Annotated in this window: 110 protein-coding genes and 1 tRNA gene (2 of these 111 cut by a window edge); 49 read left to right on the plus strand and 62 right to left on the minus strand. The window is 70.2% G+C overall.

The window, feature by feature from the left end; translation table 11 throughout:
• The 7 genes from ACQCO7_RS17085 to ACQCO7_RS17115 form a co-directional block, all read right to left on the minus strand.
• Nucleotides 1-790 carry the 5' portion of a LysM peptidoglycan-binding domain-containing protein gene (locus ACQCO7_RS17085; protein WP_464072642.1) on the minus strand. It extends 281 nt beyond the left edge of the window, so 790 of the gene's 1,071 nt are visible here — the first part of the coding sequence; its start codon is at nt 788-790; its stop codon lies off the left edge, out of view.
• Between the two features lie 197 nt (nt 791-987).
• Nucleotides 988-2,223, minus strand: coding sequence for a cytochrome P450 family protein (locus ACQCO7_RS17090; RefSeq protein ID WP_464072643.1), 1,236 nt, complete (start codon nt 2,221-2,223; stop codon nt 988-990).
• On the minus strand, nt 2,220-4,922 hold the full coding sequence (locus tag ACQCO7_RS17095) for a hypothetical protein (protein ID WP_464072644.1): 2,703 nt from the start codon (nt 4,920-4,922) through the stop codon (nt 2,220-2,222). Before ACQCO7_RS17095 ends, ACQCO7_RS17090 begins: the two co-directional genes overlap by 4 nt.
• A 466-nt stretch (nt 4,923-5,388) precedes the next feature.
• The gene (locus ACQCO7_RS17100) at nt 5,389-5,796 is read right to left on the minus strand and encodes a hypothetical protein (RefSeq protein ID WP_464072645.1); all 408 of its coding nucleotides are present in this window, start codon (nt 5,794-5,796) and stop codon (nt 5,389-5,391) included.
• A gap of 136 nt (nt 5,797-5,932) precedes the next feature.
• On the minus strand, nt 5,933-6,919 hold the full coding sequence (locus ACQCO7_RS17105) for a nucleoside triphosphate pyrophosphohydrolase (protein ID WP_464072646.1): 987 nt from the start codon (nt 6,917-6,919) through the stop codon (nt 5,933-5,935).
• A gap of 143 nt (nt 6,920-7,062) precedes the next feature.
• The gene (locus ACQCO7_RS17110; RefSeq protein ID WP_464072647.1) at nt 7,063-7,695 is read right to left on the minus strand and encodes a SurA N-terminal domain-containing protein; all 633 of its coding nucleotides are present in this window, start codon (nt 7,693-7,695) and stop codon (nt 7,063-7,065) included.
• Between the two features lie 183 nt (nt 7,696-7,878).
• Nucleotides 7,879-8,709 (minus strand): glycoside hydrolase domain-containing protein, encoded by an 831-nt coding sequence (locus ACQCO7_RS17115; protein WP_464072648.1) that lies wholly within the window; start codon nt 8,707-8,709, stop codon nt 7,879-7,881.
• 185 nt (nt 8,710-8,894) lie between these two features.
• On the opposite strand from ACQCO7_RS17115, the gene ACQCO7_RS17120 reads away from it, so the two are divergent.
• Nucleotides 8,895-9,299, plus strand: a complete 405-nt coding sequence (locus ACQCO7_RS17120; protein WP_464072649.1) for a hypothetical protein — start codon at nt 8,895-8,897, stop codon at nt 9,297-9,299.
• A 3-nt stretch (nt 9,300-9,302) separates the two neighbouring features.
• Here ACQCO7_RS17120 and ACQCO7_RS17125 read toward each other — a convergent pair whose 3' ends face one another.
• Nucleotides 9,303-9,995 (minus strand): DUF2625 family protein, encoded by a 693-nt coding sequence (locus ACQCO7_RS17125; RefSeq protein ID WP_464072650.1) that lies wholly within the window; start codon nt 9,993-9,995, stop codon nt 9,303-9,305.
• A 239-nt stretch (nt 9,996-10,234) separates the two neighbouring features.
• On the opposite strand from ACQCO7_RS17125, the gene ACQCO7_RS17130 reads away from it, so the two are divergent.
• From ACQCO7_RS17130 to ACQCO7_RS17145, 4 genes are all read left to right on the plus strand, one after another.
• Nucleotides 10,235-10,927, plus strand: a complete 693-nt coding sequence (locus ACQCO7_RS17130) for a hypothetical protein (RefSeq protein WP_464072651.1) — start codon at nt 10,235-10,237, stop codon at nt 10,925-10,927.
• 105 nt (nt 10,928-11,032) lie between these two features.
• Nucleotides 11,033-11,563, plus strand: coding sequence for a hypothetical protein (locus ACQCO7_RS17135; protein ID WP_464072652.1), 531 nt, complete (start codon nt 11,033-11,035; stop codon nt 11,561-11,563).
• On the plus strand, nt 11,560-12,747 hold the full coding sequence (locus ACQCO7_RS17140; protein WP_464072653.1) for a sensor histidine kinase: 1,188 nt from the start codon (nt 11,560-11,562) through the stop codon (nt 12,745-12,747). The genes ACQCO7_RS17135 and ACQCO7_RS17140 overlap by 4 nt, the downstream gene beginning before the upstream one ends.
• The gene (locus tag ACQCO7_RS17145; RefSeq protein ID WP_464072654.1) at nt 12,744-13,409 is read left to right on the plus strand and encodes a response regulator; all 666 of its coding nucleotides are present in this window, start codon (nt 12,744-12,746) and stop codon (nt 13,407-13,409) included. Before ACQCO7_RS17140 ends, ACQCO7_RS17145 begins: the two co-directional genes overlap by 4 nt.
• Nucleotides 13,410-13,594: 185 nt before the next feature.
• On the opposite strand, the gene ACQCO7_RS17150 is transcribed toward ACQCO7_RS17145, so the two are convergent.
• Nucleotides 13,595-14,308 (minus strand): HNH endonuclease family protein, encoded by a 714-nt coding sequence (locus ACQCO7_RS17150; protein WP_464072655.1) that lies wholly within the window; start codon nt 14,306-14,308, stop codon nt 13,595-13,597.
• 206 nt (nt 14,309-14,514) lie between these two features.
• Between ACQCO7_RS17150 and ACQCO7_RS17155 the strand changes: the two genes are divergently transcribed.
• Nucleotides 14,515-14,700: an antitoxin gene (locus ACQCO7_RS17155; protein ID WP_464072656.1), complete on the plus strand. Its 186-nt coding sequence runs from the start codon at nt 14,515-14,517 to the stop codon at nt 14,698-14,700.
• Between the two features lie 414 nt (nt 14,701-15,114).
• Here the strand turns inward: ACQCO7_RS17155 and ACQCO7_RS17160 are convergent, their stop codons facing one another.
• Nucleotides 15,115-15,975, minus strand: a complete 861-nt coding sequence (locus ACQCO7_RS17160; protein WP_464072657.1) for an alpha/beta hydrolase family protein — start codon at nt 15,973-15,975, stop codon at nt 15,115-15,117.
• Between the two features lie 198 nt (nt 15,976-16,173).
• Between ACQCO7_RS17160 and ACQCO7_RS17165 the strand changes: the two genes are divergently transcribed.
• The gene (locus ACQCO7_RS17165; protein ID WP_464072658.1) at nt 16,174-16,767 is read left to right on the plus strand and encodes a TetR/AcrR family transcriptional regulator; all 594 of its coding nucleotides are present in this window, start codon (nt 16,174-16,176) and stop codon (nt 16,765-16,767) included.
• A gap of 26 nt (nt 16,768-16,793) precedes the next feature.
• On the opposite strand, the gene ACQCO7_RS17170 is transcribed toward ACQCO7_RS17165, so the two are convergent.
• From ACQCO7_RS17170 to mfd, 4 genes are all read right to left on the minus strand, one after another.
• Nucleotides 16,794-17,174 carry a MerR family transcriptional regulator gene (locus tag ACQCO7_RS17170; protein WP_464072659.1) on the minus strand — a complete coding sequence of 127 codons (381 nt, stop codon included), beginning with the start codon at nt 17,172-17,174 and terminating at the stop codon, nt 16,794-16,796.
• 50 nt (nt 17,175-17,224) lie between these two features.
• Nucleotides 17,225-17,971, minus strand: a complete 747-nt coding sequence (locus ACQCO7_RS17175; RefSeq protein WP_464072660.1) for an SDR family NAD(P)-dependent oxidoreductase — start codon at nt 17,969-17,971, stop codon at nt 17,225-17,227.
• A gap of 44 nt (nt 17,972-18,015) precedes the next feature.
• Nucleotides 18,016-20,274, minus strand: coding sequence for a choice-of-anchor D domain-containing protein (locus tag ACQCO7_RS17180; protein WP_464072661.1), 2,259 nt, complete (start codon nt 20,272-20,274; stop codon nt 18,016-18,018).
• A gap of 101 nt (nt 20,275-20,375) precedes the next feature.
• On the minus strand, nt 20,376-23,909 hold the full coding sequence (mfd, locus tag ACQCO7_RS17185; protein WP_464072662.1) for a transcription-repair coupling factor: 3,534 nt from the start codon (nt 23,907-23,909) through the stop codon (nt 20,376-20,378).
• Between the two features lie 282 nt (nt 23,910-24,191).
• Between mfd and ACQCO7_RS17190 the strand changes: the two genes are divergently transcribed.
• The gene (locus ACQCO7_RS17190) at nt 24,192-24,581 is read left to right on the plus strand and encodes a RidA family protein (RefSeq protein ID WP_464072663.1); all 390 of its coding nucleotides are present in this window, start codon (nt 24,192-24,194) and stop codon (nt 24,579-24,581) included.
• A 170-nt stretch (nt 24,582-24,751) separates the two neighbouring features.
• Here ACQCO7_RS17190 and ACQCO7_RS17195 read toward each other — a convergent pair whose 3' ends face one another.
• From ACQCO7_RS17195 to ACQCO7_RS17205, 3 genes are all read right to left on the minus strand, one after another.
• Nucleotides 24,752-25,456, minus strand: a complete 705-nt coding sequence (locus tag ACQCO7_RS17195) for a cation efflux transmembrane domain-containing protein (protein ID WP_464072664.1) — start codon at nt 25,454-25,456, stop codon at nt 24,752-24,754.
• A gap of 2 nt (nt 25,457-25,458) precedes the next feature.
• On the minus strand, nt 25,459-25,794 hold the full coding sequence (locus ACQCO7_RS17200; RefSeq protein ID WP_464072665.1) for an ArsR/SmtB family transcription factor: 336 nt from the start codon (nt 25,792-25,794) through the stop codon (nt 25,459-25,461).
• A gap of 183 nt (nt 25,795-25,977) precedes the next feature.
• The gene (locus tag ACQCO7_RS17205) at nt 25,978-26,133 is read right to left on the minus strand and encodes a hypothetical protein (protein WP_464072666.1); all 156 of its coding nucleotides are present in this window, start codon (nt 26,131-26,133) and stop codon (nt 25,978-25,980) included.
• 150 nt (nt 26,134-26,283) lie between these two features.
• On the opposite strand from ACQCO7_RS17205, the gene ACQCO7_RS17210 reads away from it, so the two are divergent.
• Nucleotides 26,284-26,769, plus strand: a complete 486-nt coding sequence (locus ACQCO7_RS17210; RefSeq protein WP_464072667.1) for a hemerythrin domain-containing protein — start codon at nt 26,284-26,286, stop codon at nt 26,767-26,769.
• Between the two features lie 149 nt (nt 26,770-26,918).
• Nucleotides 26,919-27,047: a hypothetical protein gene (locus tag ACQCO7_RS17215; protein WP_464072668.1), complete on the plus strand. Its 129-nt coding sequence runs from the start codon at nt 26,919-26,921 to the stop codon at nt 27,045-27,047.
• A 23-nt stretch (nt 27,048-27,070) separates the two neighbouring features.
• On the opposite strand, the gene ACQCO7_RS17220 is transcribed toward ACQCO7_RS17215, so the two are convergent.
• From ACQCO7_RS17220 to ACQCO7_RS17235, 4 genes are all read right to left on the minus strand, one after another.
• Nucleotides 27,071-27,913 carry a helix-turn-helix domain-containing protein gene (locus tag ACQCO7_RS17220; protein ID WP_464072669.1) on the minus strand — a complete coding sequence of 281 codons (843 nt, stop codon included), beginning with the start codon at nt 27,911-27,913 and terminating at the stop codon, nt 27,071-27,073.
• Nucleotides 27,914-27,927: 14 nt separating this feature from the next.
• On the minus strand, nt 27,928-28,662 hold the full coding sequence (locus ACQCO7_RS17225) for a DUF6879 family protein (protein ID WP_464072670.1): 735 nt from the start codon (nt 28,660-28,662) through the stop codon (nt 27,928-27,930).
• A 204-nt stretch (nt 28,663-28,866) separates the two neighbouring features.
• Nucleotides 28,867-29,073 carry a DUF397 domain-containing protein gene (locus ACQCO7_RS17230; protein ID WP_464072671.1) on the minus strand — a complete coding sequence of 69 codons (207 nt, stop codon included), beginning with the start codon at nt 29,071-29,073 and terminating at the stop codon, nt 28,867-28,869.
• On the minus strand, nt 29,070-29,933 hold the full coding sequence (locus tag ACQCO7_RS17235; RefSeq protein ID WP_464072672.1) for a helix-turn-helix domain-containing protein: 864 nt from the start codon (nt 29,931-29,933) through the stop codon (nt 29,070-29,072). Before ACQCO7_RS17235 ends, ACQCO7_RS17230 begins: the two co-directional genes overlap by 4 nt.
• Before the next feature lie 153 nt (nt 29,934-30,086).
• Between ACQCO7_RS17235 and ACQCO7_RS17240 the strand changes: the two genes are divergently transcribed.
• The 7 genes from ACQCO7_RS17240 (at nt 30,087) to ACQCO7_RS17270 (ending at nt 37,230) form a co-directional block, all read left to right on the plus strand.
• Entirely contained in the window at nt 30,087-30,266 is a 180-nt protein-coding gene (locus tag ACQCO7_RS17240) for a hypothetical protein (RefSeq protein WP_464072673.1), read from the plus strand.
• Between the two features lie 521 nt (nt 30,267-30,787).
• The gene (locus ACQCO7_RS17245) at nt 30,788-32,590 is read left to right on the plus strand and encodes a reverse transcriptase domain-containing protein (RefSeq protein ID WP_464071883.1); all 1,803 of its coding nucleotides are present in this window, start codon (nt 30,788-30,790) and stop codon (nt 32,588-32,590) included.
• A 367-nt stretch (nt 32,591-32,957) separates the two neighbouring features.
• Nucleotides 32,958-33,176: a hypothetical protein gene (locus tag ACQCO7_RS17250; protein WP_464072674.1), complete on the plus strand. Its 219-nt coding sequence runs from the start codon at nt 32,958-32,960 to the stop codon at nt 33,174-33,176.
• Between the two features lie 148 nt (nt 33,177-33,324).
• Nucleotides 33,325-34,518, plus strand: a complete 1,194-nt coding sequence (locus ACQCO7_RS17255; RefSeq protein WP_464072675.1) for a glycosyltransferase family protein — start codon at nt 33,325-33,327, stop codon at nt 34,516-34,518.
• Nucleotides 34,515-35,204 (plus strand): hypothetical protein, encoded by a 690-nt coding sequence (locus tag ACQCO7_RS17260; protein WP_464072676.1) that lies wholly within the window; start codon nt 34,515-34,517, stop codon nt 35,202-35,204. Before ACQCO7_RS17255 ends, ACQCO7_RS17260 begins: the two co-directional genes overlap by 4 nt.
• The gene (locus ACQCO7_RS17265) at nt 35,201-36,370 is read left to right on the plus strand and encodes a hypothetical protein (RefSeq protein WP_464072677.1); all 1,170 of its coding nucleotides are present in this window, start codon (nt 35,201-35,203) and stop codon (nt 36,368-36,370) included. Before ACQCO7_RS17260 ends, ACQCO7_RS17265 begins: the two co-directional genes overlap by 4 nt.
• Nucleotides 36,370-37,230 carry a glycosyltransferase family 2 protein gene (locus ACQCO7_RS17270; RefSeq protein ID WP_464072678.1) on the plus strand — a complete coding sequence of 287 codons (861 nt, stop codon included), beginning with the start codon at nt 36,370-36,372 and terminating at the stop codon, nt 37,228-37,230. Before ACQCO7_RS17265 ends, ACQCO7_RS17270 begins: the two co-directional genes overlap by 1 nt.
• On the opposite strand, the gene ACQCO7_RS17275 is transcribed toward ACQCO7_RS17270, so the two are convergent.
• On the minus strand, nt 37,208-37,705 hold the full coding sequence (locus ACQCO7_RS17275) for an ATP-binding protein (protein ID WP_464077223.1): 498 nt from the start codon (nt 37,703-37,705) through the stop codon (nt 37,208-37,210). The two genes, ACQCO7_RS17270 and ACQCO7_RS17275, sit on opposite strands and share 23 nt — an antisense overlap.
• Before the next feature lie 93 nt (nt 37,706-37,798).
• Between ACQCO7_RS17275 and ACQCO7_RS17280 the strand changes: the two genes are divergently transcribed.
• On the plus strand, nt 37,799-38,698 hold the full coding sequence (locus tag ACQCO7_RS17280) for an FkbM family methyltransferase (RefSeq protein ID WP_464072679.1): 900 nt from the start codon (nt 37,799-37,801) through the stop codon (nt 38,696-38,698).
• 12 nt (nt 38,699-38,710) lie between these two features.
• Here the strand turns inward: ACQCO7_RS17280 and ACQCO7_RS17285 are convergent, their stop codons facing one another.
• Nucleotides 38,711-38,956 carry a GntR family transcriptional regulator gene (locus tag ACQCO7_RS17285; protein ID WP_464072680.1) on the minus strand — a complete coding sequence of 82 codons (246 nt, stop codon included), beginning with the start codon at nt 38,954-38,956 and terminating at the stop codon, nt 38,711-38,713.
• Between the two features lie 174 nt (nt 38,957-39,130).
• On the opposite strand from ACQCO7_RS17285, the gene ACQCO7_RS17290 reads away from it, so the two are divergent.
• Both ACQCO7_RS17290 and ACQCO7_RS17295 read left to right on the plus strand, forming a co-directional pair.
• Complete coding sequence (locus tag ACQCO7_RS17290; protein WP_464072681.1) at nt 39,131-39,475, plus strand: hypothetical protein; 345 nt, start codon at nt 39,131-39,133, stop codon at nt 39,473-39,475.
• Nucleotides 39,472-39,630, plus strand: a complete 159-nt coding sequence (locus ACQCO7_RS17295; protein ID WP_464072682.1) for a hypothetical protein — start codon at nt 39,472-39,474, stop codon at nt 39,628-39,630. Before ACQCO7_RS17290 ends, ACQCO7_RS17295 begins: the two co-directional genes overlap by 4 nt.
• A gap of 97 nt (nt 39,631-39,727) precedes the next feature.
• On the opposite strand, the gene ACQCO7_RS17300 is transcribed toward ACQCO7_RS17295, so the two are convergent.
• Nucleotides 39,728-42,310, minus strand: a complete 2,583-nt coding sequence (locus tag ACQCO7_RS17300) for an ABC transporter permease (protein ID WP_464072683.1) — start codon at nt 42,308-42,310, stop codon at nt 39,728-39,730.
• On the minus strand, nt 42,307-43,095 hold the full coding sequence (locus ACQCO7_RS17305; protein WP_464072684.1) for an ABC transporter ATP-binding protein: 789 nt from the start codon (nt 43,093-43,095) through the stop codon (nt 42,307-42,309). Before ACQCO7_RS17305 ends, ACQCO7_RS17300 begins: the two co-directional genes overlap by 4 nt.
• Nucleotides 43,096-43,532: 437 nt before the next feature.
• Between ACQCO7_RS17305 and ACQCO7_RS17310 the strand changes: the two genes are divergently transcribed.
• A complete protein-coding gene (locus ACQCO7_RS17310) occupies nt 43,533-45,077 on the plus strand; it encodes an MFS transporter (RefSeq protein WP_464072685.1) in 1,545 nt (514 codons plus the stop codon).
• Nucleotides 45,078-45,088: 11 nt separating this feature from the next.
• On the opposite strand, the gene ACQCO7_RS17315 is transcribed toward ACQCO7_RS17310, so the two are convergent.
• From ACQCO7_RS17315 to ACQCO7_RS17325, 3 genes are all read right to left on the minus strand, one after another.
• Nucleotides 45,089-45,973: a cellulose-binding protein gene (locus ACQCO7_RS17315; protein WP_464072686.1), complete on the minus strand. Its 885-nt coding sequence runs from the start codon at nt 45,971-45,973 to the stop codon at nt 45,089-45,091.
• Between the two features lie 170 nt (nt 45,974-46,143).
• Nucleotides 46,144-49,113 (minus strand): SUKH-4 family immunity protein, encoded by a 2,970-nt coding sequence (locus tag ACQCO7_RS17320; protein WP_464072687.1) that lies wholly within the window; start codon nt 49,111-49,113, stop codon nt 46,144-46,146.
• 7 nt (nt 49,114-49,120) lie between these two features.
• Nucleotides 49,121-50,101, minus strand: coding sequence for an SMI1/KNR4 family protein (locus tag ACQCO7_RS17325; RefSeq protein WP_464072688.1), 981 nt, complete (start codon nt 50,099-50,101; stop codon nt 49,121-49,123).
• A 325-nt stretch (nt 50,102-50,426) separates the two neighbouring features.
• Between ACQCO7_RS17325 and ACQCO7_RS17330 the strand changes: the two genes are divergently transcribed.
• The gene (locus tag ACQCO7_RS17330; protein ID WP_464072689.1) at nt 50,427-51,059 is read left to right on the plus strand and encodes a YwqJ-related putative deaminase; all 633 of its coding nucleotides are present in this window, start codon (nt 50,427-50,429) and stop codon (nt 51,057-51,059) included.
• A gap of 222 nt (nt 51,060-51,281) precedes the next feature.
• Nucleotides 51,282-51,785, plus strand: coding sequence for an SUKH-3 domain-containing protein (locus ACQCO7_RS17335; protein WP_464072690.1), 504 nt, complete (start codon nt 51,282-51,284; stop codon nt 51,783-51,785).
• A 215-nt stretch (nt 51,786-52,000) separates the two neighbouring features.
• Here ACQCO7_RS17335 and ACQCO7_RS17340 read toward each other — a convergent pair whose 3' ends face one another.
• Nucleotides 52,001-53,305, minus strand: a complete 1,305-nt coding sequence (locus ACQCO7_RS17340) for a sensor histidine kinase (RefSeq protein ID WP_464072691.1) — start codon at nt 53,303-53,305, stop codon at nt 52,001-52,003.
• A 160-nt stretch (nt 53,306-53,465) separates the two neighbouring features.
• On the opposite strand from ACQCO7_RS17340, the gene ACQCO7_RS17345 reads away from it, so the two are divergent.
• From ACQCO7_RS17345 to ACQCO7_RS17370, 6 genes are all read left to right on the plus strand, one after another.
• Nucleotides 53,466-53,537 (plus strand) — tRNA-Gln (locus ACQCO7_RS17345).
• 130 nt (nt 53,538-53,667) lie between these two features.
• Complete coding sequence (gene glmU, locus ACQCO7_RS17350) at nt 53,668-55,113, plus strand: bifunctional UDP-N-acetylglucosamine diphosphorylase/glucosamine-1-phosphate N-acetyltransferase GlmU (protein WP_464072692.1); 1,446 nt, start codon at nt 53,668-53,670, stop codon at nt 55,111-55,113.
• Nucleotides 55,114-55,243: 130 nt separating this feature from the next.
• Nucleotides 55,244-56,224 (plus strand): ribose-phosphate diphosphokinase, encoded by a 981-nt coding sequence (locus tag ACQCO7_RS17355; RefSeq protein ID WP_464072693.1) that lies wholly within the window; start codon nt 55,244-55,246, stop codon nt 56,222-56,224.
• A 204-nt stretch (nt 56,225-56,428) separates the two neighbouring features.
• Nucleotides 56,429-57,013, plus strand: coding sequence for a 50S ribosomal protein L25/general stress protein Ctc (locus tag ACQCO7_RS17360; protein ID WP_464072694.1), 585 nt, complete (start codon nt 56,429-56,431; stop codon nt 57,011-57,013).
• A gap of 81 nt (nt 57,014-57,094) precedes the next feature.
• A complete protein-coding gene (pth, locus tag ACQCO7_RS17365) occupies nt 57,095-57,694 on the plus strand; it encodes an aminoacyl-tRNA hydrolase (RefSeq protein ID WP_464072695.1) in 600 nt (199 codons plus the stop codon).
• 245 nt (nt 57,695-57,939) lie between these two features.
• Nucleotides 57,940-58,455: a hypothetical protein gene (locus ACQCO7_RS17370; protein WP_464072696.1), complete on the plus strand. Its 516-nt coding sequence runs from the start codon at nt 57,940-57,942 to the stop codon at nt 58,453-58,455.
• Nucleotides 58,456-58,802: 347 nt separating this feature from the next.
• Here the strand turns inward: ACQCO7_RS17370 and ppc are convergent, their stop codons facing one another.
• A complete protein-coding gene (ppc, locus tag ACQCO7_RS17375) occupies nt 58,803-61,562 on the minus strand; it encodes a phosphoenolpyruvate carboxylase (protein ID WP_464072697.1) in 2,760 nt (919 codons plus the stop codon).
• 303 nt (nt 61,563-61,865) lie between these two features.
• Between ppc and ACQCO7_RS17380 the strand changes: the two genes are divergently transcribed.
• The 3 genes from ACQCO7_RS17380 (at nt 61,866) to ACQCO7_RS17390 (ending at nt 64,604) form a co-directional block, all read left to right on the plus strand.
• A complete protein-coding gene (locus tag ACQCO7_RS17380) occupies nt 61,866-62,885 on the plus strand; it encodes an acyl-CoA desaturase (RefSeq protein WP_464072698.1) in 1,020 nt (339 codons plus the stop codon).
• The gene (locus ACQCO7_RS17385) at nt 62,882-63,559 is read left to right on the plus strand and encodes a TetR/AcrR family transcriptional regulator (protein ID WP_029184017.1); all 678 of its coding nucleotides are present in this window, start codon (nt 62,882-62,884) and stop codon (nt 63,557-63,559) included. Before ACQCO7_RS17380 ends, ACQCO7_RS17385 begins: the two co-directional genes overlap by 4 nt.
• A gap of 154 nt (nt 63,560-63,713) precedes the next feature.
• Nucleotides 63,714-64,604 (plus strand): hypothetical protein, encoded by an 891-nt coding sequence (locus ACQCO7_RS17390; protein ID WP_464072699.1) that lies wholly within the window; start codon nt 63,714-63,716, stop codon nt 64,602-64,604.
• A gap of 210 nt (nt 64,605-64,814) precedes the next feature.
• On the opposite strand, the gene ACQCO7_RS17395 is transcribed toward ACQCO7_RS17390, so the two are convergent.
• Together ACQCO7_RS17395 and ACQCO7_RS17400 are read right to left on the minus strand one after the other, a co-directional pair.
• Nucleotides 64,815-65,168 (minus strand): VOC family protein, encoded by a 354-nt coding sequence (locus tag ACQCO7_RS17395; protein WP_464072700.1) that lies wholly within the window; start codon nt 65,166-65,168, stop codon nt 64,815-64,817.
• Between the two features lie 2 nt (nt 65,169-65,170).
• Nucleotides 65,171-65,956 carry a trans-aconitate 2-methyltransferase gene (locus ACQCO7_RS17400; protein ID WP_464072701.1) on the minus strand — a complete coding sequence of 262 codons (786 nt, stop codon included), beginning with the start codon at nt 65,954-65,956 and terminating at the stop codon, nt 65,171-65,173.
• Between the two features lie 88 nt (nt 65,957-66,044).
• Between ACQCO7_RS17400 and ACQCO7_RS17405 the strand changes: the two genes are divergently transcribed.
• The gene (locus tag ACQCO7_RS17405) at nt 66,045-66,542 is read left to right on the plus strand and encodes a MarR family winged helix-turn-helix transcriptional regulator (protein ID WP_464072702.1); all 498 of its coding nucleotides are present in this window, start codon (nt 66,045-66,047) and stop codon (nt 66,540-66,542) included.
• Between the two features lie 171 nt (nt 66,543-66,713).
• On the opposite strand, the gene ACQCO7_RS17410 is transcribed toward ACQCO7_RS17405, so the two are convergent.
• Nucleotides 66,714-67,481, minus strand: coding sequence for a LuxR C-terminal-related transcriptional regulator (locus ACQCO7_RS17410; protein ID WP_464072703.1), 768 nt, complete (start codon nt 67,479-67,481; stop codon nt 66,714-66,716).
• Between the two features lie 260 nt (nt 67,482-67,741).
• On the opposite strand from ACQCO7_RS17410, the gene ACQCO7_RS17415 reads away from it, so the two are divergent.
• The 3 genes from ACQCO7_RS17415 to ACQCO7_RS17425 all read left to right on the plus strand — a co-directional run bounded on the left by ACQCO7_RS17415 (nt 67,742) and on the right by ACQCO7_RS17425 (nt 70,741).
• Nucleotides 67,742-68,197 carry a GNAT family N-acetyltransferase gene (locus ACQCO7_RS17415; RefSeq protein ID WP_464072704.1) on the plus strand — a complete coding sequence of 152 codons (456 nt, stop codon included), beginning with the start codon at nt 67,742-67,744 and terminating at the stop codon, nt 68,195-68,197.
• Between the two features lie 30 nt (nt 68,198-68,227).
• A complete protein-coding gene (locus ACQCO7_RS17420; protein ID WP_464072705.1) occupies nt 68,228-68,896 on the plus strand; it encodes a DedA family protein in 669 nt (222 codons plus the stop codon).
• 102 nt (nt 68,897-68,998) lie between these two features.
• Complete coding sequence (locus ACQCO7_RS17425; RefSeq protein WP_464072706.1) at nt 68,999-70,741, plus strand: RICIN domain-containing protein; 1,743 nt, start codon at nt 68,999-69,001, stop codon at nt 70,739-70,741.
• A 99-nt stretch (nt 70,742-70,840) separates the two neighbouring features.
• On the opposite strand, the gene galK is transcribed toward ACQCO7_RS17425, so the two are convergent.
• From galK to galT, 3 genes are read right to left on the minus strand one after another with little or no spacing between them, the layout of a single operon-like run.
• A complete protein-coding gene (gene galK / locus ACQCO7_RS17430; RefSeq protein ID WP_464072707.1) occupies nt 70,841-71,989 on the minus strand; it encodes a galactokinase in 1,149 nt (382 codons plus the stop codon).
• Nucleotide 71,990: 1 nt separating this feature from the next.
• A complete protein-coding gene (gene galE, locus ACQCO7_RS17435; RefSeq protein ID WP_464072708.1) occupies nt 71,991-72,956 on the minus strand; it encodes a UDP-glucose 4-epimerase GalE in 966 nt (321 codons plus the stop codon).
• Nucleotides 72,953-74,017 (minus strand): galactose-1-phosphate uridylyltransferase, encoded by a 1,065-nt coding sequence (gene galT / locus ACQCO7_RS17440; RefSeq protein ID WP_464072709.1) that lies wholly within the window; start codon nt 74,015-74,017, stop codon nt 72,953-72,955. The genes galE and galT overlap by 4 nt, the downstream gene beginning before the upstream one ends.
• A 105-nt stretch (nt 74,018-74,122) precedes the next feature.
• Here galT and ACQCO7_RS17445 point away from each other — a divergent pair, with 105 nt between their 5' ends.
• Both ACQCO7_RS17445 and ACQCO7_RS17450 read left to right on the plus strand, forming a co-directional pair.
• Nucleotides 74,123-75,802, plus strand: a complete 1,680-nt coding sequence (locus ACQCO7_RS17445; protein ID WP_464072710.1) for a sodium:solute symporter family protein — start codon at nt 74,123-74,125, stop codon at nt 75,800-75,802.
• A 10-nt stretch (nt 75,803-75,812) separates the two neighbouring features.
• The gene (locus ACQCO7_RS17450; protein ID WP_464072711.1) at nt 75,813-76,130 is read left to right on the plus strand and encodes a hypothetical protein; all 318 of its coding nucleotides are present in this window, start codon (nt 75,813-75,815) and stop codon (nt 76,128-76,130) included.
• A gap of 103 nt (nt 76,131-76,233) precedes the next feature.
• Here ACQCO7_RS17450 and ACQCO7_RS17455 read toward each other — a convergent pair whose 3' ends face one another.
• From ACQCO7_RS17455 to ACQCO7_RS17475, 5 genes are all read right to left on the minus strand, one after another.
• Complete coding sequence (locus tag ACQCO7_RS17455) at nt 76,234-76,530, minus strand: hypothetical protein (RefSeq protein ID WP_464072712.1); 297 nt, start codon at nt 76,528-76,530, stop codon at nt 76,234-76,236.
• Nucleotides 76,527-76,811 (minus strand): hypothetical protein, encoded by a 285-nt coding sequence (locus tag ACQCO7_RS17460; protein ID WP_464072713.1) that lies wholly within the window; start codon nt 76,809-76,811, stop codon nt 76,527-76,529. Before ACQCO7_RS17460 ends, ACQCO7_RS17455 begins: the two co-directional genes overlap by 4 nt.
• 131 nt (nt 76,812-76,942) lie before the next feature.
• Entirely contained in the window at nt 76,943-77,119 is a 177-nt protein-coding gene (locus ACQCO7_RS17465; protein ID WP_464072714.1) for a DUF397 domain-containing protein, read from the minus strand.
• Nucleotides 77,120-77,139: 20 nt separating this feature from the next.
• Nucleotides 77,140-77,364 carry a DUF397 domain-containing protein gene (locus tag ACQCO7_RS17470; RefSeq protein ID WP_464072715.1) on the minus strand — a complete coding sequence of 75 codons (225 nt, stop codon included), beginning with the start codon at nt 77,362-77,364 and terminating at the stop codon, nt 77,140-77,142.
• On the minus strand, nt 77,361-78,227 hold the full coding sequence (locus ACQCO7_RS17475; protein WP_464072716.1) for a helix-turn-helix domain-containing protein: 867 nt from the start codon (nt 78,225-78,227) through the stop codon (nt 77,361-77,363). The genes ACQCO7_RS17470 and ACQCO7_RS17475 overlap by 4 nt, the downstream gene beginning before the upstream one ends.
• Before the next feature lie 161 nt (nt 78,228-78,388).
• Here ACQCO7_RS17475 and ACQCO7_RS17480 point away from each other — a divergent pair, with 161 nt between their 5' ends.
• The gene (locus tag ACQCO7_RS17480; protein ID WP_464072717.1) at nt 78,389-78,922 is read left to right on the plus strand and encodes an ATP-binding protein; all 534 of its coding nucleotides are present in this window, start codon (nt 78,389-78,391) and stop codon (nt 78,920-78,922) included.
• A gap of 160 nt (nt 78,923-79,082) precedes the next feature.
• On the opposite strand, the gene ACQCO7_RS17485 is transcribed toward ACQCO7_RS17480, so the two are convergent.
• From ACQCO7_RS17485 to ACQCO7_RS17555, 15 genes are all read right to left on the minus strand, one after another.
• Nucleotides 79,083-79,757 (minus strand): helix-turn-helix transcriptional regulator, encoded by a 675-nt coding sequence (locus ACQCO7_RS17485; protein ID WP_464072718.1) that lies wholly within the window; start codon nt 79,755-79,757, stop codon nt 79,083-79,085.
• Nucleotides 79,758-80,005: 248 nt separating this feature from the next.
• Nucleotides 80,006-81,934, minus strand: coding sequence for an outer membrane protein assembly factor BamB family protein (locus ACQCO7_RS17490; protein WP_464072719.1), 1,929 nt, complete (start codon nt 81,932-81,934; stop codon nt 80,006-80,008).
• A 123-nt stretch (nt 81,935-82,057) separates the two neighbouring features.
• A complete protein-coding gene (locus ACQCO7_RS17495; RefSeq protein ID WP_464072720.1) occupies nt 82,058-83,803 on the minus strand; it encodes an outer membrane protein assembly factor BamB family protein in 1,746 nt (581 codons plus the stop codon).
• A gap of 192 nt (nt 83,804-83,995) precedes the next feature.
• A complete protein-coding gene (locus tag ACQCO7_RS17500; protein ID WP_464072721.1) occupies nt 83,996-85,801 on the minus strand; it encodes an ABC-F family ATP-binding cassette domain-containing protein in 1,806 nt (601 codons plus the stop codon).
• 73 nt (nt 85,802-85,874) lie between these two features.
• Nucleotides 85,875-86,243, minus strand: coding sequence for a hypothetical protein (locus tag ACQCO7_RS17505; protein WP_464072722.1), 369 nt, complete (start codon nt 86,241-86,243; stop codon nt 85,875-85,877).
• A gap of 74 nt (nt 86,244-86,317) precedes the next feature.
• On the minus strand, nt 86,318-86,752 hold the full coding sequence (locus ACQCO7_RS17510; protein ID WP_464072723.1) for a glycine-rich domain-containing protein: 435 nt from the start codon (nt 86,750-86,752) through the stop codon (nt 86,318-86,320).
• 132 nt (nt 86,753-86,884) lie between these two features.
• The gene (locus ACQCO7_RS17515; protein ID WP_464072724.1) at nt 86,885-87,733 is read right to left on the minus strand and encodes a helix-turn-helix domain-containing protein; all 849 of its coding nucleotides are present in this window, start codon (nt 87,731-87,733) and stop codon (nt 86,885-86,887) included.
• Nucleotides 87,730-88,470: a DUF6879 family protein gene (locus tag ACQCO7_RS17520; RefSeq protein ID WP_464072725.1), complete on the minus strand. Its 741-nt coding sequence runs from the start codon at nt 88,468-88,470 to the stop codon at nt 87,730-87,732. The genes ACQCO7_RS17515 and ACQCO7_RS17520 overlap by 4 nt, the downstream gene beginning before the upstream one ends.
• A 130-nt stretch (nt 88,471-88,600) precedes the next feature.
• On the minus strand, nt 88,601-90,487 hold the full coding sequence (locus ACQCO7_RS17525; protein WP_464072726.1) for a sensor histidine kinase: 1,887 nt from the start codon (nt 90,485-90,487) through the stop codon (nt 88,601-88,603).
• 101 nt (nt 90,488-90,588) lie between these two features.
• Nucleotides 90,589-91,371 (minus strand): MHYT domain-containing protein, encoded by a 783-nt coding sequence (locus ACQCO7_RS17530; protein WP_464072727.1) that lies wholly within the window; start codon nt 91,369-91,371, stop codon nt 90,589-90,591.
• Between the two features lie 202 nt (nt 91,372-91,573).
• Nucleotides 91,574-92,470, minus strand: coding sequence for a 4-(cytidine 5'-diphospho)-2-C-methyl-D-erythritol kinase (locus tag ACQCO7_RS17535; RefSeq protein WP_464072728.1), 897 nt, complete (start codon nt 92,468-92,470; stop codon nt 91,574-91,576).
• Between the two features lie 76 nt (nt 92,471-92,546).
• Nucleotides 92,547-93,488, minus strand: coding sequence for a 16S rRNA (adenine(1518)-N(6)/adenine(1519)-N(6))-dimethyltransferase RsmA (gene rsmA / locus ACQCO7_RS17540; RefSeq protein WP_464072729.1), 942 nt, complete (start codon nt 93,486-93,488; stop codon nt 92,547-92,549).
• 224 nt (nt 93,489-93,712) lie between these two features.
• Complete coding sequence (locus ACQCO7_RS17545) at nt 93,713-95,059, minus strand: ubiquitin-like domain-containing protein (RefSeq protein WP_464072730.1); 1,347 nt, start codon at nt 95,057-95,059, stop codon at nt 93,713-93,715.
• Between the two features lie 82 nt (nt 95,060-95,141).
• Complete coding sequence (locus tag ACQCO7_RS17550) at nt 95,142-96,149, minus strand: carbon-nitrogen hydrolase family protein (RefSeq protein WP_464072731.1); 1,008 nt, start codon at nt 96,147-96,149, stop codon at nt 95,142-95,144.
• A gap of 221 nt (nt 96,150-96,370) precedes the next feature.
• Nucleotides 96,371-97,606 carry a helix-turn-helix domain-containing protein gene (locus ACQCO7_RS17555; RefSeq protein WP_464072732.1) on the minus strand — a complete coding sequence of 412 codons (1,236 nt, stop codon included), beginning with the start codon at nt 97,604-97,606 and terminating at the stop codon, nt 96,371-96,373.
• Nucleotides 97,607-97,741: 135 nt separating this feature from the next.
• Between ACQCO7_RS17555 and ACQCO7_RS17560 the strand changes: the two genes are divergently transcribed.
• The 5 genes from ACQCO7_RS17560 to ACQCO7_RS17580 all read left to right on the plus strand — a co-directional run bounded on the left by ACQCO7_RS17560 (nt 97,742) and on the right by ACQCO7_RS17580 (nt 101,058).
• Nucleotides 97,742-98,272 carry a DUF6415 family natural product biosynthesis protein gene (locus ACQCO7_RS17560; RefSeq protein WP_464072733.1) on the plus strand — a complete coding sequence of 177 codons (531 nt, stop codon included), beginning with the start codon at nt 97,742-97,744 and terminating at the stop codon, nt 98,270-98,272.
• Between the two features lie 205 nt (nt 98,273-98,477).
• Nucleotides 98,478-98,879, plus strand: coding sequence for a hypothetical protein (locus tag ACQCO7_RS17565; protein WP_464072734.1), 402 nt, complete (start codon nt 98,478-98,480; stop codon nt 98,877-98,879).
• Nucleotides 98,880-99,292: 413 nt separating this feature from the next.
• On the plus strand, nt 99,293-99,484 hold the full coding sequence (locus tag ACQCO7_RS17570; protein ID WP_464072735.1) for a hypothetical protein: 192 nt from the start codon (nt 99,293-99,295) through the stop codon (nt 99,482-99,484).
• 411 nt (nt 99,485-99,895) lie between these two features.
• Entirely contained in the window at nt 99,896-100,288 is a 393-nt protein-coding gene (locus tag ACQCO7_RS17575; RefSeq protein ID WP_464077224.1) for a UTRA domain-containing protein, read from the plus strand.
• Nucleotides 100,289-100,293: 5 nt separating this feature from the next.
• The gene (locus ACQCO7_RS17580; protein ID WP_464072736.1) at nt 100,294-101,058 is read left to right on the plus strand and encodes a GntR family transcriptional regulator; all 765 of its coding nucleotides are present in this window, start codon (nt 100,294-100,296) and stop codon (nt 101,056-101,058) included.
• Between the two features lie 356 nt (nt 101,059-101,414).
• Here ACQCO7_RS17580 and ACQCO7_RS17585 read toward each other — a convergent pair whose 3' ends face one another.
• The 3 genes from ACQCO7_RS17585 to rsmI all read right to left on the minus strand — a co-directional run bounded on the left by ACQCO7_RS17585 (nt 101,415) and on the right by rsmI (nt 103,869).
• Nucleotides 101,415-102,296 carry a TatD family hydrolase gene (locus tag ACQCO7_RS17585; RefSeq protein WP_464072737.1) on the minus strand — a complete coding sequence of 294 codons (882 nt, stop codon included), beginning with the start codon at nt 102,294-102,296 and terminating at the stop codon, nt 101,415-101,417.
• Nucleotides 102,297-102,394: 98 nt separating this feature from the next.
• A complete protein-coding gene (locus ACQCO7_RS17590) occupies nt 102,395-102,796 on the minus strand; it encodes a hypothetical protein (protein WP_464072738.1) in 402 nt (133 codons plus the stop codon).
• A gap of 218 nt (nt 102,797-103,014) precedes the next feature.
• Nucleotides 103,015-103,869, minus strand: a complete 855-nt coding sequence (gene rsmI, locus ACQCO7_RS17595; RefSeq protein WP_010354936.1) for a 16S rRNA (cytidine(1402)-2'-O)-methyltransferase — start codon at nt 103,867-103,869, stop codon at nt 103,015-103,017.
• A gap of 73 nt (nt 103,870-103,942) precedes the next feature.
• On the opposite strand from rsmI, the gene ACQCO7_RS17600 reads away from it, so the two are divergent.
• On the plus strand, nt 103,943-105,700 hold the full coding sequence (locus ACQCO7_RS17600; protein ID WP_464072739.1) for a dolichyl-phosphate-mannose--protein mannosyltransferase: 1,758 nt from the start codon (nt 103,943-103,945) through the stop codon (nt 105,698-105,700).
• Between the two features lie 405 nt (nt 105,701-106,105).
• Here ACQCO7_RS17600 and ACQCO7_RS17605 read toward each other — a convergent pair whose 3' ends face one another.
• Nucleotides 106,106-106,507 (minus strand): hypothetical protein, encoded by a 402-nt coding sequence (locus ACQCO7_RS17605; protein ID WP_464072740.1) that lies wholly within the window; start codon nt 106,505-106,507, stop codon nt 106,106-106,108.
• A 122-nt stretch (nt 106,508-106,629) separates the two neighbouring features.
• Nucleotides 106,630-106,938 (minus strand): hypothetical protein, encoded by a 309-nt coding sequence (locus ACQCO7_RS17610; protein WP_464072741.1) that lies wholly within the window; start codon nt 106,936-106,938, stop codon nt 106,630-106,632.
• A 207-nt stretch (nt 106,939-107,145) separates the two neighbouring features.
• Between ACQCO7_RS17610 and ACQCO7_RS17615 the strand changes: the two genes are divergently transcribed.
• Together ACQCO7_RS17615 and ACQCO7_RS17620 are read left to right on the plus strand one after the other, a co-directional pair.
• Nucleotides 107,146-108,771 (plus strand): penicillin-binding transpeptidase domain-containing protein, encoded by a 1,626-nt coding sequence (locus tag ACQCO7_RS17615; RefSeq protein WP_464072742.1) that lies wholly within the window; start codon nt 107,146-107,148, stop codon nt 108,769-108,771.
• Between the two features lie 255 nt (nt 108,772-109,026).
• The gene (locus ACQCO7_RS17620) at nt 109,027-110,703 is read left to right on the plus strand and encodes a penicillin-binding transpeptidase domain-containing protein (protein ID WP_464072743.1); all 1,677 of its coding nucleotides are present in this window, start codon (nt 109,027-109,029) and stop codon (nt 110,701-110,703) included.
• Between the two features lie 88 nt (nt 110,704-110,791).
• Here the strand turns inward: ACQCO7_RS17620 and ACQCO7_RS17625 are convergent, their stop codons facing one another.
• Nucleotides 110,792-111,124, minus strand: coding sequence for an SsgA family sporulation/cell division regulator (locus ACQCO7_RS17625; RefSeq protein WP_464072744.1), 333 nt, complete (start codon nt 111,122-111,124; stop codon nt 110,792-110,794).
• A gap of 147 nt (nt 111,125-111,271) precedes the next feature.
• Between ACQCO7_RS17625 and ACQCO7_RS17630 the strand changes: the two genes are divergently transcribed.
• On the plus strand, nt 111,272-112,321 hold the full coding sequence (locus tag ACQCO7_RS17630) for an energy-coupling factor ABC transporter permease (protein WP_464072745.1): 1,050 nt from the start codon (nt 111,272-111,274) through the stop codon (nt 112,319-112,321).
• Between the two features lies 1 nt (nt 112,322).
• Nucleotides 112,323-112,368, plus strand: partial view of a cobalt ECF transporter T component CbiQ gene (cbiQ, locus tag ACQCO7_RS17635; RefSeq protein ID WP_464072746.1) — the beginning only. Its footprint extends 716 nt past the window's final position; 46 of the gene's 762 nt are visible here — the first part of the coding sequence; the start codon lies at nt 112,323-112,325; its stop codon lies off the right edge, out of view.

A 112,368-nucleotide genomic window follows, 5' to 3' on the forward strand; every position in this document is an offset into this window, starting at 1 on the left:
CGAGGCTCCAAGACTCGGCGGGCTGCGTCGCGTTGCCCGACTTGTCCCCGTACGACGGTTCTGTGGGCTTGCTGTCCGGGGTCTGTGGCGCGTCCGGGGTGACGATCCGGCCGGACCCGCTGTCCTTGCCCGCCTCGGCCGAATTCCCGGTCTCCGCCGAGGAGCCGGGGGTCTTGGGGGTCTGCGGGGTCGCCTCGGGGGACTTCCCGGGGGTCGCCGGGGCGGGGGACGGCGACGACGGCGTGGGCGCCGGGGACGGCGAGGCGCCCGGGTCCGTGCCGCCGGAACCGGCCGTCGAGCCCGATCCGTTGGACGTACCCGATGTTCCGGACGTATCGGTCGAACCCGTGCTGGGGCTGGGGCTCGGGGTTGTGTCCGTCGCCGCCGCGCCGCTCTCCTTCGTCAGGCCCGACGTGAGCGCGCAGATGGGCCAGAAGCCCGGGCCCTGGTCGGCGAGGATCCGCTTGCCGACCTCGATCTGCTCGGCGCGGCCGGCGAGGTCGGGGCGCTCGGCGTAGGTGAGGCCGCCGTACTTCTTCCAGTCGTCGAGCTTGATGTGCAGCCCGCCGAACTGGCCCGAGCCCGTGTTCTCGTCCCACGCGGCGTCCGTCTCGCAGTCGGCCACCTTGTCCCAGACGGTCGTTCCCTCGATCCCGGCCGGATTGCCCGCCGCGCTCGCGCCGCTCGCGCCGAGCAGCGGGATGGCGATCGCGGTGCCGGTCACTCCGGCGGCGACAAGGAGCGCCGGAGCCTGGCGGGGGCGACGGTGACGGCCGTTCCCGGAGAGCATGCGGACACCTTTCTCACGACAGTGGGGGGCGGGGGCGGCTGGCGGGCCGCTCCGGCTTGCGAACGTATCGGCATACGATCACTTGTCACAAGTTCATGCCGCGCGGATCACGTGAAGATCACGGAGGTGAGGGCGTGTCATGTTTGCGCTCCGGGGGAGCCGTTGCCGTGTGCGCCGGCGGGCCCGCACGCGGCTGATCAGGGCATTGGCGTGAAGCCGACCGGCAACGTCCGCAGCCCGCGCATGATCAGGCCGCCTCGCCACCTCAACTCCTCGGGGCTCACGGCGAGTTGAAGATCCGGCAGGCGTGTGAGAAGTGTCGCGAGCGCGGTCTGGCCCTCCAGCCGGGCGAGCGGGGCGCCGAGGCAGTAGTGGATGCCGTGGCCGTACCCCAGGTGCTGGTTGTCGCGGCGGGTGAGGTCGAGGGTGTCGGGGTGCTCGAAGCGGGCCGGGTCGCGGTCGGCGGCGGCGAGGACGACGAGGACCGGGTCGCCGGGGGCGATGTGCTGTCCGCCGAGGGTGAGTTGCTCGGTGGCGAACCGCCAGGTCGCCAGCTCTACGGGGCCGTCGTAGCGCAGGAGTTCTTCGACTCCGGTTTCGAGGAGGTCGGTCTTGCCCGCGCTGATGGACTTCTGGAGGAGGTCGCGTTGGCCGGGGTGCGTGAGGAGCGCGAGCGTGCCGTTGCCGATGAGGTTGACGGTCGTCTCGAAGCCGGCGAACAGGAGGATGAACGCCATCGCCGCGGCCTCGTTCTCCGTGAGGTGCTCACCGTGGTCGGAAGCGCGGATCAGGCCGGAGATGAGGTCGTCGCCGAGGTCGCCGCGTTTGCGGTGGATGAGGTCGAGGAGGTAGGCGCGCATCTTCTTGACGGACCGTGCGACGCCGCCCCTGGGGCCGCCGCCGTGTCTGATCATCATCCCGGCCCAGTCCCGGAAGTCGTCCTGGTCCTCCCGGGGTACGCCGAGCAGGTCGCAGATGGCGTAGATGGGGAGGGGGAAGGCGAAGTCGTGGATGAGGTCGGCCTCGCCCTTCGCCGCGAAACGGTCGATGAGCTGGTCCGTCAACTCCTGTACGCGGGGGGCGAATTCGGCGACCCTGCGCGGGGTGAACGCCTTGCTGACGAGCCGCCGCAGTCTCGTGTGGTCCGGCGGGTCGATGTTCAGCAGGTGCGTCATCAGCTCGGCCTTGCGCTCCCCCGGGATACCCGTTCTGCCCTTCGCGTGTGCCGGTTCGTCGTGGTGGGCCGGGTTCTTGGAGAGGCGGGCGTCCGCGAGGGCCTGTCTGGCGTCGGCGTACCGGGTGACCAGCCAGGCGTCCACTCCGCTGGGGAGGGTGGTCCGGTGGACGGGGGCGTGCTCCCGCAGCCAGGCGTACGCCGGGTACGGGTTGGAAGCGAACTCCCAGGTGAAGAGGGTGGGGGTGCTGTCGGTCACTCGCCGACGGTATCCCGTTTCCGCCGGAGCGCTTCGGCTCGGGCCCGGGCGAAGGCGTCCCCTTGTGCGGCGGCCTCGTCGTACGTCTGTAGCGCCTCGGTACTACGACCCGACCTCTCAAGTACTACGCCGAGGTGCGCGAGGTCGAGGGGGTCGGTACTACCCCTGAAGTACGACTCGGCGTCCTGGAGGGTCTGCGGGTCGGCGCGGAGGTCGTCGAGGATGCGTACGGCTCTGTCGTCGCCGTCGTGCGCCGCGCGCTCCAGGTAGGGCTGGGCGGTCTCGGTCTCGCCGCGCAGGACGTGGTAGGCGGCGAGGTTGCGGGCGAGGGGGGCTTCTTCGTCTTGGCCTTGGTCTTGGCGCAGGTAGTACTGGGCGGCTCGGGAGGCGTCGCCGAGGCGGAGTTCGAGGTCGCCGAGGTGTGCGGCGGCCTGCCTGTCGTCGGCGGCTTTACGGAGGGCCCGGTCGGCCAGGGCCAGGTGGGCTTCGGCGAGGAGGCGGTGGGCTGTGGGGGTGGGGGCGGGGGCGTGGTCGGTGGCCTGGAGGAGGTAGGGGAGGGCTCGGTCGGGGTGATTCTTGCTGAGGAAATAGGCGCCGACCCGTTCCGCCACCTCGTGCCTTCCGGCGTCGGCGGCTCTCCGGAACCAGTCCATCGCGGCTTCTCTTTCCCCTTCGGCCTCTTTGAGCAGGCCGAGCATGTGCATGGCTTGGGCGTCGCCGGCCACGGCCCTCGGGGTGAAGTGGGTGCGCGCGTTGATGTGGACGGTGTGCCGGTCCTCGGTGCCGTACGAGGTGTCCGCCAGGGCGGCGCGCCAGACGCGGGCCGGTATCGGCCTGTCCTCGCGCAGCGCCGCCGCGACCAGGGCGCCGTGGGGCCGCCACGTGCCCTCCCGGTCGCCGGGGACCAGCAGGCCGGTGACGCCGTACCGGCGCTCGGACGCCCAGGCCAGCGCCTCGTCCACGGCCTCGGTGCCGCCGTAGGCCGTCTGCGCCCTGGTCAGCAGTTCCCGCGTCATGCCGCCGCGTACACCGCACCGTGCGAGGTCGACCGACGCCAGCAGCGGGTACTCGCGGGCATCGCGCCGGCTGCGTGCGACGCGCATCCGGCGCCAGGTGTCCACCAGCAGGGGGGCGACCGCCAGGTACTGCGTGACGCCGGTGTCCCCGCGCCACTCCAGCGCCTCGGTCAGCCTCGGGTCCTCGCTGTTCCTCGCCCTCGCCAGTTCGGTGTCGCTCCACACCGTGCTCAGACGTTTCTTCGTGGCGCGGACCAGGACCCGGTGCGCCGGGCTGTCCGTGTCGTTCACGTACGCGTCGTACACGTCGTCGTTCATCGTGCCCACGATCTGTACGCGGGCCCTGGTCAGCTCGGTCAGCAGCTTGATGTCCAGGTGGCGTTCGCTCAGGTGGGCGTCCAGGTCGTCCAGCCACAGGACGTGTCTGCCGGGGTGGTCCGCGAGCAGGGCCGGCAGGGCGCGCAGGTCCGTGCCGGGGGACGGTGCGAACACCCTTGTGTCCGGGGGGAGTTCGAACAGCGCCTCCCATGCCGTACGGGTCTTCCCCGCGAGCTTCCTCCCCGTGAGCACCAGCAGTCCGCCGTCCCCGAACCAGTCCCGGCCCGTCTCGACGTCCCGCACGACGTACAACGGCAGCTCGGGCCCGTCCTCCACCCGCCGCGCCTCCCGCACACCGTGCCCGAGGGCCTCGGCGTCGGTGAGGTCGGCGAGGGTGGGCCAGGTCGTGGGGTCGGGGTGGGTGGGGGTGGGGTGGTTGAAGTAGACGTTGCCGGTGACCGCGCCGGTGACGGGGGCGTGGAAGGTGCCCCGGCTGAAGTCGACGTGGTCGCGGGGAGGGGAGGTGGGGTTCTCGGGGGCAGGGCGGTCTTGGTGGGGTGAGGGGTCGGAGAGGGCGGGGGCCGGGTCGGGGTGAGCGGCGTCCTCGGGGGCGAGGGACGGGGGGTCGTATCCCCGGGGTGGGGTGGCGTGAGCGTCGGGGGGTGCCGAGGGGGCGTGCTCGCGCGGGTGGGCGTCGGGGGGTGCCGGTGCCGAGGGGGTGAAGGGCGGGGCGGCGGGGAGGTGGATCGGGAGTGGGGCTTCCGGATCGGGGGGCTGGGTGGGGTGGTGGCCGTTGCGGGGGTGATCGGCTTGGGGGGTGCCTTCCGGCTCCGGTGTCGGCTCGTGCTGAGCGGCCGTGGAGGCCGGGGGCGGTTGTTCCAGCTTCGCGCCTACGAGCATGGAGGTGAGGGTGGCGGCCCGTTCGGCGTGGTCGGGGGACGCGGGGGCCGGCTGGGCGACGGGGGCGGGGTTCCAGTCGGGGTTCCTGAGGGCGTCGGACATGGTTCGCCGGTCGACGGTGAAGGTACCGAACGCGGCGTTCCCCTCAGGAGTGTCGGGGTCGGCCTGCGGGGCGAGGTCCGAGTGGTTCTCGTAACGGGCTACCAGCTCACGGAGTCGGTCGGCCGATGCGGCCGGGTCCTCGGCCAGGACGAGGGACTCCAGGATGTGACGGGCCCGAAACGAGAACGCCCCCTCCCAGAAGAGGTGGAACATCGTCGGACTGCCATCGCCCGGAGCGGACACCGCAATGAACCAACTCCGGATCTCACGCCATGCCTCCGCCCTCACCTCGGTCTCCGCGTCCATCGCGGCCCCCAACACCCTCGCCGCCCTGACCGCCAGCTCCTCCAACTCCCGTTCCATACACGCTCCCGCGCCCCGAGAACCGGACCAGAGATCCCACCGTACTCGCCCCCGCCGCCGAATTCCCGCCACGGGACGCCGCCCGCTGGACGCCGCCGCGGCTCGGGTCCGCCCTTCACCGCACGGGCCTCTGCATGCCGCCCGCACCGAACGACCGCCTCGCCAACGACCCCCTCCGAGTGCACGTTCCCTGCGGACGGCGGGGTCCGTCGAGGGTGCCCGCCCGCACACCGGCGTTCGAACAGCCGTGTCCCCGGCGGACCGGCGTATTCCAGGGGGCGTCCCATCGAGCACCGGGCTCAGCCACCCCGGACACCCGACTCGGCCCGCCCTCTCCCCCGGCCCGCGGACTCCGGTGCCTCGATCCCCCGCACCATCAGCCGTCGGCCCCGAACCGTCCCCGCACAACGCCCCGCCCACCGACCCCTCGGTGGACAGGGCGTCCTCAACTACCCCCTCGCGCCGATCAGTTGTGGATCGTCACGCAAGCCTTCGTCCCGGGGTACTTCTCCCACCAGCCGCACGCCTTGGTGTTGTTGGCGAAGCTCTGGTTGACGGCGGAGCCGACGGTCACCGTCTCGGTGCGGGAGGCGTTCTCCAGGGTGCCGTAGTAGCCGTACGTGCTGCCGATCTCGAAGATCGGGCGGTCCGTCCAGGCGCGGTTGTTGGACTTCTTGGACAGCTTGAAGCTGTCCACGTGCAGCTTGGTGCCCTTGACCTCCAGGCAGACCGAACCCGAACCGTCCGTCGACCCCGCGTTGCCGGCGCAGCCGGTCGCGCTGAGGATCCCCGCGTCGGCGGCCTGCGCCGACCCCGACATCCCGGTCAGACCGAACGCCGCGACCGCGGCCAACGCGAGCGACGTCCTGGACACATGACGAAACACAAGATTCCCCGTTCTCGAACTGACTGACGTACAGGGCTGCATGATCACAGCCACCGCACAGCCTGACGTCACGGGGAGAGAGGGCCTATCCGTGACGGCACCCATATCGCACCGGGGCCCTCAGTCACCCCTCCACCCCCTCAACCCCCCGGACCGCCTCCCGGTACACCCGAGCCGCCGCCCGCAACGCCGCCTCCGGGTCCACCCCTTCCCCCTCGGCCCGAGCCGCGAGCGCCAGCAGCTCGTACCCCACGCCCTCCCCGCCCGGCAGCGGCACGTCCAGCCCGGCCGTCCGGACCCGGGACGTCAGCTTCGCCGCGAGGGCGAGGGCCGGCTGGTGGAGGGGGACGCCGTCGGTGACGGACGCCCGGCGTTTTTCGATCGCCTTCGTGCGCAGCCAGTGTTCCTTGACCTCCTCGGGGGTCGTGGCGACCGCGTCACCGAAGACGTGCGGGTGGCGGTGGATCAGCTTCGTGACGATCGTCGCGGCGACGTCGTCGATGGAGAACGCCTCCTCCTCGGCGTCCTCGGCGATGCGCGCGTGGAAGACGACCTGGAGGAGGACGTCACCGAGTTCCTCGCGGAGTTCGTCGTAGTCGCCCTCCTCGATCGCCTCGACGAGTTCGTACGACTCCTCGACCGCGTACTTCGCGAGCCCCTTGTGGGTCTGCCGCGAGGACCAGGGGCAGGCGAGGCGGATCCGGTCCATGACCTGGACGAGGTCGAGGAGGCGGGCGCCGGGAAGGTCGTAGGAGGCGGGGAGGAGTTCCAGCTCGGGCATGGCGACCCGCCCGGACCCGGCGAGACGGGCGAGCCCGTCGGTGAGGGCGGGCTCTCCCTCGCCGGTGGCGACGACGACCACGGTCCGCCCGCCGGCGCACTCGGCCACCAGTTCCTCGGCACCGGGCGCCGCCACGGAGACGGCGACACCGGCGTCCCGCAGATACGGCGCCTGAGGATGCGCGCCGTCCGCACAGACGACCAGGTCCGCCGTACGGAGCACCTGCCAGGCGGGCCAGGAGAGCAGGCCGGGGGCGACGCGGTGGCTGGTGGTGAGGAGGACGATGCGGCCGGTGGACCGGGCGGGATCTGCGGGGCTGGTTTCGTTCACACAGCGAACGTAACCCACCCGCCGATCCCGCCCGGAAAGTTATCCACAGCCTGGGGATGAAAGTCGTACGACCATCTTGTATGCCGCCGCCATCATCGACGCCGCCACCACCGCCGACGCCGCCGACAGCACCCCCGCCCCTCCTACGCCCCCGCAGTGATCTCCCGCACCCAAGGCGTAGCCGCATCCACCCGGCTCACCTTCCGCACATCCCACCCCCCGTACCGGGGATTGAGATCCACCCCCAGCTCCTTCGACGCCGTCGACAACGCGTTCCAGAACGCCGGCTGACTGGTGTCCGTCCCCAGCTTCGCCGCCAACTTCTGCGCCTCCAGCTGGAGATGGAGGTTCTCGTCGAGCCGCTGCGGCGGCACCCCGTACTGCTGGAGCCAGGCCGTCTCCAGCCCCTCGGACCCACCGGCCTGCTGCTCCAACCCGGCCCGCATCTCCTGGACTTCACGCCGGCTGACGGCGACTCCCGCGTTCTCGGCGGCTTTCTGGAGGACCTTGTCGAGAACCATCCCGTGCAGCGTGTCCCGCGTGAGCGTCCCGGTCTGCGCGATGGCCTGCGCGTACTGCGCGTCGTCCTTGACGGACGCGCGCTGGGCGGACCGGACCTCGTTGACCCGGTTCTCCAGCTGCGAGACGGTGATCCGCTGGCCGCCGACGACGGCGGCGGCACCAGGGTGCGCGTCGTTCCCGCAGGCGGTCAGGAGGGGGGCTGCCGCGGCGATCGTGGCGGTCAGCAGGAGCGCGGTGCGACGACGGCGGGGCAAGGAGACCTCCTGTAGGAGCTTGTGCGGCGGTGCACAAAGTCTTGCGGTGATCGATGGTAGGCAGTGGTACGCCTGGGGCCAACCCATTCGACCAACGATTCACCGGGACTTGGGGCACCGCCGCGCCCGCGTCACGCGCTCAGGGGGTGCAGTCCGGCGCGTGTTCGAGAAACTCCCCGGGCATCAGCCCACGATCGCGACCGGCGCGTCCCACGTGTCCCGGTCGACGGTGATCGTGTAACCGCCGCGCGTCTCCTTGCTGTTGACCTGGTACTGGTGGCCGCGGCTGTGGTCGGTGAACTGGTCCTTCCCCCAGGGCCAGTCGGCGGTGGTGGTGTCCTTCCCGTCCCACAGCGCGTACCAGAGGTTGCCCGGCAGGTCGGTCTTGTTGGTGGCGGTGGCGATCGCCTTCGCGCTGGACGACGTGAACCCGTAGTACCCGGCGCGGTAGACCTTCCCCCGCAGCGTCTTCGTGAACGACCGCACATACGCCAACACGGCGTCGTTGCACGCCTTGTTGGTGATGTCGTACGCCTCCATGTCGAGGTAGACCGGGCTGCCGGCCTTCATGCCGAGCGCGGACGCCTTGGCGACGGCGTCGGCGGCGTCGGTCGCGCCGAGCGAGGTCGCCGTGGCGGCGCTGATCTTCTCGGGGCTGGACCCCGTCTGGCACGGCGGCTGCGCGCCGACGTACAGCGGAATCAGCTTCCAGCCCTGCGAGTTGACCGACTTCACCCAGGAGTTGGTGAGGTTCGGCTGGGCACAGCCGCGGTTCTTGCCGCCGATGTAGACGGCCGCGCCGCCGTAGTAGCCGTCGGCCTTCCACGCCTTCATCGCGGCGAGCGAGGGGGCGGTGCACGTGTCGAACGCGCGCCCCGTGTACGTCTTCTGCGCCGGCCAGACGGTCGCGGCCATCGACTGCTGCGCCGCGACCGCGCCCCCCGCGACCACGACGGCGCTCGCCACGCCCCACGCGATGTATCTGCGCTTCCTCGACTGCCGGTGCTCTGCCATTCCCACCCCTTGATTCGTTCAAACGTGCGCGTCGCAAGGTAACCGACCGCGCTCCCGCGTCTCGGAAACACCTGTTTCCGATCGTCACAAGAATCCCCCATGCCACAGTAAAGGGGAGCCACGCGTCGGACCCTTGGGACCCGGTGTCCTACGCTGACCGGACACGAGGGCGGGATGAGGACGGCATGGCAGGCATACCAGGCGGCTACAACTACGCGACTCCACCGCCGAGTTCACGCTCGCCGAAGCGGCTGGAGGCGGGCTGGGGGCAGCGGATCGCCTGGACGCTGCCCGTCTGGGGCACGTTCGGCCTCTTCCTCTGGATCCCCTTCCTCTACCTCGCGCTCCGCCGCGGCCTGCCCTCCGACTGGACCGCGTGCGCGTCCTTCGTGACGTACGAGGCCGCCGTCTGGACCTGGCTCATCGCCCTGGAGGACGGCGTCGGTGACGGCGTCTTCGGCTTCGTCCTCCTCTTCGGCACGGCGATGGGGACGGCGCTGCTCCTGTTCGCGGCGTTCGACCCCAAGCCGCGCCCCGCACCGGCGCGGTACGGGGCACCGGCGCCGTACGCCCGTCCGTACGGCCGCTGAGGCTCACACGTCGCCGAGCGGGCCCGGGTCGGGTGACCCCCTCCGCTGTGCGAAGTCGCGTTCGAAGTCGAGGAGTTGACGCAGGGGTACGGGGCTCCGGGTGACACCGGCAGGGTTCTTGTACGCCACGACGGTCCACAGGTGCGGGTACGTGGCGATCCCCTCGTCGGGCTCCAGCCCGGCGATCTCCTCGCGCCATCCGTCCCACCGGAACCTCTTGTAGAACAGCTCCAGTTGCCCGGACAGCAACCAGAACACCCAGGTGCTGTAAGGCAGTTCCAAGGGCTCCCACTGGAGGGCGTCGGGAGCGAAGTAGCTGATCGCCTCCGGTATGCCGAGCGGTCCGGCGGCAGCGGGATCACCGAAGTCGAGCGCGAACACACCGCCGAGGACGTCGTACCCGACGATGAGCCTGGCGGCGGGGGGCCGCCAGGGATCGACGGCGGCGGGAAACCCGTTGACGCGCCCGATGTCCGGGAGTCCGTTCGCCCCGCCCCCGAGCACCCTCACCCATCCCCCGTCGGCGACGAACCCACCGGAGTTGGAGACCACCGCCCCGAGCATGGACTGCGAGGTCAGCCCCATCTGCTTGACACAACGCCGCCTGCCCACCTCGTCCCCGTCCAACACCCGTACGTCCACGGCACTTTCGGCAACGGCCTTCTGGAACGCCTCCCAGGCGCTGGGACGGGTCACCGCTCGGACGACTTCCGCCGGTTGTCGGGAGTGGCCATCAGGCACCTCACAGCGCGCTCGGGTTCGAGGGACATCGGCTCCAGCCTAGGGAAGAGCGAACGGTGAAGAAAACACACTCCCTTTGATCCATCTTTGGGCATTCGGAGACTTTTTCTTGTCTTTTACCTTTTTATGATCAACCCTTCGGGCCTGGCGACCGTCAGGCCCACACGTTTGTGTACGACAGCTCAAGGACATCCATGCGCTCCCGCATCCTCAAGACGCTCGCCGTCGCCGCCGCCCTCCCCCTCGCCCTGGCGGCCTGCTCCTCGAACTCGGACTCGGACTCCGTTTCGGCCAAGGCCAAGCCCGCGGACCCGAACAAGGGCATCCTGACCGGCGCCGCACTGAAGAAGGCGCTCGCGCCGGCGACGTACTTCGCGTCCGGCTTCGAGCTGGACGCGACGGTGACGCGGGACACGGGGGACACGTACAGAGCCCCGGAGACGACGGCGGCGAAGCCCGACTGCGCCGGCTTCGGCGGCACCTCGTGGATCGAGCTGACCGGTATCAAGGGCGTCTCGTTCGCGCAGGCGTCGTACCTGAACAAGAACACGACCGCCCAGTTCGACGAGGAGATAGACGCGTACCGGGGCACGACGTCGACGGACGTCATGACGGCGCTGAAGAAGGTCGTGGCCGCCTGCCCGAGCTACACGGACTCGGACACGAAGAGCAAGGTCAAGATCACCGGCACCGCCGACCCCGCCCTCGGTGACGAGGCGTACACGATCACCCTCACGAGCGATGCCTGGGAGACCGGCACCACCCTGATCGCGTCCCGCGTGGGCACGAACGTCGTCAGCGTCTTCTCGACGGACGGCCCCTCCAACGGTGCCGGCGGCGCGAAGAAGCTGACGGAGAAGGTCGTGGCGGCCCTGAACGCCAAGTAGCCCCGGCGAGGTAGCTCCGGCGAGGATGCCGGCGAGGGTTTCTCCACCCCGAACTCCACCCGTGGGTCCAGGTGTCGCGAGCCCCCTGACAGCAGGCTTGGGGGCATGACAACGACCGAGTGGATCACCGACATCGCTCTCCTTCTCGTCGTCTTCCGGCAGCTGCGGGAAGGCCGGCTGGACCTCAGGACCTTCCTGATCCCGCTGGGGATCGTGGCCTTCGTGGCCCACACGTACCTGGACTCCGTCCCCACCGGAGGCAACGACCTGATACTGATCGGGGCGCTCGTGGGGGTGGGTGCCGTACTCGGCGTCGCCGGCGGCGTCTACACCCGGGTCAGGACCTCGGGCGGGCACATCCTGATCAAGGCGGGGGCGGTCTCCGCGATCCTGTGGGTGCTCGGCATGGGGGCCCGGATGGGCTTCCAGCTGTGGACCGAGCACGGCGGCGCCGACGACGTCGCCCGGTTCAGCCTCGCCCACCACATCACCAGCGACCAGGCATGGGTGGCGGCCTTCGTCCTGATGGCGCTCACCGAGGTCGTCACCCGGCTGGCCACGATCTTCGTCCGCGGCCGGCTGCTGACCGCCGGCCGGACCGCCTCCGCCGCGAACCGGGTCGCGGTCCGGCCGTGAGTTATGGTCTGGCCGTGCCTCCCGCCGCCTCCCCCGCACAGGTCCCGTCCCGGCCGGTCCCGGGCCGGGACCCCCGGGTGCAGTGGGCCCTGACCGTGGCGGTCATCGTCGGCGGAGCCCTGACGATCCGGCCGATGGGCGTCAGCGGGCAGGGACTGGTGGTCGCGGTCCTGTTCGTCCTGAACAGTGCGGCGCTGCTGGCCCGGGGTCTGCCTCAGGACAAGGTCCCGCCGCGTGCCGCCGTCGTCTGGCTGTCGCTGGGGGTCCTCGCGGCTGCCGCGCTGATCGGCGCCAGTCGCAGCGGCACGGGTTACCTCTTCGCCTTCTTCCTCTGCGGTCACATCGGGTACCGGCTGCCGGCCAGACAGGCCGCCGTCCTGGCGCCGGCCTGCGGCCTGCTCTGCGGCGGCGTCCTGTACTTCGAGGTCGGGCCCGGTCACCAGCTGCTGCCCTGGGCCGTCGGTCTCACCACCGGCGCACCGGTCCTGATCGGGATGCTCAACCGGGTCCAGCACCGGGCCGTGGCCGCCGCGCTGTCGGCGGCCGAGAGCGCGGAGCGCGCCGCCAGGGCCGAGGCGCGGACCGCCGTACTGACCGAACGCGGCCGGATCGCCCGGGACGTGCACGACGTCCTGGCGCACACGCTGGCCGGGATCAACATGCAGCTGGAACTGGCCGACGCGCTGCTCGACACCGGTGACCTGGAGAAGGTCAGAGCGGCCAACGACAAGGCCCACAGCCTCGTCAAGGAGAGTCTGAAGCAGGCGCAGTGGACCGTGCACGCGCTCCGCGAGGACTCGCTGCCGCTGGTGGAGACCCTCACCGCGATGATCGAGTCGTCCGGCCACCGCGACGCCCTGACCGTCCACGGCACCCCCGTGGAGGTACCGGCCCGGGTGACCCAGAACCTGCTGCGGATCGCCCAGGAGTCCCTGACCAACGCCGCGCGGCACGCTCCGGGGGGTGCGGTGCGGGTGGAGCTGGCCTTCGCGGCTTCCGCCACGGCGCTGACGATCCGCAACCGGCCCGCCACCCGTACGGTGGACGCGGGGGCCGGCAGCGGAATGGGGCTGATCGGTATGCGCGAACGCGTCGCCCTGCTGGGCGGCACCCTCACCGCCGGACCGGTCATCGAGGGACCGGAGCGAGGCGGCTGGCAAGTGAAGGCGGAGATCCCCCGATGAGCGAACCCACCGAGAGTTCCCGGCCGTTGCGCGTGGTCGTCGCCGACGACCAGGCCACCATCCGCGAACCGCTCGCCGCGGTGCTGGGGCTGGCCGAGGACATCGACGTCGTCGCGGCGGCCGGGGACGGCAACGGCGTCCTGGCCGCGGTCGCCGCAGGGCCGGTGGACGTCGTGCTGATGGACCTGCGGATGCCCGTGCTCGACGGGATCGAGACCACCCGCAGGCTGAGCGACGAACACCCCGAGGTGGCCGTCGTCGTCCTCACCACGTTCGCCGACGACGACTCGATCCTGGCCGCGCTCGGCGCGGGTGCCCGCGGCTATCTGACGAAGAACGCCGGACGCCAGGACATCGTCCGCGCGATCCGCGCCGCCGCTGCGGGCCAGTCCGTCCTCGACCGCGAGGTCCAGGACCGGCTGCTGGCCACCGTCCGCGCCAGGCCGACGGCGTCCGAACCGCAGCTGCCCGCGCATCTCACACCCCGCGAGCGCGAAGTGCTCACCCTGATCGGCCGGGGTCTGCCCAACCGGGCCATCGCCGAGAAGCTCTTCGTGAGCGAGGCGACCGTCAAGACGCACATCAACAACCTCTTCGCCAAGGCCGACATCCGGGACCGGGCCGACGCCGTACGCCGCGCCATCGCAGCGGGCCTGACCTGACCTCCGCTCCCGCAGCAGGACCCCCGCCAGGACGACGAGGGCGACCAGCGCGAACGCCCACACCCAGCAGTTCGGCGTCACCGGGCACCCCCTTCCGTTCGGCCTCCACACTCCCTTCGTCGTAATGAGCACCGCTGCGGGTTCACGCCTGGGATGTGACCTGTGTCACATCGATTTGAGGGGGTTCACCTGCGCTTCGCGGTGAATCGTTCCGGCGCCTTCGTCGGATTCCCCCCGGTCGGCAGCTTCTGGTTCGAGCAGCCCTTCAGCACCTTCTCCATCGCCGCCTTCTCCGCGCCGCTCACCCACAGCTCGTACTTCTTCTTCACCGCGACCTGCGCGGCGACGTACGCGCAGCGGTACGACGCGTTCGGCGGGAGCCAGGTCGCCGCGTCGCCGTCGCCCTTGGAGCGGTTCGTACTCGCGTCCACCGCAAGGAGGTTGAGGGGATCGTTGGCGAGGGCGATGCGCTTGCCGGCGTCCCAGTACTTGGCGCCCTTCTGCCACGCGTCGGAGAGGGCGACGACATGGTCTATGTCGACCTGGCTCTTGCCCCGGCGGTACGTCACGTCCTTGCCGGAGTAGGGGTCCTTCTCCAGGACCCCGTACGTGACCTTGCAGTCGCCGCCGGTCAACTTCACGTCCGCCAGGTCCCGTTGGAGTATGTCGTCGCGCGTGTTGCAGCCGTTGGAGTCCGTGTCGGCCCATGCGGAGCCGAACGCGTCGCGGGAGTAACCGGTCTTCGGCGCGCGGCCCTTGACCGGCAGCGCCTCGGCCGCCGCGAGCGCGGCGCCGCTCTGGGGGCCGGACGCGCCGCCCCCGTCCTTCGTCTCGCCACAACCCGCCAGTGCCGTGACCAGCACAGCGGCGATCGCCACCCCACCCCGAACACGCTTCACGCGCGCCCCTCCCGATGTCCTCTTGTGCCGTTCCCGTCGCCCCGCACCGGACGTTTTCCCCGGTCAGGGCCGCGTACACGCTAGCGGGAGGGTGTGCGGGGTCACTCCGTGGGTGCGGCCGGGTCGCACGGTCACCCCCTTCGGGTGGGCATTCGGAGCAACCCGGACATATGGTCGTGATGGATCACCTCCGGAAGGAGCCTTCGATGGGCCTCTTGGACAGGTTCAAGAGCAACAAGGCGATGCAGGACAAGGCCAAGGACTTGTCCGACACCGCCGAGAAAATGATCAACGAGAAGACCGGCAACAAGTACGAGAGCCAGGTCGACCAGGCCCAGCAGAAGGCGGAGGAGGCACTGGGCATCAAACGCGACCAGCCGGAGCAGCAGTAGCGCGCGCCTTGAGGCGACCGGGATACGCCGCTTCCACCTCCGACGGGGGGTGGGGGCGGCTGCCGGACGTGAGGTACGCCCAACACCCCTCACCCCGCCGCCCGTTGAAGTCCCCGCCAGGTACCCGGTCCTCCGACGCGGCGAGCGCCTGGAACTCCGCGAGCCTCAACCCGCCGACAAGGACGCGGTGTTCGCCATCTACGGCAGCGAACTGGCCACCGCCCACCCGCCGTTCGAACCCCGCACCCGCGACGAGGTACGGGACCTGGTGTCCCGCGCCCGAACGTCCGCCCGCACCGGACCCCGTACCGGGTACGCCCAAGAGCCCCTGGGGTTCGACGAGTTGCGGATGTTCTACGAGTCGCTCGCGGAAGTGTCCCTGCCGGGCATCAGTCAACGGCCTCCGACAGCGGGCTACTTCCACTCCAGCTTCCCCGACTCCCCCGGATCCTCGGCCCACATCTCCCCCGACACCCCCAACGCGCCGCGCAGAAACCCCGTACTCACCCGCTGGATCATCGCGACCCGCGCCGGGCTCTCGTCCGTCGTCTCGGCGGCCTCGTGTCCGACGATCCCGCCGAGCGAGTGCTCGCCCCCGAACACCGTCAACAGCCCCTTGGGGCCAGGGCTGTGGACGTACGGGTCGGTGAACCAGTCGGGCCCCCGCGTGGACAGGTGGGACTGGTCGTGGTCGCCCGCGACGACGAGCACCGGCGGAGTCATCGTCGCGAACGACGGCCGCATGAAGGGGAGTTGCTCGGCGGCGAAGGGGGTCAGGTCGTCGCCGAGGCCGGCCGTCGCGAGCAGGACGCCCGCCTGGACGCGGGGGTCGGAGAAGTCCTCGCCGAGGACCCGCGCGCCGAGCAGCGTACCGACCGTCTGCCCACCCCAGGAGTGCCCGGCGACGGCGATGCGGGAGGGGTCGACACGGCCGGACAGGCCCGGTACGGCGGCGACCAGGGCGTCGAGGGAGTCGAGGACGCGGACGACGTCCTCGATGCGCAGGCGCCAGATCCGCGGCGTACGGGGGTCGTCCGCGGGGATGTTGAGGGTCCGGGAGTCGAGGTGGGTCGGCTGGAGGACGACGAACCCGTGGGCGGCCCAGTGATCGGCGAGGGGCGCGTACCCGTCGAGGGACCAGCCGTAGCCGTGGGAGAGGACGAGGGCGGGCAGGCCGGTCCCCAACAGCGGCGCGGTGACGCGGACTTGGAGATCCTCGCCGCGTTCGGGGGCCGGCAGGAGGACGGGTTTCACGGACACGATCGACGCGGGCATGGCTGTGCCATCCGTTCGCAGCTCGGGAGACGGCTCCGCACGACCGCGCGACGGCATGACAGCCCGCCCCCGGTCTGCCATGATGGGCAAAGCGGAACCCTGTTCCACTTACAATACGGAACACGGTTCCGCTCAGCAAGGCCGAGCCGAAGCCGGACCGAGGCCCCCGCCGGGCCGACCGACCCGAGGAGCACCCCCGTGCCCGCCGACCCCCCGGACACCCAGACCCCCCCGGCCACCCCCCGCCGCAAAGACGCCCGCCGCAACCAGCAGACCCTCCTGGACGCCGCCGCCGCCGTCTTCGTCACCTCCGGCGTGGACGCCCCCGTCCGCGAGATCGCCGCGCGCGCCGGCGTCGGCACCGGCACGGTCTACCGCCACTTCCCCACCCGCGCGGACCTGGTCATCGCGGTCTACCGCCACCAGGTCGACACCTGCGCCGAGGCGGGCCCCACGCTGCTGGCCACGGCCCCCACCCCGTACGCGGCCCTCGCCGCGTGGACCGACCTCTTCGTCGACTTCCTGGTCACCAAGCACGGCCTGGCGACGGCGATGCAGTCGGACAGCACCTGCTACGGCACCCTCCACACGTACTTCCTGGACCGCCTCCTCCCCGTCTGCACCGGCCTCCTGGCCGCCGCGACCGCCTCCGGCGAGATCACCCCCGGCCTCGACGCCTACCAACTCCTGCGCGGCATCGGCAACTTGTGCGCGGGCGCGGAGAAGGACACCCGCTACGACGCACGCCGCCTGGTGTCGCTGCTGGTCGCGGGGTTGCGACAGGCGCGGTAGGGGTACGTCGCACCGGGCCCGCCCCGTCACCGACGCGGCGCAGCGCCCCGTACAGACCCCCGCCCAACCCCCCGCAGCACCCCCGCCAACCGCTCCCGCACCTCCACCTGCGCCGCGATCCGCGCGTCCAGCACCGCCGGCCGCTCCGCCGCGACCCGCAGCCCCTTCTCGGAGGGCGGCGCGGTGGCGACGTCCCCGTCGAGGCAGGGCAGGAAGGCGTGGACGTCGTCGAGGGTGAGTCCGGCGGCGAGGAGGTGGCGGATGTTGCGGACGCGGACGACGGCCCGCTCGCCGTAGACGCGGTAGCCGTTGGCGGCACGGCCGGCGCAGATCAGCCCGGCCTCCTCGTAGTGCCGCAGCGCGCGGGGGCTCGCTCCGGTCGCCTCGGCCAGTTCCCCGATCCGCATCGGTCCCACCTCCAGGACCACTCGTATCACGCGAAGACTCGTGCGACGACTCACGCGACGACCGCTCCGCCGTCGACGGGGAGGACGACCCCGGTGACGAACGAGGCGCCGGGGGAGGCGAGTTGGACGATCGCCCAGGCGATCTCCCCGGCCCGTCCCACCCTCCCCAGCGGTGTGTGCGCGAGCTGCCACTCCCGCAGCGCGGCCAGCCGCTCCGGCGTCAGCCCCTGGTGCTCCCCGATGGGCGTGCCGACCGCGCCGGGCGCGACGGCCGCCACCCGCACCCCGCGAGGCGCCAGTTCGACGGCCCAGCTCCGGGTGAGGGTGTCCAGCGCGCTCTTGGCCGCGGCGTAGACAGAGTTCCCGGCCCACCCGCGCTGTCCGACGGACGTGCTCACGTTGACGACGACCCCGCCGGCCGCCTCCAGGGACGGCAGCGCGGCGCTGGTCAGCAGGACGGGCGCGACGAGGTTGGTGGCGAGCTGCTCGGCGACCGCCTCCGGGGTGACGTCGCCGAGCGCCGAACCGCGCACGATCCCGGCGTTGTTGACGAGGACGTCCAGCCGTCCGTACCGCTCCAGGACGGTCCCCACGATCCGCTCGGGAGCCTCCGTGATGTCCGCGACCAGCGGCTCGATCCCCTCGTACCCGTCCGCCGTCTCCCGCAGCGGCGCGGCGCGGCGGCCGATCGCGACGACCCGGTCCCCCTCGGCGGCGAAGGCGCGGGCCGTGGCCCGGCCGATACCGGTGCCGGCTCCGGTGACGACGACGGTCCTGCGTGTGGTGCTGATGTCCATGCGGGTGATCGTCGGACCCTGACGCCGGTGGCAGGGTCAACCCTTCACCGGATGTCGGCCTTGAACACCGCCGTCACCTGGCTGTCGCGGTCCCGTGGCAACAGGCACGCGTTGATGCCGGAGCAGTCACCGCTCCACCCCGAGAGGATGTAGCCGCTGACGGCGGTCGCGGTCAGCGAGTCCGGCGCTTCCACCGGATCGCAGGAGGTCGGATCCTCCGTGCCGGTGCACAGCGTGGTCCCCGCGCGGGTGTCGGAGACAGTCTTCTGACGGCCGGGTACGCCGGTCAGCGTGAGCGTCACGCTGGGGTACGCCGTTCCGGTGAGGTCGGCGGTGACCGTCCTGGCCGACGAGGTGACCGTGAGCTGTCCGCTGTCGGCTCCGATGCGGCCCGGTGAGAACTCGACGGTGATCGTGCAGGAGGCGCCCGCCGCGAGTTCGGTGCCGCAGGTGCCGTCGGCGTAGGAGAACCCGTTGGAGCCGGGGACGGTGACCGTGCCGAGGGTGACGGCGTTCGTACCGATGTTGACGAGGGTGAAGTCCCGCAGGGGCGCGTCGACGGACGGGAAGCGCGAGGTCCGGCCGAAGTCCTGCGCGGACGGGGTGAGGCGCAGTCCCGCGCGCGCGAGGGGTGGCGGTCCGCTCCCGCCTCCGGTGCTGTCGCTCGGCGACACGGACTCCGACACCGACTGCGACACGGACGGCGACGTGCTCCCCGTACCGGACGACGCCCCCCCGTCCGAGACCGACGCCACCGGACCCGCCGACCCCACCGACGCCGACCCGGAACTCCCCCCGCCACCCCCTTTGCCGACCACCTGCGCGACAGCCGTCCCCACCACCAGCACCCCCACCACCGCGGCGGCGACGACAGCGACCCGCCGCCCGCCGCCCCTGCCCGACGGCGCGCGAGGCGGCGTCGACGGCATCGGCGGCACCACCGGCCCGTCGAGCAGCGCCAGATTCGCCCGCGTCACCTCCGCCCCGGCGGTGTCCCCGAGCTGCGTACGGAGGTCCAGCGCCCGCCGCAGCATCCGGCGCGCGTGCTCCGTACGGTCGTGCAGGAAGTGCTGCACCCCCTGCTGATGCGTGAAGTACGCCTCGGACGCGACGTCCCCGGCCTCGCGCGCGGCGGTGATCCCCTGCGCGAGGGTGTCCTGCCATGCCTGCCAGTGGCTCTGGACGAACAGAACGCGCTCCAGGACGGTGACGAGGCGGACGACGGTCTGCCACTCACGGCGTTCGGCGGCGACCCCGAGGAGCCCGATGGCGGCATCGAGCGCCCCGCGCGCGTCGGGCCCGGCGGGGTCGCCGGAGGCGAGCCAGGTGACGAGGGAGCGGACGGCGGTGGCGAGCCCGATGTGGCGGTAGAGGATGTGCCGGTAGGGCTCGGCCTTGCAGACGGGCAGCCCGAACCGGTCGTCGCGCTGCTCGGCCAGCCCGCGCGCGGAGAGCGATTCGAAGGTCTGGGCGACGTACGCGACGTCGGCCATCTGCGCGAGCACCCCGGCGGGCAGCAGCGCGCCGCCGAGCAGCGTGAGCACGGCGAGCACCCGCTTGGCCTGCGGCGCGAGCGCGGACACGCACAGTTCGTCGAGGACGCCGGGATCGCCCTCCGCGCGCGCGGTGACGTCGGCGAGCGCCATCCCGTCGTACCGCACGAGCGCGGCGGCCTGCCGCAGGTGCAGCGGCTGCCCGCCGACAGCGGCCACGAGACGCCCTGTGACGGCCTGCTCGGGGCCGGACAGGGGGCGGCCGAGGTCGCGGGCCAGGAGGGCGGTCGCGGCGGCCTCGGAGAGGCCCTCCAGGGCGTACGGCTCCGGGAGCGTGGGCGTCCCGGTGGCGATCACCAGCGCGCAGCCGCGCAACACCTGCTGGAGGTAGCCGAGTTGGGGCGCGGTGTACGTGACGTCGTCGAGGGCTACGGTCCCGTCGACGGCCCCCAGCGCCCGCGCGCACTCCTCGGTGGTGAACCTGACGGGCCCCTGCCAGACGTAGGAGGACCGCATGAGGTCCTGGAGGAGGTCCTCCAGCGCGGTCGCGCCCACTCTGACGTACACGCTGTCCGGGACGCTGCGCAGGAGGGCCGTCCGGCCGCTGCCGCAGGGCCCGGTGAACTCGACCGTCCCGCGCGCGCGTACGCGGTCGAGTTCCCGCGACCGCCCCACCAGGTACGGCCGTCGCGGCGGCCCGGCGAGCGCGCGCGGGTACGGGGTCGTCGTCGACGGCGGTACGCGCGTGAGGCGGGCACCGTGACGGCCGGTCAGCGAGACGGAGAGGTTGCCGAAGACGACACTGTTCATTCCTCCCCCTGGGAATGAACGGGGCACCTGACAGGCGCCGGTGTCTCCACCATCGGTCCGTCACCGGCGCCTGTCAAGAATGCCCCCCTTTGCGACCCGCTCTACGACCCGAGAACGGTTGCCAGGAACTCCCCGGTCCAGCCCAGGAGTTCACGCCCGACGAGCGGCTTCCCGCCGACCTTCGCGGTCTTCGGACGGGGTACGAGGACCTGGTGCGCGCCCGCCTTGACGACCGTCCCCGGGTACAGCCGCTTGAGCCGCAGCTCCTGCGACTCCCGCAACTCCACGGGCGCGAACCGGATGTTGGTGCCCTGGAGGACGATCTCGCCGACCCCGCACGCGCGCGCCAGCATCCGCAGGCCCGCCACCAGCAGGAGGTTCTCGACGGGCTCCGGCAACTTGCCGTAGCGGTCGGTGAGTTCCTCGCGTACGGCCCTGATGTCGTCCTCGGAGTTGGCGGAGGCGATGGACCGGTACGCCTGGAGGCGCAGCCGCTCGCCCGGCGCGTAGTCGTGCGGGACGTGCGCGTCGACCGGCAGCTCGATCTTGACCTCCAGCGGCGGCTCCTCCTCGGTCTCGCCGTTCTCCAGCTGCTTGCGGTAGTCCGCGACGGCCTCGCCGACCATGCGCACGTACAGGTCGAAGCCGACGCCCGCGATGTGCCCGGACTGCTCGCCGCCGAGCAGGTTGCCGGCGCCGCGGATCTCCAGGTCCTTCATCGCGACGTACATGCCCGCGCCCATCTCGGTGTGCTGGGCGATCGTCGCGAGGCGTTCGTGCGCGGTCTCCGTGAGGGGCTTCTCCGGCGGGTACAGGAAGTAGGCGTACCCGCGCTCGCGGCCACGCCCCACGCGCCCGCGCAGCTGGTGCAGCTGAGAGAGGCCGAAGGTGTCGCCGCGCTCCACGATGAGGGTGTTGGCGTTGGAGATGTCGATGCCGGACTCGACGATCGTCGTCGACACGAGGACGTCGAACTTCTTCTCCCAGAAGTCGACGACGACCTGTTCCAGGGCCTGTTCGCCCATCTGCCCGTGCGCGGTGGCGATGCGGGCCTCGGGGACGATCTCACGCAGGCGCGCGGCGGCCCGGTCGATCGACTCGACGCGGTTGTGGATGTAGAAGACCTGGCCCTCGCGCAGGAGTTCACGGCGGATCGCGGCGCCGATCTGCTTCTCCTCGTACGGCCCGACGAACGTCAGCACCGGGTGGCGTTCCTCGGGGGGCGTGGTGATCGTCGACATCTCGCGGATGCCGGTGACGGCCATCTCCAGCGTGCGCGGGATGGGCGTCGCCGACATCGTCAGCACGTCGACGTTCGCGCGCAGCTTCTTCAGCTGCTCCTTGTGCTCGACACCGAAGCGCTGCTCCTCGTCGACGATGACGAGCCCGAGGTCCTTGAACTTCGTCTCCGACGCGAACAGCCGGTGCGTGCCGATCACGACGTCCACCGCGCCCTCGCGCAGGCCCTCCAGGGTGGCCTTGGCCTCGGTGTCGGTCTGGAAGCGGGACAGCGCGCGCACGTTGACCGGGAACTGCGCGTACCGCTCGCTGAACGTCCCGAAGTGCTGCTGCACGAGCAGGGTCGTCGGCACGAGCACGGCGACCTGCTTGCCGTCCTGGACGGCCTTGAAGGCGGCCCGCACCGCGATCTCGGTCTTGCCGTAGCCGACGTCGCCGCAGACCAGGCGGTCCATCGGGACCGTCTTCTCCATGTCGTCCTTGACCTCGGCGATCGTCGTGAGCTGGTCCGGCGTCTCCGCGTACGGGAACGCGTCCTCCAGCTCGCGCTGCCAGGGCGTGTCCGTGCCGAACGCGTGTCCCGGCGCGGCCATGCGCGCGCTGTACAGCTTGATCAGGTCGGCGGCGATCTCCTTGACGGCCTTCTTCGCGCGCGCCTTGGTCTTCGTCCAGTCCGCGCCGCCGAGGCGGTGCAGGGTGGGTGCTTCGCCGCCGACGTACTTGGTGATCTGCTCCAGTTGGTCGGTCGGGATGTACAGGCGGTCGCCGGGCTGGCCGCGCTTGGCGGGCGCGTACTCGACGACCAGGTACTCGCGCGTGGCGCCCTGGACGGTGCGCTGGACCATCTCGACGTACCGGCCCACGCCGTGCTGCTCGTGGACGATGTGGTCGCCGGCCTCCAGGGTCAGCGGGTCGACGCTCTTGCGTCTGCGCGCGGGCATGCGCGCGCCGTCCTTGCCGGCCGCCTTCTGGCCCGAGAGGTCGGTCTCGGTGAGGACGGCGAGCCGCAGCCGGGGGTCGACGAAGCCGTAGTCGATCGAGCCGCACGCCACGTGCACGAGGGACGGCTGGATGGTGCCCAGGTCGGTGTCCAGGCGGGCGGCGATGCCCTCGCCGCCGAGGACCTCGACCGTGCGCGAGGCGGTGCCGTGGCCCTCGGTGACGAACACCGTGCGCCAGCCGTCGGCCAGCCAGCCCTTGGTGTCGGCGAGGGCCTTCGCGGTGTCGCCCCGGTAGGTCTCCGGCGCGTGCATGGAGAGCTTCAGCGTGTCCGCGTCCAGCTCCTCGTCCGCCGCGAACGGGGAGACCGACCACCACATCATGTCCAACTCGCGCGCCCGCTCCCGCACGTCGGCGATCGACCACAGGGAGGCCGCGCCGACGTCGATCGGGGCCTCGCCGCCGCCCGCCGTCGCCGCCCAGGACGCGTGCAGGAACTCCTGCGAGGTCGCCACGAGGTCCGACGCGCGCGTGCGCACGCGCTCCGGGTCGCAGACGACGGCCATCGCGCCCTTGGGCAGGACGTCGATCAGCAGCTCCATGTCGTCGACGAGGACCGGCGCGAGGGACTCCATGCCCTCGACGGCGATCCCTTCGGCGATCTTGTTCAGCAGCTCGCCGAGTTCGGGGTGGTCCTCGGCGAGCGCCAGCGCGCGCGTGCGGACGTCCTCCGTCAGCAGGAGTTCACGGCAGGGGGGCGCCCACAGGCCGTGCTCGGCGACTTCGAGGGAGCGCTGGTCGGCGACCTTGAAGTACCGGATCTCCTCGACGTCGTCGCCCCAGAACTCGACGCGCAGGGGGTGTTCCTCGGTCGGCGGGAACACGTCCAGGATGCCGCCGCGTACGGCGAACTCGCCGCGCTTCTCGACGAGTTCCACGCGCGCGTAGGCGGCGGCTGCGAGGGCCTCGACGATCTTGTTCAGGTCGGCGGTCTGCTCGGTCCTGAGCGCGACCGGCTCCAGGTCGCCGAGGCCCTTGACCTGCGGCTGGAGCACGGACCGCACGGGCGCGACGACCACCGACACCGGGCCCGTCTCCGGGTCGTCCGCGCTCGGGTGCGCGAGGCGCCTCAGCACCGCGAGACGGCGGCCCACGGTGTCGCTGCGCGGGCTCAGGCGCTCGTGCGGGAGCGTCTCCCACGCGGGGTACTCCGCGACGCCGTCCGCCGGCAGCAGCGTGCGCAGGGCCGCCGCGAGGTCCTCCGCCTCCCTGCCTGTCGCCGTCACCGCCAGCACCGGCCGGCCGGACTCCCGCGCGAGCGCCGCGATCGCGAACGGGCGCGCCGCCGGGGGGCCGACCAGGTCGACGTGCGTGCGGTTGCCGTCCGAGGCCGCCTGGACAGCTTCGGACAGGGCCTTGTCCTTCAGAACGGCGTCTAGCAGACCGTGCAGGCTCATGGAATCTTTCCGGTGAGGGGTACGGGCGAACACCAACCACCCGACGCGTCTCACGGGCCGGGGGTCATCCAGCGTACGACTTGGCGCCGACATGCGCCGGGCCTGTGGACAACCGCCGGGGTGTGGACGGGGGCGTCACCCTCTGCCCTGGGCAGCGCGCGGTGTCTTTGTTGACGCCGCGGACCTGACAACCGGCCTGACCTGCAAGGTCACCTCAGGGTTCCCGGGGCACCAAAAAGTGCGTTCTTCCACGTCAGAGCGGGTTTCCCTACGGTCGTCGGTATGACCATCACCTTGCTGAACCCGAACGGCCTGCCTTCCATCGACGTCTACCACCAGGTGTCGGTGACTTCCGGAACCCGCACGATCTATCTCGCCGGCCAGGTCGCCTGGGACGCGCCCGCCGACCTCGCGGCCCAGGTCGAGCAGGCGTACGTCGGCGTCGGCACGGCCCTCGCGGGTGCCGGCGGCGCCTTCACGGACGTAGCGAAGCTCACCGTGTACGTCGTCGACTGGACGCCCGACAAAATGCCGGCACTGCTGGAGGGGATCGCCCGGGGCGCCGCCCGCCTCGGCGTCGACCACCGACCGCCGGCGACGCTGATCGGGGTGGCGGCGCTGGACGTACCGGAGCACCTGGTGGAGATCGAGGCGGTCGCCGTACTGGACTGAGTTCGCGGGCGACGGCGGAGGGAGCCCGCCGTTGCGGTACTTCAGCTTGTGCGTCCCCGTACGGACGGAGGCAAGCCGTCCTTGCCCTCGCGCGGCGCCGCGTCAACGTCCTGTGGGCCATGATCCGGGACAGGAGCCCTTTCGACAGCGGCGGGGCGCCGCCGGTGCGGTCAGTTGCGGCAGCCGCACCCATCGGACTCGGCACCGGCTGACGGCACAGCCCCGGCGGCGGGGACCGCGCAGCAGCCCTTGCCCTGCCAGGCGTCGCGGCCTTCCTTGACCGCGATGGCGGCGATGACGAGAGCTGCGACGGGGTCGGCCCAGGACCAGCCGAGGGTGGCGTTGAGGACCAGACCGAGCAGCAGCACGGCGGACAGGTAGGTGCACAGGAGCGTCTGCTTGGAGTCGGCGACCGCGCTGGCGGAGCCGAGTTCGCGGCCCGCGCGGCGTTGGGCGGCGGACAGGAACGGCATGACCGCCAGGGACAGGGCGGCGATGACGATGCCCGGGATCGACCGCTCCGCCTCCCCGGTGCCGGCCAGCGCGCGGACGGCGTCGACGGTGACGTAGGCGGCGAGCGCGAAGAACGACACCGCGATGATCCGCAGGGTGCGCTGCTCGCGCGCCTCGCGGACGGCGTGGTCGCGGGCGGAGAACTGCCAGGCGACCGCGGCGGCGGAGGAGACCTCGATGATCGAGTCGAGGCCGAAGCCGATCAGGGCGGTGGAGGAGGCGCGCGTGCCGGCGGTGATGGCGACGACCGCCTCGATGACGTTGTAGGTGATCGTCGCGGCGACCAGCAGGCGTATCCGCTTGGCGAGCGCTTCGCGGCGGGCGGGCGAGGGCCCGAGGGACAGGGATATCTCGGCGGTCACGGTCAACAGCACCCCTTGGTCGCGGCGTCGGTGCAGGTGCGGTCGGTCTCGACGGCCACCACGGCAGTGCGCAGGTCGTCCAAGGCGTGGCCGAGGCGTTCGTCGGCAAGCTCGTAGCGGGTGCGGCGCCCGTCCGGGACAGTGACGACCAGACCGCAGTCACGCAGGCACGCCAGATGGTTCGACAGCCGGGTTCGCGAGACACCGAGCGCGTCGGCAAGGTCGGCCGGGTACGCAGGGGCATCACGCAAGGCGAGCAGGACGCGGCAGCGGATCGGGTCGGCGAGCGCGCGGCCGAACCGGGCCAGCACCTCGATGTCGGAGGCAACAGTCAGCACACCACGACAGTACACAGAAATCTGAATTCAGGAAACCATGGATCGTCCGGCGGCTCGACATCGAGATGGGGAAGTCGCCGAACACGACTACGGCGACGAACGCGCCATCTGGGACACGTACGCGCGGGGGTGGACCTGTCGCCGGTGACGGCCGCCCGCACCGCCGAACTCCGAAGCGGCGGCTCAACCCCGGCGTACGGCCCACAGGGCAAGCGCGAGGGCGGCCACACCGGACTCGGCGTCCTGGCCGTACGCCGGGGTTGAGCCTCCGACGCGGACGACGACGGCCGGGGTCGGCCGCCACCCAGCCCCGTCCGCACGGCCACCCGCTTCGCTCACCGCCCTCCCGGTGACTGGTTCCCCGTGAAGTCGGCGCCGTACGCGGGCTGTTGCCGTCCGGTCGGCCGCATGATCGGATAGCGGCAGCATCGCGTGCTGGTGACGGCCCCCGTCAGGCATGGAGGTGTGGAACCGAAAGGGCCGCCATCCGTGGCTTCCCGCAGCGGCGACCGCGCAGTCGCCTTGAGCCGACAGCTCGCACAAGCACATCAGGAACTGCGTCGCCGGATCGGCGAGATCAGGACGGGTATCGGGCACCGCCGGTCGGGCGACGACGTACTCCTCACCCATTGCCTGGCCTTCTGTACCGCGCTGACCTCGCACCATCAGGGCGAAGACGACGGAATGTTCTCCCAGTTGCTTCGGGAACGCCCCGATCTCGCCGCGACGATCGCGAATCTCGTCGAGGACCATGGACTCATCGCCTCGATCCTGTCTCGCGTGAGGGAACTCGCCGACAGTGCCACCGCATCGCACGGCCCGGACCTGGAAGCGATCGGGCGCGAGCTGGACGGACTGGCGGCGATCATGGAGTCCCACTTCAGCTACGAAGAACGAGCGATCAGCAAGGCACTCGACGCCGGACCAGCCGACTCCGACTGGCCCGACAGGGTGTTCGGATTCGGTACAGCTTGAACTTCCCGTCCCCGTCTACAAGAGCCTCCCGGAACGCGCGGCTGGCCGGCGATCTGGGTCAGGCCGTCCACGACCGCCGGGTCGAACTCCGCCCCTCCCAGACGGAACTGGCCGAGCAAGCCGGGATAACACCGTCTCAGGTGTCTCGGATGAGGGGCGACAACACCGTCCCCACCCTCCCGCTGCTGCGCCGCCTGGCGAAGGCCCTGGACGGCACGCTGAACCTGGCCATCGACGAGGGCGACTCCCGGGTCACGTTCACTCCGCCTGTCTGTTAGCAGAGGCATCATTCACCACACGGTCAATCCAGCGCCCGCCGTGCGGTGTTGACCAAGTTCTGTGCCTGAACTCCGTAGACGGCCGCCTCGTCGAGAATGCTCCAGGCCCGCCGGTAGAGGTCGATGCTGTGGACGTCGTCGAGCCACATCTCCGCATGCCAGACCTCGGTGACGACCTGGCGGTCGTCGTAGATCCAGAAACCGGTGCCGGGCGGGGTCTTGAGCGGTGCGGTGAGGGGGACGATGCCGAGGTGAACCGTGTCGAGGCCGATGATGCCGATGAGGCGGTCGAGTTGAGCGGCGAGGACTGCGGGTGGGCAGATGAGGGAGCGGAGAACGGGTTCCCAGAGGAGGATGTGGTAATGCCTGCCGGAGTAGAGGAGTTCCTGGCGGCGCATGCGGGAGCGGACGGCGTCCTCGATGTCCCGTGGGGACTGGTGGAGTTCGGCGGAGCGGGTGAGGACGGCGCGCGCGTAGTCGGGGGTCTGGAGGACGCCGACGATCCAGGAGGACTCCCAGGCGCGCAGGACGGTGGAGTTCGCCTGCGCGTCGTTGTGGGTGTCCTGAACTGGCTTGTGTCCGGCAGCAAGTTGGCGACGCCACGAGCGGATGTGTGACTCGAACCCGGCGAGACGAGCGCGGAGTTCCTCGTACAGTTCCGGCTGTCCGCAGGCGGCGGCCCACTGACGCAGGTCGTCCGGGGTGGCCGTCTGCCTCCCCAACTCCAGTTTCGAGATACGAGAGTTGGACCAACCGAGCTTGCGTGCGAGAGCGGTTCCGGTGAGCCGGCCGACGGGCGCTGTGAGGCGGAGTTCACGCAGACGCAGTCCGAGTGCTTCGCGTGCTTGCTGGTAGTCCGTGCTCACCGGTCCATACTCGCCTACGCGTTGAACTCCTCGTAGGGGACGGCGTAGTGCAGGGCGATGTCCCGCAGGCGGTTGTACTGGTTGACGCGCGCGGGTTCGGTGATCAGCTCGGCGCCGATCAGGTCGTCGTCCTCGTCGAAGAGGCAGACGGCGACAAGTTGCGAGTCGAAGATCCAGAAGTCCTCGACAGGAAGGCCGACTTGCTCGGCGTCACCGCGCCGGATGTTCCGTACATCCTCCCCCAGCGCGGCGTTCTTCTCCGCGTGAGCGAGCAAGTAGAGCTGGCCGGGGGTCGGTTCGGCATCGACGACGCGGACGCGGCCGACGTACGCGCCGTCGTCGGTCTTGGCGCGGATGGTCCGGCTCCAGGGGGTGTCCAGGTCCCAGGCAGGAGCCTTACCCCGGCTGAACTGCGCGTAGGTGTCGGTGACTTCGTCACTCGCGTACCGCCGCCGCGTCTCCAGTCGCCACGCGCTGTGCTGGAACTTCTCAAAGAACTGGCCGAACTGCTCCGGCGCGATGAGGTGGGGTTCGGCGTCACGCCCTCGCGGGCCGAAGTCGATGAGCGTGTTCCTCGGTACGACGATGGCGACCTCGTCCTCGCCGAGGTGCTGGAGCTGGGCGAGGTCCTCCGGGGCGGTGAGCGGCGGGCCGTGGACGATGATCTCGCCGCTGTCGATGTCCTCGTGAACGGCGGGACAGCCGCCCTCTCCGCTGCCGGTGCCGTTGAAGCGCAGTCGCCGGGCCATCGTCGGGTCCTTTCGCCGGGAGGGACGGTCACCCAAGCTTGATCGGAGGCGCCCCGGCGTTGCCATGGGTTCTCTTCATCGGCGTGAGAAAAACAGAGAAACCTCGCAGGCGGCGCGAGAAAAATGAAGAAAACACTCTCGCACCGCCTTCCATGGCTCCCTAGCGTCCTGGCTGTGACCAGGGACACCAGCAGCTACGGACACTCACAACCGCGCGATGAAACTCGCGAACGCCGTCGGCGCGAGGAGGAGGGCGGGGCCGGTCGGGGCCTTGGAGTCCCGGACGGCGACGGTGGTGCTGAGGTCGGCGATCTCGACGCACTGAGCGTAGGTGCCGCTGTAGGAGGACTTCCTCCAAAGGGCATCCTCGGCAGCAAACCCGGACGGACGGCGTCGAACATGTGCGGTCACTGATGCACTCCTCCCAGATACTTGGTCAGGATCATCCGCGATTCGTCCGCGGAGTACGCGATGGAAACGAGGTTGGCGAACTCCTCTTCCAGAAAGCTCACTTGCGCGGGGTCGTCCGTATGGAACCCGCCCAGATAGTTCTCGATGCTGCCGACCGGCAGCCAGGGGTGACGGAAGGTCATGACTGTGATCGGTCCGTCCGAACCATAAGCCGGGTGCGCTGCGAGCGGCAGCAACTGCACGGTGGCACCAGGCAGTTCGGACACGTCGATGAGCTTCCGGATCTGGTCCTTCATGAGGGCGTACCCCGACTCGAAACGCGCGTGAAGGGCGGCCTCGGGCACCAACGCGTGGAGCGTGACGGGGTTCCCCCCTCGGCTGAGGATCTCCTGTCGAGCCATGCGGATCGTCACCAGCGCATCCACCTGCTTCTTCGGGTGAGCCGACGCGGCCCGGCCGATGATCTCCCGTGCGTACGCGATGCTCTGGAGCGGACTCGGAATGATCGCAGGATGGTAGATCCGGATACTCTCCGCCCGAGCCTCCAACTCAATGAAGTCCAGGTAGTTCGGCGCGATCCGGTCGGCGTACGGAGCCCACCACCCCATACCGGTCGGCTCCTCGGCAACCCTCGCCACCTCCTCTACGCCAGCTGGGTCATCGACCGCCAATTTTGCGCAGAGTTCGTGAACTTCTTCTCCGGAGATGCGGTAGAGGCCACGCTCGACGCGTGAGAGCCGGGTAGCGTCCCACCCCACCATCTTGGCCGCGTCACCCGACTTCACCGGCTCACGCCAATGACGCAACTGCGCGCCAACTCTGCGCCTCCACATGGTTGGCGTCGCGCGTTTCTGAGTCATGAACGCATGCTCCCACCCTTCACGACCCAGCGACCAGGGTGAACATCTGTTCCTATTGGCAGTTTCATCAACCTTATTGCAGAGCTACCGCCAAAAGGAGCAAGCTACGAACGCTACGGAACATCACGAGGCCGAGGCCAGAACGGGATGCACATGGACAACAACGCCCTCCTCCTGCGCACCTTCGAGGTCACGTTCCTCCCCCTGTTCACCCAGGTCCGGCACCTGCGGACGATCACCGCCGCGTACCTGGGCCTGTGGGACCTCTCCGCGCTGAAGGACGAAGTCCTGCTCGTCGTCTCGGAGTTGGTCACCAACGCCGGTGCGCCATGAGGCGCTCTGTTGTATCCCCGGTTCAACCGGGAGGAACTGAAGGGAGGTTCCTGGGTCTGATGGCTTACCTGGATCCGAAAGGTGAAGGGGACAGCAGCATGCCAGGAAATCAACGATCACGTTCAGGTATGGAAGTGATGCGTAGAGGGACCCGCGCGATACGGCGAAAGCTGTACTGCCTGAACCCCAATCTCCAAGGGATGAAAGGGCTGGCATCCATCGGAAACCTACCTGACACCGATGCCGCGTCCTGTGGTGGAGTAATTGCGTATCCACCACACCCTTCGGGGCGCGGACTGATTCCCAGTGAGGGAATTCAAGGAGATGAGTGGGGCGCCTAAGTCGCGCTAGATACGTACAACAGAGACGAACATGGGATCACCTAAAGGGCGCGAGCCCCAAGGTGACGGAGGCCCCGTAGTAGTCGCAGGAATAACGACCTGCCAAGGAGGACGGGAAAACCGTCCGCAGGGCGAAGGGGGCCAGGTGATCGGACATCACGATGCTGGGAGGTATGCGTAATGCAGAACGCCGAAACGGTGCTTGATGTCCTGCGTGAACGCGGCAGGCAGAACCTGCCGTGTGATGAACTGTATCGACAACTGTTCAACCCGAACCTGTATCTACTGGCATACGGGCGCATCTACGCCAACCACGGCGCGATGACACCCGGAGCCTGCGGGGAAACCGCGGACGGCATGTCCGGAGCCAAGATCGGGCACATCATCGAAGCCATGCGCCACGAGCGTTACCGCTTCCGCCCGGTAAGGCGCGTCCACATTCCGAAATCAAACGGAAAAACGCGCCCGCTCGGTCTGCCGTCCTGGTCGGACAAACTCGTCGGCGAAGTGATCCGCCTTCTGTTAGAGGCGTATTACGAGCCGCGCTTCTCCGGCCGATCCCACGGTTTCCGCCCCGGCCGGGGCTGTCACACGGCACTGTCCGAGGTGACATACAACTGGACCGGGACAACCTGGTTCATTGAAGGAGACATCTCCGACTGCTTCGGCTCGCTGGACCATGAAGTCCTGCTGGCCATCCTGTCGGAGAAGATCCACGACAACCGGTTCCTCCGCCTCATCCGACAGATGCTGAAGGCGGGATACCTGGAAGACTGGAGATGGCACGCCACGCTGTCGGGATCCCCGCAAGGCGGTGTGCTTTCCCCGCTTCTGTCCAACATCTACATGGACCGGCTGGACACATTCGTCGAGACAGTTCTCATCCCGGAATACGCCCGAGGGAAAACCCGCCGCAAGAACCCGGCCTACAAGGAGCTGGAGAACGCGATCGGGGCTGCCCGGAAGCGGCTCGCCTACAGGAAGGAGAACACCGAGTCCGCCCAAGTCCGCCAATGGCGAAAGGAGTTACGCCGTCATCCGGCCGGAGATCCACACGACCCGGGCTACCGGCGGCTGCGCTACATCCGCTACGCGGACGATCACCTCCTCGGGTTCATCGGACCCAAGGCCGAAGCCGAGACGATCAAACAGCGCCTGGCCACATTCCTGCGCGACGACCTCAAGCTGGAACTCAACCAGGACAAGACGCTGATCACCCACGGCCGCACCCAGGCGGCCCGCTTCCTCGGCTACGAGATCACCGTCCAGCACGCAGACGAAAAGGTCTCCCGGGGTGGTCGCATCAATCGCGGCCTCCGCTCCATCAACGGGAAGATACAACTCCGTGTGCCCAAAGACGTGATCAAGGCCAAATGCGCCCCGTTCCTCCGCCGTGGCAAACCCACGCACCTGCTCCCGCTGACGAGTTGCACACCCTTCGACATCATCGGCATCTACGGAGCGCAGTACCGGGGCATCGTTCAGTACTACCTGCTGGCCGGCGACGTCTGGAGACTCGACCGGCTCAAGGGGGTCATGCTGACCTCCATGCTCAAGACCCTGGCCGCCCGGCACCGGTCAAGGGTGACCACGATGGCCAACCGCTACAAAACAACCATCAGGACACCCCAAGGACCACGCAGGTGCTTCGAGGCCAGGATCGAACGCGAGGGCAGGAAACCACTGACCGCACGGTTCGGTGGCATTCCCCTCACCCGGAAACGGACGGCCGTCCTCGACGACCTCCCGTCCACCTTGTTCACCCCACGCAGCCGCCCGCGCGGCAGCCAACTCATCGACCGGCTACAACGCGGACAGTGTGAACTCTGCGAGAGCCGAACTGAAGTGCAAGTACACCAAGTTCGCTCCCTCGCAGAGCTAAGAAGCGCAGGAGAACAGCCCGCATGGGCGCAACTGATGCTCAAGAAACGACGCAGAACCCTCGTGGTCTGCCCGCCTTGTCACGGAAGCATCCATACGTAACCCGGGTGAACAGCACGCAGTAGTCACTGGAGAGCCCGCTGCACCGAAAGGGTGCACGGCGGGTTCGGGCCGGGGGCCACTGGAAAAGGGACTGCACAGCGGAAACCTCGCCAGTGGCCTACCGGTACTCAGACACGGCAAGGGCCTCCCGGCCACGCTCCACGTCGAGTGCACCCACGGAGAACTCCGTATCGACGTCACCGACGAGAACCCGACCCCGGCCCGGCGCCGCGTCGCCTCCGACGCGGACGAGAACGGCCGGGGACTGGAACTCGTCGGCGCCCTCGCGAAGGAGTGGGGAGTCAGCCCCGACGGCAGGACGACGTGGTGTTCCCTTCCTCTTTCCTGAAACACCAGGAGCTTGACGATGCCGAGCAACAGCACGCCGTACCCCCAGGAGTTCACCACCCCCGAGATCGTCGACGACTGCGCCGACTGCACGGTCCTGGTCGGCAAGTGGGCCAGACACATGAAGAGGAAGACGGCGACCGGCGAGCCGAACAAGGACTACGACCCGTCGGCGGCGAGCGACGCGGCGGTCCTGTGGAAGATGCACGTCGCGAACACGCACGACGGGTCGCGGTGAAGCGCCTCCTCCACCGCTACGGCTGGACCACGTACCTCGGCGTCGTGGCCATCAGCTCGATCCCCCTTCTCGGCCTGGCGGTCTTGAACCGCCTCTGACCGGCTCCGCTCGAAACCACTCAAGCCACAAGGACAAGGAGGTCAGAGCTGTGCCCAATGCTTTACGACCGGAAGACGGCGCGTTCCCTGAGCGCCTGCTGTACCTGCTCAACGTCTCCAACCCCGGCCGCCTGTCGGCCGATTCGGGGTTCACCTTCGCCGAACTGCTCACGTCGGCGTGGGCGGATGCCGGAGTGGAGGTCACGGTGGCCGCGCCGGTCCCTGTCGGGGACGAGCGGGTCCGGTTCGTGACGACCGCTTCCCCGGCGACGAAGTACCGCGCGCGTCTCGCCCCCGACCTGGATGGCCTGGCTTCGGTGGTCCGTGAGGTGAGGCCGCAGGCCGTGGTGGTCAACCAGATCGAGGCGGCGCCGGCGGTGCGGGCCGCGCTGGTGGAAGCCGGGGTCGATGCGTTGGTCGCCGGGTACTGCCACTATCTGCCGTTCTCCTTCGTCGATGGCGAACGGCTGTGTCTGGACCCGTCGTTGGACGACGGCGGCCTGGGCCGTTCGATCCTGCTGGCTTTCGTCGGCGGACTGGCCGCGTGCGACCGGGTGTTGGTGCACTCGGGCACCGCCGCGTCGTGGACGTCGGCGGTCGCGGCCCGCATGGGGGTGGAGCTGGGAGGGAAACTGCACGTCGTCCCCGCGCCCCGGGACGAGCGCCTGGTCCGCGACCCCTCGGAGACCCTCGTGCCGGACAGGATCGCGACGGGCGTCTACAACCACCGCCTCTATGCGCACTACGGGACCCGCGAGTTCACCGCTCTGGCCCGCCGTCTGACGTCCGGTTCCCCGGTGCGGCTGACGGTGCTGGACCTGCTCGGCGACCGCAGTCCGGAACGCGTCAGGCTGGACCCGAGTCCGGAACGCTTCCGGGCTGAACTCGCCTCCCTCGACGGGGTCATGGTCGATTCGGACCATGGTGACCGCCTGCGTTACCGCGAGCTGCTGGCGGGTGCGCACTTCGGTCTCGCGCCGCTGCGGCCGGGCTGTCCGTGGTCGATGTCCGTGATCGACTGCCAGGGCATGGGCCTGCCGGTCGTCGGCCCGCGTACGGGCTGGCCCGCCGAGCACATCGCCGACGACCTCCTCTTCGACACCCCGGACGAGGCCGCCACGATCGTGACCCGCCTCGCGACCGACCCCGCCTTCTACCGCGCCCAGGCCAAGCAGGCCCACGACTCAACCGCCTTGCTCACCCCGGCACTTGTGGCCACGCGTTACCTGGAGGCACTGCGGTGAGGATCGACGCGGTCATGCTGTCGTACGACGAACCGCGCGCCGGTCTCCTGCACACGCGGCTTGAGCGCGTCCTCGGCGTCAGGGTGAAACGCCTGCACGGTGTGGTGGGGATGCGGCGTGCGTACCGCCTGGCCGCCGAGGTCGTCGACACGGACGAATTCCTGCTGGCCGACGGGGACTTCGTCATCGACACTGCCTTCGACCTGCGTACAGTGACGCCGCTGGCGGACGGGGTGTCGATGCGGGTGTGGCGGGCACGCAACCCGCTCAACGGCCTCGTCTATGGCTACGGCGGACTCAAGCTGGTCCGGCGCAGTGCCCTGCGGCAGCTCGGGGAGGCCGTCGATGTCCTGGCCGCGCTTCCTGGCCGGACCGAGTTCGCCGTCGGGATCGCCGGGACCACGCGGATCGACCAGTCCGCGTATCACGCCTGGAAGGCGGGGTTCCGGGAGTGCGCGATGCTCACGCGCGGCAGCGAGTACGGCATGAGCGACCAGGAGACGGCCGCCCGGATCGCCACCTGGACCGGGAGCGCGGAGGGCGAGTTCGCGTCGTACGCGGTTGCCGGGGCGCGGCAGGGCATGGAGTTCGCGCACGAGGCCGCCGATGATCCGGCACTGTTCGACCGGCTCAACGACCCGGCCTGGCTGCGCGCCCGGTTCGACGGCCAGGCGCTCACCGGATGAGCGGCCCCCTCCTGGTGCTCGTCGAACCTCACGCGCACCGGATCGGCGGACACCATCAACACGCCCTGACCGCGCTCGCGTCGGTGTACGACAACGTGCTCGTCGTCGCCCCCTACGGTTCGACGGCCGCTGCTGTGACCCCTGTTGGGCTGCTGATGGCGGCGGCGCGCGCTGCACGGTGCCTCGCCGGAGCCGGTAAGTGGCTGTTCACCTCGCGGCGTTGGCCCACCTGGCTACGCCGCCTTCCGCACCAGGTGACCTTGCTGTCGCGCTGTCTGGCCGAGGCGGCATGCGTCCGTACGGCGCACTCCGCAGCCGACGGGGCCGCAGTGGTGGTGCTCAGCGCGAGCGAGGCCCTGCACTCGGCCGCCGGACTGCTCGGCGGAGCCCATGTGCGGTTCGTCCACGAGGTCGTCACCGCCGAGGGAGCCTTCGTCCGGGCTGTCGGCGCTCTCACCGCGTCCGGCGGGCGGCGAGTGCTTCTCTTGGCGCCGACCTGCGCGGTCCGGGACGAACTGGCCGTCCGTTTCCCGCATTTGCGGATACGGACGCGGCCCTTCGCCCTCGCGGCCCCCGCCGAGCGGCTCACCGACACCGAACGGCAGCGGGCGCGGGACGCCTTCGGGATACCGGACGCCGAGCCGGCCGTCTGCCTGGTGGGCGGCTGGTGGCCGTACAAGGACATCAGCGTCGTCGACGCAGCACTCGTACGGACCTCCTGTCCTCTTCACGTGATCGTGGCCGGAGCCCCGCTCGATTCCGCGATCCTTCGGCGCTGGAGCAGCCTGCCGCACGTGCGGCTGCATGTCGTAGGCGTGCCGGAGTCGGTGCGTTCCGTGTACGCGGCGGCCGACGCCGCCGTGGTCGCCCGCCGCCCCGGAGTCGGCAAGGAGTCGGGGCTCGTGGTCGACGCCGTCCGGTTCGGTGTCCCGCTGCTGCTGTCCGACCACGACCCGGCCCTCACCGACCGGCTGTCCGGCCAGGACTGGACGAGGACCTTCCCCGCAGGCGACGCCGGACGCCTCGCCACCCTGCTCCACGAACTCGCCCGGACTCCGCTTCCCCGGCCCGCGCCGGACACGGCCAGGCGCGTCGGTGTGCCGTCGGCCGCCGGGCAGGCCGCCTTCCTCCTGCGCATCGCCTCCAGCCTGAAGGGAATCTCGTGATGGACACACCGCCTGTGATCGCCGTGATCGGCCCGGTGGAGCCGGAGTTGCTGACCGCCTGGGTGGACCACTACCGGCGTCTGGGAGTCGAGCGGTTCCTCCTCGCCTTCCACTTCCCCGGCCACGTACCGGAGCATCGGCGCGACGAACTGAAGGCAACCTGCCAAGCCCTGCGGATCACCCCGGTGGCGGTGAGTACGGGACCGTGGCACGAGCACACCAACACCGAGCTGCGCGACATGCTCCGCGACCGGGCCGGGACCGGCTGGCATCTGCTGGCCGACGCCGACGAATTCCACGCCTACCCAGCCCCGCTGGCCGAGGTTCTGACCGAAGCGGAGGCGTCCGGAACCGGAACGGTCGGCGGGCTGATGCTCGACCGGGTCTCCGCCGACGGCCGCCTGACCGGCTGGTCACCGTCGCCGTCTTCGGGGGAAGGGCTGGACGCGGCGTACCCCCTGGGCGGATTCCTCACCCACCTGCTGCTGCGCGGCGACCCGCGCAAGATCGTGCTCGCGCACTCCGGCGTGCCGGTCGACTCCGGAAACCACCGCGCCGAAGGACACCGGCCGGACAACCGGCCGCCGGTCGTCGTCCACCACTTCAAATGGCGACACGGCGTACGGGAAGACCTCGAAAGGCGCGCGGCCCGTACGGCGGACGGCAGTTGGAAGACCAAGTCCCCCGCACTGCTGCTGGAGGCGCGGCGCCTGCTGAGCCATCTGTCGCTGCACGACGGCCGGATCGACGTCACCCCGTTCCGGCCGGTCTCTCTCCAGGAGACCCCGCCGTGGTGGCCAGAGGAAGCTACCCGGCTGGCCGCCACCTGGCGTCCCGCTAGAAGGAATCCGGCTCGATGATCTCCTCACCCTCGCCGTGAGGGACGTCGAACCGGGCGAAGAAGTCGTCCAGCGCCGACTCGGTGACCGTCAACGCATTCGCGTCGTCACGCCGGTTGCGCTCGTTCAGTCGCCGCAGCAGCTCCTCGCGCGGGACCGGGAAGTACAACAGACGTACGACCCCTCCGGTATCGCGGACGAGCCCCTTCCAGTCCTCCCGCTCCTTGCGCCGCCACAGCCCGTGATCGATCACGACGGAACGCCCGGCCGTCACCAACTCGACGAGTTCCCGGCGCACTTCGGCGACGACGGGCGCCTCCCGGGCGAAGTACTCGTACTCGGGATAGTCCACGCCGTAACGGCCGTGCCGCTCAAAGACCCGCTCGTCCACGGACAGCCGCACCACCCCGGACGGCTCCAACTTCCGCTGCGCGTACGTCGTCTTGCCCGACCCCGTCAGTCCGACGAGCAGGTACACGACCGGAGCGGCCTCCATCGTCACGTGCTTCTCTCCTCCACCGCGCAGTACTGCCACGACCAGCCTGCCAGGTCCCGCACCCGCGTACGGCCCGACTCCCGGAGACGTCCCATGAACCCTCTTCTTCGAGCACTACGGACGTACGTCCGCCACATCCCCGCCGGACCAGGAGTTCGCCGGCTCGCCGGCCACCTGGACGAACACCTGAAGAACCACCCCGTCACCACGGTCACCCGAACCCGATCCGGCGCCCTCTTCCCCGTGACGACCAGCGACGTCATCCAGCGCTACCTCTACCTCTTCGGCGTATGGGAACCCCACCTCACCGCCTTCGTCTCCCGCCGACTCCGGCCCGGAGACACCTTCATCGACGTCGGCGCGAACATCGGCCACTACACCGTGCTCGCCTCCCAACTCGTCGGCCCCACAGGCCGGGTGGTAGCCGTCGAACCCTCCCCCGACTTCCACCAAGCCCTGACCGGGAACGCCCGCCTCAACGGATGCGCGAACGTCCGCACCGTCAACACCGCCGCCTCCGACACCCCCGGACGGCTGACCTTCTACCTGGAAGACCCCACGAACCTCGGCAACACCACCGCCGTCCGGCCCCGCACCGTCGCATCGTCGTTCACCGCCGACACCGCACCGCTCTCCCGACTCCTCACCACCGACGACGTCACCACCGCCCGCCTGATCAAGATCGACGTAGAAGGCGGCGAAGCCGGTGCCGTACGCGGACTGCTGCCCGTGCTGAACCACCTCCGGGACGACGCCGAACTACTCGTCGAGGTGACACCGAGGCTGCTGACCAAGCAAGGACAGACGGTCGACGAGATCCTCACCCCTTTGCGGGACCACGGATTCCACCCCTACCGCATGCCCAACGACTACGACGCAGCCAGCTACCCACCAGCCCTACGCCACCCCGCATCGGCAACCCGCTGGCGCGAGCCCGTCACGGAAATGACTGACCTGGTGTTCTCCCGCGTCGACGCCGAGGTACTTGCGTAGCGAAGTCCGTGACTAGGATTCGTCGCCCTCGTCGCGCTTCCTTACGAACGACCCCATGCTCGGCGTCGTGACGATCAACCCCTCGGCGCGGAGGGCGGCGGTCGCCTTGCGGACGGTCGGGCGGGCCACGTCGAACTCCTCGCCGAGGCGCACCTCGGAGACCAGGTGGTTCGGCGGGTACTCGCCGCTGGCGATGCGCCGGCGGACCACGTCAGCGATTTGCTGCCACTTCGGGCGGCTGGGATCGAACTCGTACACCTCTGGACCGTACCTACAGGCAGTCGCAGGCTCCTAGAAGTGCATGTAATTTCCAGGGGTGGACAGGGCATTACAGCTGACGCTACCTTCAGGATACGAAAACGCCCCGAAGGACCGGGCCTAATCGGTCCAACGGGGCTGGCCAAGACAGCTTCGAAGGAGCTGACCCGACGTATGCGCGATGCTATCGCCCGAGCCCTCACCTGGGCCCGCCTCGTCCTCACCCCCCGCCCCCGCCCCGGCCGCCACTCCCCCGCCTACCTCACCGCCCAGCCCACTCCCGACGGCCCCGCCCCCGTCTCCCCTTGGTCCCGGCCCTGGACCAGCATCAGCAAAGAAGAAGCCGCCGAGATCTTCCGCCTCCAGATCGAGCACGGCCAACAGGCGGTGAAAGCCTGGGAGTTGCGGCGGCAGTGGGAACGCAGGCGAGCCGCAGCCCTCGCGACGATGGGCGTCGACCACCCGTACACGTACCCCAACGCACCTTTCGACGCCGCCTCGTTCAGGACGAGCGCGTGAACCGGGAGGCGCTGCTCGCGGACGAGCCACCCGCACGGACCGAGGAGGACTGCTGCCACTGCGGGCGCCGGACCCTCGTACCGATCCCGTGCGCCTGCGGGGACGACGTGTACGTGTGCCCCGACTGCCTGCTCCTCGCGAGCCCCCGGACATGAACAAAACCCGGTGCCGAGGAGTCCCCCAAGACTCCTCGGCACCGGGTCTTCCCCCGCAACCCCCGTATGCGGTGGTCCAGTTCCCCCCCTTCTCGGATCAGTCCGTGGCGATCGCGTTGAGGACGTTCATCCGGCCCGCCCGGAACGCCGGGATCAGTGCGGCGAAGAGGCCGACGAACGCCGAGCCGATGAAGACGCCGATGATGGTGGGCCAGGGGATGTCGAGGACGCCGAGACCCTGAAGTGCCAGGAGTTTCTGGGCAGTTGCGCCCCAGCCCATGCCCAGCCCGAGGCCGAGGAGGGCACCGAAGAGGGCGATCACGACCGATTCCATGCGGATCATGCGGCGGAGTTGGCGCCGGGAGAGGCCGATGGCCCGCATGAGGCCGATCTCGCGAGTGCGCTCCACCACCGACAGCGCCAGGGTGTTCACGACACCGAGGACGGCGACGATGATCGCGAGGGCCAGCAACCCGTAGATGAGGTTGAGGAGTTGGCCGATCTGGTCCTTCAACGCCTGCTTGTAGTCGGTCTGGTCGCGGACCTTGTACTGCGGATAGTCGCGCATGGACGACTTGAGCGCGGTGTACGCGGTGTCCTGCTGCCCCTTCTCCGCCGTGGCGAAGAGGATCGTGTCGAGGGGCATCTTGTCGGCCGGCACGTACTTCGCCATGGTCGTGATGGCCGTGTACATGGCCCCGGAGTCGATGGCGACGTCGCTCTTGGTGATGGCGCGGACGGTGAGGGACGCCGTACGCCCGTCCTTGAAGGCGATCTTCAGCGAGGAGCCCAGCCGGATGCCGTGGTCCTTGGCGAAGTCCTCGTGGACGGACATGGAGTCCGGCTTGTACGCGTCCTTGAGGTTGCCCTGGACGGTCTGGACCCGCAGGTCATCGGGGTACGTCGGGTCGGCCGCGGTGATGGCCGTGTCCTTGGAGACCTTACCGTCGGGGGTGGTGAAGTCGGCCTCGGTCCACTTGTACTCGGTGACCCGCTTCAGCCCCGGCGTCTTCTTGACGGTCGCGACGGCCTGCGGGGTGAGGAGCTGGCCGGTCTCGGACTGGATGATGAAGTCGGTGCCGACGGTCTTGTCGAGCTCCGAGGTCGCGGAGGCCACCATGGAGGAGCTGACGACGGAGAGGCAGGCGACCAGCGCGAGCCCGATCATCAGGGCGGCGCCCGTAGCCCCCGTACGCCTGGGGTTGCGCAGCGCGTTGCGTTCGGCCATGCGCCCCACGGGACCGAAGGCCCGCAGGAGTACTACCCCCAGTACCCGTACGATCCCACCCGCGAGCAGCGGTCCGACGATGACAAAACCCAGGAGGGACAGGACGATGCCGAGCCCCAGCCAGAGCGCGCCCTCGCCCGCCTTGTCGGCAGTACCTGAGAGGTAGAGCGCTACCCCTCCGGAGCCAGTCAGCAGCAGCCCGATCAGGGCCCGTACCCATCCGGCACGTCCGTCCGCAGGGGTACCCGCGTCCCGCAGCGCGGCCATCGGCGAGACCTTGCCCGCGCGGCGGGCCGGGAGGTACGCCGCCAGTACGGTGACGACGACGCCGAGGACGATCCCGATCACGGGGGTGGTCCAGGCGACGGTCAGGTCGTCGGTCGAGAGGTTCATGCCGGACGAACTCATGAGCTTCATCAGGCCGACCGCGATCCCGACCCCGGCCCCCACGCCCAGGATCGACCCGACGACCCCGAGGAGCAGCGCCTCGACCAGCACCGACCGGTTGACCTGCTTACGTGAGGACCCGATGGCCCGCATGAGCCCGATCTCCCGGGTGCGCTGCGCGACCAGCATCGAGAACGTGTTGATGATGAGGAAGATGCCGACGAGGAAGGCGATCCCGGCGAAGCCGAGCATGGCGTACTTGAGTACGTCCATGAGGGAGCCGACCTGCTCGCGGTTGGCGTCGGCGGTCTCCTTGGCGGTCTGCACCTTGAACTCACCGGCGCCGAGCGCCGAGTTGACGCCCTGCTTCACCTGCTCGTCACTGAACCCGGCCGCCGCCGTGACGTTGACGTTCGTGAAGACACCGGTCCGGCCGACCAGCGCCTCCTGTGCGGTCTTCGTGTCGAAGTAGAAGATCGCCGCACCGGGGTTGGTGACCTGGAAGGCGACGACACCGGAGATCTTCGCCTTGTGCGTGCCGAGGGCGCTGATGACGCCGATCTCGTCACCGAGCTTCAAGTGGTGCTTGTCGACGGTGTCTTCGTCGACCATCACCTGGTCGGCACCCTTGGCCACCGCACCCGAGGTGATCTTCATGGTGCGGGCGTCGTTGCTGTTCCAGCTGCCGACGATCGTCGGTCCGCCGCCGTTCGGCGAGAGGTTGTCCTTGTCGGCGTCGACGACGGTCACGGAGGTCGAGAACACCGTGCCCTCCGCCGACTTGACGCCCTTCGCCTTGCGGACGATGTCGACGACCGACGCCGGCATGACCGGCGGCTTGCCGTTGTCGGACTTCGTCTCGCCGGTGTCGGAGGCGCCCTTGGGGCTCACCGTCACGTCGGAGGACGTCGCCGCGAACAGCTTGTCGAAGGTGGTGGACATGGTGTCCGTGAACACCAGCGTCCCGCAGACGAACGCGACCGACAGCAGCACGGCTATCGCCGAGAGCGCCATCCGCCCTTTGTGCGCGAAGAAGTTGCGCATCGAGGTCTTCACGACGGTCATGACGTACGCCCCCGCGCGTCGAAGTCCTTCATGCGGTCGAGGACGGTGTCGGCGGTCGGGCGGATCATCTCGTCGACGATCCGTCCGTCGGCGAGGTACAGCACGCGGTCCGCGTACGACGCGGCTACGGGATCGTGCGTCACCATCACGATGGTCTGGCCGAGTTCGTCGACGGACCGGCGCAGGAAGCCCAACACCTCAGCTCCCGCACGGGAGTCGAGGTTCCCGGTCGGCTCGTCGCCGAAGATGATCTCGGGCCGGGCGGCCAACGCCCTTGCCACGGCGACGCGTTGCTGCTGGCCGCCGGAGAGCTGGCCCGGCCGGTGCTTGAGCCGTCCGGCGAGCCCGACGGTCTCGACGACCTGCGCCAGCCACGCCTTGTCCGGCTTGCGGCCCGCGATGTCCATCGGCAGCGTGATGTTCTCCAACGCGTTGAGCGTGGGAAGCAGGTTGAACGCCTGGAAGATGAACCCGATGCGGTCGCGCCGGAGTTGGGTGAGCTTCTTGTCCTTCAGCCCGGTGATCTCGGTGTCGTCGAGGTAGATCTGTCCCGAGCTGACGGTGTCGAGCCCGGCGAGGCAGTGCATCAGCGTGGACTTCCCGGACCCCGAGGGACCCATGATCGCGGTGAACTCCCCCCGCACGATGTCCACGTCGACATGGTCGAGCGCGACGACGCGGGTCTCCCCCGAGCCGTACGCCTTCACGACCTGCCGCCCCCGCGCGGCGACGGCCGTACGCCCTCCGGAACCCCCGTGCCGGGGAATGGTCACGGCCGATGTCATGGCAAGTCTCCTATGTCGGTCATCAATTGATACGCGGGTGCCCGTCGCGTTCTTCGTCTGTTGCGGCGGTCCGCGCCGGCCGGCCCTGATCGGTACTGGCCCTGAGCGGTACGACGTTGAGTCTGTCCCCCGGGAGGGGTACGGCACATTGGGGCCGGACCCCGTCTTCCCGGGGGGTTAACCCCACCCCCCGACGAGGGGGGTACCCGGTGATCCGGTCGCCCCCGTCGACGTAAAGCCAGATTAAGGACCGGCCCCGCGCCCTCTCGTCCTCCGTCGGGACGAACCCTCCCCGAGACGTAGTACGGAGGTACCCCTAGGGGACATCCACCGACGGGTGGAGACGTTTCCGGGGCCATCTCCACCCTCCCGCTCCACCCAGGCTGCACCCTGCCGCGACGGGAGGGTCAAGTGAGAAGCTGTGCGACGGCGGATAGATGCAAGGGGCACGCGACTGTGGAGGACCTGTGACGGGGAGTGTTCGGCCGGTCATACCTGCGACGGAGGGTCGTAGTACCCCCGACCGACGGGGCGCGGTGGTCGCCGCGCTCATGCTGTCGATGGCGCTGGCCGCGCTGGACTCCACGATCGTCTCCACCGCCGTCCCCCAGATCGTCGGGGACCTCGGCGGGTTCTCGGTCTTCTCGTGGCTCTTCTCCGGCTACCTGCTCGCGGTGACCGTCACGCTCCCGGTGTACGGGAAGCTGTCCGACACGTTCGGCCGCAAGCCGGTCCTCGTCGTCGGCGCGGCCGTGTTCCTGCTGGGTTCCCTGCTGTGCGCGTGCGCCTGGAACATGGGCGCGCTGATCGCGTTCCGCGTCGTGCAGGGCCTCGGCGGCGGGGCCCTCCAGGGGACGGTCCAGACACTCGCCGCCGACCTGTACCCACTGGAGCAACGCCCCAAGATCCAGGCGAAGTTGTCCACAGTGTGGGCGGTGTCGGCGGTCGCGGGTCCCGCAGTGGGCGGGCTGCTCGCGGCGTACGCCGACTGGCGGTGGATCTTCCTCGTCAACATCCCTGTCGGAGCGGTGGCGTTGTGGCTGATCGTCCGTCATCTTCATGAACCCGCACGGGAGTCGGCACCCCGAGCCCGCGTCGACTGGGCGGGCGCCCTCGCCGTATTCGCCTGCGGAGGCGTCCTGTTGACCGCGCTCGTCCAGGGCGGCGTCGCCTGGGACTGGCTCTCGGCGCCCTCGCTCGGCCTGTTCGGCGCCGGGCTCGCGCTCGTCGCCGTCGTCGTCACCGTGGAACGCCGCGCCGCCGAACCGATCATCCCCGGCTGGGTGTGGCGCCGCCGCCCCATCGCGTCGGTCAACCTGGCCCTGGGCGCACTGGGGTTGCTGATGGTGGCGCCGACGGTCTTCCTCCCGACGTACGCGCAATCCGTCCTCGGCCTGGGCCCGGTGGCCGCCGGCTTCGTCCTCTCGGTCTGGACCCTGAGCTGGCCCATCTCGGCGGCGCTCAGCCAACACGTCTACCGCCGCATAGGTTTCCGCGACACGGCGCTCCTGGGCATAGCCCTGGCGGCCCTGATCCTCGTGGCGTTCCCGCTCCTCCCCTACCCCGGCTCCCCCTGGCAACCCACGCTCCTGATGCTGGCGTTGGGCGCGGCCCTGGGCCTCTTCCAACTCCCCCTGATCGTCGGCGTCCAGTCAACGGTCACCTGGGGCGAACGAGGCACAGCCACCGCCTCGATCCTCTTCTGCCGCCAGACCGGCCAGACGATCGGCGCCTCCCTCTTCGGCGCGATAGCCAACGGCGTCCTCGCAACCCGCCTCGGCGGAGGCGGCGACCTCGACTCGGTCACCCGCTCCTGGGGCCCGTCCGGCACCCCCGACCACATCCGCCACGCGGTCGCGGACGCGGTGCACGCGGTGTACATCGGGGCGGCGGTGGCGGCGGTGATCGCGTTCCTGGCACTGCTGCTGATCGCTCCGCGCCGGTTTCCGGTGATCGAGAGCGACGGGAGTACTACCGCCTGACTACCTGAGAGCTACTCCACCGCCCGCCCCGTCAACGCGCTCAGGCTGGTGCGGACGTAGTCCATGTGGGCCCGTACGTCGTCCCAGCGTTCGCCGTGTTCCCTCAGGACCCGTTCCGTTTCGCGGGCGATGCGGTCGGACTGGTGGTGGGCCTCCGTCAGGAGCGCATCAGCGTGGTCGCGGGCTCGGCTGTTGAGGTGGCTGGCGGATTTTTCGGCCTCCGTGTAGGCGTCTCGGGCCTCCGCGAGGGTGGTTTCCGCTCGGGCCAGCAGGTGGGAGTAGTGGGTGTCGAGGGTGCTTGCCCGGTGGGCCGCTTCTCTCTCGATCGCCTCCATGCGCTGGTCGCGGGTCTGGTCCTGGCGGGTCAGGAGGGCTTCTGTGCGGCGGCGTACCTCGCGTAGTCCTTCCAGGGCTTCCGCTCGGTCCTGCTTCACTTCGCGTCTCGCCGTCACGCGGATCTCGTCCGCTTCGGTGCGCGCTCGGGCGACTCGTCGCCGTCCCCACTCCTCCGCTTCCGCCAGCGTGCGGCGGGCCTCCGATTCCGCTTTCTCGCGGATGGCCGCGGCTTGCTCGTCGGCTCGGGCCGACTGTTCGCGTGCCTCGTGGCGGGCGCGTTCGCGGAGGGCTTCCGCCTCGTGCTGGGCGAGGCGGAAGAGGTGGTGGGCGGCCTCGCCCAGGGTCTCGTAGCTCTGGGGAGTGAGGTGGGTGACGGTCTCGCGGAGGTGGGTCGCCTCCGACTCCGCCCTCTTGGCCTGGACCGTCAGGCGTGCCGCGCGGTCCCATGCCGCGTCGCGGGCCGCGCACAGGGCCGCGATGTACGCCTCCACCTGTGCGGGGCGATACCCGCGCCCACGTACCGTTCCGAACCCGTACGGCGACACCGACGCGCTGCCCATGCTGGAAACTCCTCACGAGATCCGAACGGTTTTGCGCATATCTTGACGGTTCGGATCAAAAGGTGCGTAACGTGACACTCCGTGAGGGGGTTACGGGGCTCGGGACAGAAAAAGTCCGCAACCGGTTGCTACCGGTTGCGGACTCTTCCGGAGAGACCGTCAGGGACGCGTCACAGCAGGCCGTCCCACATCTGCTCCAGCAGCACCGACCACCAGCTGTCCGGCGAGCCCAGCGCCGCTGGGTCCAGCGAGGCGAGCTGCGCCTGGAAGTCGACGGTCCAGCGGCCCGCCTGCTCCGGGTTCAGCCCGTACCGCAGCCGCCACATCCGCCCCAACAGGGCGAGGCAGCGCGTGAATTCGGGCAGCCCCGAGTTCACGAACTGCGGCGCGACCGGGGCGCCGCCGGGACCCGCCTCGACGGGTACGGCGACGATGTTGGCGGTCCCGTACTGCACGCAGATCGCCTTGCCGAAGTCGCTGCCCATCACGAGGTACGAGCCGGCGTCCGCCGAGGGCTGCACGCCGCGTTCCTGCGCGAGTTCCGCCAGCGTCGGGACCGGGCGGCCCGGCTGGGCCTGCGCCCAGAAGAACGGGCCCATGTCCAGCGGGAGTCCGGCCGCGACCAGCATGTGCGCGACGACCGGCGGCACCCCCTGCCTCGCCACCGCCGCCTGCTCGAACCGGAACACACCCGGGCCGAACGCGGCGGCCAGCTCCTGGCCGATCGCCTCCGGCGGTACGGCGGGTGCCTGCTGCACCGGCGGCAACGGGGCGCGCACCGGGGCGGGCCTCGCCGGGCCGTCCGCGACCTGGTGCAACTCGCCCTGGTGCGCGAGAAGTTGCTGCATGCCCTGCTGACGGCTCGCGTGGTCCGTGCCGTACGGGGCGATGCTCGTGATCCGCGCCTGGGGCCACTGCTCCCGGATCATCCGCGCGCAGTACGCGCCCGGCAGCTCGCACGACTCCAACTCCGTGTGCAGCTCCAGGACTTGGCCCGGGGGGACGTTCATCCCGCGCAGCTCGTGGAAGATCTGCCACTCCGGGTGCGGGGTGCCGGGCGCGGAACGCCGGATGAGCTGCTGCTCGGAGCCGTCCTGGGCGCGGTAGCGCAGGACGGCCTGGTAGCCGGGGCCCACGGTCGGCTGGCCCGCCGGGTTGGGGTACCCGTACGCCGCTGGGGGCATGCCCTGGGGTACTACCGGAGGGGGAGGCGGGGTGTGGGCGCCGGGAGGGGGACCCGGGACGCCGGGTGCACCGGGTACGCCCGGGAACGGTGCCGTGGGCGCACCGGCGACACCGGGAGCGCCGGGGGGCGTGCCGGGTGCGTTCGGCGGTGCGCCGGGGATGCCGGGGGCGCCCGGTGGGGGCGGGGGCATGCCGGGGCCGCCGGGCGGGGGCGCGGCCAGCATCGTCGCGGCGTGGTGTACGGCACCCGGGGTGCCCGGGGTACCGGGAGCGCCGGGGGCCTGCGGGACGCCGGGAGCACCGGGGGCGCCCGGCGGAGGCGGCGGCATGGCGCCGGGCGCCTGTCCGGCACCGGGGTGACCAGCGCCGGGGGGCATCACCGGAGGGGTACCCGGAGCCGCCGGTGCGCCTCCCGGTCCGCCGGGTGCTCCCGGCACGTCGCCCTCAAGGGCGGACACCAACTGAGTAGGTACGTACGCGGCGGCGGCACCCGCCGGCCCGGCTCCGGGAGCGGCGCCCCCTGGCCGACCCGGTACTCCGGGCGCACCCGGCGGAGGTGGAGGCGCGCCCGCGCCACCCCTCCCCCGGCGCGGAGGCGGCGCCGCACGGCTGGTCGCGGCGTCGGCGATGTCCCCGGCGTGGGGAGCGAGTCCCCGGCCGGGTGACGCGGGTTCCTGCGAAGTCCCGTTCTGAGCAGCGGGGTTACCCGGACCGACACCCTGGCCTCCGGCGGTACCACCGGAATGGGGCGCGCCCGCACCCGGAACTCCGCCTGGGCCGGCGAAGTCGGGGGCACCAGCGCCTTGCCCCCCGCCAGGACCACCGAAGTTGGGAGCACCAGCCCCCTGACCCCCACCAGGAGCAGGCGAGTTGGGGGCACCGGCACCCGGAACCCCACCGGGGGCACCGAAGTCGGGAGCACCACCCCCCTGCCGCCCAGCACCGCCAGGAACCCCGCCCGGAGCCGGTGAGTTGGGACCGCCAGGTCCCGGAACCCCGCCCGGACCGGCCGAGTTGGCCCCGCCCGGACCGCCCGCCGTCTGGGGATACCCGTACGACGTCCCCGCCGCCTCACCCCCCGGCGCACCCAACGCGGGCGCAACAGCCGTAGGCGGCAGCTGACTTCCCCCGGACATCAACGCGGTCGGCGCATCCGCACCGACCCCGGACCCCCGCCCCCGGTCCCCGTCGCTCAACGGCGGAGCGAACACGGTCGCGGGCAGCGGAACGGACCGGTCCTCGCCACCGTCCCCGTTCGTATCGGTCCCGGCCCAGGGAGTGGCCCCGGCAGGAACAGCGGGAGCCCCAGCGGGAGTCGACGCCCCGGGCCCACCCGGCACCCCGGCACCCGCCCCGAAACTCCCCGCCCCAACACCCGCACCAGCGCCCGGAGTTGCCCCAGCACCCACACCCGGCGCCCCGACACCCGCTCCAGGAACCGCCCCCGAGGAAGCCGCACCCGCACCGGAACCAGCACCCGAGGTCACCCCACCCCCCGCACCGGAACCCGCCCCCGGCGTCCCGGCACCGGCCCCCGAGCCCGGCGCCCCAACACCCGCCCCATCCCCCCGCTCCCCGATCCCCAACTTGTCCGCCGCATCCTGCAACCACTCCGGCGGCGTCAACAGGAACGACGTCTGGTTCAGATCCACCCGGGCCGCCGCAGCCGGCACCGCATCCGCGACCGCCCCCGCCTCCCCCCCGTACCGCTCCTCGTACCGGCGGACGACCTCACCGACCGGCAGGGCGGGCCACAGCGTGGCCTCCCCGCTGTCGCGGGCGATGACGAGCCGCTGCGCGCCCCCGTCCCCGCGAGGCCCCTCCGCCCGGTCCTCCGCCCACACCACGAACCCGAGGCCGAACTCCCGTACCCGCACCTCGCGATGCTGGTACACGGGCACGTCCCCGTTGACCCACTCCTCCGCACGCTCCTGCGCCTGCGCGAACGTCACCATGTGCGGATCACTCCCCAGCAACCGGAACGACGCGGGCGAAGCCGCCGTCCACCATCAGGTTGGCCACCGTCTCCAACTCCGGTGGATCACCGGCGAGTCGGGACAGGAACGCGTCGAAGTCGTCGCCGCAGGGCACCAGGAGGCGTTCGACGCGCTCGGCCGGCGGCCAGGTGGGATCGGCGTCGCGGACGTCGTCGTACGCGCAGAACCAGACCGAACCGAGGCGCTCGCCCTTCGCCTTGACGGCGACGAGGCCGCCCTGGACGAAGCCGACGCCCAGGTAGTCCTTGGTGAGGTGGTCGCGCAGGCACTTGTTGACGTACACGAGGTCGTTGACGGCGGCCTCGTCGCGGACCGTGAAGAACGGCTGGTCGACGAGGAGCCCCAACTCGGCGTCGAGCGCGGCCCCGACGGGTGCGCAGCCGCCCGCCGCCTTCAGGAAGGAGCGGTACGCGCCGGGCAGCCGGTAGCCGAGGTCCTCCTCAACTCCCTGCACCTGCGCTTCCGTTACCGCCACACCCGACTTCGGCAGCCGGAAGTGGGCGGGGCGGGTCTCCTGGAGCGGCCGGGTGCCCCGTTTCGCGTGGTCGACGCGGGCCGTCGAGACACCGCCGTGATGGCGCAGCAGCGCCTTGACGTCCACGGGTATCAGTTCAAGGCGGCGCGTCCCGGCGACGTGGTGCCAGGTCCAGCCGTGCGGGGTCGCGACCTGCGAGACCGTGTCCCACAGCTCGTGCCCGGCGGCGGACTGCGCGGCGTTCGCCGACACGTAGTCCGTGAGGCGTAGTTCGTCGACGCCGAACCCCTCCGGGGGGTCCGCGATCTCCGCCACCGCCCGCGCGTACGGCGAGAAGTCGGGGTAGCCGCGCTCGTCGACCCGTACACCTCTGGGGTGACGGCCCGCCCGGACCGGGTCCGGAAAGTGCACGACCTGCCCGGCGTATGCCGCGTTCGGCGGCGCGGTCTGCCCGAGCCGACCTGTCGTCATGGCGGTTGCCCCCTGCGGCGCTCTGTACGGGACCCGCCGGCGGTTCCGCTTCCCGGCACCGCTGCGACACTCCCCGTATCCGACTGTCTCCACCGCTTCCCGGCACACGTCCGTCGCGCACCCACGGTGCCGACAGCCTATGCGGTACGGCCGGACGGGTCACCGGCCCTCCACTTCGTCCCCCTTGAGTACGGTGACCTGCCGTCACCCTCTGGTGACAGCCCGACCCGTCCCTGGCGTGTCGCCACGCCCCAGCTTCCGCACAGGCCACGCCATTTGGCACCCTGTGTCCTCCGGGGGGATGCCCGGGGAGGGAAAGACGATCATGAACGCGACGCAGACAGGGCCGCACGGCACGGACCGCACCGCGGGCGACACCGTTCACGGAACGTCACCCGGCGTCCACAGAACACCCCACACGTCACCCGTACCACCACACAGAACGGACGGCGACCAGGCGCACGGAAACAGCGGAAACAACGGAGCCGGCGGCGACCCCCGCATCGGCTGGTCCGCCGACGCCCCCCACACCCCCGCCCTCCGCCACCGCCGCGACGGCATACTGCCCACCGTCGCCGCCGCGCTCTCCGTCCGCGGCGCCACCCTCACCGGTACCGCCGCCCGCGGCGACCAGCCGCCCCCGCTGCACCACCTCGTCCAGGACTTCCTCGACACGCTCCCCAGCGACCGCCGCGACCGCTTCACCGGCCGCTGCGCCGAGGCGCTCCTCATCTCCCGGCACATCGCCGCCGCCGACACGGCCCGCAGCCGCCGGGCGGCACGCAAGCCGATGACCAACGGCGAGGCCCGCAAGGCCCTCAAGCAGGCCAAGCTCACCACCCGCCACATCCGCGAGGACGGCGACCCCCTGCACGGCACGTTCGCACCCCCGTGCCGCGCCTGCACCGCCCTCACCGCCCACTTCGGCATCCGGGTCGTCGAGACGTCCGAGGACTAGACGCGTACGGGAGGGAGACGGGGGCAGCCGTAAGGAACGCGGGGACGGGAACCGCGTACGGCACCGGCGTGGAAGCCGCGTACGACGGGGTGACGGGAGCCCCGTACGACGCCGGTCCCCGCGACCCCCACGTACCCCATCAGAACCACCCACCCCCAAAACGCGTCAACAACACCGGAAGCACCCCGCACCACCGCCTTGACCTCGACGAACGAACGGCAGATGCACCACACCGACCGCACCTCGACCACCCGCTTCCCCGTACCCGTGGACGCCGCGCTCCGAGCCGCCGGCTGGGTACCCGGGCGCTGGGACATCAAACAAGCCGAGTTCTGGGCGGACACCCTCCGCGACCACGTCTCCCCGGCGGGCCACCGGCACGCGGTCTTCCCCGCGGCGGTGGAGGCATGGGCGGAATTCGGCAGCCTCCGCATCACCCCCACGGGCCCGGGCCGCCAGATCGCCCCCGCGACCTTCCACGTGGACCCCCTGCACGGCCTCCACCAGCCCCGGACCCTCGCGGACCTGGGCAGAGCCCTGGCCACGGACCTCTCCCCCCTGGGCGCCGACCCGGAAACCCAGACCCTCCTGGCCATCGACACCGCAGGCGGCATCTACGCCCTGGACCACACGGGCGACTGGTACCTGGCCCCCACGATCGACCAGGCCCTGTCCACCCTGATATCGGGCACGACCCCGACCCGCCTGACAACAGCAGCCCCCTGAGCAGACAATCCCGCACGGCGGGACAGCCAGAAACGACGGGAAGCGAACCGAAAACCCGCACGGCGGGACAGCCGCGAACGGCGGGGAGCGGGGTGCGGGGGTGCGGCGCAGCCCGTTGCTTACCCAGTCGGCCGCGGGCTTCCCTGGAAAGGAACGGTCATCGTCCCCGCAACGGGCTCGCCGCACCCCCGCACCCCCGACCCACCCACCACCCCTCAGCGCCCCGCCGGAATCACCGCGGACACCCGAAACCCCCCCGCCTCCGTCGGCCCCGAGACGAACACCCCGCCCAGCGCCACCACCCGCTCCTTCATGCCGACCAGCCCGTTCCCCCCGGAGGGCAGCCGCGCCGAGGACGCCGCCTCCGGGGGCGGCCCGTTCTCGACCTGCATCGCGATCTCCTCGTCGCGATGGGCGAGACGGACGTACGTCTTCGCGCCGGCCGCGTGCTTGTGGACGTTGGTCAACGCCTCCTGGACCACGCGGAACGCGGTCTGCTCGATCACCGCGAGGTACGACCGCGCCTCCCCCTCGACGGACAGGTCCACGACCATCCCCGCGGCGGCGGACTGCCCGACCAGCTCCTCGACGTCCGCGAGGCAGGGCCCCTCCCCCTCCACGACGGCCCGGGACGCGGCGGCAGCGGCGGCGGCCCCGACCGCGGCGAGCGGCAGCCCCCCGGAGGGGGACGTCCTGCGCTCACCCCCGCTCCGCAGCACCCCGAGCATCTCCCGCAGCTCGGTCAACGCCTGCCGCCCCATGTCCCCCACAAGCGCCGCGTTGCGCACGGCCTTCTCGGGATCCTTGCGGGCGACGGCCTGCAACGCGGCGGCATGGACGACCATCAGGCTCACCCGGTGCGCGACCACGTCGTGCATCTCCCGGGCGATCCGCGTCCGCTCCTCCCCCCGGGCCCACTCGGCCCGCTCCTCGGCCCGCTCGGCGAGCAGCTGAAGCTCCCGCTCAAGGCTGTCGGCCCGCTCGCGGAGGGACTCCATGAGCCGCCGCCGGGCCCCGATGTACAGCCCGAGGAGGACGGGCGGCGCGGTCACCCCGAGGGCGGTCCCGATGGAGGCGAAGAGAACGAACCAGTTCCCGGCCAGGACGTCCCCGGGCGACAGCCCCTGCTTCAGCCGGACGAACGTGACGACGAGCATCCCGACGAACGACATCCCCGCGAGGGACCCGATGATCCGCCGGGGCAGCTCGGTCGCGGCGAGGGTGTACAGCCCGACGGTCCCGAGCAGGAACCCCATCTGCGCCGGCGTGATGGCGATGGAGACCAGCACGACGGCGATGGGCCACTTCCGCCGGACGACGAGGACGCTCCCGGCGACCACCCCGAACACCATCCCCGCCCACACGGGAATCCCGGCGTCACGGGCGAACGGCCACCCCTCCGCCGCACACTCGACGACGGACGCGGCCCCGACCCCCAGATCGAGCACGGCACTACGCCACCGCCCCCACCACCACGGCCCGGCCCGCCCCGCAACCGCCTCTTCCCCCGTCCTGGTCATACGTCCACCCTACGGGCGCCCCTACCCCGTTTTCCGGAAACTTTCCACGACAGGGCCTCGCCCCACCGCACTTGTACCGTCGCACGGAGGCGGTCGGGTACGGCATAGTAGGAAGCGCCACTCGGCCACCCGGCCATTTGTCCGGTTCGGTCGTAAATATTCCCCTGTGGTGTAATTGGCAGCACCGTGGCTTTTGGTGCCATTTGTCCGGGTTCGAGTCCTGGCGGGGGAGCAAGAACAGAGCGAGGGAACACGTACGGGCCCCGGCTGACATCTCAGCCGGGGCCCGCTCTCATGTCCCCCCGGAAACGCCCCGGTATCCTTCGGGTGTCCCCACCCACACACAGCCGAAGGGCAACCCCGTGAGCGCCATCCGCCCGGCAGCCGTCGTCGTTCTCGCAGCGGGTGAGGGCACCCGTATGAAGTCGGCCACACCGAAGGTCCTGCACGAGTTGTGCGGCCGGACCCTGGTGGGCCATGTGCTCGCCGCGGCGAGGGAGTTGACCCCGGAGCACCTCGTCGCCGTGGTCGGCCACGCGCGCGAGCAGGTGACGGCCCACCTCGCGGAGACCGACAGCGCCGTCCGCACGGCCGTCCAGGAGCGGCAGAACGGCACGGGTCACGCCGTACGCATGGCGCTGGAGGAGCTCGGCGGGACCGTCGGCGGCACGGTGATCGTCGTCTGCGGTGACACCCCCCTGCTGACCGGTACGACGCTGACGGCGCTCGCCGCCACCCACCACACCGACGGCAACGCGGTGACGGTGCTCACGGCGGAGGTGCCGGACGCGACCGGGTACGGGCGGATCGTGCGGGACGCGGGCGGCGCCGTGACGGCGATCGTCGAGCACAAGGACGCGAGCGACGGGCAGCGGGCGATCCGGGAGATCAACTCCGGGGTGTTCGCGTTCGACGGGCACCTCCTCGCGGACGCGCTGAAGAAGGTCCGTACGGACAACAGCCAGGGCGAGGAGTACCTGACGGACGTCCTCGGCATCCTGCGCGAGGCCGGTCACCGCGTCGGCGCCTCGGTCGCGGACGACCACCGCGAGATCGCCGGCATCAACAACCGCGTCCAGCTCGCGCAGGCCCGCCGCATCCTCAACGACCGCCTCCTCACGCAGGCCATGCTGGACGGCGTCACGGTCATCGACCCGGCGACGACGTGGGTCGACGTGACGGTGACGTTCGGTCAGGACGCCGTCGTCCACCCGGGCACCCAGCTCCAGGGGACGACGCACATCGGCGCGGGCGCGGAGGTCGGCCCGAACACCCGGCTCACCGACACCCGGGTCGGCGCGGAGGCCCGCGTCGACAACACCGTCGCCCTCTCCTCGACGATCGGCGAGAACGCGAGCGTCGGCCCGTACGCGTACCTGCGCCCCGGCACCCGGCTGGGCGCGAAGGGCAAGATCGGTACGTACGTCGAGACGAAGAACGCGACGATCGGCGAGGGGACGAAGGTCCCGCACCTGTCGTACGTCGGTGACGCGACGATCGGTGATTTCAGCAACATCGGCGCCGCGAGCGTGTTCGTGAACTACGACGGCGAGAGCAAGCACCACACGACCGTGGGCTCGCACTGCAAGACGGGTTCGGACAACATGTTTGTGGCACCCGTCACGGTCGGGGACGGCGCGTACACCGCCGCCGGGTCCGTGATCACGAAGGACGTACCGCCCGGTTCGCTGGCCGTGGCCCGTGGCCAGCAGCGGAATATCGAGGGCTGGGTGGCCCGCAAGCGTCCGGGAAGCGCGGCGGCGAAGGCGGCCGAGGCGGCGTCCCGGCAAGGCGAAGGCGAAAGCTGACCGAAAACGGCTGCGCCGAACAGGGCGTACCGTGATAAGTGCACACCCGCACCCACCAGCTGAGACGCTTCCCCACGCCCAGTTGTGAAACGGCGTCGCGCGGCTGAGACACCTCTGAGGAGACAGTGCTGTGACCGGGAACAAGACGACCGGCGAGAAGAAGATGATGTTCTTCTCCGGCCGCGCCCACCCCGAGCTTGCCGAGGAGGTCGCCCACCAGCTGGGGGTCGGGGTCGTTCCGACGAAGGCCTTCGACTTCGCGAACGGCGAGATCTACGTCCGCTACGAGGAGTCCGCGCGCGGCGCCGACTGCTTCGTGATCCAGAGCCACACGGCTCCGATCAACCAGTGGATCATGGAACAGCTGATCATGATCGACGCGCTGAAGCGGGCCTCGGCCCGGTCGATCACCGTGATCGTGCCGTTCTACGGCTACGCCCGCCAGGACAAGAAGCACCGTGGCCGTGAGCCGATCTCGGCCCGCCTGATCGCGGACCTGATGAAGACGGCCGGCGCGGACCGGATCCTGACGGTCGATCTGCACACCGACCAGATCCAGGGCTTCTTCGACGGCCCCGTCGACCATCTCTTCGCGCTGCCGCTCCTCGCGGACTACGTGGGCGCGAAGGTCGACCGGAACAAGCTGACGGTCGTCTCGCCGGACGCGGGGCGCGTACGCGTCGCCGACCGGTGGTGCGACCGGCTCGGGGCGCCGCTGGCGATCGTCCACAAGCGGCGGGACAAGGACGTCGCGAACCAGGTGACCGTCCACGAGGTCGTGGGTGAGGTCAAGGGCCGCGTCTGTGTCCTCGTCGACGACATGATCGACACGGGCGGCACGATCTGCGCCGCCGCGGACGCGCTGTTCGCGCACGGTGCGGAGGACGTCATCGTGACGGCGACGCACGGTGTGCTGTCCGGGCCCGCCGCCGACCGGCTCAAGAACTCCCGGGTGAGCGAGTTCGTGTTCACGAACACGCTGCCGACGCCGGGGGAGCTGGCCGTCGACCTCGACAAGCTGACGGTGCTCTCGATCGCGCCGACCATCGCGAGCGCGGTGCGTGAGGTGTTCGAGGACGGTTCGGTGACGAGCCTCTTCGACGAGCAGTGAGGTTTCTGCAACCGGTTGTGAGCGGTTGCTGATCGTTTTGGGGACGGCCTCCCTCGCCGGGTAGACTGCACAAGTTGCTCGGCGAGGGAGGCCGTCCCGTTTCGGCGGGACCGGTGGTCCGTTATCGACGCGCTCTTCGTAGCAGGCCGTTGTACATGGCCGGGTGACCCGACCGTCTACTACCTGTACGAGGAGTTGATCCCCATGTCCGAGGTCAAGCTCGCCGCCGAGACCCGCAGCGACTTCGGTAAGGGTGCTGCCCGCAGCATCCGCCGCGAGAACAAGGTTCCGGTCGTTCTCTACGGCCACGGCACCGAGCCGAAGCACCTCACCCTCCCGGGCCACGAGCTGCTTCTCGCGCTCCGCACGCCGAACGTCCTGATCTCCCTGGACATCGACGGCGGCAAGGGCACCGAGCTCGCCATCCCGAAGGCCGTCCAGCGCCACGCCATCAAGGGCTTCCTCGTCCACGTCGACCTCCTCCTCGTCACGCGCGGCGAGAAGGTCAACGTCGAGATCCCCGTGCACACCGAGGGTGAGCTCGCCTCCGGCGGCAACCTGCTGGAGCACGTCCTCAACGCGCTGCCCGTCGAGGCCGAGGCGACCCACATCCCCTCCGAGGTCACCGTCTCCATCGAGGGCCTCCAGGCCGGCGACGCGATCCTCGCGAAGGACATCGCGCTCCCCACCGGGACGACCCTGTCCGTCGACGGCGACACCGTCGTCCTCCAGGTCCTCGCCGCGCAGGCGGAAGAGGCCGCGGCGGGCGACGAGGCCGCTGAGGCCTGAGCCTTCACCGGCTAAGCTCCACAGCCGCCGTTCCCTTTTAGGGGGCGGCGGCTGTCGGCATGTATCTAGGAGACTTCCCCCATGACCACCCCCTCCTCCACCGACCCCTGGCTGATCGTCGGCCTCGGCAACCCCGGTCCCGAGTACGCGATGAACCGCCACAACATCGGGTTCATGGTGGCCGATCTGCTGGCCGAGCGGATGGGGGGCCGCTTCAAGCGGGCGGGCAAGGCGCAGGCGCAGGTCCTCGAAGGCCGCCTCGGCGCACCCGGTCCCGCGAGCCGCCGGGCGGTCCTGGCCAAGCCGATGTCGTTCATGAACCTCTCCGGCGGCCCGGTCAACGCCCTGCGCGACTTCTACAAGATCCCCCTGTCGAACATCGTCGCCATCCACGACGAACTGGACATCGACTACGGCACGCTGCGCCTGAAACTCGGCGGCGGCGACAACGGCCACAACGGCCTCAAGTCGATGACGAAGTCGATGGGCGCGGACTACCACCGGGTCCGCTGCGGGATCGGGCGCCCTCCGGGCCGTATGCAGGTCGCCGACTTCGTCCTGAAGGACTTCTCCTCCACGGAACGCAAGGAACTGGACTGGTTCGTGGACCGGGCGGCGGACGCGGTGGAGGCGCTGGTGACGGAGGGGTTGGAGAGGGCGCAGCAGTCGTACAACTCGTGAGGCGCGGGCGAGCTGCGGACGGGTGCGAGTGCGTTGTGGTGCCGCACAGTTGTCCGCGTACCGCGCGAGCCGGCCCCCTGTGCCTCGCCGCCTTCGCCGCCCGCCGGACAGCCGCGCTCCATCGAGCGTGCCGGGCCCGATCGGGCGGCCTCACGGTCGTACGCCCCCGTCGGCGCGGTACCTCCTCCGGCCGTCGCCCACCCCTCCTGACCAGCCAACGTTGACGGACCGCGTCGGCATGGCCAATGATCCCCGCCATGCCAGCCTCCCGTCGTCGCCGGGCGGCCAGGTCTCGTCGTTCGTCGTCCGCCGCGCTGCGGGTCGGGCGGGTGGTGTCGATGGGGATGGTCGCTCTTCTGATCCTGATCGCGGGTGTCTGGGCGTCCTGGGGGACGGCGCAGCACGTGATGCTGCCGGGGGGACGGGAGAAGGGGACCGTCGTGGTGACGCGGTGCGGGGAGGAGGCGTGTACGGGTCCGTTCACGCCGGGGTCCACGGGGGCGACCGCGCGCAAGACGATGACCATCGCCGAGCCCATCGCCGTGGAGGTCGGCCGGACGTACTCCGTCGTCGTGAAGCCGGACTCCGACGAGGCGGTCCGCTCGGGCCCCGCCGGGATCCTGTACGCCTGGGTGCCGTTCGGGGGTGCGCTGCTGCTCGCGTCGATCATCGTCGCCGGCGGCCTGCGCAAGGCACGGCTCGCGTGGGTGATGGCGGGGTCGGGGGTCGCGTTGGTGACGGCGGCTTTCCTCGCGGTGTGAGCTTCCGACGCGTACGAGGCTGAGGACACCCGAACCACACCGCACCCGCTTGGACAACGCCGCAGCGCTTCCGCTCGACGCCCGACGTCGCACCGCCCCCTGCGCTGAACACCCCACGCCACAGTGCGGCCCCTCCCATCAACACCCCGACACCCGACGTCACACCACAGCTCGCCCGGGCAACGCCGCAGCACCTCCGCTCAACACCCCGACACCCGACGCCCCGCTGCGGCCCCTCCCATCAACACCCCCGGCCCACACCACACCCCCTTCCGATCACCGCCCCGGCCCCCAAGCACGCCGAAGGGCGCCCCAGTTACCCAAGGCGCCCCTCGACTCCCCGTCCGTCAGCCCGTGTTGCGCAAGCCCGCCGCCACGCCGTTCACCGTGAGCAGCAGTGCCCGCGACAGCACCGGGTCCGGCTTCTCGCCCGCCGCAGCCGCGTCCCGCTGGCGCTTCAGGAGTGTCACCTGGAGGTACGAGATCGGGTCGAGGTAGGCGTCCCGGATGGAGAACGTCTGCCTCAACACGGGCTGTGCGTCGAGGAGTTCGCTCTCGCCGGTGATCTTCAGGACCTCGGCGACGGTCAGCTCGTGCTCGGCCTTGATTCGGTCGAAGACGTGCTTCAGCTCGTCCGGCACGAGCGTGTCGACGTAGTGCGCGGCGATGCGCAGGTCCGTCTTTGCGAGGGTCATCTCGACGTTGGAGATGAAGTTGCGGAAGAAGTGCCACTGCCCGTGCATCTCGTCGAGGACGCCCTCTCCTCCCAATGTTGCAGTGAGCCCCGCCTCGCGCAGGGCCTTGAGGCCGGAGCCGACGCCGTACCAGCCGGGGACGATCTGCCGGGACTGGGTCCAGCCGAAGACCCAGGGGATGGCGCGCAGTCCGTCGAGCGAGACGCCCGAGCCGGGGCGGCGGGAGGGCCGCGAGCCCAGGTGCAGGTCGGCGAGCTGGTCGACCGGTGTGGAGGCGAGGAAGTACGTCGGCAGGTCGGGGTCCTCGACGAGTTCGCGGTAGGAGGCGTGCGCGGCGTCGGAGACGACGTCCATGGCGGCGTCCCACCGCGCGAGGGCCTCGTCGGACTGCCGGGGCGCGGTGTGCAGGGCGGACGCCTGAAGTGTCGCGGCGACCGTCAGTTCCAGGTTCTCCCGGGCCAGCGAGGGGATCAGGTACTTGTCCGAGATCACCTCACCCTGCTCGGTGACCTTGATCTCCCCCTCCAGGGTCCCCCAGGGCTGCGCGAGGATCGCGTCGTGGGAGGGGCCGCCCCCGCGCCCGACGGTGCCACCGCGCCCGTGGAAGAGCCGGAGCCGTACCCCGTACCGGTGGGCTACATCGCGCAGCCGGCGCTGGGCCCGGTGGATCTCCCACTGGGACGTCGTGATACCCCCGAACTTCGAGGAGTCGGAGTACCCCAGCATGACCTCCTGCACATCCCCCCGGAGAGCTACGAGCCGCCGGTACGACGGGTCGGACAGCATCTCCTCAAGGATGGTGTCGGCGGCCTTCAGCTCGTCGGTGGTCTCCAGCAGCGGCACGATGCCGATCTTGGCCCACCCGGCGTGCAGGTCGATGAGCCCCGCCTCACGCGCCAGGACAGCGGCGGCGAAGACGTCGTCCGCCCCCTGGCACATCGAGATGATGTACGACTCGATGACCTCGGGCCCGAACACCTCCAGCGCCCGCTTGACCGTGAGGAAGACCCCGAGCGTCTTCTCCCCGGCCGCGTCGACGGGAGCCGGCGTACCGGCCAGCGGCCGACGCGAGCGCAGCTCCTTCGCGAGCAGCTTCGTCCGGTACTCGCGCGGCATGTCGGTGTACCGCCACGACTCCTCGCCGAGCCGGTCGAAGAGCTGGCCGAGTGCGTGATGGTGGGCGTCGGCGTGCTCGCGGACGTCCATGGTGGCGAGCTGGAGACCGAACGCGGCCAGCGTGCGGATCGTCCGGTTCATGCGGCCGTCGGCGAAGAGCCCGCCCCGGTGCCGGCGCAGGGACTCCTGGATCAGCGTGAGGTCGGTGATCAGCTCGCTGGTGCCGAGGTAGTCCCGGCCCTCGGCGTGCGGGATGCCCTTGGCGAGGCGGGTCTTGGTGTTCTCCAGCTTCTGCCGGATGCAGGTGGCCTTGAGCCGGTAGGGCTCCTCGGCGTTGAGCCGCTTGTAGCGGGGGCTGATCTCGGGGAGCCGTTCGAGGTCGAGCGCGAGGGAGTCCAGTAGCTCTTGGGTGGCACCGGTGTAGCGGATGGAGTTGGACAGGAACCCGCGCAGTTCGTCGATGGTCTCCAGCGCGTCGTTGATGCCGTGCTCGTGCTGGAGGATGAGGACGTCCCAGGTCACCTGGGGGGTGACGTTCGGGTTGCCGTCGCGGTCGCCGCCGATCCAGGTACCGAAGGTGAGGGGCCGGGTCTCCTCCGGAAGGACCACGCCCACCCGCTCCAGCTCGGCGGTCAGGTCCTCCAGGACGTCACCGACCGCGTTCGCGTGCAGCTCGTCCAGGTAGTAGATCGCGTTGCGGGCTTCATCGGCCGGCTCGGGGCGTACCACCCGCAGTTCATCGGTCTGCCACACGAGGTCGATGTTCTCGGCGAGACGGGTGTCGTAGCGGCGCCGGTCGGACTCGATGACCGGGGTCTCCAGGAGGGCCGCGATGCGCCGGAGCTTGTTCAGGACCGAGCGGCGGGCCGCCTCGGTGGGGTGCGCCGTGAAGACGGGCCGGACGTTCAGGTTCCGTACGCTCTCGCGGACGTGGTCCGGGTCGGCGTCCTTGAGGCGGTCGGCCGTCCGCGCGAGCAGTCCGCCCTCGGCGGCACGGCGGGCGCGCAGCTCACGGCCCCGGTGCACCTGCTCGGTGACGTTCGCCAGATGGAAGTACGTGGAGAAGGCGCGCACCAGCTTGGCGGCGGTCTCCAGTTCGATGCCGCGCAGCAGCCTGGCTGCGGCCTCGCCGTCCTCCCGGGTGAGGCGGCGGACCTTCTCGACGAGGTCGAGGAGTTCGGGACCTTCCTGCCGTACGAGGGTCTCGCCCAGGAGGTCGCCCAGCCTGCGGATGTCTGCGCGCAGTTCGGCGGAGGTGGTCTCCTGGGCAACAGTCTGGTCGTCGGCACTGCTCACAGGTGCGGCTCCTTGCAGTGGTGAAGCTCATCTGGAGGAAACCCCGAGGTCAGGCGGGTACGCGGCTGACTTTCGCATACAGGCCGGACATCAGGGAAGAAAACAGAGCGGACCGCGCTGTCCGACCGAGTCCAAGGATAGGTGTCCAGCGGCACGCGCAGGCTGTCGGGCTCTTGCCGCACCGGACCTCGCTGCCATACTTACGACGCCGTAGGTTACGGAACCGTAGGAAACCGTCCTCGGCCAGGGCCGACAGAGCCCTAGGTATCCGATCCGCACCCTCGACCCCACAGGGGACGCCCCATGGCCACAAGCTCCGATGTGATCGACGACGCCCCGGAGGAGACGCCCGGCGCACCACTGCCGCCGGAGCGGTCGGCGACGCTGGGCGGGGAGCAGAAGCGTTCGCTCGAACAGATCACGCTCCTCCTCTTCATCGTCGTCCCGTTCCTGGCGATCCTCGCGGCCGTGCCGCTGGCGTGGGGCTGGGGGGTGAGCTGGCTCGACCTCGGTCTGATGGTCTTCATGTACTTCCTCGGCTGCCACGGCATCACGATCGGCTTCCACCGGTACTTCACGCACGGCTCGTTCAAGGCGAGGCGCCCGCTGCGGATCGCGCTGGCGATCGCCGGGTCGATGGCGGTCGAGGGGCCGCTGGTGCGCTGGGTCGCGGACCACCGCAAGCACCACAAGTTCTCCGACGCCGAGGGCGACCCCCACTCGCCGTGGCGCTTCGGGGAGACGATCCCCGCGCTGCTCAAGGGCCTGTGGTGGGCGCACATCGCGTGGATGTTCGACGAGGAGCAGACGCCGCAGGAGAAGTACGCGCCCGACCTGATCAAGGACACGGCGATCCGACGGATCTCCCGTACGTTCATCGTGTGGGCGTTCGTCTCCCTCGCCATCCCGCCGCTGGTCGGGGGCCTGGTGACGATGTCCTGGTGGGGTGCGTTCACCGCGTTCTTCTGGGGGTCGCTGATCCGGGTCGGTCTGCTGCACCACGTGACCTGGTCCATCAACTCCATCTGCCACGCCGTCGGCAAGCGCCCCTTCAAGTCCCGTGACCGCTCCGGGAACGTGTGGTGGCTGGCCGTCCTGTCCTGCGGCGAGTCCTGGCACAACCTGCACCACGCCGACCCGACGTCCGCGCGGCACGGTGTCGAGCGCGGGCAGATCGACTCCTCGGCGCGGCTGATCCGCTGGTTCGAGGCGTTCGGGTGGGCGTACGACGTGCGCTGGCCGTCACGCTCCCGTATCGATTCCCGCCGCAACACCGACGCTGACCGCTCCCGGCGCCGGAAGGCGAGCGCCGAAGCGGCATGATGGACGCCGTGGCCATCGATCCCAGCAGCACCGCGAGCAACGAGAAGCCCCGGCGCGCCCGCCGGACCCGGATGACCGGGGCGGAGCGCCGGCAGCAGCTCCTGGAGATCGGCCGCACCCTCTTCGCGGCGAAGGGTTTCGAGGCGACGTCGGTGGAGGAGATCGCGGCGAAGGCCGGGGTCTCCAAGCCGGTCGTGTACGAGCACTTCGGGGGCAAGGAGGGTCTGTACGCGGTCGTCGTGGACCGTGAGATGCGGCGGCTGCTGGACATGGTCACGAGTTCCCTCACCGCCGGGCATCCCCGCGAACTGTGCGAGCAGGCCGCGTTCGCCCTGCTCGACTACATCGAGGAGTACACGGACGGCTTCCGCATCCTCGTCCGCGACTCCCCCATCCCGCAGTCGACCGGCTCCTTCGCCTCCCTGATCTCGGACATCGCGACGCAGGTGGAGGACATCCTGGGCCGCGAGTTCAAGAGCCGGGGCTTCGATCCCAAGCTGGCCCCCCTGTACGCGCAGGCCCTGGTCGGCATGGTCGCGCTCACCGGCCAGTGGTGGCTGGACGTCCGCCGCCCCAAGAAGGCGGAGGTCGCCGCGCACCTGGTGAACATCGCCTGGCACGGCCTGGACGGCATGGAGGCGAAGCCGCATCTGATAGGGCGCCGCAAGTCGTAGCCCCTCCTTGAGTTTTTTCAGCCCTCTTGTCGAGAACCTTCCGGGTAAATTTTTGGACAGGGATATTTGACTCTGTCGGTACTCCCGAGCCCTTTCGAAGATGGGGAAGCGCAAGCTGACCGCGCTCCGCTCACCCACCAAGGAGGGCACCCCCATGCCCAAAGGACACGCTCGCAACAAGAAGCGCTCCCGGACTCTCGCCATCGGTCTCGGCTCGGTGATCGCCGTCGCGGGCGGTGTGATCGCCGTTCCCGCGGCGATGGCGGCCCTGGTACCCCCGCCGGCGTCCACGCCGTTCCAGCTCAAGGGGGCCGAGACCTTCGACACCGACAAGATGATGGCGGCCCTGTGTCCGGGGCCGACCTCGGACAAGCCGTTCCAGGACGTCGGCTTCTTCTTCATCGACCTGGCCACCGGCAATGTCGCGCCGGACGAGTCGAAGGGGATCGGCGACATCGGCACGACCCCGGCGGGCTCACCCGCGGTCACCCGTGTCGCCGCGCACTGCGAGTACCCCGCGACCGACGTGAAGGACTCGTTCGGCGCCCCCACCGACACCTCCGACCTGATCGTCAACTGCGGCAACGCGGTCCAGACCGGTCAGGAGATCACCCACAGCCTGACGAGCAGCAGCAGCGTCACCCACAGCGTCTCGGTCAGCGCCGGCTTCGAACTCAGCATCATCAAGGACGTGTTCTCGCTCGGCGGCGGCGCCGAGGTGACCACCGAATGGTCCTTCGGCCAGGAGGTCAGCAAGAGCAAGACGGAAAAGATCGACGTACCGCCGCGCACCGCGGCCTTCCTGGAGAGGGTGCCGAGGCTGCGTACCGTCACCACCACTCCGATCGCCGTCCTGGAGAGGGTCCAGACCATCAGCCCCGACGAGGTCAAGGAGGAGAACGGCTGGCGGAACAACGGCAGCATCCGCATCACCTCGTCCGGTTACACGATCTCCGCGACCGGCGACGCACTGGACAAGAACGGGCTCCCCGCCGGCACGAGCCGCGCGAAGGACCGCCCCGTCACGGACGCGGACTGCGCCTGAGCGGGGCCCTGCACCCTGTTGCCGGTGATCAGGCCCGCGTACTCCGCCGTCGGCCCGGAACGGCCGGTCCCGGCGGATACCTGACGTAGGTCCTGTCCCCGGTCGGCGGGCCCTGGGTGATGCTCCAGGTGTCCAGGCCCGCGCAGACGGTCCCGACGGCGACGGCTCCCCACCCCGTCCGGGCCCGGGAGTGGGTTGTACGGGCACCGGTCACTCCAGAAACTCCAGCCGGTTCCCCACGGGATCGGACGCGTAGAACCGTCGGCGCCCCGGCAGGCTGTCGTCCCAGGTCACCGGGGTTCCGTACGATTCCAGCCGGGCCGCGTACGCCGCGATGTCCGTCACGCCGAGCCCCGGATGCGCCTTCCTCGCCGGGCGGAAGTCCTCCTCGACGCCGAGGTGGACCTGGACCGGCCCCGCCCGGAACCAGCAGCCGCCGCGCGCCGCCAGGGCCGGGGGTTTCGGGATCTCCGTCATGCCGAGGGTCTCCGTGTAGAACGCCCGCAGCAGGGGTTCGCCGCCCGGCGGTGCCGCCAGCTGGACGTGGTCGATCGACGTCAGCATCCCTACGCCCCCTTCGTCGCCACCGCGAACAGGCGGCGGAACGGGAGGACCGTGCCGTACGGCTGTGGCGGGTACGCCTGCCGGAGCAGGTCCCGGTACTCGCTCACGAACGCGTCTCCGGCCTCGGGGTCGTCCGCGAGGGCGTCCAGGGCCGGGCGCAGGCCGGTGCCCTTGACCCAGTCGAGGACCGGGTCGGTGCCGGGGAGGACGTGGAGGTACGTGGTCTGCCAGATGTCGGCCGTGCCGCCCAGGCGGGAGAGGTACGCCTCCGGGGTGTGGACGGAGCTTTCCCGGCGCAGGACGTCCGCCAGGCGGGACTTCCAGCGGGGCGTGTTCGCCAGGTCCCGCATCAGCGCGTGGAGCGGCGCGTCGATGTTGTCCGGGACCTGGAAGGCGAGGGTGCCGCCCGGGGTGAGCGCGTCGAGCCAGGCGGGGAGGGCGTCCAGGTGCCCGGGGACCCAGTGGAGCGCCGCGTTGGAGACGAGAAGGTCGTACGGCTCCGCGGGGGCCCACGTCGTGAGGTCCGCGTGGGCGAAGTCGAGGTCCGGGGTGGCGTACGCCGCCGCGTCGGCCAGCATCTGCGGGGAGTTGTCGTAGCCCGTGACGCGGGCCGTGGGCCAGCGTTCCGTGAGGAGGCGGGTCATGTTGCCGGGGCCGCAGCCGAGGTCGGCGATACGGGGGCGGGCGGCGGGGAGGTCGGGGATCCTCGCGAGGAGGTCGATGAAGGGGCGGGCGCGGTGGTCCGCGTGGCGCAGGTACTGGGCGGGGTCCCAGGAGGGGCTGGTCATGGGTCCACGATGCCCGAGAATTTCTCTCGATGTCAAGAGACTTGATGTCAAGAGACTTCACATCGACACAACCACTACACTGATCGCCATGGAGGACGAGGTCGATCGGCTGGTCGCGGCGTGGCGTCGGGAACGCCCCGACCTCGACGTGGAGCCACTCGAAGTGCTGAGCCGGGTCAGCAGACTGGCCCGCCACCTGGACCGCGCACGCCGGCTGGCCTTCGCCGAGCACCACCTGGAGCCGTGGGAGTTCGACGTCCTCACGGCGCTGCGCCGGGCGGGCGCCCCGTACCAGCTCTCCCCCGGCCAGCTCCTCACGCAGACCCTGGTCACCTCGGGCACGATGACCAACCGCATCGACCGCCTGACCCAGAAGGGCCTGGTGGAACGCCTCCCCGACCCCACGGACCGCAGGGGCGTCCTGGTCCGCCTGACCGCCGAGGGCCGCGACCGGGCGGACCAGGCGCTGGCGGGGCTGCTGGCGCAGGAGAGGGCGATCCTGGCGGAGCTGTCGCCGGGACAGCGGGGCGAACTGGCGGCGCTGCTACGGCAGTTGACGGCCCCCTTCGACAACATCCCCGGCTGACCCCGGCCCGACGAGGGCGACCGGAGCAGCCGTCCGTCGCGAGGCCGGCGCCGGGTCATGCGGCGGTCGCCGCTTGCCGAGACCCGCGAGCATGACCACGCGCGCCGCCACCGGTGGACGGCCGGACCCGAACCGCCCACCGGGGAAACGGAGTTGAAGGGTCCGGGAGCGCTAGGCCAACTGCCCGCCCCGCTCGACCACGTCACCGGCGAGGTCCACCGGCCCGACCCCCGCCCGCCGTGCCAGCGCCACCGCCGCCAGCGTCGAGTGCACTCCCAGCTTGCCCAGCACGTTCTGCATGTGCGTGCGGACCGTGTGCGGCGACAGGAACAGCCGCTCGGCCACCGCCTTGCGGCCCAGCCCCGCCACCATGCAGCGCAGCACCTCGCGCTCCCGGGGCGTCAGCGACTCCACCAGCCGCTCGCTCTCCGTCCGGTGCTTGCGCGCGGCCGTCAACTCCCGCAGTACGCCGGTCAGCAGCGCCGGCGGCAGATGCGTCTCGTCCCGCAGCACCCCCCGGATGACGGTCAGCAGCCGCGACAGGGAGCAGTCCTTGGCGACCCACCCCGACGCCCCCGCCTGCAACGCCAGCGCGGCCCGCCGGGGGTCGTCCTTCTCGGCGAGCACGACGACCCGTACGTACGCCTGGGTCGACCGCACCCCGGAGAGGAGCGAGATCCCGTCCACATGCCCGTTCTCGCCGACCTCGTGGACCGGGACGGCGGGCCTCAGCCCGGGCGCGACGGTGCCCAGATCGGCGTCCACGAGCAGGACGTCGAACCGGCGCCCCTCCGCGGCGGCCCGCTCCAGACTCCGCAACGCCGCGGGACCGCTCCCGGCGGCGGACACCTCGACGTCCGGCTCAGCCGCCAGTGCCGCCGCCAGCGACTCCGCGAAGATCCGGTGATCGTCGACGACCAGAACTCGGATACGAACCACGAAACCCCCTTCCCCGATGCTCCTCGACGGAGCAGGGGATACCCCAGAAAAGGCCGGAGAACGACGGCTGCGGGTACGACGCCCGTGGCGCGGGTGCCGCACGGCCGCCGCCGTGCGCGTACTGCTACCCCCGCCGCGAGCGCCGTACCCGGCTGTCTCGCCCCCTGAACGGCACCGGCCCCCCGCCGGTGCTGTTCACAGAGTAGGGCCGGGAGCACGGAGCGGAAGCGGTTTCGCAGAACTGGTCGGCCAGGGCGTTTATGGTGTGCCGCATGTTCGGCTTTGAGACAGAAGTGGACAACACCCGACGCGCGCTGCTCCGTACGAGGCTCCGCGCGGCGAACCTCTCCGCGTCCCCGGAGCTACAGGCCCTCCACCTCACCCCCGATTCCCGGGAATCCCCGTTGCACATCTGGGCCACGACCCCCGAGAACCCCCTGTGCGGCGGCCTGGTCGGCCACACGTGGGCGTCCTGGCTCCACGTCACCTTCCTCTGGGTCGACCCCGACTTCCGGGGCACCGGCCTGGGCACCGCCCTCCTCACCCGGGCGGAACGCATCGCCCACGAGGACCGCGCCTGCACGGCCGTACGCCTGGAGACGTGGGACTTCCAGGCGCCGGACTTCTACCGCGCGCGGGGGTACGAGGAGGTCTGCGCGATCACGGACTATCCGCCGGGGGTCACGGAGTTCACGTTCACGAAGCGACTGGGCTGACCACCCTCAGCTTTGCATTACCTTTACCTTATGACCACCGCGCACCTCGCCGCCCAGCCCAAAGAACCCTCGGACGGGATCACGGGGTGGGTCACCGGGCTCATCGAGACGATCGGGGGGCCGGGGGCCGGGCTGGCCATCGCGCTGGAGAACCTCTTTCCACCGATTCCCAGCGAGGTGATCCTGCCGTTGACGGGGTTCGCGGCGGGGCAGGGGGTGCTGAGTCTGCCGTCCGCGTTGTTCTGGACGACGCTCGGGGCGACCGTGGGGGCCGTCGTCCTGTACTGGATCGGGATGCTCGTCGGGCGGGAGCGGGTGCACGCGATCTGGGCCAAGCTGCCGCTGGTGAAACCGGCGGATCTGGTGCGGACGGAGGAGTGGTTCGCGCGGCACGGTACGAAGGCGATCTTCCTGGGCCGGATGCTCCCCGTCTTCCGGAGCCTGATCTCCGTCCCGGCGGGGGTGGACCGGATGCGGCTGCCCACGTTCGTCGCGCTCACCGCCCTCGGCTCCCTGCTGTGGAACTCCGTGCTGATCATGGCGGGTTACTGGCTGGGGGATCAGTGGGAGCTGGTCGAGGCGTACGTGGGGGTGCTGTCGAAGGTGGTCCTGGGGCTCGCGGCGGTGGCGCTGGGGCTGTTCGTGGTGGTGCGCGTCCGCAGCAGGGGGCCGAAGGCCCGGCACCGCCGTACGTCGTGAAAGGTTTCGCGGGACGGGGGCAACCTTTTCGCGGGCTGTGACGACTCGGTGCCGTGCGGACCAGGGGGTCCGTACGGAGCAACACCGAAAGAGAGCACCGAAATGTCGCCTCGCCCGCCGTCCCCCGCGCCCGCTCCGGGGCACCGGCACAAACACCGCGGCCGTCGGCTGTACCAGCGCCGGAGCCTGTGGGGAGCCGTCGCCCTGACCGTCGTGGGCGGCTCGGTCGCCTGGGTCAGTACGGCCTCGGCGGCGGTCGTGGACACGGACTCCTGGTACGTCCTGGTCAACCGCAACAGCGGCGAGGCGCTGGACGGCCTCGGCTACGCCACGAACGACGGCGCGGCGGTCGTGCAGTGGAGCCGGCACGGCGGGACCAACCAGCAGTGGCGGTTCGTCGACTCGGGCGACGGCAACTACCGCCTGCTGAACCGGAACTCCGGCAAGGTGCTGGATGATTACGGCTGGTCGAAGACCGCCGGTACCGCCCTGGTGCAGTGGAGCGACCACAACAACGCCAACCAGCAGTTCGGCCTGAAGAAGGCGTCGGACGGATACTTCCGCCTGGTCAACCGCTTCAGCGGGATGGCCGTCGAGGTCAAGAACGGCTCCAAGGCCGACGGGGGCCGCGTCGCCCAGAACCCTGACAAGGGCGGCGCCGCCCAGCAGTGGAAGCTCGTCCCGGCCGGAAGCGTCGGCGGCGACAAGAACCCCGCCCCCGCCAAGCCCTCCCCGACGACGCCCCCGCCCGCCACCACCGGCGGCTCCACCCCCCGCCTGATGGGCAGCGACAAGGTCCTCATCGGCGGCTCGATGTCCGACGCCTCGGCCGCCGCCGCCCCCTTCGACGTGCGGTACGCCTACGTGCACAGCCAGCCCGCGCCCTCCCGGGACTACTACACGGCCGCGCGCTGCAAGGCCCAGTGGTCGAGCTGGTGGGGCTGCTGGAACGGCGAGACCACGGCGCCCGGCACCTACGTGACCTGGCGGGACAGCGTGTCGGCCCAGGCGACGTACCAGGGCAAGGCGCGCCCGCAGAAGAACTTCTGGACCTGGTACTCGCTGCGCGACCTCGGGGACGCGGCGGGCGAGGGCGACGGTCCGGGCGAGGTCAAGGCCATCAACCGGACCGACCTGCTCACCCGCTACCTGGACGACTACCGCTTCTTCCTCCAGAAGATCGGCACCTCGCGGGACATGATCGACATCGAGCCCGACTTCTGGGGCTACGTCCGCTCGCTCGGCAACCCGCACAAGGTCGCCGCGCAGGTCACGGCCGCGAACCCGACGGACTGCGGATCGCAGGAGAACAGCGCCGCCGGCCTGTCCCGCTGCCTGATCTCGATGGCCCACAAGTACGCCCCGAACACGGGTGCCGGCTTCCACCTGACCTGCTGGGACTGGCAGAACAACGTGCAGAAGTGCGTCGACGACTACAAGGACCTCGGCGCGAAGGACGCCGACTTCCTGGTCTCCGACGTGGTGGACCGCGACGCGGGCTGGTACGCGAAGCCGGAGCACGGCGGCCGTGACACCTTCTGGACCGACCAGAAGGCCACCGCCGAGATGAACTTCTACAAGACGATGGCCGAGTCGGTGGGCAAGCCCGTCGTCCTGTGGCAGATCCCGCTGGGCAACAAGGCGCAGAACAACACCCTCAACCACTACAAGGACGACAAGGTCGACTGGCTCTTCTCGCACCTGGACCAGGTGGCGAAGGCGCATGTCGGCGCCCTCCTGTTCGGCCCGGGGCAGCAGGAGCAGACCACGGTCGAGTCGGACGGCGGGAACCTGATCAACAAGACGATCGCGTACCACAACGCGGGCGGTACGCCGCTCAAGTAGCAGCGCTCAGGTAGTACCCGGGTAGTCCCCGGGTACCCCTCAGGTACGACGCGAAAGCGGCCCCGCGCACACCAGCGCGGGGCCGCTTTCGCGTACCGCTCAGACCAGGCGCCGAGCCCCCGGCGCCGGAACCGCCTCGAAGACGCGCGGCGCGGTGAACCCGGCCGCCGCGAACGCCTCTTCGACGGCCTTCGTGATCCCGGGGACGTCCGCCTCCTCGGCCAGCACGATCGCCGAGCCGCCGAAGCCGCCGCCGGTCATGCGGGAGCCCAACGCCCCCGCCGCCAGGGAGGAGTCCACGACCAGGTCCAGCTCCGGGCAGGAGATGCGGAAGTCGTCCCGCAGCGAGGCGTGCCCCTCCACCAGGACCGGGCCGATCGCGCGGGCGTCCGCGCCGGACGTCATGAGCGCGACGACCCGCTCCACCCGCTCGTCCTCGGTGACCACGTGCTTCACCAGCCGGCGGATCTCCTCGTCCTCGATCCGCGCCAGCGCCGAGTCCAGCTCGGCGTAGGGGACGTCCCGCAGGGCCGTGACGCCCAGGATCGCCGCGCCCTCCTCGCAGCCCGCCCGGCGCTTGCCGTACTCGCCCTCGCTGTGGGCGTGCTTGACCTGCGTGTCGACGACCAGCAGGCGCAGGCCCTCGGACGCGAGGTCGAAGGGGATCTGCCGCTGGGAGAGGTCGCGGGTGTCGAGGAAGAGCGCGTGGCCCTCCTCGCAGCAGGCGGACGCGGTCTGGTCCATGATGCCGGTGGGGGCGCCGACGTAGACGTTCTCGGCGCGCTGGCACAGGCGGGCCAACTGCCAGCGCTGGAGGCCGAGTTCGTAGAGGTCGTTCAGGGCGAGCGCGACGACGACCTCAAGGGCCGCCGAGGAGGACAGGCCCGCGCCCGAGGGGACCGTGGACGTCAGGTGGATGTCCGCGCCCCGGACCGCGTGGCCCGCTTCGCGCAGCGCCCAGACCACACCCGCCGGGTACGCGGTCCAGTTGGTGTCGGTGCCGGGCTCCAGCGCCGAGAGCTCGACGACACCGCCGTCCACGTCCGCCGAGTGCAGCCGCAGCCGGTCGTCCTCGCGCCGCGACACCGCCGCGATCGCCGTGTGCGGGAGAGCGAACGGCATGACGAAGCCGTCGTTGTAGTCCGTGTGCTCGCCGATGAGGTTGACGCGGCCGGGCGCCGCCCAGACGCCTTCCGGGGCCGTGCCGTACAACTCCTCGAAGCCGTCCCGGACCTGCTGTGCGGACAACTCAGCTCTCCTTCGAAATCTGCTGTGCGAATTCCCACGCGTCGGCGACGATACCGGCGAGGTCCGCGCGGGACGGCTGCCAGCCCAGCTTCTCGCGGGCGGTGGCGGCGGAGGCGACGAGGACGGCGGGGTCGCCGCCGCGCCGGGGGGCCACGATCTCGGGGACCGGGTGGCCGGTGACCTTGCGGACGGTGTCGATGACCTGGCGTACGGAGAAGCCCTCGCCGTTGCCGAGGTTGCAGATCAGGTGCTCGCCCGCCTCGGCCGCCTTCAGCGCGAGGAGGTGCGCGTCGGCCAGGTCCGCGACGTGGATGTAGTCGCGGATGCAGGTGCCGTCGGGGGTCGGGTAGTCGTCGCCGTACACCGAGATCGCCTCGCGGCGGCCCTGGGCGACCTGGAGGACCAGGGGGATGAGGTGCGACTCGGGGTCGTGCCGCTCGCCCTGGGCGCCGTACGCGCCCGCGACGTTGAAGTAGCGCAGGGAGACCGCGCCGAGACCGTGGGCGTTCGCCTCGCTGGTGATCATGTAGTCGACCGCGAGCTTGGTGGCGCCGTAGGGGTTGGTCGGCTTGGTGACGGCGGTCTCCGGGATCGGGACCACGTCGGGCTCGCCGTACGTGGCGGCCGTCGACGAGAAGACGAGTTTGCGTACGCCCGCCTCGCGCATCGCGCCGAGCAGCGCCATCGTGCCGCCGACGTTGTTCTCCCAGTACTTCTCGGGGTGTACGACCGACTCCCCTACCTGGGAGCTAGCGGCGAAGTGGAGGACGGCCTCGTACGAGTCGTCGAGCCACTTGCCCGCGTCGCGGATGTCGCCCTCGATGAAGGCCGCGCCCGCCGGGACGCCCTCGCGGAAGCCGGTGGAGAGGTTGTCGAGGACCGTCACCTCGTGGCCGGCCTCAAGGAGGTGCTGGGCCACCACGCCGCCGACGTAACCCGCACCGCCCGTGACCAGGTACTTGCTCATGAACTCGCTACCTCTCGGAGTCGCTCGGCCGCGCGCTCCGGAGAGATGTCGTTGATGAACGCACCCATGCCCGACTCGGAGCCCGCGAGGAACTTCAGCTTGCCGGACGTACGGCGGATCGTGAAAAGCTCCAGGTGCAGCGCGAAGTCGTCGCGGCTGACCCCGTCGAACTCCTCCAGCTGGCCGAACGGCGCCTGGTGCCAGGCGGCGATGTACGGCGTCACCGGCTGATCGTCGCCGAAGATCCGGTCGAAGCGCCTCAAGAGTTCCAGATAGACCTTGGGAAACTCTGTGCGCGCGTCCTCGTCGAGCCCGAGCAGGTCCGGGACCCTACGACGGGGGTAGAGGTGTACCTCGTACGGCCAGTGCGCGGCGTACGGGACGAACGCGACCCAGTGTTCACTCTCCAGGACTACGCGGTCGTCCGCGAGTTCCCGCTCCAGCACGGCGTCGAAGAGGTTCTCGCCACCGGTCGCGTCCTTGTGCGCGGCGACCTGGCGCAGCATGAGGGCGGTGCGGGGCGTGGTGAAGGGGTAGGCGTAGATCTGCCCGTGGGGGTGGCCGAGGGTCACCCCGATCTCCTCGCCCCGGTTCTCGAAGGCGAAGACCTGCTGGACGGAAGGAAGATGCGACAGCTCCGACGTCCGGTCGGTCCACGCCTCCAGGACCAGGCGCGCCTGGTCCTCGGTGAGGTCGGCGAAGGACGAGTCGTGGTCGGACGTGAAGCAGACCACCTCGCAGCGGCCCGAGTCACCGGCCAGCGAGGGGAAGCGGTTCTCGAAGACGACGACGTCGTACGACGAGTCCGGGATCTCGCTCAGGTTGTCGGCGCCCTTGGTCGGGCAGAGCGGGCACTGGTCGACCGGCGGGTGGTACGTCCGCCCCTGCCGGTGCGAGGCGATGGCGACCTGGTCGCCGAGCAGGGGGTCCCTGCGTACCTCCGAAGTGGTGACGGTGCGGTCCAGCGGACGGCGGTCCACCGCGTCGCGCACCGTGTCGTCCCGCAGGTCGTAGTAGATCAGCTCACGACCGTCGGCCAGCCGGGTCGAGGTCTTCTTCACCTTCGACTCCCCATCCGTGCACCAGCACAGCTAGAACCATCAAACATAACCGAACACATCAAACCACAAACACACACATCCGGTCACCCTTGAAAGGGCCCTCCTGTGTATCCCCCCACTCCGCTCGCCACCGAGCTGCGGCTCCCCGTCAACGCGCTCGACTACACGATCCTCGGCATCTACTTCGTCGTCGTCCTCGGCATCGGGTTCGCGGCCCGGCGCTCCGTGAAGACCAGTCTCGACTTCTTCCTCTCCGGGCGCTCGCTGCCCGCCTGGATCACCGGGCTCGCGTTCATCTCCGCGAACCTCGCCGCGACCGAGATCCTCGGGATGGCGGCGAACAGCGCGCAGTACGGGGCGTACACCGTCCACTGGTACTGGATCGGCGCCATCCCCGCGATGGTGTTCCTCGGGCTCGTGATGATGCCTTTCTACTACTCCTCCAAGGTGCGCTCCGTCCCCGAGATGCTGCTCCTGCGGTTCGACAAGTGGGCGCATCTGCTGAGTTCGGCGCTGTTCGCGTTCGCCGCGATCCTCATCGCCGGGGTCAATCTGTACGCCCTCGCCATCGTCGTCGAGGCGCTGCTCGGGTGGCCCGAGTGGGTGGCCGTCCTCGTCGCCGGGTTCTTCGTGCTCGCGTACATCACGCTGGGCGGGCTGTCCTCGGCGATCTACAACGAGGTGCTCCAGTTCTTCGTGATCCTCGCGGCGCTGATCCCGCTGTCCGTGCTGGGGCTGAAGAAGGTCGGGGGGTGGGGCGGGCTGACGGATTCCCTGAAGGCCACGCACGGGGACGACTTCGTCAGCGCCTGGGGCGGTACCGGGATCGGGTCCGCCAACCCCCTCGGCGCCAACTGGCTGACCATCGTCCTCGGGCTCGGGTTCGTGCTGTCCTTCGGGTACTGGACGACGAACTTCGCCGAGGTGCAGCGCGCGCTCTCCGCGAAGAACCTCTCCGCCGCTCGGCGGACGCCGCTCATCGCCGCGTTCCCGAAGATCTTCATGGTGTTCCTCGTGATGATTCCGGGGCTGGTGGCGGCGGTGCTGGTGCCGAAGATCGGGACGTCCGGGTCCGACCTCCAGTACAACGACGCGATCCCGTACCTGATGGAACAACTGCTGCCCAACGGGGTGCTCGGGATCGCCGTCACCGGGCTGCTCGCCGCGTTCATGGCGGGCATGGCGGCCAACGTGTCGTCCTTCAACACCGTGTTCACCACCGACATCTGGCAGAAGTACGTCGTCACGGACCGGGAGGACGCGTACTACGTCCGCTTCGGGCGGCTCATCACCGCGATCGGGGTCGCGGCCTCGGTCGGGACGGCGTTCCTCGCGTCCTCCTTCTCCAACATCATGAGTTACCTCCAGACCCTGTTCTCCTTCTTCAACGTGCCGATGTTCGTCGTCTTCATCATCGGCATGTTCTGGAAGCGGGCCTCCGCGAAGTCCGGGTTCTGGGGGCTGCTCGCCGGTACGACCGCCGCGATGATCAACTACTTCGTCCTCTACAAGCAGGACGTCATCGGCATCCCGACCGACCAGGGCGCGAACTTCGTCTCCGCGATCGCCGGGTTCGTGGCGGGGGCGGTGGTCATGGTGGCCGTGTCCCTGTTCACGGCGCCGAAGCCGGAGGCGGAACTCCAGGGCCTGGTGTACGGGACCAAATCCCCCGGCACCTCCGAGGCACCCGGCGCCGGGGACGACGCGTGGTACCGCCGCCCCGCCCTCCTCGGCTGGAGCGCCGTCGTCATCGCCGCCGCCTGCTACATCCCGTTCTCCTTCTGAGAGGTTCGCCATGTCCGACCACTACTCGGAAAAAGACGTCCACCGCGAGGTGACGGAGCTGGAGGGGAAGTCCACGACCGCCGCGCGCATCTTCGATCTGCGGCGGATCATCGGGGGGTTGTTCGTCCTGTACGGGGTGATCGTGACAATCACCGGCCTAACGGACGGCGACGCGGAGATCGACAAGGCCCAGGGGATCAACATCAATCTGTGGACGGGGGTGGGGATGCTGGGGGTGGGGGTGTTCTTCCTGGTGTGGCTGTGGGTGCGGCCTACGCGGGCGCTGCCGGAGGAGGGGGACACGGGGCCGGGTTCGGGTTCGGCGTGAGGTGAGGGTGCCTGCTCCTCGGGGGCGGGCACCCTGAACAACCTGTACGAACTCGGCCTCCAGTGCCGGCGTGCCGAGAACGTCTACGTGGGTGCTTCCTCGGTTACGAGAACAGCGCCGGGGTCACCAGAGCGATGCGGACGATGCCGGGCTCAGGTGGCGGGGCGTCGTAGACGTAGGTGACGGTCAGGGGCGGGCGGGAGTCCGTGCCCTCGATCCTGGTCGTGTAGAGCTTCATCCCGCCGATGGCACTGTGGGCTCGGCGGCCGAGCGCCGGAGTCTTCTCCAACTCCGCCCGCAGTGCCTCGACGGCTTCGAGCGATCCCGACCCGATGGCCTCGCAGCGGGAACGCGCCTCATGCGTGATCTCGGCGATGGTCGGCTGCGGTGCGTCGGTCACTCCGCCGTCCTCCGAGCCGCCTGGATCTCCGCGACCGCCGCGCTGACGGCCGCGTCGAACGCCGGGTCCTGCCGGGCAGCGATCCGCCCTCGGAACTCTTCCACCAGACGGACGATGCCAGTGAGGTCCGCCGGGTCGGCGTGGTTGATCTCGCGAGCCAGCTCGGCCTCGAAGTCGTCGGCGTCGCCGGGAAAGCCGTAGCCCATAGTCAGTGCGGCCCGGAGTTCGCCGATGGTGCGCAGGGGAGGGATCGGTGGCTCGCCGATGGGGTGTGCGGTCATGGCAGCGGGCCTTCCTTCCGTCCGTTCAGGAACGGACCCTGTCCTTCCCTGGATGGAACGCAACGCTACCGCGCCACGGGGTCACATCCCCGTCCGAGTGCGGGGTCCGTGGAAGCACGGACCCCGTCGGGTCACAGGTCACGTCGGCCTTGAGTCAGGTCTTTGAGCAAGGCGGCGAAGGAGGCGGCGGGGACGGTGAGGGTGCCGAGGTCGGGGGCCTTGGAGTCGCGGAGGGCTACTTTGCCTTGGTGGAGGGCGAGTTCGAGGCAGTTGTCGCTGCCGTCGCTGTAGCTGCTCTTGATCCACATGGGCGTTCCTCGGGGTGGGGTTAGGGCAGGAGGAGGTTGCGCTGGCCCTGGGCGACGCCGCCGGTGAAGGCGCGGTAGTCGTCTTCGGAGATGATGAGGACCTTGGCGTCGGAGTCGCCGACGTCGTTCGAATCGCGGAGGGCTACCACGCCCTCGATGAAGGCGACCTCAAGGCAGTTGTTGCTGCCGTCACTCAGGTTGCTCTTGACCCAGGTGGCGTCGGTGAGGTCGATCTTCTTGTTCATGTGTAGCGGTCCTTGATCAGATCGTGGATATGTCGCTGTGAGGCTTCCGTGCTGAGCGCCTCGCCTCGGAGATAGCTAAACGCCATCTCGTAGGGCCCAACATCGCTATCTTCCTCCAAGTACAGCGATGTTGTCAGCGAGTAGACCGCGATCACGGGTGCGCCGACAGAGAAGTGCAGCAGATGGAACTGCCCGTCGATGCCCGCATGAGCTCCATAGGCGAAAGCCAGTATCTGGAGCGCCACGTGCTCGTGTTCCTCGGTCACTTGGAGCAGGTGTTCAAGTTGAGCCTTCATCACCTGCCGCCCGCCGACCTCCCGGTGGAGCGCACACTCGTCGAGGACGGACCACAGGTGGAGCGGGTTATCCCGCGCCAGCGCTTCCTGCCTGGCCATGCGCAGTTCGACGAAGTTGTTGAGTTCCCGGGTGCTGCGCCACTGGCGTCCGCGCTCCACGATCGCGCGGGCGTAGTCGGGCGTCTGAAGCAGACCGGGGACCATCCACGTGAACGTCTCGCTCTTGGACGCCAATTCTTCCAGGTGGAGGTACTCGGCGAAGGGGTCCGGCACGGACTGGGGGTACTGCTCAAGGAGGGTGACGCGCTTGCCCGAGTTCGCCAGTGACGCCAGCTTGCGGATCTTCTCGATCCGACCCTTGTCCTTGAGGCCATACACCTCGAAGAACCCCGCGAGCGCAATGCCGGGGACCCGTTGCTTGCCGTTCTCGATTTTGCTCAGCGCCGGCCCGCCGTAGAGGCACAGGCGTTCGGCGGCCTCGGACAGGCTCATGCCCGTCGCCTTGCGCAGTGCGCGGAGTTCGATCCCCAAACGCCTTCTGTGCAGGTTGGGTTGGGCGTCGGTCATGGTTACACCTCCTGGCGCGGAGAGTACTGCCGAGCGGAACTATTGGCGTCCGGTTTCCTGAAAGGCACTCTTTCAGGTGACGGAGCTTGCGGGCAACCTTGCCCAGGAGGACTCTTACCTTCAGGCGACCGCCAACTTCCAACCCCGCCCCAGGAGTTGATGTGCTGATCAGCCACGGCGACGACGACCACCCCGCCCTAGTCCTCACGGACACCCCCAACGGCCCCGCCTCCCGCATGGCAGCCCGCCTCGGCCTCACCCTCGTAGACCCCACCCCCCACCTCCCCCCAACCACCACCCTCACCCTCCCCGGCACGGACCTCACCTCCGCCCGCAAGGCCCGCCACCACATCCGCACAACAGCCGAAACCCACCACCTCCCCCCACCCCGCGCCTACGACCTGGAGATCGTCACCGGCGAACTGGTCGCGAACGCCCTGGAGCACACCAAGAGCACGACGATCACCCTGACTTGCACCTTCACCCCCACCACAGCCGTCCTCACGGTCACGGACGAGGGCACCGGCCACCCCTTCCTCACCTGCCCCACCCTCACCCCGGACGAGGAACACGGCAGGGGCCTCCTGATCACGGACGCGATCGCAACCCGCTGGGGCACATGCAGGACCCGCAGGGGCCTGATGGTGTGGGCGGAGGTACAACTACAAGCAGAACGCCCGGAGTTGACACAGTGAACCCCCAACGGCGGGAGAGCCGCGCACGGCGGGGAGCGGGGTGCCGGGGGTGCGGCGCAGCCCGTCGCTTACGAAGACACCACCCCACGGCTCGGTCTACCCCACCGGCCAACACCACCCGCGACGGGCTCGCCGCACCCCCGGCACCCCCGACCCACCCTCAACCCCCCTGCGCCCCCGCCCGATCCAACAACCCCGTCCGAGCAGCCAACGCAGCGGCCTCCAGCCGCGACCCCACCCCCAGCTTCATCAGAACCCGCTGGACATGGGTACGTGCCGTGGACGGCGCAATCCCCATCCCCGCAGCGATCAGCCGCGTATCCTCCCCGTCCGCCACCCGCACGAGAACCTCCACCTCACGCGGCGTCAGAAGATGCAGCAACCGCTGCCCCTCGTCATCCGGCTGAGCAGCCGGATTGAGCAGCTCACTGAACGCGTTCTGCAACAGCTGCGGAGCCACCGCAGCCTCCCCCGCACGCGCCTTCATGATGGCGCGTTCCACACCCTCGATCCGCTCGTCGTGACGGACGTACCCGGACGCCCCCGCAGCGAACGCCGCAGCGATCCCGCGAGGGCTGGGAACGGGCCCCAGAACCAGCACGGCAACCTGAGGCCGCTCACGCTTGATGCGGACGACCGGGTCGAACGTACCCGGCTCCGCGGGCGAAGCCGTACCCAGCAGGCACACCTCCGGCGACCGCGTGATCACCAGCTCCGCCGCGCCCGCGGCCGGTGCCGCCGCGGCGAGGACCCGGTGGCCCCGCAGTTTCAGCGCCGAGGCCAGTGCCTCGGCGAGCAGGCGGTGGTCATCGACCACCATCAGCCGCACTCCCATCGAGCAACCCCCCAGTCCCCCCATGGATGCCCAACCCGGACAGTTTCACGCGAGGACTCCCCCCGGGGCCCCCGCCTTGCATGACCCCGGAAGCTACACGCTTGTTCGACGCCGCGCTCCCCCTACACGTGAGAAGTGCCCCGGATCGCCGAAAATCCTCTTATCCACGAGGGGGGAAGGGTACGGCAACGGCCCCGCTCCCGTCGCACGCAGGCGTACGAAGAGTGCGGGGCCGTGGCGGAAAACGGTCAGGAACCGGTTCCGTACGCGATCACCAGTTGCTCGTCCTTGTCGCTTCCGCTCACATACGTCTGCGACAGGAACAGCCGCCCCCGGTCGAACAGGATCTCCGAGAACCCCGGCGACATGTCCGTCTCCGCGTCCACGCTCGCCTTGTCGTCCGGGTTCTTCAGCAGGACCGTCTGCTTGAACGTGGTCCCGTCGACGCTGAGGACCTGGCCGCCCTTGTCGTAAGGCCCGCTCTTGTAGACGATCAGGTTCTTGCCGTCCATGCGCAGCGGGTAGAGGTCGAAGTCCTCGCCGCCGTCCGCACGTTGACCGGTCTGCTTGCCGGTGAGGACGTCGAAGGCGACGATCTGCTTCGTACTGGAACCCGAGTTGTCCTCCGTCTGGATGTACAGCCGGTCGCCCCCGGCGATCACGCCCTTGCAGCCGTCGGCCTCGGAGATCTCGCACTCGGCGCCGTAGTCGGCACCGGGTACGGAGATCCGCGCGCGCAGCTGGCCCGTCGCGCCGTCGATCGAGAACAGGTCGGACAGGGAGCTGCCGTCGCCCGCGCTGTCGCCGACGTCCGCGCCGACGACCAGCGGGTCGGTGGAGACGACGCTCGCGTACTCGATGCCGGGGGCCAGCTTGTACTCGGAGAGGACCTTGCCGGAGACGGGGTCGAGGGTCTGGACGCTGAGGGTCGGGTTGTCGTAGTCACCGCACTTGCGGATGGCGACCAGTTTGGGGCCGCCGCCGTAGCCCCGGTCCGTGCAGGTGTCGGCGGTCTTCGGCTGCCACAGCGGCTTGCCGGTGGCGATGTCGAACGCGGCGCCGCCGCTGGTGCCGCTGGCGGCGACCGTGTTCGCGCTGACCGTGACGGCGTCGAAGCTGAGCGGGTAGTCGCCGGCCTGCGCGGTCTTCGTCCACAGCAGCTTGCCGTTGGCGAGGTCGAGGGCGCCGACCTGGTTGCAGGGCTGGTACTTGTCCTTCGTGGGGACGGCGGGTTTGAACAGGATCGCGGACTTGGTGCCGTCGCTGCTGAGCCAGTGCGCGGCGCCGCAGACCGGGCCGGGGAGCTTGACGGTCCAGAGCTTCGCCCCCTTGTCGAGGTCGTACCCGTTGACCTCGGAGATGCCCGACTTCGCGTACACCTTGTCGGTGACCCAGGAGCCGTCGGTGTCGGCGCTCTCGCCCTTGGCGACGGTCGGGAGGGGCAGCTGGAACAGCATCTTCCCCTGCGGATCGGCGGGCGCCTTCTCCGTGCCGCCGGCCCCGGTCCCGCTCACCGGGCTCGCGCTCGGCTTGTCGTCCTTCTTCGCCTCGTTCTGGGGGGACTTGGAGTCCGAGTACCAGACCCCGCCACCGATGATCAACGCGATGGCGACGAGCGCGGAGGCGACGATGAGGATCTGAGCCTTCAGCCCGTTGTCACCGCTGGGCTCGACGTGCATGGGGGTGGTGGGCGGCGAGGGGTACGCCGGGGCGGGCTGCCCCGGGTAGCCGTACCCCGCCGGGGCGGGGTATCCGTACGCGGGCTGGGGCGAGGGCTGCGGGTAGCCGTACCCGGGCGGCGCGGCCGGAGGCCCGGCGGGGGGCTGCGGCGAACCCGCCGGGGGTCCGACAGGAGGCTGCGACGGGGCCGCCGGAGGGCTCTGGTGCGCCGGGGGATTCTGAGGCGCGCCGTACGCGGGCGCCGGGGGATTCTGGGGCGCGCCGTACGCGGGCGCCTGCGCCGGAGCCCCTTGCGGCTGGCCGAAGGCCGGAGGCTGCTGCGGCGCCGGGGGGCTCTGGGGTGCGGAGGGGTTCTGGGGTGCGCCGGAGGCCGGTGCCTGCGGCCGGCCCGTCGGGGCGTTCGGCGGATATCCCGGCGGCGGCCCCTGGGGTGCGCCGAAGGCCGGCGGCTGGTTCGGCGGGTTGTCGGAGGCCGGGCCCTGCGGGGGCTGGGTCATGGTGTGGGTACCTCGGAAAAGACTCGGGTGGGGAGGGGACGTGGAGGGCGGGCCCGGTTCATACGCGCCACGGCTTCAGCCGCGCCGGGCGACTCGGAACGCCGGTCGGCTCGCTCGCGCCGCTCACTTGCCGTACGCCAGCATCAGCTTCTGGCGGGTGTCGTCGTTGCCGGTGATGCGGGTGCTGGAGAGGTAGAAGCGGCCGTCCAGCCAGGCCATGTCCCGTGACGTGAAGCCGTTCTCGATCTTCGCCGTGCTCGCCGGGAGCTGGAGGAGGGTCGAGGGGGTGTGGGCCGTGCCCGTCGTCGGGATCGCGACGACCCGGCCGGGGGTGTCGTACGACGGTTCCACGTACGCGACGAGGTTCGTGCCGTCCGTGCGGACGGGGAGCATCGGGCCCTCGCCGGGGGACTTGACCCGCCACTTCTCCTTGCCCGTCGCGAGGTCGACGGCGACGATCTCGTTGGGGTCGCTGCCGGAGTCCGTGGGGAGGTAGAGGGTGTTGGCGTCGGCGGCCGTACCGCCGCAGCCCGTGAGGTCGCGGTGGAACAGGTCCCAGCCGCAGTCCGTACCGACCTTCAGGTCGAAGCCGACCTGGGAGCGCACCCCGCCGTCCGCCTTGAACGCGGCGATGTTCATCAGGTTCTTGTCGTCCTGGGTGCTGTAGATCACCAACGGGTCGACGGAGAAGGCCCGTTCGACCTCCCAGCCCTTGTCCAGCGGCCGGGTCCACCTGACCGCGCCGGTCGCCGGGTTCAGCTCCTGGATCTCCGCGTGCTCGTTCTTGCCGAGCGCGTCGCAGGAGGCGACGGAGATGAGGCGGGTGGCGGACGCCGCGAACGCCGAGGGGAAGCACGCGTCGCCGTACTTCTCCTTCTCGTACAGCGCCTTGCCGGTCCGTACGTCGTACGCCGCGCCGGACTGGGAACGCGCGACCATCACCGTGTTCCCGGCGAGCGAGAGGCTGATGCTGGACGCGCTGTCGAAGAGCTTGCCGTCGGGGACCTTGACGGTCCACCCCTTGGCGCCGGTCCGCAGATCGATCTGCTGGAGCTGGTTGCACTGGGCCCGGCTGCTGACCCCGCTCATGTACGCGACGACGACCTTGCCGTCGGCGGTCTGCTGGCGGGTCGCCGCGCAGATCTTCTGCGGGAGGGTGACCGTCGGCCACGCGGGCTTGCCGTCGGCGACCTGGTACGCGACGAGTTCCTTGTACGCCGCCTTCACCGCGGTCGTCCCCGTGAACCACATGCCGGGCGCGTCCGCACCGTCGGCGGGGGTGTCCGGGGCCTCCTTGTACCAGAGCACCTTGGCCTCGCCGGCCTTGCGGGAGGCGTTGAAGTCGGTGGTCTCCGCCTTGCCGTCGCCTTCGCCGTCACCGGGGTTGACGGGGGCGTCGGAGGAGGAGGACGACGAGGGGGTGGGGCCGGTGCTCTCGTGGGCGACGGGCTTCTTGTCGTCGCCGCCGCCTCCGGTCACCGCGTACACGGTCCCGCCGACGACGAGGAGAGCGGCCACGGAGGCACCGACGATGAGTGCGGGCCTGCGCTTGGAGGCGGGCTGCGGGGGTGGATAGGGGGCGTAGCCCTGAGGGGGGTTGCCGTAGGGAGGTTGGGGGGTGTACGGGCCGACTTGGTAGGGGCCGGGCTGGGGGTACCCGTAGCCCTGCGGGGGTACGGGGGGCTGAGCCGGCTGCTGGGGAGCGCCGTAACCAGGGGGCTGCTCAGGCGCGCCGTACCCCGGCTGCGGCGGAGCACCGTACGGCCCTGGTACCCCGTACCCCCCACCCTGAGGCGTAGTACCCGGCGGTGGCCCGAAGCCGCCCCCCGGCGCGTTGCTGTGCCCGTCGTTCGGCGGCGGCTGAGCCATCGATCTGTTCCCCCATGAGTTCACTGCTTTCCGGCCACGCACCGGACGTGTCAGATGGCCCTTTCTATCACTGGCCCCCGACGGCGGAACGGGACAGATCCACCCCTGTATCCAAGGGTGGACGGCGCCGTGATGCCTCCGTTACGCGCCTTCACGCGCCCTTCACCGCATGCTCCGGCGCTCTGCGCGGCGTCACGCGTCCTCGGCGAGTTCCAGCCAGCGCATCTCCAGCTCCTCGCGCTCCGCGCCCAACGCCCGCAGCTCGGCGTCGAGTCCGGCGACCTTCGCGAAGTCGGTGGCGTTCTCGGCGATTTGAGCATGGAGCTTGGTCTCGGCCGCGGACACCTTGTCCAACTGGCGCTCGATCTTCTGGAGTTCCTTCTTCGCGGCACGCTGGTCGGCGGCGCTCTTCTCGGAGCCGGCCGGCTTCTGCGGCACCGGAACGGCGACGGCCGCCGCCTCCTCCATCCGCGCCCGGCGCTCCAGGTACTCGTCGATGCCGCGCGGCAGCATCCGCAGGCTGGCGTCCCCCAGCAGCGCGAACACGCGGTCGGTCGTGCGCTCGACGAAGAACCGGTCGTGGGAGATGACGACCATCGAGCCGGGCCACCCGTCGAGGAGGTCCTCCAGCTGCGTGAGCGTCTCGATGTCCAGGTCGTTGGTGGGCTCGTCGAGGAAGAGGACGTTGGGCTCGTCCATGAGGAGCCGCAGGATCTGGAGCCGGCGCCGCTCACCGCCGGAGAGGTCGCCGACGGGCGTCCACTGCTTCTCCTTGTTGAAGCCGAACGTCTCGCAGAGCTGCCCGGCGGTCATCTCGCGGCCCTTGCCGAGGTCGACGCGCTCGCGGACCTGCTGGACGGCCTCCACCACCCGTAGCGTGGGCGGGAGTTCGGTCACGTCCTGGGACAGGTACGCGAGCTTGACCGTCTTGCCGACGACGACCCGCCCGGCGGCGGGCTGGTCCTCCCCGCCCGTGCGCCACGCCTCCGCGAGCGCCCGCAGCAGCGACGTCTTCCCCGCGCCGTTCACCCCGACGAGGCCGATCCGGTCGCCGGGTCCGAGCTGCCACGTGATGTGCTTCATCAGCGTCTTGGGCCCGGCCTGGACGGTCACGTCCTCCAGGTCGAACACCGTCTTCCCGAGCCGCGACGACGCGAACTTCATCAGCTCGCTGGAGTCGCGCGGCGGCGGCACGTCCTCGATCAGCGCGTTCGCGGCCTCGATCCGGAACCGCGGCTTGGACGTACGCGCCGGCGCCCCCCGCCGCAGCCACGCCAGCTCCTTGCGGACCAGGTTCTGCCGCTTGACCTCCTCGGTCGCGGCGATCCGCTCCCGCTCGGCGCGCGCGAAGACGTAGTCCGAGTAGCCGCCCTCGTACTCGTGCACCGCGCCGCGCTGGACGTCCCACATCCGCGTGCACACCTGGTCGAGGAACCACCGGTCGTGCGTGACGCACACGAGCGCGGACCTACGACTCTGCAAGTGCCGCGCGAGCCACGAGATCCCCTCCACGTCGAGGTGGTTGGTCGGCTCGTCCAGCACGATCAGGTCCTGGTCCTCGATGAGCAGCTTCGCGAGCGCGATCCGCCGCCGCTCCCCACCGGACAGCGGCCCGATGACGGTGTCCAGCCCCTGCGGGAACCCGGGCAGGTCCAGCCCCCCGAACAGCCCGGTCAGTACGTCCCTGACCTTCGCGTTCCCGGCCCACTCGTGGTCGGCCATGTCCCGGATGACCTCGTGCCGCACGGTGGCGGAAGGGTCGAGCGAGTCGTGCTGGGTCAGCACCCCCAGCCGCAGCCCCCCGGAGTGGGTGACCCGCCCGGTGTCGGCCTCCTCCACCTTGGCCAGCATCCGGATCAGCGTGGTCTTCCCGTCCCCGTTCCGCCCCACGACCCCGATCCGGTCCCCCTCGGACACCCCCAGCGAGATCCCGTCCAGAAGCGCACGCGTCCCGTACACCTTGCTGGCGTTCTCGACATTGACGAGGTTGACGGCCATATTTCTCCTGCCCAGGGGGTTTGCAGCTTCCCAGGGTAGTGCGCGCGGGTCGGTCACCCTTTCGGGACCGCCTTCACGCAGGGGACAGCGTCATCCGGCCGGTCATCAGGACCTCGTGGTTCGCGAACAGCGCCCCGAGGTCGTACCGCCGCCCGATGACGGCGACCCATGCCGTGCACGGCTGCTCCCCCGACGGCACGACCCGAGCCCGGTACGCCTGCGTCAGGATCCAACGCGCCTGATCCTGAAGGGAGTTACGCCCCCCGAGCTGCTCGGCCAGCTTCCACAGCTCCTCGCCCTCGCTCAGCTCGTCATGGAGGACGGCGACCAGCCCGACGTCCCCCAGCCCCCGGGTGTCGGAGGAGTGGGTGGCGTAGGCGACGGAGAGGGTGTCCAGGGGGAAGACGGTCACGCGGCTGGTGGCGGTGAGGTGGGTGGGCACGGTGGGGTGTCCGTTCGGGCAGGGGTGGGAGCGGCCCGGCGGGGGTGGCCGGGCCGCTGGGGTGGGGGCGGGGGTCAGCAGCAGGGGCCGTCGCCGCAGCAGGCGGGCGGGTTGCAGTTCGCGGCGGTGCCCCAGAGGCGGTCGTCGACGGTGAACCCGGCGGTGCGCAGGCGGGTGGTGACGTCGTTCATGAGGCCGCGGGTGCGGGTCTTGCTGTTGGGCTGGTGGTGGAGGAAGTAGCCGAAGGTCCGCTCGCACCAGGCGGCGTACCAGGTGGTGTGCAGGACGAGGGTGTGCCAGCCGGGGTCGACCTGCTGCGAGGGGGCCATCTCGGCGCCGGCGCGGGTGGTGCCCATGACGTGGACGAGGGCGAGGGCCTGGTCGACGACCCGCTCCGCGAGGGGCCGGTCGAGGGTGTACTCGTCGGCGCAGAACGCGGCGAGCATCTCGAACTCGGCGGAGGTGACGAGGGAACGGCCGGTGCGGGAATCGAGCGCGGTGGTGGTCATACGGCGCCTCTCACGGTCGGGGCGAAGGCTTTGGGCTTCGGCCACGAACGGGACGTTAGGCGGCTGGGTTGCTTCTCGGCTTGCAGATTGCGCGTGATTGCTCGATCGGTGAGAGGGGTTGTTGCTGATTGCTCAGAGGGGGTCCAGTGATGCCCTCGCACGGCCGATGAGTCGGCGAGCGGCCGTCCCGTACACCGCGGATTCGGCTAGCCAGTCCCAATCTCGCTCGTACAACTGGATGTCCTCGTCCCCTTTGAGCCACAGCTCTTCGCTGATGGTTTCGACAACGACCAGGCGACGGTCATGAATCCAGTACCCATGAGAGGGCAACTGGCGCATCTGCACACCGAAGGGGAGGATGCCGAGTTCGACGCGGCGCTGTCCGACGAGGTTGTAGAGCCGGTCGAGTTGCTCGGCCATGACGTCCGCAGGGCAGTGGCGGTAGTAGAGGGCGGCTTCGCAGAGGAGGAAGCGGAAGGTTTTTCCCGGGTCGTACAGCGTCTCCTGGCGCCGCATCCGGGCTTCGACCGCACCTTCGGTGGTCGGGGGGATACCCCGAAACTCCGCCAAGGTGTCGAACATCCAGCGGGCGTACTCCGGTGTCTGGAACAGGCCCGGGACGCAGGTCACTTCGAGGCCGCGGATCATCTTCGTCGTCTCGGACTGGCGCACCGCGACTTCCTGACGGCCCCGGTGGCCGCCGGCCAACTGGCGTCGCCAGGAGCGGTGTCGCTGCTTCGACTCCAACCCTGCGAGCAGCCCCTGGAGTTCGGCGTCCACGTCCGGCCGACCACAGGCATGGGCCCACGCGGTCAGGTCCTCTGGGGACGGCGTCTGCTTGCCGTTCTGCAACCGGGAAACCTTGGAGGGCTGGCACCCGAGCCGGGCTGCCAGCCCTTTGCCGTCGAGACCGGCCTCGATGCGCAGCTCGCGCAGCCGCGCACCGAGGGATTCTCTGGCGGTCTGGTAATCCGTACTCACATGGCCGAACGTACCTGCCTGGCGAACTCTTCGGTACGGATGGCGTGGTGCCAGGCAGCATCCCTGGCCTGGCAGGCGACGAGGACTTCGGCCGGGTCCTCACTGACGTACACGCCGAGGGTGACGTCTTCGTCGTCGATCACGAAGCGGACGACGGTCTTGGAGTCGAAGAGCCAGAAGTCGTACTCGGGGAGCCTCAGTTGCCGGGCCTCGGCTCGGGTGAGGTTGCGGATGTCCTCGCCGGAGGCGATGTTTCCGGGTGCGCTGGCGAGGAGGAACTCCTGTCCCTGGGTGAGCGGTTCGTCGACGAGGCGGACCCGTTCGAAACGCTTGCCCTGTGCCGTCTGAGCACGGACGTTCGCACGCCAGGGATTGTCCGGTTCCTCCGTGATGTCCTCACCGGCGAGGAACGGGCCCCACTTGGGGCTCTTGCGGTCGGACGCGTACCCTCGCTGGGTTTCCAGGCGCCAGGCGGTGTGCTCGAAGTCGCGGAACATGTCGGAGATGGCCGCGAACGGCTGGAGTTCGGGGGCCTCGTGCCGAGGCGCGTACTGGGACAGCAGCGTACGCGGGACGCGGACGAACGACTCGGACTCCTTGACGTCCTTGAGCTGCGCCAAGTGCCCTGGGTCGGTCTCCCTCTCCCCCTGTACGAGGATGTCGTCCGTGCCCTCGATCTCGTACAGGGTGGGGCAGTCGCCATCCTTGCTGGTCGTCCCGATGAACCTCAGCGTCATGCTGTCCTCCTGTCGAAGTCTGCCGGAGATCAGAATGCGCCCTGAAAGCGAGGCCGCGACGGGGAATTGCGGCAGATTGCGCGCGCACTGAGCGAAACGCCGAATTGCGCGCAATCCCCCGCGCTCCCCCTCACCCCAACAACCCCACAGCCGGCGCCAACCCCCGCTCCCCCACCGGCATATCGTCCCGGATCAGGTGTTCCGGAATGAACACCCCGGCGATCACCCCACCGCTCTCGGACCCCCGGACCTCCACCCCCAGCCCCTGCCGCTCGCGCAGCCGGTTCACCACGAACAACCCGATCTGCTTGGCGTCGAGAAGGTCGACCTTGTCGGACTGGATCTTGCGGTTCGCCTCGGTCAGTGCGTCCTCGTTCATGCCGAACCCGCTGTCCTCGATCTCGATGAGGACACCTTCCCGCAGGCGGGCCGCGCGGAGGTGGACCTGGGTCGAGGGCGGGGAGAAGGACGTGGCGTTCTCCACCAGTTCCGCCAGCAGGTGCACCACGTCCGCCACCGAGCCGCCCGCGAGGGACACGCGAGGGGTCGCCCAGATCTGGACCCGGTCCGCGTTCTCGATCTCCGAGACGGCCGCGCGCAGGACGTCCGTCAGGGGGATGGGGTCGCGCCAGCCCCGGCCGGGGGCGATGCCGGAGAGGATCAGGAGGCTCTCCGAGTGGCGGCGCATCCGGGTCGCGAGGTAGTCGACGCGGTACAGGTCGTGCAGGTCGGCCGGATGCTGCTCGCGGTGTTGCATCGCCGCGAGAAGGTCGAGCTGGCGGTGGAGGAGAACCTGGCTGCGGCGGGCGAGGCTGACGTAGACGCCGGAGATGCCGCTCAGCAGCTCGGCGCGCTCGGAGGCGGCTTTCAGGGCGGCGCGCTGTACGGCCGTCAACGCCGTACCGACCTGGGCGAGTTCGTCCCCGACGAGGCGCCGCAGGGGAGCCTCCGCGTCGATGTCCACCCCTTGCCCGGCGTGCAGGCGCCGCATCGCCTGCGGCAACCGCCGCCCGGCGACCTCAAGGGCCGAGTTGCGCAGGTCCAGCAGCTCGACGATCAGCCCCCGCCCGACCAGCACGGACACGAGCAGCGACAGCAGCACACCGACGAGCCCGAGCACCACGGCCACCCCGGACGCCCCGAGCGTGTCCCACCCGAAGGGGTTCGCCTTGGCGGTCGCGGCGATCCCGGCGTCCGCCTCGGCGTCGGCCAGCCCGTTGAGCACCTGCCCGACCGCCGTGTCCCACCCGCCGAGCGAGGCGACGGCACCGGTCCCGCGCACCTGGTCCTCGACGGCGCGCACGGCCGCGTACCGGTCCCCGTCGAGCACCCGCCGGTACTCCGCCCGGTGCCCGGCCTTCAGATCGGCGACGGCCGGTTCGAGCAGCTCCCGCTGGTTCGCGACGGCGCCGACGAACGGGACGTACTCGGCGCGCGTCAACTCCCCGTCCGCCAGCAGCGCCTGCTCCTGCGCGACGGCCTCCCGGGCCCGCCCCAGCTCCAGCAGCACCCGCGCGTCGGAGGCGTCGGCGCTGTGTACGGCGCCGGCGAGCGCGCTGGTGACGGCGAACCCGTGCCGGACGATCGCCGAGTAGCCGTCGAACGTGGGACGCGTACGCAGGGCGGTGAGCGCCCCGGTGTCCCCCTTGAGCGCGCCGAGCCGCGCGGGCAGCGCCGCGTCGAGGAGCCCGGCGTCGGAGCCGGCGGAGTCGACGCCCTTCAGGACGACGGCGGCGGCCCTGTCGGTGGCCGTCTGCGCCTTCTTGTAACCGTCGGGGTCCCCGCGCAGCGCGGCCGTCCGCTCGCCCTGTACGGCGGTGACGAACTCCCCGACGGGTGCGAGGAGTTCGGCGTTGACGTCCTTGCCGCGTTCGGCGTCGCCGATGCTGGAGGCGGTCGTCACGGCGGCGAAGCCCCACAGGGCCATCAGGGAGACGACGGGCAGCATCAGGAGGGCGACGATCTTCGCGCGGACGGATCTGGGCCGCAGGCGGTCGGTCGCTCGGGGGATACGCATGGAGACCTCTCAGGGAAACTCAGGAAGAGGGGTGCGGCGCCGACCCCCGATACGGCACCGCACCCGGTCCACAAAGGCTCATCGAGCCATGTCGGCAACGCTCACGCCGTGATCAGCTCGACCTCGCGCAACAGCTCCGCCGCCACTGCCGAATCGTTTCGCCCGGCCCCGGTCGGCGACAGCGCGACGTACGCGGACGCCAGGAACAGGAACGACCCCAGCACCACGGCCAGCGGGAAGATGAACTGCGTCGCCGTCACCCCCGCCAGCGCCGCACTGCTCGGCGCCAGCGAGATATCGACCGCGAACATCGCCGTGTAGTGCATGGAACTCACCGCGAGCCCCATCACCAGCGCGGCGAGAGCCGCCAGCACCGGCCCCCGCACGACCAGCGTCAGCGTCAGCGCCGCCGTGGCCGCGACGACCGCGATCGCGACGGACGCTATGACCAGCGCCGGGTTGTAGCTCACCTCGCCGTGCAGGTTCAGCGCGGCCATGCCGGTGTAGTGCATCGCCGCGACCCCGAGCCCCGTACCGAGCCCGCCCAGCGCCACCGACGTGACGCGGGAGCGCCCGTACCCGGCGGTGAAGACGCCCGCCGCGACCACGCCCACCGACATCAGCAGGCTGAGCACGGTCAGCGGCACGTCGTACCGGATCGGTGTCCCGTCGACCGCGAAGCCCAGCATCGCGACGAAGTGCATCGTCCAGATCCCCGAGCCGATCGCGACGGACGCGAGGACGAGCCAGTTGCGCTTCGACGCGCCCTCGGACTCCAGCGCGCGGACCGTGCAGCGCAGTCCGAGCGCCGAGCCGACGCAGGCCATCACATACGACAGGACGGGTGTGACCCATCCCGCGCTGAAGTGGTCCATGTGCCCCATCGGGACTTCCTCTCGGCCGGGGTGGCCGATCCTGCCATCCGGTTCCGGCCGGTCAGACTGGCGCGAAATGGACCATGAACCGCATTGCTGAACATTAAATTACTGTGGCGTGGATAACATTCGGGAAGATGTTTACGCTGCTCAGCGCCTTACGTGCGAGATCCACCCGAGCCCTTCACAAGCCCTTGGCTAACAGGTCAGTTCACGCCACGACGGTCGCGCCGGGCGCGGGTGCGACGGCCGTCCGCACGCTGCGGCACGTCCCCGACGCCGCGAGCCGTTCCGCGATACGTGCCGCCGCCGCCTCGTCCCGGGCGAGGTACGCGGTCGTCGGGCCCGACCCCGAGACGAGCGCCGCGAGCGCGCCCGCCGCACGGCCCGCGTCCAGCGTCGCGCTCAGCTCCGGGAAGAGGGAGAGGGCGGCGGGCTGGAGGTCGTTCGAGAGGGTCGCCGCGAGACCGTCGACATCCCCCTTCGCGAGAGCTTCGAGCAGGGGTTGGGACGCGACGGGCTCGGGTACGACGACGTCCGCCGTCAGCCGGTCGAACTCCCTGTACACCGCCGGGGTCGACAGCCCCCGTACGGCCGTGGCGAACACCCAGTGGAAAACGCCGCCGACCTCCAGCGGGGTCAGCTGCTCCCCCCGCCCGACGCCGAGCGCCGCACCACCGACGAGACTGAAGGGGACGTCGCTCCCCAACTCGGCGCAGATATCGAGCAGTTCCTCGCGAGACGCCCCGGTCCCCCACAGCGCGTCGCACGCCACCAGCGCACCGGCGCCGTCCGCACTCCCCCCGGCCATCCCGCCGGCCACCGGGATGTCCTTCGCGATGTGGATGTGTACGTCGGGACCGCGCCCGTACCGCTCCCCCAGCGCGATCGCCGCCCTGGCTGCCAGGTTCGTCCGGTCCAGGGGGACCTGACCGGCGTCGGGGCCCTCGCAGGTGACGCGGAGTTCGTCGGCGGGGGTGACGGTGACCTCGTCGTAGAGACCGACGGCGAGGAAGACGTTGGCGAGGTCGTGAAAGCCGTCGGGACGGGGCGAGGCGACGGCGAGCTGGACGTTCACCTTGGCGGGGACGCGGACGGTGACGCTCACGCGGGCTCCTTGGGTCGGCGGGGTAGGGATGTTGCTCGCGGGGTTCTTCACGGCCTCGCGCCCTCGGTCAGGACGCCTACGGCGTTCCGGTCGCGCTCCCGGCGTCGCCGGAAGGCGTGTCCTCGGCGGTGTTCCCGGCAGCGCCCTCCGCGTCACCGACCCCCTTGTTCTCCGCGATCCTCGCGAACTCCTCCACCGTCAGCGACTCTCCCCGCGCCTGCGGCGAGACTCCCGCCGCCACGATCGCCGTCTCCGCCGCAGCCGCCGACCCCGCCCACCCCGCGAGCGCCGCCCGCAGGGTCTTGCGGCGCTGGGCGAACGCCGCGTCCACCACCGCGAAGACCTCCTGCCGCGACGCCGTGGTCCTGACCGGGTCGGCGCGGCGGACCAAGGACACCAGCCCGCTGTCCACGTTCGGCGCCGGCCAGAACACGTTGCGGCCGATCGCGCCGGCCCGCTTGACCTCGGCGTACCAGTTCGCCTTGACGGAGGGAACGCCGTACACCTTCGAACCCGGCGCGGCGGCGAGCCGGTCGGCGACCTCCGACTGGACCATCACGAGCGTGCGCTCGATGGTCGGGAACATCTCCAGCATGTGCAGCAGGACCGGTACGGCGACGTTGTACGGGAGGTTCGCGACCAGCGCGGTCGGGGCGGGGCCCGGCAGCTCGGTCACCTTCATCGCGTCGGAGTGCACCAGCGCGAACCGCTCCGCGCGGGCCGGCATCCGCGCGGCGATCGTCGCGGGCAGCGCGCTCGCGAGGACGTCGTCGATCTCCACGACGGTCACCCGGTCGGCGGCCTCAAGGAGCGCGAGCGTCAGCGACCCGAGCCCCGGTCCCACCTCCACGACCACATCGTCCGCCCGGACATCTGCGGTCCGGACGATCCGGCGGACGGTGTTCGCGTCGATGACGAAGTTCTGGCCACGCTGCTTGGTGGGCCGCACGCCGAGAACGGCGGCGAGCTCACGGATGTCGGCGGGTCCGAGAAGGGCATCGGGGGTGGGGCTGGTCACGGGACAAGGTTACGGGGGGTCGGGAGGGCGCGTGTGCAGGTGTGTGGGGGGGGCGGGGCAGTCGCTCGCCCGGCGGACGGTGGACGGCGGCCCCGGGCAGGGCAGCGGCCTGGGCCCGAGCGGGGCGGCGGCGCGGCCGGTCACCCGACGGGCGGCGCGGCGTGAGCCCGGTGGAGTGGCGGCGCGAAGCGGGCGCGGCGAGAGCACGCCCGAGGGCAGCCCCCTCACCCCTGCAACCGCGCCCCGCAGTGCGGCCAGGGGCTCGCCCCCCGGCGGACGTACAACTTCTTCGCCCGGTACGTCTGTTCCGACGCCGACGCGTCCTGGGGGCGTCCGCTGCCGCCGAGGCTCTGCCAGGTGTGGGTGTCGAACTGGTAGAGGCCGCCGTACGTCCCCGACGGGTCGACCGCGTTCGGGCGGCCACCCGACTCGCACGCCGCCAGGCCGCCCCAGTTCAGGCCGTCCGCGCCCGCCACCGACGTCGGCAGGGGCTTCGTACCCACCCGGACGAGCTGGTCGCGGGGTTCGCGTACGACCTCCACCCGGAGCCTCTTCGGCTTCTGGCGGACCCCGTTCACCGTCCTGAGCGTGTACGTCACCCTCCGCAGCCCCGGCACGCCCTGCTGTTCCACCACCTCCGTCCCCTTGAACAGCGAGGGGTCCTCGGTGTGGCGGACCTCGAAGTCGACCGGCTCCTCGCGGACCTCGCGGGTGCCGGTGATGCGCAGGACGGTGACGGTCTGGCCGTCGCGGGGGAAGCTGCCGGGCGGTACGGAGGTCGTGTCCTGCCCGGAGAGGGTGATCCCGGCGGCCTCGACGGCCTCGCGGACGGTCCCGGCGTTCGTCCGGATCGTGCGGGCCCGCCCGTCGGCCATGACAGTGACGGACCGCTCCGTACGGACGTCCAGCACGAGCCCGGCGCGGCCGATCCGCTGGGAGCGGGACGTGGAGACGTACGCGCCCTCGGCCCGGACGCCGAGCTGCCTGAGCGCGCCGGCGACGGTGCGGGCGGTCGTCCACACTTCGCGCCGGGTGCCGTCGAGGGTGAGGCGTACGGGGCGGCCGTAGTGGACGGTGACCTCGTCGCCGCTGGCGAGTTCCTCGCCGGGGGCCGGGACGACGAGGTCGTGCTCGCCGAGGTGGACCCCCTCCTCGGCGAGCAGTTCGGTGACGTCGTCGGCGAAGGTGTGCAGCGTCCGGGGCGCGCCGTCGACGGTCAGCTCGACGGCCTTGTCCTGGGCGACGAACGCGCTGGTGCCGCCGGCGAGGAACGCGACGACGAGGGCCTGCGGGAGGAGCCTGCGCACGCCCGACTCGCCGGCCCCCTTGGTCCTCCGCCGCTTGGCGGCCCGACGCCGGGCGCCGCCCTGGCGGGGGACGAGGGGCTGGGGGGCCGCCGGGTGCAGGGCCTCCGGGTGCGGGGCCGCCGGTTGCAGGGCCTCCGCCTGGGGAGCCGCCGAAAAAGGCCGCTCACCCGGATATTCCCCCTCCACGACAGGCGGCTCGTACTGCGGTGCGTACGTGTACTGCGAACTGCTCACGCCGACACGCTCCAGAAGACGGGGGTCCATCGGGCCCACAGAACCTAGCGGGTCCTACGTGACTCTCCAAAGCGACTCGGCTACTCAGGGTGGCGTTCGAATGGGCCGTGCGCTAGAAAGCCGCCGTCCGGTCCGCGCTGCGCGGATCGCTCACCTGATGCTCCGCGTAGATGCACGACCGCGCCTCGCGACGCCACGGACGCCCGTAGGTCACCGCCCCGGCGGCGGCCTCGGAGCTGTCGTCGAGGTCCGCGACGGCCACCGACGGCGAACCGTCCACGCGGCACCGGGCGAGCCAGTCGCCGTCGGGCGCGACGATCCCGGACGGCGCCCTGTACCGCGCGGGCACGGCGAAGCTGACCCAGTAGCTGTTGGCCGTGGCGTAGCCCTGGGCCTGGGCGGCGGTGTTCCCCGGCGTGCCGCTCGTGGAGAACAGGACGCAGTCGACGTCCAGTTCCTCGTACTCCGCGAACAGCTCCGGGTAGTGGATCTCCATGCCGAGCAGGCAGCCGAAGCGGACACCGTCGACCTCGAAGGTCACCGGGGAGACGCCCGGCGCGTACATGTACGAGACCTTCGTCCTCGACAACAAACGCTCGTCGTACCGCGTGACGACCTCGCCGGCGTCGGAGACGACGTACAGGCTGTTGTGCGGACGGTTCGGGCCGGTCAGGCGGTGCACCGACGGGATCACGGTCCACAGCCGCAGCTCACGGGCCAGCTCGGCGATGGCGGCCAACTCGGCCTGGAGCACGGTCCATTGACACCGCTCCCAGTCCGCCGGCCCGACCGTGTCCGGACCATCGACGGACAGGGCGAACTTGCTGGGAAAGCAGATCGCCCCCTCCGGGAAGTGCACGACCCGGGCTCCCCCGGCCCCGGCCTCGCGCATCAGCTCCCGGACCTCACGCCCGCTCTCACGCAGCGCCTCGGCGTCCCGGGGGTCTTCCCGCACGGGGGTCTGCGCCACGGCGAGCCGCACGCTTTGGGGATTCCCCGCTTCCGACATGACGTCTCCTGATGGAGTCGGACGGAAGTGCCGCAGAGCGGACGTGTAGGACTCACCGGTCTTCGCGGCGCGGGCACGCACCTGGCGCTTGAAGTTCCTGTGGGCTGTCATCGCGGCCTTCCACGCCCTGAGCGACAGCTCCCCAGCAACCTCGCACAAGACGATCGGGCTGCGACAACGACCTGAGACGCTGGTCCCTTTGCCTCCGATGGAAGACCGCGCTGGGGACGGTCACGGGAGGTTCGGCGTAGGCCACGCGGTCGACCATGATGCCGCCGCCCGGGGCCTCCGTCAACGTCCTTGCCGATCGGCGCCAGTTCTTCGCGCCCTCGTCAGTCGTACTCACGCAGAACAGCGACCAGTTGACGCCCCTCGGCTGCCTTGCGGCGCAGCAGTACCGCAGCGGTGGTGTGGAGTTCGTTCCACGAGTGGGGGCGTCCGAGGGCCGACGCGTCGGGGACGGATGCCGTGGCAACGGCCAAGGACTGGGGCGCCTCTCCGGCTGCGGCGAGGGCGTGAGCGAGGCACGTCCGGTACCAGGTTCTGTCGCGCCGGTAGGTGTCGGGCAGGGCAGCGAGGCCGACGGTGAGGCGGTCGACGGCTGTGCGCCAGTCCCGTACGTGCATGGCGGCCATGCCGCGTTGCAGGGTGAACCAGGTCTCGCCGTAGAAGTACATCCACGGCGGCTCGTCCTCCGGGCGTTCGGCGGCCCGGCCGATCAGGGCTTGCGCGTTGTCCAGGAGCCGCATGGCGTCGTCCGCGTCGCCGTTGAGGGCGTGGCCACGGGCGGCCATCTGTGCGGCCATGCCCCGTACGCCGAGGGATGCGCCGGAGACCGACCACTGTGCGGCTTCGGCGAGCCGTACGCACCGCGTTCCCCGTCCGCCGGACCACGCCATGTGGGCCTTCATGCTCAGCGTTGTCGCGGCCATGTCGGCGTCCCCGGCCTCCAACGCCCATTCATGGCTGCGGTCGTACCAGGCCAGCGCGGCGGCCGACCGGCCCTGGTCCTGTGCCATCCAGGCCAGGAACTGGGCGTGTTCGGCGGCGAGCCGGACCACGCGGTCGGCCAGGGGGCCGCGCGCTCCCGTATAGAGACCGACGACCGTACGAAGCTGCTGGCGCATCACGCCGGCCAGCGGGCGGGAGCCGATCTCGTCCTCGGCCCGGCGGTGCTCGGCCAGCAGCCGGTCGAGCCAGTCGAGGGTGGGCGCGTCCACTCGGTGTCCGTCGTCGACGACGCGGGTGACGCGGGTGAGCAAGTCCGCGTCGGGTGCCATGTCGTCCAGCACCAGTGCAGGAACCGGTGCTGCTGATGGGGACGCCGTGCTCGCGGGTGTCCCCAGGCCCGCGACAATGCGCTGCCGTACCTCGGTCGAGGTGACATGACGTCGCCCTCGCTCGATGTCCGACACATCGGGCTGGGCGAGACCGACCCGTTCCCCCAACTTCGTCTGGCTCAGGCCGGTGAGCTTGCGGTAGATGCGGAAGACCGCGCCCCAGTCCTCCTCGGCGGCTGCGGCGATAAGTGCCGGGTGAGACCACAGGTCGGGTTGGGAGTTCCCCATAACTCCCAATATAGGACGGGGCTATAGGGCCGTGGGATGGGATTGTGCGGTGGCGGGCGCGAAGGTCTTGGTCCGAAGACCCCGGCGGCCTTGCAGGGCCCCGGGGCGTGGCCAACGCTGCTGAGGAGCGTCAACATGCCCGACAGTACAACCCCGTTCGGGGAGACACGGCGTCCTCCCGAACCCCGGATGACGATGCATGTGTTCACCGTCGACCGGTACGGCCGGGTCACCCGCGACCACGGCATCCGTACGGTGTCCGTCGGGCCGAACCCGGTGCGGGAAACGCTGCCACTGCGGTTCCCCGGGTGCGCATGTCCGTTTCACCACCTGGAACCCCAGGCCGACGACCACCAGGCACCGACGGTCAACGCGGCACGCGCCGAGGCCGGTTGGTTCCTCGCCCAGGAAACACCGCCCCGCCACCGGACGGTGGCCGGGTTCGGCCGGGACTTCGCCTCCGCTCTGGCGCGGTTGATCCCTCAGGTCGAGCGGGCCGCAGGGGAACATGAACTGGCGAGAGCCGCTCAGGACGCTGTCGGTGAAGCCCGTTTCCTCCTCGGCCTCGCCGGACGCCACGACGTGGGACATGTCCGGGAGTTGGCTCGGTGTCTGGTGGCTCTGGGAGAGCGCTACGACATGCTCGCGACGAGGACGCTGACATGAACAGGCACGTCCTGGCCATCGCCTACCTCACCGTGCTCGCGACCTTGATCGTGGCCTTGATCTGGGGAATCTCCTCTGCCGGAGGCGCTGCTGAGGTTTCTTCCACGCCGGGGCCCGAACGCTCGGCGGGTTGGCCGTCACCGGCATGTCGCACGTCCGCCACTCCTAAACTGGCTCGTCCCCACCCGACCGGAAGAAGGAACCTATGCGACCCGCGCGCTTCCAGGACTGGCTGATCGACGTCGTCAAGAACACGCCGGGAGCCGGCCGCGTCCAGTCCCTCGCCGACAGCGGTGACAGCAAGCATCCCTTCGGTATCGCGCTGACGCGGGACGGCAAGGAAGAGCGCTGGCAGATCACCGGCCAACTGGCCGACGGCGAGAAGCACGACCACGAGGAACGCTCGGTCGAGGACACCCCGTTCACCGCGCCGTTTCCGGAGGCCGACGCGGCGGCGGACGTCTGGCTCGTCGGCGCGATCGGAGCGTCCGAGTCCCCGGAGATCGCCCGTGTCGAGCGCTGGCAGGACCGTCCCGAAGGGGCGTCGCAGTTCGGCTTCACGGTGTTCTTCCATGCGGGCTCACGCGCCTTCGTCCGCCCTCTGTAGACCCTCCGCGACGCGCTGAACCATGGCACGTCGGGGAGTGCACAGCACCATCCGTCCGCTCGATACAAGGAGTTCGACATGGAATCTGTGCCCTGCACCCGCCCAGGTGCGCGTTTCGACCCCGGCCTCATGGAAGGCAACTGCCCGGTCTGCGGAGCCGGGGTGGGTGCTGAGAAGGGCCAGCCGGTAGCCATGCACCAGAGGGCCGGCACCCGGGAGACGTGCCCCGGTTCAGGCTCCCCCGCACTGTGACGTTCTGACACAGGCCCGCTCCTCCGTCTCACCGGGGCAGAGGAGCGGGCCCTGTCTGTTCAGCGGCTGCCAGCACTTCGCCGCCAAGATTCGCGAGAACTCACCGCAGGTTCTGACCGGCTCCGCCTGCTCAGGGCAGACGGAACCTGCTTCACACCTACGTGCCCAGCCACATCCTGGCCCGCCAGTCGTCGACCGGCATCGCCGTCCCCGCCGCTGGCGAGTTCCTCGCCGGGGGTGGCCATGACGACGGCGTGCAGGATGTGCGTGGCGGAGTGGGAGCGCGTCAGACCGGCTCGGCGCCCGGCGTCCACGGCGGCTTCGCCGGCCGCGAGCGCCGCTCCTGCGCTTGAGCCCTGGCGGGCCGGTGCACCAACACCGGACACCTCGCCGGGGTTCTTTCTCGTGCCGTCCGCACTCGCCTCTACAGGCTTCCCCTCGGGCCTATGAACAGCGCGAACACAGTCCTCTGTGCCGCTTCCGCTGGTGCGGCACAACACGAGGATCGTATCGCTATACGCGAAAGGTGGCAAGGTTATCGTCGCGATCGTATCGCTTATCGTGTAAAGCGGTGAGGTCGTCCACCACATCGATGGGAAGGGAGTGCGGACGTGAGCAGCAGTGATTGGGTCAGCAGCTCAGTGCCGTACGTGGCACCCCGGGAGAACGGGCAGGGCGATGCGTGGCAGGAGGAAGCCGCAGCCAGGGGAGGCGTGGGCAGTCAGCGGGTCGTTCGGGCAGGGGAGGTTCCCGCACCCCCGGGTGTGGCGGCACTACTCATGGTCGACGAGGGTGCCACCGTGGTGGTGCGCCAACGCATCATCTACCTCGATGACCATCCCGTTGAGCTGACCGACACCTACTACCCGACGGAAGTCGCGCGCGGCACCCGTCTGGAAGGAACCCGGAAGATCCGGGGCGGCGCGGTCACCCTCCTTGCCGAACTGGGCTACTCCGCGCACCGCGTCCGGGAGGAAGTCTCCGCACGTATGCCCACCGATGCCGAGCGACAAGTACTCGACCTCAGCGACGTCGAACCCGTCCTCTGCATGACCCGGCTGACGATGGACTCCGACGGCCGGCGCTTCCAGGTCGACGAATCCGTTTACCCGGCGACCGGCCAACGACTCTGCTACGAACTCGAACCGAGGATCTGACTGACGTGCCCAAGGCGGAACTGGACGCTCACGACCGACGCCCGCTTCACGAACGCATCGCGGCCGATCTCCGCGACGAAATCATGTCGGGAGACCTTCAGCCCGGCGCCAACCTCCCCTCGACCCAGCAGCTCAGGGACCGGTTCGAGGTGGCCAACGCGACTGTTCAGAAGGCTCTCCAGGTACTGAAAGACGAACGTCTTGCCGTCGGCCGCCCCGGTTCGGCGGTGACGGTCCGGCCGCACCAACAGGAGACCATCCGGCCTGCGGACACTGGTCAACCGGCGCCGCCCGGTGAGCAGTACTCATGGCTCACAGCGGCAACCAGCAAGGGCAGACGCGGAAGCATCGAACTGTTGGAGGTTGCAGAGGTGCGTCCGCCAGTGGACGTTGCGGCAGCACTGAGGCTCGACAAGAACGGCATGGCCGTGCTGCGGCGCCAAGTCCTCTCGTACGACGGATCGCCGGTCGAGTTGGTGAAGTCCTACTACCCGGTTGAACTGGCTCGCGGCACAGCCATGGCCGAACGCCGGAAGATCCGGGGCGGCACCCCCACACTGCTCGCAGAGATGGGGTACCCGCCGCGCCGCACCGTGGACCGGGTCTCCGCACGCGTCCCCACCCAGGAACAGTTCGAAGCCCTGCGACTCCCGAGTGACCTTCCTGTCCTCCGTACCTTCCGGGTGGTCTACAGCGACGACGAACGCCCGATCGAGGTCACGGTCATGGCCAAGGCAGGGCATCTCTACGAATTGCAGTACGAGTTCTGACCGTGTCGGCAGTGCTTCTGTCGCAGATCGGTGCCGCCGCACTCCCGACGGCGGACCCCCACCTGTAAGGCCGCTGATTCCGCTACCTTGCAGGTCAGGGGGCGGAGTGGGAGGCGTTACGGCAGGTGTCAGGCCCGCCGTAACGGCCGCTGTCAAGGTGTAACACCTCGTCTGCCCAGGGATTCGGGTGTCAGACGCCCATCCAGCGGCATCGCCGTCCCCGTATAGATCGGCCAGAAGTAGATGAAGTTCCACGCGATGAGCAGCACGAGGACCCCCGCCCCGTCCCGCCGATGACCCGGCACGGTCCACCACAGCGGCGGCGGTCGTGCCAGTTCTTCGCGTCCATCGGTTCCTCAGTACCCGAACGCCCTGCCCGTGTTCCCCCCCAGCGCCTCCGCGAGCGTGTCCTCGTCGACCCCCCTGACCTCCGCCATCGCCCGCACCGTGACCGGGATCAGGTACGGCGCGTTGGGGCGGCCCCTGTAGGGCGCCGGGGTCAGGAAGGGGGCGTCCGTCTCGACGAGGAGGAGTTCGAGCGGGGACACCGACACCGCGTCCCGCAGGGGCTGGGCGTTCTTGAACGTGACGTTGCCCGCGAAGGACATGAAGTAGCCGGCTCGGGCGCAGATCCGGGCCATCTCCGCGTCGCCGGAGTAGCAGTGGAAGACCGTGCGGTCGGGGGCGCCCTCTTCCTTCAGGACGCGCAGGACGTCGTCGTGGGCGTCCCGGTCGTGGATCACCAGGGTTTTCCCGTGCCGCTTGGCGATCTCGATGTGCGCGCGGAAGGACGCTTCCTGGGACTCCTTGCCCTCGGGGCCCGTACGGAAGTAGTCGAGCCCCGTCTCACCGACGCCCTTGACGTGGAGGAGCGCGGCGAGGCGGTCGATCTCGGCGAGGGCCTCGTCCAGAGCCGCCCGGCCGCCCGGCCGACGCGCGCCCTGGCGGGACCAGCCATCGGGGTCGCCGTGCACGATGCGGGGCGCTTCGTTGGGGTGCAGGGCGACGGCCGCGTGGACGGCGTCGTACGCCTGGGCCGTCTCGGCCGCCCACCGCGAGCCGCGTACGTCGCACCCGACCTGCACGACCGTCGTCACCCCGACGGCCGCCGCCTTGGCCAACGCCTCCTCCACCGTCCCCGACTGCATGTCGAGGTGCGTGTGGGAGTCGGCGACCGGGACGCGGAGGGGTTCCGGGAGGGGCGGGGCGGCGTTCTTGTCGGAGGCGTTCGCAGGCATGTCCTGATCCTACGGAAGCGGGTGCCGCCGTATCGCGGCGATTTCCGCAGCGGCCCGGCGCCGGCGAGCCCCCCTCGCCGGCGCCGGTCGCCTCCGCGTCAGCTCGCCTTGCGGAACGGGTGCAGCAGGTCCGACAGATGCCAGTGGTGCGGCTCGCCCGGCTCCGTCGCCGCCCCGTCCGTGACCGCCTCGGCCCGTGCCACCGGCACCTTGTACGGCCGCCGCGCGGCCTCCCGTACCGACGACACCTGCCCCGCCCGCATGATCCGCACCACGTGCGCGTCACAGTTCTGGCAGGTGGGGCGGGAGAGCGGGGACGGGACGACCTTGCCCTCCGCGACGTACATCACGAACTGGTGGCCGTCCGCGTCCGTGTGGTGCTCGATCTCGTACGACTGCTCCCAGCCGTGCCCGCAGCGCATGCAGGCGAAGGAGTAGGACTCGTTGACCACGGCCGTCGCTCCGTCGCGCAGGCCGGTACGCCCTGAAATCTCGCTCATGCCAGCTCCTTAGGTCCGCTGACCGGGGGACGTCCTGTCTGTCCCTCCACCTCAGTGGACGCCCGGGAGACCCCGCCCGGTAGCCGCCCTGTTCTTTGTTGGGCGCGATTTGGCGTTTCCTTACCAAAGGAGTCGGCAGGGGCGTCTGGGCTTTGCCTTCGGAGAAACCGCTTTGCTAAGACATGAAGCCCAGGACGGCATAAAACGGACTCCGGCCGTCAGGTGTTGTTCTTGGCGGCGACGACCGCGTCGAACACGACCCGCTTGGCGATCCCGGCCTCCACGGCGACCGCCGCGATGGCCTCCTTACGCCGCTCCCCGGCAGCCTCCCGCACCTGCACGCGCCGCACGAGTTCACCGGCGTCCAGCTCCTCGGGCCCCCGCTCCGGCGCCCCCGACACGACGACGGTGATCTCACCGCGTACCCCTTCGGCGGCCCACTCCGCCAGCTCCCCGAGCCCCCCGCGCCGTACCTCCTCGTACGTCTTGGTCAGCTCCCGGCACACGGCCGCCCGGCGCTCCGCACCGAACACCTCGGCCATCGCGGCGAGGGTGTCGTCGAGCCGGTGCGGGGCCTCGAAATAGACGAGCGTACGGCGTTCCCCGGCCACGTCCCGCAGCCGCGAGAGCCGCTCGCCGGCCTTGCGCGGCAGGAACCCCTCGAAGCAGAACCGGTCGACGGGCAGCCCGGACAGCGCGAGCGCGGTGAGGACGGCGGACGGCCCCGGTACGGCCGTGACGCGGATGTCCCGCTCGACGGCGGCGGCGACGAGCCGGTACCCGGGGTCGGACACGGACGGCATCCCCGCGTCGGTGACGAGCAGCACCCGCGCGCCCCCCACCAGCGCCTCCACCAGCTCCGGCGTCCGCGCGGACTCGTTCCCCTCGAAGTACGAGACGACCCGCCCCCTGGGAGTCACGCCGAGAGCCTGCGTCAGCCGCCGCAGCCTGCGCGTGTCCTCGGCGGCGATGACGTCGGCTTCGGCCAACTCCCGCGCGAGCCGGGGTGGTGCGTCCGTGATGTCCCCAATGGGCGTTCCGGCGAGGACGAGGGTGGCGGGAGTAGGTGTCACGATTCCATCCTCCCAGTTGCTCGGGTCGGCCCAAGCACGGGACTCACACAGACCTGTTCCCTACGATGGCGCGGTGACCAGTACCGCGTCCTCCACGGACTCCACGGAACACCGGCCCGCCGACGACGACTCCGAGCGGGCCGACCGTATGTCGTGGCCGCAGCGGCTGCGCCGGTTCGGGTACCAGGGACGGCCGGTCGCGGACGTACGGGAGCGGCTGGTCCCCGCGTACGCCGAGCCCAGCCCCCGGCTGTGGCAGTCGCTCGGCGTCTCCTACCGGCTCTCCGCCTGGCTGACGCGCTGGTCCGCGTGGATCGGGCCGCTGCTGGTGACGCTGCTCGCGGGGCTGCTGCGGTTCTGGAACCTGGGCGGTCCGAAGGCGGTGATATTCGACGAGACGTACTACGCGAAGGACGCGTGGGCCCTCGTCCACCGCGGCTTCGAGGTCGGCTGGGACAAGAACGTCAACCAGCTCATCCTCAACTCGAACGGCAACGTGCCGGTGCCCACGGGCGCCGCGTACGTCGTCCACCCGCCGGTCGGCAAGTACGTCATCGGCCTCGGCGAGCTGATGTTCGGCTTCGACCCCTTCGGCTGGCGCTTCATGACGGCGCTGCTCGGGACGCTGTCGGTGCTCCTCCTGTGCCGCATCGGGCGGCGGCTGTTTCGCTCGACGTTCCTCGGCTGCCTCGCGGGCGGGCTGATGGCCGTGGACGGCCTGCACTTCGTGATGAGCCGTACGGCGCTGCTCGACGGCGTGCTGATGTTCTTCGTCCTCGCGGCGTTCGGGTGCCTGGTGATCGACCGGGACAAGGCGCGCGAGAAGCTGGCGGCGGCGCTGACGCCGGACGCGGACGGGCGGTACCGCCCCGACGCCTCCCTCGGCGACCACTTCCGCTTCGGCTGGCGCCCCTGGCGCTGGGCCGCCGGTCTCATGCTCGGGCTCGCCACCGGGACGAAGTGGAGCGGCCTGTACTTCATGGCCGCGTTCATCGTCATGGCGCTGCTGTGGGACGCCGGGACGCGCAAGGTCGCGGGCGCCCGTAGCCCGTACCAGGCAGTCCTCAGGTATGACACGGGTTACGCCTTCCTCGCGACCGTACCCGTAGTTCTCCTGACCTACCTCGTCTCCTGGGCCGGCTGGATCCTCTCGCCGTCCGACGGCACCGGCGGGTACTACCGCAACTGGGCCGCCACCGACGGCAAGGGCGGCTCCTGGACCTGGCTCTTCCCCGACTGGCTGCGGAGCCTGTGGCACTACGAGCACGAGGTGTACAAGTTCCATACGCACCTCACCTCGCCGCACTCGTACCAGTCCAACCCGTGGAGCTGGCTCGTCCTCGGCCGGCCCGTCTCCTTCTTCTACGAGACCCCGTCCCCCGGCGTCGACGGCTGCCCCTCCGGCGTCGCCGAGAAGTGCCCCCGCGAGGTCCTCGCCCTCGGCACGCCCCTCCTGTGGTGGGCCGCCTGCTTCGCCGTCCTGTACGTCCTGTGGCGCTGGTTCTTCCGCCGCGACTGGCGGGCGGGCGCAATCGCGGGCGCCATCGCCGCCGGCTACCTCCCCTGGTTCATGTACCAGGAGCGCACGATCTTCTTCTTCTACGCCGACGTCTTCCTGCCCTTCCTGTGCCTGGCGCTCGCGATGATGATCGGCGCCCTCGCGGGTCCACCGGGGTCCTCCGACAACCGACGGGTGATCGGGGCGACGGGGGCGGGGGTGCTGGTGCTGCTCATCGCGTGGAACTTCATCTACTTCTGGCCGATCTATACGGGGACGGCTATGCCGCTGGATGACTGGCGGGCTCGGATGTGGATGGATACGTGGGTGTGAAGCAGGTTCCGTCTGTCCTGAGCAGGCGGAGCTGGTCAGCACCTGCGGTGAGTTCTCGCGAATCCTGGCGGCGAAGTGCTGGCAGCCGCTGAACAGACAGGGCCCGCCTCTCTGCCCCGGTGAGACGGAGGAGCGGGCCTGTGTCAGAACGTCACAGTGCGGGGGATCCCGACCCGGGGCACGTTTCCCGGGTACCGGCCCTCTGGTGCATGGCTACCGGCTGGCCTTTCTCGGCGCCCACCCCGGCTCCGCGGACCGGGCAGTTGCCTTCCATGAGGCCGGGGTCGAAACGCGCACCCGAGCGGGCGTGGGTGCATGGCACAGGTTCCATGTCGAACTCCTGGTGTCGATCGGACGGTGCTGTGCACTCCCCGACGTGCCATGGTCCAGCGCGTCACGGAGGCCCTACAGAGGGCGGACGAAGGCGCGGGAGCCCGCGTGGAAGAACACCGTGAAGCCGAACTGCGATGCTCCTTCGGAGCGGTCCTGCCAGCGCTCGACACGGGCGATCTCCGGGGACTCGGACGCTCCGATCGCGCCGACGAGCCAGACGTCCGCCGCCGCGTCGGCCTCCGGAAACGGCGCGGTGAACGGGGTGTCCTCGACCGAGCGTTCCTCGTGGTCGTGCTTCTCGCCGTCGGCCAGTTGGCCGGTGATCTGCCAGAGCTCTTCCTTGCCGTCCCGCGTCAGCGCGATACCGAAGGGATGCTTGCTGTCACCGCTGTCGGCGAGGGACTGGACGCGACCGACTCCCGGCGTGTTCTTGACGACGTCGATCAGCCAGTCCTGGAAGCGCGCGGGTCGCATAGGTTCCTTCTTCCGGTCGGGTGGGGACGAGCCAGCCTAGGAGCGGCGGATGGGCGACATGCCGGTGGTGTCATTCCTGTCGAGCGTTCGGGTCACGGCCTGGAGGAAGCCGTTCCAGATCCTCACGCAGCACCTCCGGCAGCGGAGATGCCCCAGATCAAGGCCACGGTCAAGGTCGCGAGCACGATGAGGTGGGCGACGGCCAGAACCTGGTACCGGACCTGCCTCGCCCATGCCCTCGCCGCAGCCGGAGAGGCGTCCCAGTCCCTGGCCGTCGCCACGGCATCCGTCCCCGACGCGTCGGCCGTCGCTCCTGGAACGAACTCCACACCACAGCCGCCGTGCTGCTGCGCCACAAGGCAGTCGAGGGGCGTCAACTGGTCGCTGTTCTGCGTGAGTACGACTGACGAGGGCGCGCTGGGGGTGAACACGGCCAGGGCGTTCGCATATTGACGTCCCCCGTTCACGGATGTGGCTGATCGTTCCTGTTCGATTCAGCCTGCTGACTCATCTCCATTCGGACAACTTTCCGTATACGCCGGTCCCACAGGCCCCTCCGTCCGCATACAGTGCGAGACAGAGGGGCTCTTTTGAACATGTTCAGAAGAGCCCATGGGGGACACGGGGAGGAAGAAGGCATGGCCAAGGGGGTCAAGGTCGCCGTCGTCGGGACGGTGTTCGCCGTGATGGTGGGCGGCGCCGGGTACGGGGCGTACAACCTGCTGTCGGCGGTGGACGGCGGGTCGAGCGCGAAGGGACCCGCGCCCGTGAAGACCGGGCCGCCCAGTTCCGGCGAGGTCAAGGACACCGCCACGGCGTTCTTCGCCGCGTGGGAGAAGGGCGAGGCGAGTGTCGCGGCGGGGCTGACCAACAACGCGGGCGTCGCCGGACCGCTCTTCACCGCGTACGGCACCGAGGCGCACATCGGCGGTGTGAAGATCACGCCGGGAGCGATCACCGGGGCCACCGTGCCGTACCGGGTCGACGCGACGGTGTCGTACGGCAGCGTGTCGAAGCCGCTCTCGTACAGCACCAGCCTCACCGTCGTACGCGGTGTCACGACCGGGAAGGCGCTGGTGGACTGGAAGCCGGCGGTCGTGCATCCGGCGTTGACGAGCGGTACGGACACGCTGGTGACGGGGGATTCGGGGGCGCCCGCGATCGAGGCGGTGGGCCGGGACGGGACCGTGCTGACGGCGGAGAAGTACCCGTCGCTGGGGGCCACGCTGGACGCGCTGCGCAAGAAGTACGGGGTTCAGGCGGGCGGCACGCCGGGGGTCGAACTGGTCGTCAGGCACGCGCAGGCGGATCAGCCCGACAAGACGCTCGTGACGCTCGCCGAGGGCAAGGCGGGCAAGGTGCGGACGACGCTCAGCGCGAGCGTGCAGGCGGCGGCGGAGACGGCGGTGAAGAGGTACCCGGAGTCGTCGGTGGTCGCGATCCAGCCGAGTACGGGGGACATCCTGGCCATCGCCAACAACACGGCGAACGGGTTCAACTCGGCCGTGTCCGGGGCGCGTCCGCCGGGGTCCACGATGAAGATCGTCACGGCGGCCACGCTCATCGACAACGGGCTGACCACGGCGAACGGCCCCGCGCCCTGCACGGACACGGCGATGTGGGAGGGGCAGACCTTCCGCAACATCACGGACATGAAACCGGACGAGAGCGCGACGCTGGCGAGCAGTTTCGCGCGGTCCTGCAACACCGCCTTCATCAAGTACACGGACGATCTCGCGGACGACTCGCTCACGAAGGAGGCGCAGGAGAGGTTCGGGATCGGGCGGGGCGACTGGAAGATCGGCATCGCGTCCGTCGACGGCGAGGTCCCGGCGGTCTCCGGCCCCGACAAGGCCGCGAACCTCATCGGCCAGGGCCGGGTGCAGCTCAACCCGCTGAACATGGCGTCCATCACGGCCACCGCGAAGACGGGCACCTTCCGCCAGCCGGTCCTGGTCCCGCTCTCCTTCGACCGGCGCACGCTGGCCACCGCGCAGGGCCTGTCCGCCTCCACCTCGCAGCAACTGCGCACGATGATGCGCCGGACGGCCGTCAGCGGGACCGCCGCCGACGTCATGGCCGGCCTCGCGGGCGGCAACATCGGCGCGAAGACCGGCTCGGCGGAGACGGACGGGAACGCCACGTCGGACAGCTGGTTCACGGCGTACCGGAACGATGTCGCGGCGGCGGCGATGGTGCAGAGCGGGGGGCACGGGGTGGACGCGGCGGGGCCGATCGTGGTGAGCGTGCTGAAGGCGGGGTGACCGCAGTATCAGAAACCCTCCCCTTAAGGACGCGTTCCCGGAAACGCTCACCCCCTCCGCACCCCGCCGCCTACCGTGAACGCATGCCGTACCCCGCAACACCCGCCTCACCCGGCCCTGTTGTCACAACCCCGCTACGGACGGGTGGCTGAGGTCACAAGCACGTCACCCGGGCAGAAGGGGACCCTAGGCTGGTCGCCGTCGTTGGGGTGAGTGAGGGCAGTGGGGTCCCCGGGGAGCGCGGAGGTCAGGTACGTGGGCAAGAGAAGGCGTGTCGACGAGACGCGCGGGAGCAAGCGGCGGCCGGCCGTGGTCGGCGGCATGGCGGCCGTGGTGCTCGGCGGCGCCGCCTTCGGCGTGTACGCGCTGTACGGCGGCGGCGCGGCGGCGGAGAGCGGTACGGCGGCGTCCTCGGCCGACAGCAAGCCCAAGATCAAGACGGGCCCCCTGACGCCCGCCGAGGTGACCGCCGCGTCGACGGCGTTCCTGACGTCCTGGCAGCAGGGCAAGGTGCCGCGGGCGGCAGCGGCGACGGACGACGCGAAGGCGGCGACGGCGCTGCTCACGGCGTACGCGAAGGACGCGCGGATCACCGGCGTGACCCTCACCCCGGGCCCGGCGGCCGGTGCGAAGGTGCCGTTCGCCGTGAAGGGCATGGTGTCGTTCGAGGGCGTGAGCAAGCCGCTGGCGTACGCGAGCGCGCTGACGGTCGTGCGCAGTACGACGACGGGCGAGCCGGAGGTCGACTGGCACGCGTCGGTCGTCCACCCGGACCTCGCGGACGGCGACTCGCTGGTGACCGGCGAGTCCGGGACGCCGCCGGTGAAGGCGCTGGACCGGGACGGGCAGGAGCTGACGGCGAAGGCGTACCCGTCGCTGGCGTCGGTGCTGGACGGGCTGCGCGAGAAGTACGGCAAGAAGGCGGGCGGCAAGGCGGGCGTGGAGCTGCGCGTCGTGCGCGGCACCGCGTCGAAGAAGCTCGACCTGTCGGACAAGACGGTGCTGGAGCTGAGCAAGGGCACGCCGGGTTCGGTCAAGACGACGATCAGCCCGGCGATGCAGGCCGCCGCCGAGAAGCAGGTCGCCGCGAAGCCGCGCGCGTCCGTCGTCGTCATGAAGGCGTCGACCGGCGAGATCCTCGCCGTCGCGAACAACGGCAAGGGCTTCAACGTCGGCTTCCTCGGCTCGCTCGCGCCGGGGTCGACGATGAAGGTGATCACGTCGTCGCTGCTGATCGAGAAGGGGCTCGCGTCCGCCGACAAGGAGCACCCCTGCCCGAAGTACTTCACGTACGGCGGCTGGAAGTTCCAGAACGACGACGAGTTCGAGATCAAGAAGGGCACGTTCAAGGCGAGTTTCGCGCGGTCCTGCAACACGGCCTTCATCAGCCAGGCGCCGGAGCTGGACGACGACAGCCTGACCGAGCAGGCGCAGCAGGTCTTCGGGCTGTCCATGGACAACTGGTCGGTGGGCGTGCCGACCTTCGACGGGTCGGTGCCGGTGCAGAAGGCCGCGCAGATGGGGGCGTCGCTGATCGGGCAGGGCGGGGTCCGGATGAACCCGCTGAACATGGCGTCGGTGTCGGCGACAGTCAGGGACGGCAGCTTCCACCAGCCGTACCTGGTCCCGCCGTCCTTCGACAACCGGAAGCTCGCGACGGCGTCGCGCACGATGTCCGCGTCGACGCTCGGCCAGCTGCGCGAGCTGATGAAGTACACGGCTCAGTACGGGACGGCCGCCGAGGCGATGTCCGGGATGAGCGGGGACTTCGGGGCGAAGACGGGGTCGGCGGAGGTGGACAGCCAGGAGAAGGCGAACGGCTGGTTCACCGCGTACGCCGGGGATCTGGCGGCGGCGGGGGTTGTGCAGGCGGGTGGGCACGGTGGGGATACGGCGGGGCCGATCGTGGCGGCGCTGCTGAAGATGGGGTAGCTCGGTGGGGGTACGTCTTGCGGGGTAGCTCGCGAGGCGTACGTCTCGCGAGGTAGCTCTTGCGGGGTAGCTCTTGCGGGGTAGCTCCCTAGGCGTACGTCTTCCGCAGGAACCTCGCCAGCGTCTTCGACTCGAACTGCACGACCGACACCCCCTGCGCGGAGTGGAACTCCACCACCGCCTGGACCCGGCCGCAGGGCCATACCCGTACCTCTCCGGTACCGGCCGGGGCGCGCAGGCCCTGTTCCAGGAGGGTCCGGGAAACGGTCATCCGGTGGGCGCCGGGGAGGTCGACGCGTACGGCGCGGGGGTCGTCGTCGGGGTCGTACCTGAGGACCACGGGTACGGCCGCGCGCTCTTCTTCGACCAGGTCCTCGTCGGTGACGATATGAGCGCGTGCGTACTGTTCGACTACCGACATCGGACGGCCCCTTACGGTGCGTGACCTGTGCGGAAGCTGGGCGACCGCTTCACTTACCAATGTCGCATATTTTCCGATTAGCGGTATTGAAACTTTGCCCACCGACCGCTCTTGCAAGAGGTTCGCAACAGGCCACATCATCGGACGGTGCATGTACCTGACGGATTCATCGACGCCCCGACCTCCGCCGTGACCGGCGCCGTCGCGGCAGGCGCGGTCGCCGTGTCGCTGCGCGGCGCACGCCGGGAACTGGACGAGCGGACGGCTCCCCTGGCGGGCCTGGTCGCGGCGTTCATCTTCGCGGTGCAGATGCTGAACTTCCCGGTCGCGGCGGGGACGAGCGGCCACCTCCTGGGAGGCGCGCTCGCGGCGATACTCGTCGGCCCCTATACCGGGGTGCTCTGCGTCTCCGTGGTCCTCCTGATGCAGGGCATCCTCTTCGCGGACGGCGGCCTCACCGCGCTCGGCGTCAACATCACGGACATGGCGGTCGTGACGACGGTCGTCGCGTACGCCGTCTTCCGGGGCCTGGTGAAGGTGCTGCCCCGGGGACGTCGTACCGTCACCGCCGCGTCCTTCGTCGCCGCGCTCCTGTCCGTACCGGCCGCTGCCGCCGCCTTCACGCTGCTGTACGCGATCGGCGGGACCACCGACGTCTCGATCGGCAAGGTCGCGGGCGCGATGATCGGCGTGCACGTGCTGATCGGGATCGGGGAGGCGGCGATCACGGCGCTGACGGTCGGCTCGGTCGTCGCCGTGCGGCCGGATCTGGTGTACGGGGCGCGGGGGCTCCAGGCGCCGTTGAAGCTGCGGGTGGGCGGGGAACTGGTGGACGCGGTCGCTCCATCGCCCTCGCCGGTCGGGCCCGTGTCCCGGAAGAAGCTGTGGCTCGGCGGACTGGCAGCCTCCTTGCTGCTGGCGGGAGTTGTGAGCTTCTACGCCTCCGCGAACCCCGACGGCCTCGAAAAGGTCGCCGCCGACAAGGGACTTGACGCCCAGGTCGAGGAACACGCCGCCGCCGACTCGCCGTTGGCGGACTACGGGGTCAAGGACGTGGAGAACGCGCGGCTTTCGGGCGGGCTCGCGGGGGTGATCGGGGTGACGGCGACCGTCGTCGCCGGGAGCGGGGTGTTCTGGGTGGTGCGCAGGCGGCGTACCGAGGGCGTGAACTCCGTTTCGAGTACGGGGAGTTCGTGACATGGGCGCCGGCCATGCGCACCGGCTCTATCTGAAGCGGCACACGC

It is taken from the genome of Streptomyces saintjeani (assembly GCF_055409605.1).

Excerpts from the sequence above, each read along its gene's own strand:
- ACQCO7_RS17450 (WP_464072711.1), top strand. The coding sequence starts at position 75,813 with ATGTCCGACCACTACTCGGAAAAAGACGTCCACCGCGAGGTGACGGAG.
- ACQCO7_RS17425 (WP_464072706.1), top strand. The coding sequence starts at position 68,999 with ATGTCGCCTCGCCCGCCGTCCCCCGCGCCCGCTCCGGGGCACCGGCAC.
- ACQCO7_RS17120 (WP_464072649.1), top strand. The coding sequence starts at position 8,895 with ATGGCAGGCATACCAGGCGGCTACAACTACGCGACTCCACCGCCGAGT.
- ACQCO7_RS17170 (WP_464072659.1), bottom strand. The coding sequence starts at position 17,174 with ATGCGGATCGGGGAACTGGCCGAGGCGACCGGAGCGAGCCCCCGCGCG.
- ACQCO7_RS17510 (WP_464072723.1), bottom strand. The coding sequence starts at position 86,752 with ATGACCACCACCGCGCTCGATTCCCGCACCGGCCGTTCCCTCGTCACC.
- ACQCO7_RS17325 (WP_464072688.1), bottom strand. The coding sequence starts at position 50,101 with ATGACGACAGGTCGGCTCGGGCAGACCGCGCCGCCGAACGCGGCATAC.
- ACQCO7_RS17290 (WP_464072681.1), top strand. The coding sequence starts at position 39,131 with ATGCGCGATGCTATCGCCCGAGCCCTCACCTGGGCCCGCCTCGTCCTC.
- ACQCO7_RS17190 (WP_464072663.1), top strand. The coding sequence starts at position 24,192 with ATGACCATCACCTTGCTGAACCCGAACGGCCTGCCTTCCATCGACGTC.
- ACQCO7_RS17155 (WP_464072656.1), top strand. The coding sequence starts at position 14,515 with ATGGGCCTCTTGGACAGGTTCAAGAGCAACAAGGCGATGCAGGACAAG.
- ACQCO7_RS17475 (WP_464072716.1), bottom strand. The coding sequence starts at position 78,227 with ATGACCGACGCCCAACCCAACCTGCACAGAAGGCGTTTGGGGATCGAA.
- ACQCO7_RS17400 (WP_464072701.1), bottom strand. The coding sequence starts at position 65,956 with ATGACCAGCCCCTCCTGGGACCCCGCCCAGTACCTGCGCCACGCGGAC.
- ACQCO7_RS17530 (WP_464072727.1), bottom strand. The coding sequence starts at position 91,371 with ATGGGGCACATGGACCACTTCAGCGCGGGATGGGTCACACCCGTCCTG.
- ACQCO7_RS17380 (WP_464072698.1), top strand. The coding sequence starts at position 61,866 with ATGGCCACAAGCTCCGATGTGATCGACGACGCCCCGGAGGAGACGCCC.
- ACQCO7_RS17305 (WP_464072684.1), bottom strand. The coding sequence starts at position 43,095 with ATGACATCGGCCGTGACCATTCCCCGGCACGGGGGTTCCGGAGGGCGT.
- ACQCO7_RS17330 (WP_464072689.1), top strand. The coding sequence starts at position 50,427 with ATGAACGCGACGCAGACAGGGCCGCACGGCACGGACCGCACCGCGGGC.
- ACQCO7_RS17625 (WP_464072744.1), bottom strand. The coding sequence starts at position 111,124 with ATGTCGGTAGTCGAACAGTACGCACGCGCTCATATCGTCACCGACGAG.
- ACQCO7_RS17550 (WP_464072731.1), bottom strand. The coding sequence starts at position 96,149 with ATGACAGCCCACAGGAACTTCAAGCGCCAGGTGCGTGCCCGCGCCGCG.
- ACQCO7_RS17095 (WP_464072644.1), bottom strand. The coding sequence starts at position 4,922 with ATGGAACGGGAGTTGGAGGAGCTGGCGGTCAGGGCGGCGAGGGTGTTG.
- ACQCO7_RS17270 (WP_464072678.1), top strand. The coding sequence starts at position 36,370 with ATGGACACACCGCCTGTGATCGCCGTGATCGGCCCGGTGGAGCCGGAG.
- ACQCO7_RS17245 (WP_464071883.1), top strand. The coding sequence starts at position 30,788 with ATGCAGAACGCCGAAACGGTGCTTGATGTCCTGCGTGAACGCGGCAGG.
- ACQCO7_RS17225 (WP_464072670.1), bottom strand. The coding sequence starts at position 28,662 with ATGGCCCGGCGACTGCGCTTCAACGGCACCGGCAGCGGAGAGGGCGGC.
- ACQCO7_RS17240 (WP_464072673.1), top strand. The coding sequence starts at position 30,087 with ATGGACAACAACGCCCTCCTCCTGCGCACCTTCGAGGTCACGTTCCTC.
- ACQCO7_RS17590 (WP_464072738.1), bottom strand. The coding sequence starts at position 102,796 with ATGAGCGAGATTTCAGGGCGTACCGGCCTGCGCGACGGAGCGACGGCC.
- ACQCO7_RS17275 (WP_464077223.1), bottom strand. The coding sequence starts at position 37,705 with ATGGAGGCCGCTCCGGTCGTGTACCTGCTCGTCGGACTGACGGGGTCG.
- ACQCO7_RS17520 (WP_464072725.1), bottom strand. The coding sequence starts at position 88,470 with ATGACGCTGAGGTTCATCGGGACGACCAGCAAGGATGGCGACTGCCCC.
- pth (WP_464072695.1), top strand. The coding sequence starts at position 57,095 with ATGACCACCCCCTCCTCCACCGACCCCTGGCTGATCGTCGGCCTCGGC.
- ACQCO7_RS17215 (WP_464072668.1), top strand. The coding sequence starts at position 26,919 with ATGAGGGGCGACAACACCGTCCCCACCCTCCCGCTGCTGCGCCGCCTG.
- ACQCO7_RS17235 (WP_464072672.1), bottom strand. The coding sequence starts at position 29,933 with ATGACTCAGAAACGCGCGACGCCAACCATGTGGAGGCGCAGAGTTGGC.
- ACQCO7_RS17500 (WP_464072721.1), bottom strand. The coding sequence starts at position 85,801 with ATGGCCGTCAACCTCGTCAATGTCGAGAACGCCAGCAAGGTGTACGGG.
- ACQCO7_RS17545 (WP_464072730.1), bottom strand. The coding sequence starts at position 95,059 with ATGGACCCCCGTCTTCTGGAGCGTGTCGGCGTGAGCAGTTCGCAGTAC.
- ACQCO7_RS17265 (WP_464072677.1), top strand. The coding sequence starts at position 35,201 with ATGAGCGGCCCCCTCCTGGTGCTCGTCGAACCTCACGCGCACCGGATC.
- ACQCO7_RS17370 (WP_464072696.1), top strand. The coding sequence starts at position 57,940 with ATGATCCCCGCCATGCCAGCCTCCCGTCGTCGCCGGGCGGCCAGGTCT.
- ACQCO7_RS17390 (WP_464072699.1), top strand. The coding sequence starts at position 63,714 with ATGCCCAAAGGACACGCTCGCAACAAGAAGCGCTCCCGGACTCTCGCC.
- ACQCO7_RS17250 (WP_464072674.1), top strand. The coding sequence starts at position 32,958 with ATGCCGAGCAACAGCACGCCGTACCCCCAGGAGTTCACCACCCCCGAG.
- ACQCO7_RS17615 (WP_464072742.1), top strand. The coding sequence starts at position 107,146 with ATGGCCAAGGGGGTCAAGGTCGCCGTCGTCGGGACGGTGTTCGCCGTG.
- ACQCO7_RS17460 (WP_464072713.1), bottom strand. The coding sequence starts at position 76,811 with ATGACCGCACACCCCATCGGCGAGCCACCGATCCCTCCCCTGCGCACC.
- ACQCO7_RS17310 (WP_464072685.1), top strand. The coding sequence starts at position 43,533 with ATGCAAGGGGCACGCGACTGTGGAGGACCTGTGACGGGGAGTGTTCGG.
- ACQCO7_RS17115 (WP_464072648.1), bottom strand. The coding sequence starts at position 8,709 with ATGGCAGAGCACCGGCAGTCGAGGAAGCGCAGATACATCGCGTGGGGC.
- ACQCO7_RS17315 (WP_464072686.1), bottom strand. The coding sequence starts at position 45,973 with ATGGGCAGCGCGTCGGTGTCGCCGTACGGGTTCGGAACGGTACGTGGG.
- ACQCO7_RS17280 (WP_464072679.1), top strand. The coding sequence starts at position 37,799 with ATGAACCCTCTTCTTCGAGCACTACGGACGTACGTCCGCCACATCCCC.
- ACQCO7_RS17160 (WP_464072657.1), bottom strand. The coding sequence starts at position 15,975 with ATGCCCGCGTCGATCGTGTCCGTGAAACCCGTCCTCCTGCCGGCCCCC.
- mfd (WP_464072662.1), bottom strand. The coding sequence starts at position 23,909 with ATGAGCCTGCACGGTCTGCTAGACGCCGTTCTGAAGGACAAGGCCCTG.
- ACQCO7_RS17525 (WP_464072726.1), bottom strand. The coding sequence starts at position 90,487 with ATGCGTATCCCCCGAGCGACCGACCGCCTGCGGCCCAGATCCGTCCGC.
- ACQCO7_RS17470 (WP_464072715.1), bottom strand. The coding sequence starts at position 77,364 with ATGAACAAGAAGATCGACCTCACCGACGCCACCTGGGTCAAGAGCAAC.
- ACQCO7_RS17360 (WP_464072694.1), top strand. The coding sequence starts at position 56,429 with ATGTCCGAGGTCAAGCTCGCCGCCGAGACCCGCAGCGACTTCGGTAAG.
- ACQCO7_RS17555 (WP_464072732.1), bottom strand. The coding sequence starts at position 97,606 with ATGGGGAACTCCCAACCCGACCTGTGGTCTCACCCGGCACTTATCGCC.
- ACQCO7_RS17420 (WP_464072705.1), top strand. The coding sequence starts at position 68,228 with ATGACCACCGCGCACCTCGCCGCCCAGCCCAAAGAACCCTCGGACGGG.
- ACQCO7_RS17385 (WP_029184017.1), top strand. The coding sequence starts at position 62,882 with ATGATGGACGCCGTGGCCATCGATCCCAGCAGCACCGCGAGCAACGAG.
- ACQCO7_RS17180 (WP_464072661.1), bottom strand. The coding sequence starts at position 20,274 with ATGAACAGTGTCGTCTTCGGCAACCTCTCCGTCTCGCTGACCGGCCGT.
- ACQCO7_RS17560 (WP_464072733.1), top strand. The coding sequence starts at position 97,742 with ATGCCCGACAGTACAACCCCGTTCGGGGAGACACGGCGTCCTCCCGAA.
- ACQCO7_RS17395 (WP_464072700.1), bottom strand. The coding sequence starts at position 65,168 with ATGCTGACGTCGATCGACCACGTCCAGCTGGCGGCACCGCCGGGCGGC.
- ACQCO7_RS17405 (WP_464072702.1), top strand. The coding sequence starts at position 66,045 with ATGGAGGACGAGGTCGATCGGCTGGTCGCGGCGTGGCGTCGGGAACGC.
- ACQCO7_RS17135 (WP_464072652.1), top strand. The coding sequence starts at position 11,033 with ATGACAACGACCGAGTGGATCACCGACATCGCTCTCCTTCTCGTCGTC.
- ACQCO7_RS17495 (WP_464072720.1), bottom strand. The coding sequence starts at position 83,803 with ATGGCTCAGCCGCCGCCGAACGACGGGCACAGCAACGCGCCGGGGGGC.
- ACQCO7_RS17565 (WP_464072734.1), top strand. The coding sequence starts at position 98,478 with ATGCGACCCGCGCGCTTCCAGGACTGGCTGATCGACGTCGTCAAGAAC.
- ACQCO7_RS17175 (WP_464072660.1), bottom strand. The coding sequence starts at position 17,971 with ATGGACATCAGCACCACACGCAGGACCGTCGTCGTCACCGGAGCCGGC.
- ACQCO7_RS17335 (WP_464072690.1), top strand. The coding sequence starts at position 51,282 with ATGCACCACACCGACCGCACCTCGACCACCCGCTTCCCCGTACCCGTG.
- ACQCO7_RS17415 (WP_464072704.1), top strand. The coding sequence starts at position 67,742 with ATGGTGTGCCGCATGTTCGGCTTTGAGACAGAAGTGGACAACACCCGA.
- ACQCO7_RS17320 (WP_464072687.1), bottom strand. The coding sequence starts at position 49,113 with ATGGTGACGTTCGCGCAGGCGCAGGAGCGTGCGGAGGAGTGGGTCAAC.
- ACQCO7_RS17465 (WP_464072714.1), bottom strand. The coding sequence starts at position 77,119 with ATGTGGATCAAGAGCAGCTACAGCGACGGCAGCGACAACTGCCTCGAA.
- ACQCO7_RS17585 (WP_464072737.1), bottom strand. The coding sequence starts at position 102,296 with ATGCCTGCGAACGCCTCCGACAAGAACGCCGCCCCGCCCCTCCCGGAA.
- galE (WP_464072708.1), bottom strand. The coding sequence starts at position 72,956 with ATGAGCAAGTACCTGGTCACGGGCGGTGCGGGTTACGTCGGCGGCGTG.
- ACQCO7_RS17300 (WP_464072683.1), bottom strand. The coding sequence starts at position 42,310 with ATGACCGTCGTGAAGACCTCGATGCGCAACTTCTTCGCGCACAAAGGG.
- ACQCO7_RS17130 (WP_464072651.1), top strand. The coding sequence starts at position 10,235 with ATGCGCTCCCGCATCCTCAAGACGCTCGCCGTCGCCGCCGCCCTCCCC.
- ACQCO7_RS17145 (WP_464072654.1), top strand. The coding sequence starts at position 12,744 with ATGAGCGAACCCACCGAGAGTTCCCGGCCGTTGCGCGTGGTCGTCGCC.
- ACQCO7_RS17340 (WP_464072691.1), bottom strand. The coding sequence starts at position 53,305 with ATGACCAGGACGGGGGAAGAGGCGGTTGCGGGGCGGGCCGGGCCGTGG.
- ACQCO7_RS17485 (WP_464072718.1), bottom strand. The coding sequence starts at position 79,757 with ATGGGAGTGCGGCTGATGGTGGTCGATGACCACCGCCTGCTCGCCGAG.
- ACQCO7_RS17605 (WP_464072740.1), bottom strand. The coding sequence starts at position 106,507 with ATGCGACCCGCGCGCTTCCAGGACTGGCTGATCGACGTCGTCAAGAAC.
- ACQCO7_RS17490 (WP_464072719.1), bottom strand. The coding sequence starts at position 81,934 with ATGACCCAGCCCCCGCAGGGCCCGGCCTCCGACAACCCGCCGAACCAG.